Origin of the sequence: Marinobacter adhaerens HP15 (assembly GCF_000166295.1) — a bacterium.
GTDB classification, from domain to species: domain Bacteria; phylum Pseudomonadota; class Gammaproteobacteria; order Pseudomonadales; family Oleiphilaceae; genus Marinobacter; species Marinobacter adhaerens.
The window spans coordinates 2,861,143-2,972,787 of record NC_017506.1; the positions used below are offsets into that span (position 1 = coordinate 2,861,143).

General features: G+C 56.4%; 121 protein-coding genes (2 of these 121 cut by a window edge). 51 read left to right on the forward strand and 70 right to left on the reverse strand.

All coding sequences use genetic code 11. The annotated features are described in order from the left end of the window. Window positions 1-107, reverse strand: partial view of an ABC transporter substrate-binding protein gene (locus HP15_RS13450; RefSeq protein ID WP_014577973.1) — the start only. Its footprint begins 1,051 nt before the window's first position; 107 of the gene's 1,158 nt are visible here — the first part of the coding sequence; its start codon is at window positions 105-107; the stop codon falls past the left edge of the window. A gap of 273 nt (window positions 108-380) precedes the next feature. On the opposite strand from HP15_RS13450, the gene paaX reads away from it, so the two are divergent. Then, entirely contained in the window at window positions 381-1,349 is a 969-nt protein-coding gene (gene paaX, locus HP15_RS13455; protein ID WP_014577974.1) for a phenylacetic acid degradation operon negative regulatory protein PaaX, read from the forward strand. A 7-nt stretch (window positions 1,350-1,356) separates the two neighbouring features. Here paaX and HP15_RS13460 read toward each other — a convergent pair whose 3' ends face one another. Both HP15_RS13460 and HP15_RS13465 read right to left on the reverse strand, forming a co-directional pair. Continuing rightward, window positions 1,357-1,866: an acyl-CoA thioesterase gene (locus tag HP15_RS13460; RefSeq protein ID WP_014577975.1), complete on the reverse strand. Its 510-nt coding sequence runs from the start codon at window positions 1,864-1,866 to the stop codon at window positions 1,357-1,359. Further along, window positions 1,866-2,789, reverse strand: coding sequence for a malate dehydrogenase (locus HP15_RS13465; RefSeq protein WP_014577976.1), 924 nt, complete (start codon window positions 2,787-2,789; stop codon window positions 1,866-1,868). The genes HP15_RS13460 and HP15_RS13465 overlap by 1 nt, the downstream gene beginning before the upstream one ends. A gap of 112 nt (window positions 2,790-2,901) precedes the next feature. On the opposite strand from HP15_RS13465, the gene HP15_RS13470 reads away from it, so the two are divergent. Further along, the gene (locus tag HP15_RS13470; protein WP_014577977.1) at window positions 2,902-3,783 is read left to right on the forward strand and encodes a hypothetical protein; all 882 of its coding nucleotides are present in this window, start codon (window positions 2,902-2,904) and stop codon (window positions 3,781-3,783) included. Further along, complete coding sequence (locus HP15_RS13475) at window positions 3,774-4,055, forward strand: hypothetical protein (RefSeq protein ID WP_169702163.1); 282 nt, start codon at window positions 3,774-3,776, stop codon at window positions 4,053-4,055. Before HP15_RS13470 ends, HP15_RS13475 begins: the two co-directional genes overlap by 10 nt. Window positions 4,056-4,084: 29 nt before the next feature. Here the strand turns inward: HP15_RS13475 and HP15_RS22915 are convergent, their stop codons facing one another. The 4 genes from HP15_RS22915 to HP15_RS13490 all read right to left on the reverse strand — a co-directional run bounded on the left by HP15_RS22915 (window position 4,085) and on the right by HP15_RS13490 (window position 6,976). After that, entirely contained in the window at window positions 4,085-4,642 is a 558-nt protein-coding gene (locus HP15_RS22915) for an MFS transporter (RefSeq protein ID WP_264642460.1), read from the reverse strand. Continuing rightward, window positions 4,525-5,268: a YbfB/YjiJ family MFS transporter gene (locus tag HP15_RS22920; protein WP_264641706.1), complete on the reverse strand. Its 744-nt coding sequence runs from the start codon at window positions 5,266-5,268 to the stop codon at window positions 4,525-4,527. Before HP15_RS22920 ends, HP15_RS22915 begins: the two co-directional genes overlap by 118 nt. Window positions 5,269-5,298: 30 nt before the next feature. Further along, on the reverse strand, window positions 5,299-5,865 hold the full coding sequence (efpL, locus tag HP15_RS13485; RefSeq protein ID WP_014577980.1) for an elongation factor P-like protein EfpL: 567 nt from the start codon (window positions 5,863-5,865) through the stop codon (window positions 5,299-5,301). Window positions 5,866-5,941: 76 nt separating this feature from the next. Next, window positions 5,942-6,976, reverse strand: coding sequence for a threonine aldolase family protein (locus tag HP15_RS13490; RefSeq protein ID WP_227499777.1), 1,035 nt, complete (start codon window positions 6,974-6,976; stop codon window positions 5,942-5,944). Window positions 6,977-7,134: 158 nt separating this feature from the next. Between HP15_RS13490 and HP15_RS13495 the strand changes: the two genes are divergently transcribed. Continuing rightward, a complete protein-coding gene (locus HP15_RS13495; protein WP_014577982.1) occupies window positions 7,135-9,336 on the forward strand; it encodes a LemA family protein in 2,202 nt (733 codons plus the stop codon). A 1-nt stretch (window position 9,337) separates the two neighbouring features. On the opposite strand, the gene HP15_RS13500 is transcribed toward HP15_RS13495, so the two are convergent. Further along, window positions 9,338-10,036, reverse strand: coding sequence for a crotonase/enoyl-CoA hydratase family protein (locus tag HP15_RS13500; protein ID WP_014577983.1), 699 nt, complete (start codon window positions 10,034-10,036; stop codon window positions 9,338-9,340). Window positions 10,037-10,255: 219 nt separating this feature from the next. After that, complete coding sequence (locus tag HP15_RS13505) at window positions 10,256-11,140, reverse strand: LysR family transcriptional regulator (protein WP_041645460.1); 885 nt, start codon at window positions 11,138-11,140, stop codon at window positions 10,256-10,258. 100 nt (window positions 11,141-11,240) lie between these two features. On the opposite strand from HP15_RS13505, the gene HP15_RS13510 reads away from it, so the two are divergent. Then, window positions 11,241-12,413 (forward strand): MFS transporter, encoded by a 1,173-nt coding sequence (locus HP15_RS13510; RefSeq protein ID WP_014577985.1) that lies wholly within the window; start codon window positions 11,241-11,243, stop codon window positions 12,411-12,413. Window positions 12,414-12,471: 58 nt separating this feature from the next. On the opposite strand, the gene HP15_RS13515 is transcribed toward HP15_RS13510, so the two are convergent. The 4 genes from HP15_RS13515 to trxC all read right to left on the reverse strand — a co-directional run bounded on the left by HP15_RS13515 (window position 12,472) and on the right by trxC (window position 15,706). Beyond that, a complete protein-coding gene (locus tag HP15_RS13515; RefSeq protein ID WP_041645462.1) occupies window positions 12,472-13,047 on the reverse strand; it encodes a protein tyrosine phosphatase-like domain-containing protein in 576 nt (191 codons plus the stop codon). A gap of 89 nt (window positions 13,048-13,136) precedes the next feature. After that, on the reverse strand, window positions 13,137-14,186 hold the full coding sequence (gene rsgA, locus HP15_RS13520; protein ID WP_014577987.1) for a ribosome small subunit-dependent GTPase A: 1,050 nt from the start codon (window positions 14,184-14,186) through the stop codon (window positions 13,137-13,139). A gap of 105 nt (window positions 14,187-14,291) precedes the next feature. Beyond that, window positions 14,292-15,008: a substrate-binding periplasmic protein gene (locus HP15_RS13525; protein ID WP_041645463.1), complete on the reverse strand. Its 717-nt coding sequence runs from the start codon at window positions 15,006-15,008 to the stop codon at window positions 14,292-14,294. Between the two features lie 257 nt (window positions 15,009-15,265). Continuing rightward, a complete protein-coding gene (gene trxC, locus HP15_RS13530; protein WP_041645465.1) occupies window positions 15,266-15,706 on the reverse strand; it encodes a thioredoxin TrxC in 441 nt (146 codons plus the stop codon). Between the two features lie 74 nt (window positions 15,707-15,780). Here trxC and HP15_RS13535 point away from each other — a divergent pair, with 74 nt between their 5' ends. Then, on the forward strand, window positions 15,781-16,584 hold the full coding sequence (locus HP15_RS13535; protein WP_041646306.1) for an SDR family oxidoreductase: 804 nt from the start codon (window positions 15,781-15,783) through the stop codon (window positions 16,582-16,584). A 9-nt stretch (window positions 16,585-16,593) separates the two neighbouring features. Here the strand turns inward: HP15_RS13535 and HP15_RS13540 are convergent, their stop codons facing one another. Next, window positions 16,594-16,977, reverse strand: coding sequence for a DUF2750 domain-containing protein (locus tag HP15_RS13540; RefSeq protein WP_014577991.1), 384 nt, complete (start codon window positions 16,975-16,977; stop codon window positions 16,594-16,596). A 47-nt stretch (window positions 16,978-17,024) separates the two neighbouring features. After that, the gene (locus HP15_RS13545) at window positions 17,025-17,834 is read right to left on the reverse strand and encodes a type II CAAX endopeptidase family protein (protein ID WP_014577992.1); all 810 of its coding nucleotides are present in this window, start codon (window positions 17,832-17,834) and stop codon (window positions 17,025-17,027) included. A gap of 299 nt (window positions 17,835-18,133) precedes the next feature. Here HP15_RS13545 and HP15_RS13550 point away from each other — a divergent pair, with 299 nt between their 5' ends. Further along, complete coding sequence (locus HP15_RS13550) at window positions 18,134-19,090, forward strand: DUF2860 domain-containing protein (protein WP_014577994.1); 957 nt, start codon at window positions 18,134-18,136, stop codon at window positions 19,088-19,090. Window positions 19,091-19,117: 27 nt separating this feature from the next. On the opposite strand, the gene HP15_RS13555 is transcribed toward HP15_RS13550, so the two are convergent. The 3 genes from HP15_RS13555 to HP15_RS13565 form a co-directional block, all read right to left on the reverse strand. After that, complete coding sequence (locus HP15_RS13555; protein ID WP_014577995.1) at window positions 19,118-19,915, reverse strand: SDR family oxidoreductase; 798 nt, start codon at window positions 19,913-19,915, stop codon at window positions 19,118-19,120. A gap of 19 nt (window positions 19,916-19,934) precedes the next feature. Continuing rightward, a complete protein-coding gene (locus HP15_RS13560; RefSeq protein WP_014577996.1) occupies window positions 19,935-20,984 on the reverse strand; it encodes a mechanosensitive ion channel family protein in 1,050 nt (349 codons plus the stop codon). A 74-nt stretch (window positions 20,985-21,058) separates the two neighbouring features. Next, window positions 21,059-22,615, reverse strand: coding sequence for a BCCT family transporter (locus tag HP15_RS13565; RefSeq protein ID WP_041645468.1), 1,557 nt, complete (start codon window positions 22,613-22,615; stop codon window positions 21,059-21,061). Between the two features lie 138 nt (window positions 22,616-22,753). Between HP15_RS13565 and HP15_RS13570 the strand changes: the two genes are divergently transcribed. Together HP15_RS13570 and ovoA are read left to right on the forward strand one after the other, a co-directional pair. Next, the gene (locus HP15_RS13570) at window positions 22,754-23,947 is read left to right on the forward strand and encodes a multidrug effflux MFS transporter (protein ID WP_014577998.1); all 1,194 of its coding nucleotides are present in this window, start codon (window positions 22,754-22,756) and stop codon (window positions 23,945-23,947) included. A 107-nt stretch (window positions 23,948-24,054) separates the two neighbouring features. Then, entirely contained in the window at window positions 24,055-26,208 is a 2,154-nt protein-coding gene (gene ovoA / locus HP15_RS13575; RefSeq protein WP_041645470.1) for a 5-histidylcysteine sulfoxide synthase, read from the forward strand. Here ovoA and HP15_RS13580 read toward each other — a convergent pair. Beyond that, window positions 26,183-27,292 (reverse strand): ADP-ribosylglycohydrolase family protein, encoded by a 1,110-nt coding sequence (locus HP15_RS13580; protein WP_041645472.1) that lies wholly within the window; start codon window positions 27,290-27,292, stop codon window positions 26,183-26,185. The two genes, ovoA and HP15_RS13580, sit on opposite strands and share 26 nt — an antisense overlap. Window positions 27,293-27,458: 166 nt before the next feature. On the opposite strand from HP15_RS13580, the gene HP15_RS13585 reads away from it, so the two are divergent. Continuing rightward, window positions 27,459-28,397, forward strand: a complete 939-nt coding sequence (locus HP15_RS13585) for a GGDEF domain-containing protein (RefSeq protein ID WP_014578001.1) — start codon at window positions 27,459-27,461, stop codon at window positions 28,395-28,397. 48 nt (window positions 28,398-28,445) lie between these two features. Here HP15_RS13585 and HP15_RS13590 read toward each other — a convergent pair whose 3' ends face one another. After that, a complete protein-coding gene (locus tag HP15_RS13590; protein WP_014578002.1) occupies window positions 28,446-28,895 on the reverse strand; it encodes a pseudoazurin in 450 nt (149 codons plus the stop codon). 187 nt (window positions 28,896-29,082) lie between these two features. Here HP15_RS13590 and HP15_RS13595 point away from each other — a divergent pair, with 187 nt between their 5' ends. The 4 genes from HP15_RS13595 to HP15_RS13610 are packed head-to-tail and all read left to right on the forward strand — an operon-like array spanning window position 29,083 to window position 31,335. Further along, window positions 29,083-29,661: a demethoxyubiquinone hydroxylase family protein gene (locus tag HP15_RS13595; protein WP_014578003.1), complete on the forward strand. Its 579-nt coding sequence runs from the start codon at window positions 29,083-29,085 to the stop codon at window positions 29,659-29,661. A 10-nt stretch (window positions 29,662-29,671) separates the two neighbouring features. Beyond that, window positions 29,672-30,190 (forward strand): hypothetical protein, encoded by a 519-nt coding sequence (locus HP15_RS13600; RefSeq protein ID WP_014578004.1) that lies wholly within the window; start codon window positions 29,672-29,674, stop codon window positions 30,188-30,190. Between the two features lie 13 nt (window positions 30,191-30,203). Then, window positions 30,204-30,833 carry a DNA-3-methyladenine glycosylase family protein gene (locus HP15_RS13605; protein WP_014578005.1) on the forward strand — a complete coding sequence of 210 codons (630 nt, stop codon included), beginning with the start codon at window positions 30,204-30,206 and terminating at the stop codon, window positions 30,831-30,833. A 10-nt stretch (window positions 30,834-30,843) separates the two neighbouring features. After that, a complete protein-coding gene (locus HP15_RS13610) occupies window positions 30,844-31,335 on the forward strand; it encodes a nucleoside deaminase (protein ID WP_227499637.1) in 492 nt (163 codons plus the stop codon). Here the strand turns inward: HP15_RS13610 and HP15_RS13615 are convergent. Further along, window positions 31,305-32,171, reverse strand: a complete 867-nt coding sequence (locus tag HP15_RS13615; protein WP_041645474.1) for a DMT family transporter — start codon at window positions 32,169-32,171, stop codon at window positions 31,305-31,307. The two genes, HP15_RS13610 and HP15_RS13615, sit on opposite strands and share 31 nt — an antisense overlap. Window positions 32,172-32,290: 119 nt before the next feature. Between HP15_RS13615 and HP15_RS13620 the strand changes: the two genes are divergently transcribed. Continuing rightward, window positions 32,291-33,217, forward strand: a complete 927-nt coding sequence (locus HP15_RS13620; protein ID WP_014578007.1) for a helix-turn-helix domain-containing protein — start codon at window positions 32,291-32,293, stop codon at window positions 33,215-33,217. A 72-nt stretch (window positions 33,218-33,289) separates the two neighbouring features. Then, on the forward strand, window positions 33,290-33,823 hold the full coding sequence (locus HP15_RS22925) for a prepilin-type N-terminal cleavage/methylation domain-containing protein (RefSeq protein WP_014578008.1): 534 nt from the start codon (window positions 33,290-33,292) through the stop codon (window positions 33,821-33,823). A gap of 34 nt (window positions 33,824-33,857) precedes the next feature. Here HP15_RS22925 and HP15_RS13630 read toward each other — a convergent pair whose 3' ends face one another. Beyond that, the gene (locus HP15_RS13630) at window positions 33,858-34,271 is read right to left on the reverse strand and encodes a hypothetical protein (protein WP_014578009.1); all 414 of its coding nucleotides are present in this window, start codon (window positions 34,269-34,271) and stop codon (window positions 33,858-33,860) included. A 125-nt stretch (window positions 34,272-34,396) separates the two neighbouring features. Between HP15_RS13630 and HP15_RS13635 the strand changes: the two genes are divergently transcribed. Next, a complete protein-coding gene (locus HP15_RS13635; protein ID WP_014578010.1) occupies window positions 34,397-34,966 on the forward strand; it encodes an NnrU family protein in 570 nt (189 codons plus the stop codon). Between the two features lie 20 nt (window positions 34,967-34,986). Here HP15_RS13635 and HP15_RS13640 read toward each other — a convergent pair whose 3' ends face one another. From HP15_RS13640 to HP15_RS13655, 4 genes are all read right to left on the reverse strand, one after another. Then, window positions 34,987-35,952 carry a zinc-binding metallopeptidase family protein gene (locus HP15_RS13640; protein WP_014578011.1) on the reverse strand — a complete coding sequence of 322 codons (966 nt, stop codon included), beginning with the start codon at window positions 35,950-35,952 and terminating at the stop codon, window positions 34,987-34,989. A 115-nt stretch (window positions 35,953-36,067) separates the two neighbouring features. Continuing rightward, the gene (locus HP15_RS13645; RefSeq protein WP_014578012.1) at window positions 36,068-36,694 is read right to left on the reverse strand and encodes an NAD(P)H-dependent oxidoreductase; all 627 of its coding nucleotides are present in this window, start codon (window positions 36,692-36,694) and stop codon (window positions 36,068-36,070) included. Window positions 36,695-36,729: 35 nt separating this feature from the next. Further along, on the reverse strand, window positions 36,730-37,719 hold the full coding sequence (locus tag HP15_RS13650; RefSeq protein WP_014578013.1) for a cyclase family protein: 990 nt from the start codon (window positions 37,717-37,719) through the stop codon (window positions 36,730-36,732). A 134-nt stretch (window positions 37,720-37,853) separates the two neighbouring features. After that, entirely contained in the window at window positions 37,854-38,750 is an 897-nt protein-coding gene (locus tag HP15_RS13655; protein WP_014578014.1) for a LysR family transcriptional regulator, read from the reverse strand. A gap of 134 nt (window positions 38,751-38,884) precedes the next feature. On the opposite strand from HP15_RS13655, the gene HP15_RS13660 reads away from it, so the two are divergent. Together HP15_RS13660 and HP15_RS13665 are read left to right on the forward strand one after the other, a co-directional pair. Beyond that, complete coding sequence (locus HP15_RS13660) at window positions 38,885-39,790, forward strand: DMT family transporter (RefSeq protein ID WP_008172364.1); 906 nt, start codon at window positions 38,885-38,887, stop codon at window positions 39,788-39,790. Between the two features lie 121 nt (window positions 39,791-39,911). Further along, window positions 39,912-43,187 carry a carboxyl transferase domain-containing protein gene (locus tag HP15_RS13665; RefSeq protein ID WP_014578015.1) on the forward strand — a complete coding sequence of 1,092 codons (3,276 nt, stop codon included), beginning with the start codon at window positions 39,912-39,914 and terminating at the stop codon, window positions 43,185-43,187. A 9-nt stretch (window positions 43,188-43,196) separates the two neighbouring features. Here the strand turns inward: HP15_RS13665 and HP15_RS13670 are convergent, their stop codons facing one another. The 3 genes from HP15_RS13670 to HP15_RS13680 all read right to left on the reverse strand — a co-directional run bounded on the left by HP15_RS13670 (window position 43,197) and on the right by HP15_RS13680 (window position 47,762). Continuing rightward, window positions 43,197-44,897, reverse strand: a complete 1,701-nt coding sequence (locus tag HP15_RS13670) for a BamA/TamA family outer membrane protein (RefSeq protein ID WP_014578016.1) — start codon at window positions 44,895-44,897, stop codon at window positions 43,197-43,199. 52 nt (window positions 44,898-44,949) lie between these two features. Continuing rightward, entirely contained in the window at window positions 44,950-46,833 is a 1,884-nt protein-coding gene (locus HP15_RS13675; protein ID WP_014578017.1) for a monovalent cation:proton antiporter-2 (CPA2) family protein, read from the reverse strand. A 68-nt stretch (window positions 46,834-46,901) separates the two neighbouring features. Then, a complete protein-coding gene (locus HP15_RS13680) occupies window positions 46,902-47,762 on the reverse strand; it encodes a LysR family transcriptional regulator (RefSeq protein ID WP_008172373.1) in 861 nt (286 codons plus the stop codon). A 191-nt stretch (window positions 47,763-47,953) separates the two neighbouring features. Between HP15_RS13680 and HP15_RS13685 the strand changes: the two genes are divergently transcribed. Continuing rightward, complete coding sequence (locus tag HP15_RS13685; RefSeq protein WP_227497794.1) at window positions 47,954-48,229, forward strand: hypothetical protein; 276 nt, start codon at window positions 47,954-47,956, stop codon at window positions 48,227-48,229. On the opposite strand, the gene HP15_RS13690 is transcribed toward HP15_RS13685, so the two are convergent. The 3 genes from HP15_RS13690 to HP15_RS13700 form a co-directional block, all read right to left on the reverse strand. Continuing rightward, window positions 48,226-49,131: a homocysteine S-methyltransferase family protein gene (locus tag HP15_RS13690; protein ID WP_014578018.1), complete on the reverse strand. Its 906-nt coding sequence runs from the start codon at window positions 49,129-49,131 to the stop codon at window positions 48,226-48,228. The genes HP15_RS13685 and HP15_RS13690 overlap by 4 nt on opposite strands. Before the next feature lie 10 nt (window positions 49,132-49,141). Next, window positions 49,142-51,172 carry an alkyl/aryl-sulfatase gene (locus HP15_RS13695; protein WP_014578019.1) on the reverse strand — a complete coding sequence of 677 codons (2,031 nt, stop codon included), beginning with the start codon at window positions 51,170-51,172 and terminating at the stop codon, window positions 49,142-49,144. A gap of 74 nt (window positions 51,173-51,246) precedes the next feature. After that, on the reverse strand, window positions 51,247-51,570 hold the full coding sequence (locus HP15_RS13700) for a hypothetical protein (RefSeq protein ID WP_014578020.1): 324 nt from the start codon (window positions 51,568-51,570) through the stop codon (window positions 51,247-51,249). A 133-nt stretch (window positions 51,571-51,703) separates the two neighbouring features. Between HP15_RS13700 and HP15_RS13705 the strand changes: the two genes are divergently transcribed. Continuing rightward, entirely contained in the window at window positions 51,704-52,168 is a 465-nt protein-coding gene (locus HP15_RS13705) for a hypothetical protein (protein ID WP_014578021.1), read from the forward strand. Window positions 52,169-52,175: 7 nt separating this feature from the next. Here the strand turns inward: HP15_RS13705 and HP15_RS13710 are convergent, their stop codons facing one another. Continuing rightward, window positions 52,176-52,778, reverse strand: a complete 603-nt coding sequence (locus HP15_RS13710; protein ID WP_049784488.1) for a pyridoxamine 5'-phosphate oxidase family protein — start codon at window positions 52,776-52,778, stop codon at window positions 52,176-52,178. 108 nt (window positions 52,779-52,886) lie between these two features. Here HP15_RS13710 and pdxR point away from each other — a divergent pair, with 108 nt between their 5' ends. Beyond that, window positions 52,887-54,320: a MocR-like pyridoxine biosynthesis transcription factor PdxR gene (pdxR, locus tag HP15_RS13715; RefSeq protein WP_014578023.1), complete on the forward strand. Its 1,434-nt coding sequence runs from the start codon at window positions 52,887-52,889 to the stop codon at window positions 54,318-54,320. Beyond that, entirely contained in the window at window positions 54,317-55,045 is a 729-nt protein-coding gene (locus HP15_RS23075; RefSeq protein WP_014578024.1) for a class I SAM-dependent methyltransferase, read from the forward strand. Before pdxR ends, HP15_RS23075 begins: the two co-directional genes overlap by 4 nt. Here HP15_RS23075 and HP15_RS13725 read toward each other — a convergent pair. Beyond that, a complete protein-coding gene (locus tag HP15_RS13725; RefSeq protein WP_014578025.1) occupies window positions 54,966-55,868 on the reverse strand; it encodes a LysR family transcriptional regulator in 903 nt (300 codons plus the stop codon). The genes HP15_RS23075 and HP15_RS13725 overlap by 80 nt on opposite strands. A 104-nt stretch (window positions 55,869-55,972) precedes the next feature. On the opposite strand from HP15_RS13725, the gene HP15_RS13730 reads away from it, so the two are divergent. Both HP15_RS13730 and HP15_RS13735 read left to right on the forward strand, forming a co-directional pair. After that, complete coding sequence (locus HP15_RS13730; protein ID WP_014578026.1) at window positions 55,973-56,605, forward strand: class I SAM-dependent methyltransferase; 633 nt, start codon at window positions 55,973-55,975, stop codon at window positions 56,603-56,605. A gap of 112 nt (window positions 56,606-56,717) precedes the next feature. Then, complete coding sequence (locus HP15_RS13735) at window positions 56,718-56,921, forward strand: DUF3185 family protein (RefSeq protein ID WP_014578027.1); 204 nt, start codon at window positions 56,718-56,720, stop codon at window positions 56,919-56,921. A gap of 13 nt (window positions 56,922-56,934) precedes the next feature. On the opposite strand, the gene HP15_RS13740 is transcribed toward HP15_RS13735, so the two are convergent. The 4 genes from HP15_RS13740 to HP15_RS13755 all read right to left on the reverse strand — a co-directional run bounded on the left by HP15_RS13740 (window position 56,935) and on the right by HP15_RS13755 (window position 61,712). Beyond that, window positions 56,935-57,327, reverse strand: a complete 393-nt coding sequence (locus HP15_RS13740; protein ID WP_014578028.1) for a DUF2784 domain-containing protein — start codon at window positions 57,325-57,327, stop codon at window positions 56,935-56,937. A gap of 16 nt (window positions 57,328-57,343) precedes the next feature. Further along, the gene (locus HP15_RS13745; protein ID WP_169702165.1) at window positions 57,344-58,438 is read right to left on the reverse strand and encodes a GGDEF domain-containing protein; all 1,095 of its coding nucleotides are present in this window, start codon (window positions 58,436-58,438) and stop codon (window positions 57,344-57,346) included. Between the two features lie 108 nt (window positions 58,439-58,546). Continuing rightward, window positions 58,547-59,191, reverse strand: a complete 645-nt coding sequence (locus HP15_RS21710; protein WP_049784489.1) for an OmpA family protein — start codon at window positions 59,189-59,191, stop codon at window positions 58,547-58,549. 13 nt (window positions 59,192-59,204) lie between these two features. Then, complete coding sequence (locus HP15_RS13755; protein ID WP_014578031.1) at window positions 59,205-61,712, reverse strand: membrane protein; 2,508 nt, start codon at window positions 61,710-61,712, stop codon at window positions 59,205-59,207. 262 nt (window positions 61,713-61,974) lie between these two features. On the opposite strand from HP15_RS13755, the gene codB reads away from it, so the two are divergent. Genes codB through codA form a run of 3 tightly spaced genes read left to right on the forward strand, consistent with a single transcriptional unit; the run spans window position 61,975 to window position 65,168 of the window. After that, on the forward strand, window positions 61,975-63,258 hold the full coding sequence (gene codB, locus HP15_RS13760; protein WP_014578033.1) for a cytosine permease: 1,284 nt from the start codon (window positions 61,975-61,977) through the stop codon (window positions 63,256-63,258). Then, window positions 63,259-63,882 carry a PucR family transcriptional regulator gene (locus tag HP15_RS13765; protein WP_014578034.1) on the forward strand — a complete coding sequence of 208 codons (624 nt, stop codon included), beginning with the start codon at window positions 63,259-63,261 and terminating at the stop codon, window positions 63,880-63,882. Between the two features lie 29 nt (window positions 63,883-63,911). Further along, window positions 63,912-65,168, forward strand: coding sequence for a cytosine deaminase (codA, locus tag HP15_RS13770; RefSeq protein ID WP_041645481.1), 1,257 nt, complete (start codon window positions 63,912-63,914; stop codon window positions 65,166-65,168). A gap of 14 nt (window positions 65,169-65,182) precedes the next feature. Here the strand turns inward: codA and HP15_RS13775 are convergent, their stop codons facing one another. Genes HP15_RS13775 through HP15_RS13785 form a run of 3 tightly spaced genes read right to left on the reverse strand, consistent with a single transcriptional unit; the run spans window position 65,183 to window position 67,227 of the window. Next, window positions 65,183-65,638: a DUF4112 domain-containing protein gene (locus HP15_RS13775; RefSeq protein ID WP_014578036.1), complete on the reverse strand. Its 456-nt coding sequence runs from the start codon at window positions 65,636-65,638 to the stop codon at window positions 65,183-65,185. A gap of 20 nt (window positions 65,639-65,658) precedes the next feature. Continuing rightward, window positions 65,659-66,306, reverse strand: coding sequence for a DsbA family oxidoreductase (locus HP15_RS13780; RefSeq protein WP_014578037.1), 648 nt, complete (start codon window positions 66,304-66,306; stop codon window positions 65,659-65,661). A gap of 57 nt (window positions 66,307-66,363) precedes the next feature. Continuing rightward, window positions 66,364-67,227, reverse strand: coding sequence for a LysR substrate-binding domain-containing protein (locus HP15_RS13785; protein ID WP_041645483.1), 864 nt, complete (start codon window positions 67,225-67,227; stop codon window positions 66,364-66,366). 112 nt (window positions 67,228-67,339) lie between these two features. Between HP15_RS13785 and HP15_RS13790 the strand changes: the two genes are divergently transcribed. The 3 genes from HP15_RS13790 (at window position 67,340) to tenA (ending at window position 69,258) form a co-directional block, all read left to right on the forward strand. Further along, window positions 67,340-68,242, forward strand: a complete 903-nt coding sequence (locus HP15_RS13790) for a DMT family transporter (RefSeq protein ID WP_014578039.1) — start codon at window positions 67,340-67,342, stop codon at window positions 68,240-68,242. A gap of 110 nt (window positions 68,243-68,352) precedes the next feature. Beyond that, entirely contained in the window at window positions 68,353-68,565 is a 213-nt protein-coding gene (locus HP15_RS13795) for a hypothetical protein (RefSeq protein ID WP_008172415.1), read from the forward strand. Window positions 68,566-68,589: 24 nt separating this feature from the next. Next, window positions 68,590-69,258 carry a thiaminase II gene (gene tenA, locus HP15_RS13800; protein WP_014578040.1) on the forward strand — a complete coding sequence of 223 codons (669 nt, stop codon included), beginning with the start codon at window positions 68,590-68,592 and terminating at the stop codon, window positions 69,256-69,258. A gap of 40 nt (window positions 69,259-69,298) precedes the next feature. Here tenA and HP15_RS13805 read toward each other — a convergent pair whose 3' ends face one another. Beyond that, window positions 69,299-69,778: an NADAR family protein gene (locus HP15_RS13805; protein WP_014578041.1), complete on the reverse strand. Its 480-nt coding sequence runs from the start codon at window positions 69,776-69,778 to the stop codon at window positions 69,299-69,301. Window positions 69,779-69,875: 97 nt separating this feature from the next. Next, window positions 69,876-70,568, reverse strand: a complete 693-nt coding sequence (mtgA, locus tag HP15_RS13810) for a monofunctional biosynthetic peptidoglycan transglycosylase (RefSeq protein WP_014578042.1) — start codon at window positions 70,566-70,568, stop codon at window positions 69,876-69,878. Between the two features lie 133 nt (window positions 70,569-70,701). On the opposite strand from mtgA, the gene HP15_RS21965 reads away from it, so the two are divergent. The 4 genes from HP15_RS21965 (at window position 70,702) to HP15_RS13830 (ending at window position 74,997) form a co-directional block, all read left to right on the forward strand. After that, a complete protein-coding gene (locus HP15_RS21965) occupies window positions 70,702-71,007 on the forward strand; it encodes a 2OG-Fe(II) oxygenase (protein ID WP_041645485.1) in 306 nt (101 codons plus the stop codon). Next, complete coding sequence (locus tag HP15_RS13820; protein WP_014578045.1) at window positions 71,004-72,221, forward strand: polyhydroxyalkanoate depolymerase; 1,218 nt, start codon at window positions 71,004-71,006, stop codon at window positions 72,219-72,221. The genes HP15_RS21965 and HP15_RS13820 overlap by 4 nt, the downstream gene beginning before the upstream one ends. Window positions 72,222-72,329: 108 nt before the next feature. Then, a complete protein-coding gene (fabG, locus tag HP15_RS13825) occupies window positions 72,330-73,073 on the forward strand; it encodes a 3-oxoacyl-[acyl-carrier-protein] reductase (RefSeq protein ID WP_014578046.1) in 744 nt (247 codons plus the stop codon). Between the two features lie 25 nt (window positions 73,074-73,098). Further along, the gene (locus HP15_RS13830) at window positions 73,099-74,997 is read left to right on the forward strand and encodes a PHA/PHB synthase family protein (RefSeq protein WP_014578047.1); all 1,899 of its coding nucleotides are present in this window, start codon (window positions 73,099-73,101) and stop codon (window positions 74,995-74,997) included. 53 nt (window positions 74,998-75,050) lie between these two features. Here HP15_RS13830 and HP15_RS13835 read toward each other — a convergent pair whose 3' ends face one another. The 4 genes from HP15_RS13835 to HP15_RS13850 all read right to left on the reverse strand — a co-directional run bounded on the left by HP15_RS13835 (window position 75,051) and on the right by HP15_RS13850 (window position 78,188). Next, window positions 75,051-75,740 carry a type 2 periplasmic-binding domain-containing protein gene (locus HP15_RS13835; RefSeq protein WP_014578048.1) on the reverse strand — a complete coding sequence of 230 codons (690 nt, stop codon included), beginning with the start codon at window positions 75,738-75,740 and terminating at the stop codon, window positions 75,051-75,053. An 84-nt stretch (window positions 75,741-75,824) separates the two neighbouring features. After that, on the reverse strand, window positions 75,825-76,619 hold the full coding sequence (locus HP15_RS13840; protein ID WP_227499638.1) for a type 2 periplasmic-binding domain-containing protein: 795 nt from the start codon (window positions 76,617-76,619) through the stop codon (window positions 75,825-75,827). A gap of 107 nt (window positions 76,620-76,726) precedes the next feature. After that, window positions 76,727-77,446, reverse strand: coding sequence for a DnaJ domain-containing protein (locus HP15_RS13845; RefSeq protein ID WP_014578050.1), 720 nt, complete (start codon window positions 77,444-77,446; stop codon window positions 76,727-76,729). A gap of 46 nt (window positions 77,447-77,492) precedes the next feature. Continuing rightward, window positions 77,493-78,188, reverse strand: a complete 696-nt coding sequence (locus HP15_RS13850) for a hypothetical protein (RefSeq protein WP_041646318.1) — start codon at window positions 78,186-78,188, stop codon at window positions 77,493-77,495. A gap of 196 nt (window positions 78,189-78,384) precedes the next feature. On the opposite strand from HP15_RS13850, the gene HP15_RS13855 reads away from it, so the two are divergent. After that, on the forward strand, window positions 78,385-78,633 hold the full coding sequence (locus HP15_RS13855; RefSeq protein ID WP_169702166.1) for a hypothetical protein: 249 nt from the start codon (window positions 78,385-78,387) through the stop codon (window positions 78,631-78,633). Window positions 78,634-78,666: 33 nt separating this feature from the next. Here HP15_RS13855 and HP15_RS13860 read toward each other — a convergent pair whose 3' ends face one another. The 3 genes from HP15_RS13860 to HP15_RS13870 form a co-directional block, all read right to left on the reverse strand. Next, entirely contained in the window at window positions 78,667-79,095 is a 429-nt protein-coding gene (locus HP15_RS13860; RefSeq protein WP_008172436.1) for an organic hydroperoxide resistance protein, read from the reverse strand. Window positions 79,096-79,137: 42 nt separating this feature from the next. Next, on the reverse strand, window positions 79,138-79,632 hold the full coding sequence (locus HP15_RS13865; RefSeq protein ID WP_014578053.1) for a MarR family winged helix-turn-helix transcriptional regulator: 495 nt from the start codon (window positions 79,630-79,632) through the stop codon (window positions 79,138-79,140). A 100-nt stretch (window positions 79,633-79,732) separates the two neighbouring features. Beyond that, the gene (locus tag HP15_RS13870) at window positions 79,733-80,188 is read right to left on the reverse strand and encodes a GatB/YqeY domain-containing protein (RefSeq protein WP_014578054.1); all 456 of its coding nucleotides are present in this window, start codon (window positions 80,186-80,188) and stop codon (window positions 79,733-79,735) included. A gap of 135 nt (window positions 80,189-80,323) precedes the next feature. On the opposite strand from HP15_RS13870, the gene ltaE reads away from it, so the two are divergent. Next, entirely contained in the window at window positions 80,324-81,334 is a 1,011-nt protein-coding gene (ltaE, locus tag HP15_RS13875) for a low-specificity L-threonine aldolase (protein ID WP_014578055.1), read from the forward strand. A gap of 72 nt (window positions 81,335-81,406) precedes the next feature. On the opposite strand, the gene HP15_RS13880 is transcribed toward ltaE, so the two are convergent. Next, on the reverse strand, window positions 81,407-83,002 hold the full coding sequence (locus HP15_RS13880; protein WP_008172442.1) for a BCCT family transporter: 1,596 nt from the start codon (window positions 83,000-83,002) through the stop codon (window positions 81,407-81,409). A gap of 154 nt (window positions 83,003-83,156) precedes the next feature. On the opposite strand from HP15_RS13880, the gene HP15_RS13885 reads away from it, so the two are divergent. The 3 genes from HP15_RS13885 (at window position 83,157) to HP15_RS13895 (ending at window position 85,253) form a co-directional block, all read left to right on the forward strand. Further along, the gene (locus HP15_RS13885; RefSeq protein ID WP_014578056.1) at window positions 83,157-84,050 is read left to right on the forward strand and encodes a patatin-like phospholipase family protein; all 894 of its coding nucleotides are present in this window, start codon (window positions 83,157-83,159) and stop codon (window positions 84,048-84,050) included. A 90-nt stretch (window positions 84,051-84,140) separates the two neighbouring features. Next, a complete protein-coding gene (locus HP15_RS13890) occupies window positions 84,141-84,809 on the forward strand; it encodes a glutathione S-transferase family protein (protein WP_008172445.1) in 669 nt (222 codons plus the stop codon). 66 nt (window positions 84,810-84,875) lie between these two features. Continuing rightward, window positions 84,876-85,253 carry a cupin domain-containing protein gene (locus HP15_RS13895; RefSeq protein ID WP_008172447.1) on the forward strand — a complete coding sequence of 126 codons (378 nt, stop codon included), beginning with the start codon at window positions 84,876-84,878 and terminating at the stop codon, window positions 85,251-85,253. Window positions 85,254-85,262: 9 nt separating this feature from the next. Here the strand turns inward: HP15_RS13895 and HP15_RS13900 are convergent, their stop codons facing one another. Beyond that, entirely contained in the window at window positions 85,263-86,048 is a 786-nt protein-coding gene (locus tag HP15_RS13900) for an alpha/beta fold hydrolase (RefSeq protein WP_041645488.1), read from the reverse strand. Between the two features lie 186 nt (window positions 86,049-86,234). Here HP15_RS13900 and HP15_RS13905 point away from each other — a divergent pair, with 186 nt between their 5' ends. Continuing rightward, a complete protein-coding gene (locus HP15_RS13905) occupies window positions 86,235-87,848 on the forward strand; it encodes a GMC family oxidoreductase (RefSeq protein WP_014578058.1) in 1,614 nt (537 codons plus the stop codon). Between the two features lie 22 nt (window positions 87,849-87,870). Beyond that, window positions 87,871-88,602 (forward strand): SDR family oxidoreductase, encoded by a 732-nt coding sequence (locus tag HP15_RS13910; protein ID WP_014578059.1) that lies wholly within the window; start codon window positions 87,871-87,873, stop codon window positions 88,600-88,602. A 38-nt stretch (window positions 88,603-88,640) separates the two neighbouring features. On the opposite strand, the gene HP15_RS13915 is transcribed toward HP15_RS13910, so the two are convergent. The 7 genes from HP15_RS13915 to HP15_RS13945 all read right to left on the reverse strand — a co-directional run bounded on the left by HP15_RS13915 (window position 88,641) and on the right by HP15_RS13945 (window position 97,079). Continuing rightward, a complete protein-coding gene (locus tag HP15_RS13915; protein WP_227499639.1) occupies window positions 88,641-89,426 on the reverse strand; it encodes an alpha/beta fold hydrolase in 786 nt (261 codons plus the stop codon). A gap of 42 nt (window positions 89,427-89,468) precedes the next feature. After that, window positions 89,469-90,542: an alpha/beta hydrolase family protein gene (locus HP15_RS13920; protein WP_041645490.1), complete on the reverse strand. Its 1,074-nt coding sequence runs from the start codon at window positions 90,540-90,542 to the stop codon at window positions 89,469-89,471. A gap of 29 nt (window positions 90,543-90,571) precedes the next feature. Next, on the reverse strand, window positions 90,572-92,584 hold the full coding sequence (locus HP15_RS23080) for an ABC transporter ATP-binding protein (protein ID WP_373274840.1): 2,013 nt from the start codon (window positions 92,582-92,584) through the stop codon (window positions 90,572-90,574). A gap of 7 nt (window positions 92,585-92,591) precedes the next feature. Continuing rightward, window positions 92,592-93,512, reverse strand: a complete 921-nt coding sequence (locus HP15_RS13930) for an ABC transporter permease (RefSeq protein ID WP_014578063.1) — start codon at window positions 93,510-93,512, stop codon at window positions 92,592-92,594. Window positions 93,513-93,533: 21 nt separating this feature from the next. Then, window positions 93,534-94,451: an ABC transporter permease gene (locus HP15_RS13935; RefSeq protein ID WP_014578064.1), complete on the reverse strand. Its 918-nt coding sequence runs from the start codon at window positions 94,449-94,451 to the stop codon at window positions 93,534-93,536. Next, window positions 94,451-96,004 carry an ABC transporter substrate-binding protein gene (locus HP15_RS13940; protein ID WP_041645492.1) on the reverse strand — a complete coding sequence of 518 codons (1,554 nt, stop codon included), beginning with the start codon at window positions 96,002-96,004 and terminating at the stop codon, window positions 94,451-94,453. Before HP15_RS13940 ends, HP15_RS13935 begins: the two co-directional genes overlap by 1 nt. A gap of 151 nt (window positions 96,005-96,155) precedes the next feature. Further along, on the reverse strand, window positions 96,156-97,079 hold the full coding sequence (locus tag HP15_RS13945; protein ID WP_041645494.1) for a LysR family transcriptional regulator: 924 nt from the start codon (window positions 97,077-97,079) through the stop codon (window positions 96,156-96,158). Between the two features lie 144 nt (window positions 97,080-97,223). On the opposite strand from HP15_RS13945, the gene HP15_RS13950 reads away from it, so the two are divergent. Continuing rightward, window positions 97,224-98,474 (forward strand): porin, encoded by a 1,251-nt coding sequence (locus HP15_RS13950; RefSeq protein WP_041645495.1) that lies wholly within the window; start codon window positions 97,224-97,226, stop codon window positions 98,472-98,474. Between the two features lie 113 nt (window positions 98,475-98,587). Here the strand turns inward: HP15_RS13950 and HP15_RS13955 are convergent, their stop codons facing one another. Further along, on the reverse strand, window positions 98,588-99,895 hold the full coding sequence (locus HP15_RS13955; protein WP_014578068.1) for a carboxylate--amine ligase: 1,308 nt from the start codon (window positions 99,893-99,895) through the stop codon (window positions 98,588-98,590). 225 nt (window positions 99,896-100,120) lie between these two features. Next, window positions 100,121-101,260, reverse strand: a complete 1,140-nt coding sequence (locus HP15_RS13960) for a mechanosensitive ion channel family protein (RefSeq protein WP_041646320.1) — start codon at window positions 101,258-101,260, stop codon at window positions 100,121-100,123. Window positions 101,261-101,424: 164 nt separating this feature from the next. Here HP15_RS13960 and HP15_RS13965 point away from each other — a divergent pair, with 164 nt between their 5' ends. After that, the gene (locus HP15_RS13965; RefSeq protein WP_014578070.1) at window positions 101,425-101,610 is read left to right on the forward strand and encodes a hypothetical protein; all 186 of its coding nucleotides are present in this window, start codon (window positions 101,425-101,427) and stop codon (window positions 101,608-101,610) included. Window positions 101,611-101,618: 8 nt separating this feature from the next. Here the strand turns inward: HP15_RS13965 and HP15_RS22375 are convergent, their stop codons facing one another. Together HP15_RS22375 and HP15_RS13970 are read right to left on the reverse strand one after the other, a co-directional pair. Beyond that, the gene (locus tag HP15_RS22375) at window positions 101,619-101,777 is read right to left on the reverse strand and encodes a hypothetical protein (protein ID WP_008172456.1); all 159 of its coding nucleotides are present in this window, start codon (window positions 101,775-101,777) and stop codon (window positions 101,619-101,621) included. 80 nt (window positions 101,778-101,857) lie between these two features. Continuing rightward, a complete protein-coding gene (locus HP15_RS13970) occupies window positions 101,858-102,187 on the reverse strand; it encodes a rhodanese-like domain-containing protein (RefSeq protein ID WP_008172458.1) in 330 nt (109 codons plus the stop codon). Between the two features lie 72 nt (window positions 102,188-102,259). Between HP15_RS13970 and HP15_RS13975 the strand changes: the two genes are divergently transcribed. The 3 genes from HP15_RS13975 to HP15_RS13985 all read left to right on the forward strand — a co-directional run bounded on the left by HP15_RS13975 (window position 102,260) and on the right by HP15_RS13985 (window position 103,252). Continuing rightward, window positions 102,260-102,463, forward strand: a complete 204-nt coding sequence (locus HP15_RS13975; protein WP_014578072.1) for a hypothetical protein — start codon at window positions 102,260-102,262, stop codon at window positions 102,461-102,463. 108 nt (window positions 102,464-102,571) lie between these two features. Beyond that, complete coding sequence (locus HP15_RS21970; RefSeq protein WP_014578073.1) at window positions 102,572-102,748, forward strand: DUF1328 domain-containing protein; 177 nt, start codon at window positions 102,572-102,574, stop codon at window positions 102,746-102,748. Window positions 102,749-102,799: 51 nt separating this feature from the next. Next, complete coding sequence (locus tag HP15_RS13985) at window positions 102,800-103,252, forward strand: MgtC/SapB family protein (RefSeq protein ID WP_014578074.1); 453 nt, start codon at window positions 102,800-102,802, stop codon at window positions 103,250-103,252. Between the two features lie 42 nt (window positions 103,253-103,294). Here HP15_RS13985 and HP15_RS13990 read toward each other — a convergent pair whose 3' ends face one another. Both HP15_RS13990 and HP15_RS13995 read right to left on the reverse strand, forming a co-directional pair. Further along, on the reverse strand, window positions 103,295-103,729 hold the full coding sequence (locus tag HP15_RS13990) for an SRPBCC family protein (RefSeq protein WP_014578075.1): 435 nt from the start codon (window positions 103,727-103,729) through the stop codon (window positions 103,295-103,297). 63 nt (window positions 103,730-103,792) lie between these two features. Beyond that, entirely contained in the window at window positions 103,793-104,260 is a 468-nt protein-coding gene (locus tag HP15_RS13995; protein WP_041645499.1) for an AtaL-like protein, read from the reverse strand. 203 nt (window positions 104,261-104,463) lie between these two features. On the opposite strand from HP15_RS13995, the gene HP15_RS14000 reads away from it, so the two are divergent. From HP15_RS14000 to HP15_RS14015, 4 genes are read left to right on the forward strand one after another with little or no spacing between them, the layout of a single operon-like run. Further along, complete coding sequence (locus HP15_RS14000; protein WP_014578077.1) at window positions 104,464-106,272, forward strand: Na/Pi cotransporter family protein; 1,809 nt, start codon at window positions 104,464-104,466, stop codon at window positions 106,270-106,272. Between the two features lie 16 nt (window positions 106,273-106,288). Further along, a complete protein-coding gene (locus HP15_RS14005) occupies window positions 106,289-106,558 on the forward strand; it encodes a hypothetical protein (protein ID WP_227499640.1) in 270 nt (89 codons plus the stop codon). After that, on the forward strand, window positions 106,555-107,154 hold the full coding sequence (locus HP15_RS14010) for an NUDIX hydrolase (RefSeq protein WP_041645501.1): 600 nt from the start codon (window positions 106,555-106,557) through the stop codon (window positions 107,152-107,154). The genes HP15_RS14005 and HP15_RS14010 overlap by 4 nt, the downstream gene beginning before the upstream one ends. Beyond that, window positions 107,144-108,169 carry an MBL fold metallo-hydrolase gene (locus tag HP15_RS14015; protein ID WP_014578080.1) on the forward strand — a complete coding sequence of 342 codons (1,026 nt, stop codon included), beginning with the start codon at window positions 107,144-107,146 and terminating at the stop codon, window positions 108,167-108,169. The genes HP15_RS14010 and HP15_RS14015 overlap by 11 nt, the downstream gene beginning before the upstream one ends. On the opposite strand, the gene HP15_RS14020 is transcribed toward HP15_RS14015, so the two are convergent. From HP15_RS14020 to HP15_RS14040, 5 genes are all read right to left on the reverse strand, one after another. Continuing rightward, entirely contained in the window at window positions 108,152-108,637 is a 486-nt protein-coding gene (locus HP15_RS14020; RefSeq protein ID WP_014578081.1) for a hypothetical protein, read from the reverse strand. The two genes, HP15_RS14015 and HP15_RS14020, sit on opposite strands and share 18 nt — an antisense overlap. An 8-nt stretch (window positions 108,638-108,645) precedes the next feature. Next, window positions 108,646-109,026: a DUF6152 family protein gene (locus HP15_RS14025; protein ID WP_041645503.1), complete on the reverse strand. Its 381-nt coding sequence runs from the start codon at window positions 109,024-109,026 to the stop codon at window positions 108,646-108,648. A gap of 137 nt (window positions 109,027-109,163) precedes the next feature. Next, entirely contained in the window at window positions 109,164-110,078 is a 915-nt protein-coding gene (locus HP15_RS14030; RefSeq protein WP_014578083.1) for a DUF4124 domain-containing protein, read from the reverse strand. A gap of 198 nt (window positions 110,079-110,276) precedes the next feature. Continuing rightward, window positions 110,277-111,266 carry an aldo/keto reductase gene (locus HP15_RS14035; RefSeq protein WP_014578084.1) on the reverse strand — a complete coding sequence of 330 codons (990 nt, stop codon included), beginning with the start codon at window positions 111,264-111,266 and terminating at the stop codon, window positions 110,277-110,279. Between the two features lie 89 nt (window positions 111,267-111,355). Next, window positions 111,356-111,645, reverse strand: the 3' portion of a protein-coding gene (locus HP15_RS14040) for a metallophosphoesterase family protein (protein ID WP_014578085.1). It continues 166 nt past the right edge of the window; 290 of the gene's 456 nt are visible here — the last part of the coding sequence; its start codon lies beyond the right edge, outside the window — the gene reads right to left on this strand; its stop codon occupies window positions 111,356-111,358.

Sequence of the window (111,645 nt, forward strand, 5' to 3'; positions counted from 1 at the left end):
AAGGAACCGATCTTGATGGGTTCAGCGGCCTGTGCGCTCATCATCATGAGGCCGGCGGCTGCGACGGCTGCGCATTTTCCTGCGCGACGAATCACTGTTTTAAACATTGTTTTTGTTCTCCCGTTTTTTGCAGGGGCTTGAGTTTTTGTTTCTTCGCTCCCGGTATGATTCGATACCATTGACGAATATCAAATGAAGTTATTGTATCATAACGCTCGTGTCAACTGATTTCCGGGAGTGCCAACGCGGCTCTTTCAGTAAAGCCGACACTGGCAGAACACGCCAGCACCGCTGATCGAAAGACAAACCTTTACCTGACACGTAAGAACCGCATAATACGTGGAACATGTTTCATTGATTCTTATTTGCGAACTCAGGCCATGACTGCAAAAAGCCAGCTAGAACTGCTCGTCAAAAACTTCCAGAAGAAGCGACCCCTCCGGGCCGGCTCTCTCATCATCACCATCTACGGTGATGCCATCGTTCCCCGCGGCGGCAATGTATGGCTGGGCAGCCTGATGAAGCTGGTTGAACCCATGGGTATCAGCCAGCGACTGGTCCGCACCTCGGTGTATCGACTGGTCCAGGAGTCCTGGCTGCAGACCGAGAAGGTGGGCCGTTGCAGTTATTACAGCCTGACCGGCCCTGGACTGCGTCGGTTCGAGCAGGCGTTTCAGCACGTTTACAATCTGGATACCGAAGAATGGAGCGGCAGCTGGTGCCTGGTTTACCTGAACCAACTGTCACCGGAGCTCAGACAGAAAGTCCGTGAAGAGTTGAAATGGCTCAGTTTTGGCAGCATGGCTCCCGGGTTGATGGAACATCCGCGGTTTACGCGTAGCGAACTGATCCCGATGCTTCAGGAGTGGGGCGCTCTGGACGACACCATCGTGATGCAGACCATGCCCATGGAGCAGAAGAGTCCAAGAGCCCTCAGGCTGCAAGTTCGCGAAAGCTGGAACCTCGAGGAGCTGGGCGGTCGCTACAGGCGCTTCCTGAGCCAGTTCCGCCCCTTGTGGCGAGAACTGCAGACAGAAGATACCCTCAGCCCCGAGGAGTGCCTGATTCTCCGGATCCTGCTGATCCACGAATACCGAAAGATCCTTTTGAGGGATCCACTGCTGCCGGATGAACTGTTACCCGGTGACTGGGAAGGCCGCAGCGCCAAACAGCTTTGCCGCAACCTTTATCGGCAGATCTATGCGCGCGCCGAGCAGTGGCTGGACGCGAACCTCGAGAACGCTTCTGGTCCGCTTCCGGGGCCCGGTGAGAAGTTCTACAAACGCTTTGGCGGCCTGAGAGATACCGCTGCCCAGACTGACCTGAGGACGGAACCGGAGGTGCTGTAACCGACGGTCAGTCAGGTGATTTGCCGTCAGCGGAAGAGAGCTGCTTTCTGGTTGCCAGGCGCCCCTCCCGACGGATCTGTGCGTTTTTGAATCGGCGCCGCTGCTCCTCCGTCTCCGGAACCACATCCGGTACCTCCACAGGGCTGTCATGCTCGTCCAGCGCAACAAAGGTGAAGAAGGCCGAGAGAATATGCCGGGTATCGCCGGTATAGCTGTTCTCCGCCTCTACCCTGGCCCCGATCTCCATGGACGAGCCCCAACTGCGGTTCAGCGACAGGCTGAACAACAGCGTATCATTTCCCTTCGCCGGCGCCCTGAAATGGATTGAATCCACGGCAGCCGTCACACAGACATGGGCAGAATGTCGTTCTGCCACAACCAACGCTAACCGGTCGCATTTGGCCATGATCATCCCGCCGAACACCGTGTCGTGGGAGTTCATGTCGTTCGGAAATACCTTGTAAACGTGCTTCTCAATTGCAGATGCTGAGACGGGCTTTGAAGGCTTGTCAGCCATTAATGATCCTCTTTTTCCGGTGCCGATGAAGCAATTACCTCTCTGACGACATTCGCACTGTGCAAAAACGCCGCCTGCTCCTTTTCATCCAACCGCGGATGCAGGACTCGCTCAATGCCATTACGGCCAACAACCGCAGGCAGGCTCAGGCAAACATCATCCACGCCGAGAAAGCCGTCAACGCGAAGACTGACCGGTAGCGTGTGCTTCGAATCATTTGCAATGCATTCAATGATCTCTGCCGCCGCCAGGGCAACGGCATAATTGGTACAGCCCTTGTGCTTCAGAACCTCAAAACCCGCACGGGACGCTCTCTCGAACAAAGCATACCGGCCGGGCGTAGCATCGAGTGTTTCGCCACCAACATCCGCGCAACTCATTGCGGGAAACTGGCTGTCTCCGTGCTCGCCCAGAATGTAGGCGCGAATATCCTCACTGTGGATGCGAAGCTCTTCTGCCAGTAATTGGCGAAACCTGCTCGAATCCACCAATGTGCCGGTTCCGATAACCTGATTCGGACGAAAACCGCCAAACTCCAGAGCATAATGCACCAGAACGTCCACCGGATTCGACACCATCACGATCTTGCAGTCGGGCGACATCCTTGCCAACTCTGGCATCAGCTCCTTCATCAACTGGACATTCCCCTGCGCCAGTTCCAGACGACTGCTCATGTTTTTCGGTGTAGGAACGGATGCGCAGACGGCAATCACATCCGAGCCGGCGGTATCGGAAATCGTACCGGCAGTAACCTGTGCAGGCGTATTTACAAACAACTGACCGTGCCGCAGATCAAGCACATCACCCAGCACGGATTGTTTGCTTCGGCCAACCAGAACCAGTTCATCGATGATGTTTTTCAACGTCAGCACGAAAGCCAGCGTTGACCCGACATTCCCCGTGCCAATGACCGAAACTTTCATACCCCTTTTCTCCCACTGTGGAACTGCGCAAAGAACGGACCTGAAATACTGGTTTACCTGAAATCATGTATTAAGATGGCCCCTGACTTACTGACTCAGGGATGATCAAGGTATGGTGAAGCGACATTTCCGCTATTCCGCCAGCATTTTAAAAACAGGCCAGCTACTGGGCGCGCTAGGTGCACTAATGGCCTTCATGCTGGGCAGCCTCCTCCTGCTGGAACTGCCAAACCTCAGCGAAATGAACCCGGCACAGATCTACAGGGATGATCGTGGCAACGTCCACTTCGAATTACAGATACTGGCTATCGTTTCGCTGATCGGCGCGCTGGTTGCGGCAGCCAACCGCAAAGTGAAAGTGACCCTGGACAGCGAGACCCTGAGCATCAAAATCCCCAAACTGACCGGGCTTGGGTTGATGGGACTGACCACAGGCGAGCATAGAATCCCGCTGCACACCATACGGAAGATCGAGCTTACGCCGGTGACGGGATTCCGGAATATGGCCCAGGCTATTCAGCAATCGCGGCTCAGTCTCGTTACTGACAGTAAAACCTACCTGCTTCAACCCTACAACTTTTTGAGGGTCGGCGGCCCCGATCATAGGATGGGCCTTGCGGGAGCTTTCGGAAAACCGAAGGCAAGGGTCGAAACCATGATCAGCGAAGCGCCCCTCGTGAGAGCACTGTCGGAAGCGGCAATTGAAGCACATGTTACCTCGACGCCTGTCGACCGCACCGGCCCTCTCGCCAAACACTTCAATCTGCTCAAGCACCGGGGCATGGTGGTTCAACTATCGTTACTGGCCGGCCTGGGCCTCTATGCACTGACCGACTACCTGTTGCTCACCAATTACCTGATTCTCGGAGATTTGCCCATGTGGCCATTTGTCTCGGTGTGGCTGCTTGCCAGCGCGATGGGAATCAGGCTTGGCCGAGGCGCCCCCGGCGCTGAAAACTGGGGGTTGCCGCCATGCTTTGCATCGTGGCAGTAGCAGCAACTTACCCCGGCATACAACGCTACACCCTGATCGTTTCACCGGAGCCTGCGCCCGTTGCCTACAAGATGACTGAAACGGCTCACTTCGAGCATTCGAGCTACCCTGCGATCGATCAGCGAAGCAGCAACATTGAGGAATACTGGCAGAGCCTGGAACCAGGAACGGACGTCGTTTTCCCAGTTCACAAACCGGCATTGGGCTTCGCTCTGGTTGACATGTCCCCTGTTTACGAAAAGAGCCGTGCATTTTACCGGGCCAGGAAATAACGGGATTCCCGCAGGCACTGCAGCGAAACTCAAGGGGAAAGAGCAGGTTCGGCCTCTCTTTCCTTCGCCCGTCTTGCCAGGTGAAGCATCAAAACCCCCAACGCCATCACCACCAGGGTCAGCCAGAGACCGTTGGTATAGTTACCTTCGACATCGGCCAGATAGCCGACCACGGCGGGTGCCATCATCTGTGCAATGCCATAGCTGAAAGTCAGCCTGCTCATGGGCCGCGAGGGATTCTCCGGGAAAGCCCGCCCCACCATCGCCAGCATCATGCTGACGATACCGATGAAGCTGACACCATAGATCACCGAGCTGACCATCACACTGGCCAGGCTGGTATTTACAATCAGCATCAGGATGCTGACGGAGTTCAGAGTGTAGGCCAGGTATAGCGCCAGCCACTGCCCCCACCGACGGGAGAACACATCCCACAACCAGCAGGCCGGGGTAGCGGAAAGGCCAGCAATCAGCCAGACCAGCCAGCCCTGCCCCTGAAGCTCGGGCATGGATTCAGCAATAGCCACCAGAAAGGTAGCCGTGACCACATAGCCAACGCCGGCGCAGAAGTACGCCAGTTGCAGGATACGTATGAATCGACTGCGCTCGTCGCCACCAGCGGTTGTCCCCGTTTTGGCAAGGCACAGGCGCGGTAATCGGGCATCCAGCGCCAGGCGGGGATCAGCAACGCCAGGGCCACCAGACCATAGATCACCCATTGCTGGTCCCAGGTAAACGGATCCTTGATCAGTTCCGCGGTAACAGCGGTCAGAACAATCCCGAGCCCGATGCCGGAAAAGAAAACGCCAAGCTCGGACTTCTGGTTGTTCTTGATCAACCAGCTCATCAGCAGACCCGCGCCAAGCAACATGCCCGCTGAGGTGCTCAGCCCTGAGATGAAACGCAGGATGAACCAGAGCCAAACGTTGGTGGTGTACCCCATGAGAACCGTCGAAACCACAGCGACCACCAGCCCGAGCTGGTAAAGCCTGACCTTGAGACCTAGATCGCTGATGCGGGTAATCAGCACTGCACCAGTCAGATAGCCGGCGTAGTTAACCGTCGCCAGCATGCCGACAACGGATTTGCTCAGCCCCAGTGCAGCCACCATCTCCGGGATCATGGGCGTGTAGGAAAACCGGGCAATCCCCACCATGACCACAACAGCAATCACGCTGGCGACCAGCACCTTTATCGTTTCTATTGGCTTCACAGGGTTTCCTTACTTCGGAACGGCTTCAGATCAGGCGCGACCCAGGAACTTGCGCTCCTCCACGTTGATGCGAATGCGATCGCCGGTGGAGATGTGCTCGGGAACCTGAACAACCAATCCCGTGGCAAAACGGGCGGGCTTGGTTCGGGCCGTCGCAGAGCCACCCTTCACAGACGGGTCCGTCTCCTCGATTACCAGCTCAACCGTGGGCGGAAGAGCCAGCGAAACCGGCGAATCTTTCAACAGGATGACCATGACGCCCTGAGTATCTTCGGAAATGAACAGCAGCTCGTCGGCAATGGCCTCGCGGTTCAGGCTGTACTGGGTGAAATCCTCGGTATCCATGAACACGTATTCATCGCCATCGGCGTAAGAAAAGGTGGCTTCACGGCGAGTGAGATCGGCCAGGTTAAGCATGTCCGAATCCTTGAAGGTCTCGTCCAGCTTCTGACCAGTCACCACATCGTACATACGCATGCGGTAGAGACTGCCGCCGGCCCGGCCCTGGGGCACTGAACGCTCGATGTCCTTTACAAAATACACCCGACCATCGTATTCAACGGCGGAGTTCTTTTTGATTTCACTGGCTCTGGGCATGTCTTCTGTTTCCGTAAAATAATTGGGGTTTTGGGGCTGCTGATATATCACGACTTCGCCCCGGAATCGATAGCTCTTAGCTTACTAGAGCTCTCACATCAGATAGAAAGCGGTCAACCTGTTCATTGGTCGTTGCCCAGGAACACATCAGGCGGGCACTGCCTCCAATAAAGTTGTAGAAGCGCCAGCCTTTGGCCCGCAGTGCTGCCTGCAACGGCTCCGGCATCTCCACGAAAACACCGTTGACCTGTCTCGGGTACCTTAGCTGGATACCGGGAAGGCCTTCCAGCCCCGCGGCAAGACGCTGGGCGCAGGCGTTGGCGTGGCGGGCGTTCTGCAACCACACATCGCCTTCGAGAAGCCCGCACCAGGGTGCAGAAATATAGCGCATCTTGGAGGCCAGCTGACCAGCCTGCTTACAACGCCACTCAAAGTCCTCCGCCAGAGACCGGTTGAAGAACACCACCGCCTCGCCGAGCGCCAGGCCGTTCTTGGTACCGGAAAAGCATAAGACATCGACACCGGCCTTCCAGGTAATCTCCGCTGGATGCACATCCAGCGCAGCCACCGCATTGGCGAAGCGGGCACCGTCCATATGAATATTGAGCTTGTGGCGATCGGCGACCGACCGGATAACCTTCAGCTCCTCCGGTGTATAGACCGTGCCAACCTCTGTGGCCTGGGTCAGGCTGAGCGCCTTGGGCTTTGGGTAGTGAATATCGGTTCGTTTGGTTACCAGATGCTCGATACTCTCCGGTGTCAGCTTGCCGTTCTCGCCCTGCCCCAAGAGCAGCTTGGCACCATTGGAGGCATACTCCGGGCCGCCGCACTCGTCCGTTTCTATGTGGGCCAGCTCGTGGCAGATCACGCTGTGAAACGACTGACCGATGGACGCCAGAGCCAGCGAGTTGGCAGCGGTGCCGTTGAACACGAAGTAAACGTCGCAGTCGGTATCGAACAGCGTTCTAAGACCATCCGCTGCTTTTTGCGTCCAGCTGTCCTCGCCATAGGCCGGCTCATCCATCCGGTTGGCCGCTTCCATGGCTTTCCAGGCCTGTGGGCAAACACCGCTGTAGTTGTCGCTGGCAAACTGTTCGGACTGGGACACAATCGCTCCTGAAAACTGAAAGGAAAGCCTTTAACGTTATAGGAACCGCCAGCCGTTGCCAACTTGCCAATCACCCGGTTGCCACCGGATCGGCGGAATGGCGAAGCCCGATACTTTATACTCGTGCCCCTGGAAGCCATCATCATAAGGACCCTCTTGCCATGAGGCGTTTCAATATCGCCAGCATTCCCGGCCGGATTATTACCGCCATTATTGCAGTCGCCTGCCTGGCCGGCAGCTATTACGCAATGACAACAGGTCTCGGCAAGCTCACCGAGGCCCGGCAACTGGAACGACTCCCGGATACGCCCGTCGGGGCCCTGACCACCGGGCCTTATGTGATCGCGGGAGAAATCACGGATCAGCTGGGAACTCTGGAAACGCCCTATTCCAAAACCGAAGCGGTCTACTACCGGTACAAACTGGAAGAGGAGTATCGCGACTCCGACGGTGATCTGCGTATCCGCACGCTGGATTCTGGAGCTCGGGGTCGCAATTTCCTGCTCAGGGACCAGACCGGCTCCGTCACTGTGGCAGCGGGCGGCAATCCTGACGCAGCGGAATGGATACTGGACCGAACCTATCGCCAACAGTCCGGCCGGCGAATCTATTCTGAGTGGGCGCTGGTTCCCGGCCACACAGCTCGGGTGATCGGCCAATACAGCAGCGAAAGCACATCGCTTAACTTTGCTGGCCTCGAGGACTTCAGCCTGCCAGCCATGGTATCCAGGAACACCCTGGCCGCGGACAGTGGCGACCGGTTCTTCGAAGCTGCCATCCGCATTTCCATAGCAACGGGTCTGCTGGCCCTGGGCATCGCCCTGATACTTCCCCTTATCAGGATTCACCGGTTCTGGGTTTATGTGTTGGTGATGACTTTTGCGGTCTCTGGAACACTTTCGGTACTGGGCATCAACAAACTCCGGCAGGAATGGTCTGCCATCGCCAACTTGTATGAGGCCCGCTATCAAAAAATCGAGGAAACAAGCGCCCGCTCACTGGTGCTAGCCGACGTCGCTGCTTTACAGCAACTGATCCGCCAGAGCACCAGTGGCTGGCTGGACCGTTGGATGTTCCGGAGCGTGGTCCAGAATCGCCTGCCAGTCCCCGAGCTTGACGAGCAGACCGCCAGTATTGCCCGATCCATTGTGGCCAGCCAGCCTGTTGGCCGATACCAGCATGCCTGGACCAGCCGAGGACTTGCAGTGGCAAGCATTATTGCCGCCCTGCTGCTGTTGTGGCTATCCATCCGCACCGTCAAGTTCAAGCGCCTGATCGAAGCGGTGCCCACCAGCAGCACCCGGGGACTCAGTTTTGGTCTATCGGAGCTCAAGGCGATGGTGGATGTCGATGATGAGCACCCTCCTCTCCGGGATCCACTGAAAAACGAGAAATGCGTGGCCTTCGATTACAAGGTGGAGGAAAAGCGTGGCTCCGGAAAAAACGAGAAATGGCGAGTCATTGAGCATCGGGAAGAACGAGCGCCTTTCTGGCTGGAGGACAGCGAGGGAAAGGTTCTGGTCCAGCCAGACGGTGCGAAGATCGAATATCCTCAGTACCATTCAGAGCGCCAGGGCGACAGGCGTTACACCGTTCGATTCCTCGATACCTTCGTGAACGTTTACTGCCTGGGCTTTGCCGGCCTGGATCGCGATCAGCCGGACCGGCTCACCATCCAGAAGGACGAAGCCTCACCCTTCCTGATCAGCGGTAATGAAGAGGAAGACATTGTGCTGGACCGAGGGGCGCGGGGTTTCGCGGGCATCGCCCTGACACTCGGATTGTTCCTGTTCTCCACCACCGCACTGTTTGCTGCAGACGGTGGTTTCAGCCCGGACAACCTGATTCTGTCGGCTCTTACGGTACCGATCATCTTGCTCATCTACACCGGAATACTGCACTACAACGACATTGTGTTCCTGAAAAACCGCGTGGATCGGGCAGCCGCCAATATCGACACCATTCTCCAGCAACGCCATGAGCTCTGGCCCAACCTGGAGAAAGTCGTCAAGGCGTCTCTGGCCCATGAAAAGCAACTGCTGAAGGCCATTGCCCAGTTACGCAGCGCAGACCCTGTCGAAATGAGCTCGAACGGGCAGGCAGACAAGTTGATGCAGTTTGAAAAGAAGGTAACAAATGCGCTTCAGGCCCGAATCGAGGGATACCCGGACCTGAAGAACAATGAGGTGATTCAGAAATTCATGTCGATCATGGCAGAGACGGAAAACTACCTGTCACTGCTGCGAAACAGCTTTACCGAGAGTGCCATGATCTACAACACGCGGATCCAGTCGTTCCCGGACGTGATCCTGGCCAAGCTGTTCCGTTTTCGTGAAGCACCGCAGTTCAGTTCGGAAACCTGAACTAGCCATTCAGGCCAAGGTGCTCGGCGTCCTGCTCGATGCAACGATCCAGCAGCGCCAGATAGTCCGCCTTGGCCTTCACCTTGGTTTCACGATGGGCGCGCATGTTCAGGGTTTTGAAATGGAGCGCCAGTTCGGTAGCCCGCTCAACCAGCTTGTCCTGGGCAACCACCTCATCCAGGAAGCCCGCCTCTACGGCGCCTTCCGGATTGTATATTTCGGCATTCACTACGGAACGGTAGAAGTGAGCCGGCGCCAGCCGATGGCGGGCAATTTCAATCCCGGCATGGTGCATGGTCATGCCGATGGCCACTTCATTCAGGCCCAGTTTGAAGGGCCCCTCAATACCAATACGGTGATCCACTGACAGCAGAATAAACGCGCCCTTGGCAATGGCATGACCGCTACAGGCACCGATAATCGGCAACGGGAACGCCGCCAGACGGCGGGTAAAGGTGGAGCCGGTCTTGACCAGCGCAGCTGCCTCTTTCGGCCCCTTCTGCATTTCTTTCAGGTCATATCCGGCAGAGAACACGCCTGGCTGGCCGGTCAGGATCACAACGGCCTTATCCTGCTCTGCCTGATCCAGCGCGGCATTGAGCCCCTCGAAAACTTCCTGGCTCAGGGCATTGGCCTTGCCATTGCTGATGGCAATCGTCGCAACACCGTCTTTCAAATCATAACTTACCAGATCAGTCACCTGTTCTACCTCTCTACCGGAATTAAAGTGAGCGTTTGTTTACTTCAGTGGGCCTGATTGTGTGTTACGCGGGGCCGAGTTTCAATATCAGATGGTCATGTCGCTATGACAGGACCGGGAATGGACTCAATACATTGGCCGGTACGGTCGCAAAGCGAACATTCGATGGCATGCCCTAGCGAAAGCGATTCCCGTCGACTTTCTCGGCGTAACAGTCCGTCAAAGACTTCGCCAACGGTGAGTAAAGAAATCCAGGAACACTTGAATACGTGACGCCAACGTGGTGTTTCGGTAGTAAACCGCGTTGACCAACTCTCTCGGGTTTGGGCGGGCAACGTAATCATCTAGCATTTCCACCAAGCTTCCCTTCCCGAGATCCTCGGCAATCATGAAACGAGAGAGATAGGCTATGCCGTTGCCTTGCAGGCAAAGTTGGCGAACAGCTTCACCACTACTCGCTCGAATCGTCGGTCTCACCCTCATTCCCTCGCCCAGATGCCAAAAATTCAACGACTCGGGAGCGGTAAAACCAATGATGTCGTGTTCTTGGAGGTCGGCAGGCGAGTCACAATCACCTTTACGTTTCAGATACTCCGGTGATGCAACCACTGACAGTGGGGAACGACCGAGTACCCGGGCGTGCAGAGTTGAGTCATCCAGGGGGCCGATCCGTATTGCAATGTCGATCCGGCGTTCCAGAAGATCCACGATCTGGTCACTGGCCGTCAGTTCGAGCTCAATGTCCGGATAGGCCGCCCTGAATTCCCTCACGTGCGGAACGATCTGATGCAACAGGAACGGATTTGCGGCATCTACCCTTAACCGTCCGGCTGGCCGTTGCTTGCGAATGGCTAGCTGCTCCTCAGCTTCCTCAAGCGCCGCCAAACCACCCCGCACCGTCTCTACAAACAAATGCCCTTCCTCTGTCAGCGCCACCTTACGAGTCGTTCGATTCAAAAGTGTGGTGTTCAAGGACGCCTCTAAACGAGTAACAGCTCGGGAAACCCGAGTCACGGACACCTCCAGCTGCTCCGCCGCGCCACTGAAGCTGCCACTGTCCACCACAGAGAGCAGGAAATGGAGATCGTCCGAACGGCTTTTCATTTTCATTTTCCGCAAAAGTTATTTTCAGAAAGCACTGTTTATCGCAAAAGTATGAAAGACCACACTAGGCAGCGTCAATCAACTCCAATGGAGATACGTTATGCCTATTGCATTATTTGCGCTGACATTAAGCGCCTTTGCAATCGGGACCACCGAATTCGTGATTGTCGGTCTGGTCCCGACCATCGCCCAAGATTTGGGCGTTACCCTGCCTTCAGCCGGCCTCTTGGTCAGCTTGTATGCCCTTGGTGTCGCCGTTGGCGCGCCTGTCCTTACTGCACTAACAGGACGCTGGAATCGGAAGTGGGTTCTGCTGTCCCTTATGAGTCTTTTCATCATCGGTAATGTGCTTGCCTGGATGGCCCCGAATTACGCCTCTCTGATGACCGCTCGAATCCTGACGGGGCTCGCCCACGGTGTGTTCTTCTCGATTGGCTCAACGATTGCGACCAGTCTTGTTTCAAAAGACAAGGAGGCCAGCGCAATAGCCATCATGTTTACCGGTCTGACGGTGGCTCTGGTTACAGGCGTTCCTCTGGGCACGTTTATTGGGCAAACGTTTGGCTGGCGCGCAACCTTCCTGACCGTGGCTGCGCTTGGCGCAATCGCTCTGGTCGGCAGCGCCTTGCTTGTGCCCAAAAACCTGAAGCAATCTGCTCCAGCGACACTGCGCCAACAGCTTGAGGTTATTACACATCCCAGACTGCTGCTCGTGTACGCAATGACCGCAGTCGGCTATGGCGGCACCTTCACGGCATTCACCTACCTCACGCCAATTCTGCAGGATGTCACCGGGTTTGCTTCTGGCGTCGTCAGTATCTTGCTGCTGGTTTATGGCGTGTCCGTAGCAACCGGCAACATCTGGGGAGGCAAGTTGGCAGACCGCCTTGGGCCAACCTCAGCCCTGTACATCATCTTTGGCGGCCTCGCAGCGATCCTGTTTGCGCTCACATTCAGCGCCTACAACCCCATTGCAGCCGTCATCACGTTACTGGTTTGGGGCGCCTTTGCGTTCGGTAATGTGCCTGGGTTGCAGGTCTATGTCGTGCAGTTGGCCGAGCGATTCACCCCACATTCGGTAGACGTAGCATCGGGCTTGAATATCGCGGCCTTCAACATCGGCATCGCAGGTGGCGCGTGGCTTGGCGGCTACGTAGTCGAGGGCATGGGCTTGATGAATACGCCCTGGATCGGCGGCGTCATCGTTCTCAGTGCGCTTCTCCTGACACGGTTTTCCGCCTCGCTGGACAACCGTCAAACAGCAACAGCATAAGATGTGAGAGGCCTCCCGAGAGGGAGGCCCAGGTTCTTCAAACCTGGCGCTAACTCTCTCAGTTTGGAAGATGCTTTTTTCTCTGTCTCAACATGTACATGTAAATCTTGATTGCGGGAATCGAGTAACAGGCCAAGAAAGCCAGGAACAGCCAGACTGGAGACTCTGAGTATCTCAGTAAAATTTTCCAGACAATGATGTTCTCAAGAGACATGCCCAATGGGTAAAGCACAATGAAAGAGTTGTAGCGCAACCAAGCAAGCAGCTTGCTCGCTTTTCTGATGTAGTAGAGATAGCGTATTCCGTCTGCTAACGCCCATACCATTGCCAGGAAAACCGCTATCCAAAGAGGCCCAACGGACATAAACACAAACAAAGCAAAAGTGACTGCCAGCCTTGCGCTTACCTGAGCAACGCTCGCTGCCACTTGTGAGCTAATCCCGCGTTTGATTGCCGATAAGACTTCAGTAATTGCTCCGAACTGGGATAGAGCAACCACATAAATCAGTTGAGTGACAGAGAGGTGGCCCAGGGCAACGGTCAGGCCAACAAACAGAATGGAAACCTGCAAACACAATTGAATGAGGTTGTATTGGGAACTCAATGAATTGTGCCCGACACTTTGTACGCCCACCCTTTTCCCTTCTCGATTGCAGATACTCAGCCTGTAAAAAAGACCTCAGGATAATACATGTCCAAGTCGCATGTGCCGTAGGTGGGTCGTTATCGGTGCTTTCGTTTTATATCTATTCCACTTTTTACGGCTTTCGCGAAAGCTCTTCCTTGCGCACGTTTCTCTGCCAAGGTTGCCGTCGCCAGATTATTCTCACGCTGTAATTTTTTATAGTTAGCCAGCCGGCGAGGGTCGAGTTTATTTTCCTCTATTGCTTGAAGTACGGCGCAACCGGGTTCCGTCTCGTGTTGGCAGTCAGCGAACCGGCATTCCTCTGCCATTTTTGCAATATCCTCAAAAACGGCTCCGATTGACTGATCAATATCCGCTACCCGGAGTTCTCGCATTCCGGGAACATCAACAAGAAGCCCTCCGGACGGCAGAATGTGCAATTCACGATGAGTTGTCGTGTGGCGACCTTTTTTATCGTCCTCGCGAATGTCATTCGTGGCAGTGAGCATTTGCTCTGCCAAGGTATTCACGAGCGTCGACTTACCAACGCCGGAAGAGCCAACAAGTGCCACAGTAGAGTGCTTATCAATCCACGAACGAACGCCATCGAGAGTTGAGGCATCCAGGGTGTTCGCCGTTTCAACAGGTATTCCCGCCTGTGTGTTGCGGGCTCGACGAACGTAGTCGTCCACATCGTCAACGAGGTCGGCTTTTGTAAGAACGATAACGGGCATTGCCCCGGCTTCCGCACACAAGGTGAGATATCGTTCCAGGCGGGATTCCTTAAACTCCTCATTGCAGGAGCTAACGATAAAAAGCACATCAATGTTCGCAGCAATGGGCTGAATCTCATGATTGGTGCCCGCCCCAATGCGCTTGAACAGAGTTTTGCGCTCAAGGACTTGCTCTATCCGCGAAAGTGACTCATCCAGGATTACCCAGTCGCCGACTGTCGGTCTATCAAGAGCTGATGACTGCCGTAAACCAGACGCGATTTCCACCCTCCCCTCACCGGAACCGGTGAAAACCGTATAGTTGGAACGCTGAACTGATGTCACGCGGCCGAGGCGGTGCTGCAGCAGACCGAGGTCGGGCAGTTGTTGGATGAAGAAAGGAACGAGCCCCAAGCTCTCTAAAAGGTCACTCATAGTAATTGTCCTGGATGCGGTTCGATCCCAATGCGGACCCTCCGCTACAACGATTGGCGTACCGCTTCAGTGCCTCGCGTATGGACAAATCCACCGTCAATCTCTTCAACGATCCGGCCGCGGCAATTTGGGTAGCATGGCTTCTACGTCAATCGTGTAGGTAGAGAAAAAAGCTTCCGCCGCTTCAATTAAAGCAGTCTCGTTGTTGAGTATCCCGAGATAGACCGGCCACTCGGCGTCTACCAGTTCCGTGCGGTAAAGCTCCGGATCGACGTCCCCCAGCTGTGCAAGAAACCGGAACTCCGTTTCGTTCATGACAATGTAATCGCAGCGTTTGTGCAGAAACATTTGCAGCATCTGCTCGGCGTTGTACGCGTCATGGCGCACCAGCTGGCTCCCGATCCGCCGCTCGAGCCGATCACTGTAGACAAACCATCTGCGAAGACAAATGCCTCCCTTGAGGTCATTGAAGGAGTCCGGTTGCCGGCCAGGTTGCGCGAAGACGCGATCACGCCAGGTCAACAGTGGCCCTACGGCGTGCATTCGATCCGGCAATGGCATCCATAACGGGTTGGCGAAAACCGCGTTGGCTAGCCCTCGCTCCAGAGCCCAGGGCTGGCGTTTGCGCGCCATCGGGAGGAAATCGGCGGCGACACCGGTCTGAAGGGTGAATTCATTGATCACCTCGACCAGAATGCCCTCGTTGAGGTCGTTGCCGTAATAAAACGGCAGAAAGCCTTCGTCCGACCCCATAATCTTGAGCGTTTGGGAAGAAGCTGGGAGGAGCCAGAATGCCACGATGATAAACAGGACTACTCTCATTCGGTCCTCGGTGGAGTGATCACTCGGATAAAGCGGTCGCTTGCCCGACTATGCCTTGCTCGGTACAGACAGTTTGGCTTGAATTCTGGCCACACGCCAAGAAAAAGTCGACATCGCTGCAACGTCAGCTTTACCCACAAAAACTGTGGATAACTTTGTGGGAACAGCTCGGATAGGTGTCTTCAGCCCTGCAATGGCAGGGCCTCAGCAATTGTGGCGTTTTAATGACCGGCCAGCGAATAAATGGCCTTATCAGGCTAGCGAATACCCTTGGACTGCAGCCACTGACTGATCTGCGCCTGATTCATGGCGCCGCTCTGGCGGGCGACTTCCCGGCCATTCTGAAACAGGATCATGGTAGGGATGCTGCGAATGCCAAACTGGCCGGCCGGGCCCTGGGCCTGTTCGGTATTGAGCTTGGCAAAGCGTACCTTGCCCCGCCAGTCTTTAGCAGCCTGCTCGAACTGGGGCGCCATCATTTTGCAGGGGCCACACCAGCTTGCCCAGAAGTCCACCAATACCGGCACATCACTGCGCCCTGTATGGGCAGCAAAGCTCTGGTCCGTAAGTTCCAGGACCTGATCCGGCCACAATGGCTGTTTGCAGGCACCGCAATTGCCGCCCGCTGACAGTTTATCCACAGGTACGCGATTAACCTTGTGACAGTGGGGACAGACCAGGTGTCGGATGTCAGTCATGATTAATTACCTTCAGGTTGTATACTGAAATAGATGATCTGGGCAGACGAAAAGAAATCAAGCTGGGGTTCAGGATGAAAAGACTCGATGGCAAGACCGCTTTGATCACCGGCGCGGCCCGCGGCATTGGTGAAGCAATCGCCATTCAGTTCGCTGAGCAGGGAGCAACGGTCATCGTATCGGATATTGATGACCAAATGGGACAGGCACTGGTTGATAGCTCAAAACTGGACATGCACTATCTTCACCTGGACGTCAGCGATGAGTCCCAGTGGATAACCTGCGCCAAGTCTATCGAAGATCAGTTCGGTGGGCTGGACATTCTGGTGAACAACGCCGGGATTACCGGTTTCCTGGAAAGTGCAGGACCTCACGATCCGGAGCACCTCGACCTTGCTTCCTGGGAGACAGTCCACGCCACGAACCTGAATGGCGTTGCCCTGGGCTGTAAATATGGAATCAAATTGATGAAGTCCTCCAGGTCCGCAAGCATCGTCAACATTTCCTCCAGATCAGGACTTGTGGGCATTCCAGGGGCGGCGGCCTATGCGTCCAGTAAGGCCGGCGTCCGCAATCACACCAAGTCAGTCGCCTTGCACTGCGCTGAAAAAGGCTATCCGATCCGGTGTAATTCCATCCATCCCGGCGCCATCATGAGCCCCATGTGGGAAGCGATGCTTGGAGAGGGAGAAGCAAGAGAGGCCGCGATAGCCGAGGTAGAGGCTGGCGTTCCAATCGGACGGATGGGAAAACCCGAAGATGTTGCCTATGCGGCCCTTTACCTCGCCTCTGACGAATCAAACTACGTGACCGGCATTGAGCTGAACATCGACGGGGGCATACTGGCCGGAAGCGCCTCTGCTCCGGCCAGACGATAAAAGCCGTCTTCAGAAATCGGACATTACGTCCTGAAGATCCTGCTTGAGCTCTGCAGGTTCGGTGATCCATACCGTTTTATCGAGGCCGGGAAACACGCCCACATCAAGGCCATCCCTTGTTAGGCCTGGAACCCATTTCCGGAAAAAGTCTGGCAGTGAAATACTCCGGGGCGTCAGCTCCTCGCCGCCGTTGGCGTATTCGGCGGCAAATCCCGAAGCCGGCCACACGGGCAGATATTCCACGTCGCCATCGTCCGAGGCGATCTTGAGGAACTGGCTCTCGCCGTTCACCAGAATCCATATTTCCCGCTCTTCGGCCACCTGGCTCAGGAAGTAGTCGTACCGCTCTTCACCATCCATTTCCATTACTTGATTGAGGTCTTCACCGCTCATGTCAGGTACGCCACTCCAGTCGTTTGCTTTTGGGTATTTGCCGGAGACTAACACGTATTTGGCAGAGACTGGCGGCCGCTTTTCCAAAACATGACCAGCAGCGCTGCAAGGGCCAAGTTGCCGAAGAGCATGAAGGGGTACATTTCAGGGGAAATTCGCAACCATTCACCGGTGAAGTTCATCATGGCGTGGAAAATCAGGACCGCCAGAATGCTTCGACCAGTGCGGTTATAAACGAGCACAATCAACAACGTATGGCAGATGATCATCGGCATCCACCAGTAAAGCTCGGGGTGAAACGTGGTGTTGGCGTAATACCCGGGGAAAAAGACGAAGGGTGCGTGCCACAGCGCCCAGACCACCCCGTTCACCAGGCCCCCTACAAGGGGACTGAAGCGCTGTTGCAGGGCCTCCAGATAAAAGCCGCGTAACCCCACTTCTTCCACTGCCGGGAACACAAAGGAAAGAACCAACAAGAACAGCAAGGGCCCGGGATTAACAAACAACTGCCAGTTGGTATCCAGGGGCTCGCCAGCAACGCCCAGAAGCATTGCCAGGCCCGCCATGGCAAGATCGTAAGCAAGCCAGAACAACACGATGATGAGCCACCAGCGGCCGGGGATACGACGCCAGTCCGTCAGGCGCCGCCAAAGGTCTTCCAGTTGCTCTTTTCCACCGTTCGCCGCTGCAAGGCCAAGACCGGCAACGACAGGGCTGGCCCCGCCAATCAAAAACCAGATCAGGTTTGGAAATGCCCAAACCGAGGAATCCGAGAGCAGCACCGGTATCCAGAGGATATACGCCCAACCCAGGTAAACCAGAGGAAAGGCCACCAACGGTTGCTTTTTCAATAGCACTACCCCCGTCTCCACTTAACTGCGTATTATCACTGTGTGTTGGAACCGGCCTACCCCGCATTCGGCCACAAACGGGACGCCAGTGAATGCCTTCAGAAGATCACACCACACAACCCGATTCCATTCCCTTTCGCTCGTTAAACCTGTTTCTGTTGCTGAGTTTCGACATTGCTCGGTGGGAGCCCTGGCTGCAGTCATCGTCTGGCTGAACCGCGAAACAATGTTTACACGTAAATACTGCATCATTGAGGTCGTACCCCAGAAAACCGCGCCCAATCCACCATAATCGGAGCTTCCGAATGAAAAAGCACCTTGCCCTCCCGGCTCTGTTCATCGCGATGCCTGTCTTCGCGCAACCGGCGCCTCCTCAAAAGGGGTTCAGCGGTGAAGTCTCGCTGAATGCAGGGATCATCTCTTCCACGTCCAACTTTAACGTCGATGGCAACCGAACCATCAGTTCCCTCGAGAACAAGGCAGACAGCGAGTCAGAGGGCCTGATCGCGCCCCTTGGCAACATTGCCTACACCTTCGGCGATGGACTGAATCAGCAGATTTACTTTGGTACCACCAGGGAAGATATTGCGGTCGGCACCCTGGCCGTGCAACTCGGGTATAAATACAGTCTCAGCTCGGGAACCGTGGTGGATGTTTCCTTTTTGCCCACGGTGATTTCGGGAGAAACCTGGCAAAATCCTTATCAGCTCAACACGCCGAGGAAAGAAACAGACGTCTCAGGCAACGCCTACCGTCTGCAACTTAACAGCATCTCCGGCTCCGGCTTTAGCCTGGATCTCGCCTTTGCAACAACGGATGTCGAAGATGATCTGACGGCGGGTACAGACCTGGCCCGGGATGCAGACAGTTACTACACGAAAGGTAGCTACCGCTTTACCGTCTCGCCGACCAGCTTTGTCTCACCCTCTGTTGTTTACATCCAGCACGATGCCGATGGCAGTGCCAGCAGCTTCGACGCCTATGGAGCCGAAGTCAGCTGGTTCAATATTCTGGACCGGCACAGACTGGTTTTGACCGCAGGATTCACAAGACGGGATTACGACAGCGCCAGCACCCTGTTCAACAGGACGCGTTCGGATGATGAGTTCAGTCTGTTCGCAGCCTACGAGTACCCACAGTTCATGGGCTGGAAGGATTGGTCGTTTATTTCGTTTGCAGGCTACGGCGACACCCAGTCCAACCTGACCTTCTACGATGAATCCTCGTATCTGCTTGCAGTGGGGCTGAACTACAAGTTCTGATCAGCCCCGGCTTTAATCGGCTGAACCCTAGGATCGAGCCCTCGCCATACGGAACAGGGCCTCTGGCGAGATTCGCTTGATCCAGAGGGCAGCCATTTCCTTGCCCTTACCCACCGGGATTTCGCGCTTCTTTGCCTCGAGACCTTTGAACACCACCTCGGCGCACTCGGTCACGTCCATGCCGCCAGCAATGTCCTCATCTTCCTTGCCGTAGGCTGAGCCGTCACCGGCAAGGGCATTGCGGGAAATATCCGTGCGAATGAAACCGGGGGTGATGGTCGAGACGCTCACGCCCTGGCCTTCAACCTCGGCCCGTAACGCATCGAAGAATCCCATAACGGCATGCTTCGCGGCACAATAGCCGGTACGCATGGGGGCGCCGACTTTACCGGCGACGCTGGAGGTCACGGCGAGGTGGCCGGAGCCACGCTCGAGCATATGGGGAAGCACCGCTTTGGTCAGGGCAATCTGACCCATGACATCCACATCCATCAGTTTCTGGTAGACCGACATGTCTGTGTCCTTGCACAGGGACCGTTGCGAAACGCCGGCGTTGTTCACCAGCAGATCGATGGTACCGAACTGAGCCAGGACCGCCTCAACCTTGCCCGGAAGTGAATCCCAGTCGGTAACGTCCAGTGGGAGTACCAGTACCTGCCCGGTTCCTGTCCCGGCGGCAGCCCGGCAACGTTCGGCAACACGCTCCAACTCATCTTCCCGACGAGCGGAAAGCACCAGACGGTCGCCATTCTTTGCAAACTGCAAGGCAAGTGCTTCACCGATGCCAGAGGAAGCACCGGTTATCCAGACGGTTTTGGCAGACATGCAGGGTCCTCGAGAAATCTCAGTTTTCCACCATCCGGGCCCGAAGCCTGGGTAGCTGAGCCGGGTAGTGTTCCTGAATGAAGGTTACCATGCCCTCCCGGACCGCACATCTCAGGTCCCAGTTCTTGCTGGAGTTGGCGGCGCTCATCAAAAAACGCACCTGGATGGCCTGATCACTGGAATCGGTCACCTGCACTGAGGAAAATTCGCCATCCCAGAGCCCCGATTCATTGAGCAGACGAGTGAATTCCTGCCGGAGCGGTTCAACCGGCATGGTGTAGTCGACCCAGATAAACACTGTTCCCAGCAGCTCTGCGGTATTCCTGGACCAGTTCTGGAACGGATTCTCGATAAACCATTGCAGTGGCACTACGAGGCGGCGCAGATCCCAGACCCGTAAGACCACATAGGTGGCTGTTACTTCTTCCACCCAGCACCACTCACCCTGCACATACAGCACGTCGTCTATACGGAAGGGTTGGGTCAGGGCAATCTGCATGCCGGCCAGCAGGTTGCTCAACACAGGACGGGCCGCGAAACCGAGAATCAGGCCACCGACACCCGCGGAGGCGAGAAGGCTGGCGCCCATGTGCTGAACCGATTCAAAGGTCATCAGGGCAGCGCCAAGACCGATGATCACGATGAGGATGTTAAGTGCGCGGACCAGGAATCGGGTCTGGGTTTCGACCTTGCGGGCTCGCTTCCACTGCCCTTCCAGCACCGGATTGAGCGCAACAATGACTTCGCCAATAGCCGAAGTCAGTCTGACTGCCGCCCATGTGATGGCAAGGATGAGCAGCAGGGTGGCGACCTGCTGAATGGCTGAGATCAGGGGCAGATCCGCTGGCGCGGCGGCCAGGGAACCGACCAGGGTAAGCAGGCAGAAAACGACACCCAAAGCCCGGGCAGCGGCATCCAGGAACAGCCGGATGACCGTTCTGGACTCTGAGAAATGCCGGAACACAGCGAGGGCCAGACGGTAAACGATGTAAGTAACCGCAACCGCAAGAATCGCCGAAGACCCCGGCCACAACCAAGCCGTGAAACCGGCTTCAAACGATTCCAGCATCAGCCCTCCAGGAGCTTTCGATCATAGGAGTCCGCGAGGAAGTACGTCCCTGTCCCGCTGTGTTCCATAAAAGCCTAGACCAGCCCTTGCTCACGCGCCATTGCCAAGGCCGCTTTCGGCCCGGTCCAGAGCGAGGGAAGGATGATCAGTGAAACCGGAATCGCCGTCAGCACAATAAACTGCTGGAGCACGCCGATCTGGCCCGCCCCCATGTACAGAAGAATCGCTGCCATCAATGCCATGGCACCCCCCCAGAAGACACGGATCCACGGGTTCGGTTCGTCATGGCCTGCCCCGACCATGGCAATGGAATAGCTCATGGAGTCGCCGGTGGTGGCCACGAAAATGGTTGTCAGCAAAAGAATCGCAGCCGCCATCCAGGTGCCGCCGGGCAGGGCCTGCGCCACGGTCAGTGTGGCCACATCAAAGCGGAAGTTGTTCAGTGCTTCGGTCAGGTCGAAGGTACCGGCAAGCTGGTGATAAATGCCGGAACCACCGAGCAGTGTGAACCAGATGGTGGTCGCGATGGGCGCCAGAACGGCAACCGCCAGAACCATTTCCCGAACCGTCCGGCCCCGGGAAATTCTGGCGACGAAGACCGCCATCAACGGCGTGTAACCAATGAACCAGGCAAAGAAGAACACCGTCCACCATTTCATCCACCAGGCAGGGGCAGTTTCAGCGGTCATGGTTGCCATGGCAAAGAACGAGGTCACGTATTCGCCCATCGACTGGGTGTAGGTATTGGCCAGGAACAGCGTTGGCCCGAAGACAAAGATAACCCCGGCAATGACGAGCGCCAGAATCACGTTGAAACGGCTCAGCAACTGAATGCCCTTGTGCAGTCCGGTCATGGCAGAGGTCATGTAGACGCCGGCCAGCACCACCAATACGGTCAACTGGGTGCCATATCCATCCGGTACGCCAAACAGCTCATGCAATCCAAAACTCATCTGAGTGGCCAGAAATCCGATGGGGCCAACCGTCCCTGCTACCACGGCAATCACACAGAAGGCATCGATAACACCGCCAAGGCGCCCTTGAATGACCTTCTCACCAAACACCGGGTATAACAGGGTTCTCGGCTGCAGGGGTTTGCCCTGGCCGTAATGGGCACGGGTCAGAACCAGCGCTGTAAGGGAGCCCAACACGGCCCAGGCCAGGAAACCCCAGTGCGTGAACGACTGGGCCATTGCAGGAGCAACGGCCGAGGCTGAGCCAGCTTCGGTATCAAAGGCCGGCGGTGTGACAACGAAGTGGTAAACCGGTTCCCCGGCCGCGAAAAACACTCCGCCCCCGGCCAGCAGGGTGCACATAATCATCGACAACCAGCGAAACCGACCAATCTCCGGCCGATCCAGTCCGCCGATTCTGGCAGTGCCGGCCCGGCTCAGGGCTGTTCCCATAGCGATGAAAAACGTGAGTAGCAGCAGCACCTGGAAAAAAGAGCCCAGATAGGTTGCAGTCCACGCAAACCCGGCTCCGATCAGGTCGGCCACGTATCCGCTGTCGACGATCGAGGCACCCACGAACAGAAGTATGAAGCCGATCGTGAGCACGAGAACAACGGGATCACTGTCTGCAAGCGGCCCGCTTCGGGCTCGCGGGAGAGATTGGGATTGAGCGGTCATAAGGTCTGCCTCCGGAAGAAAAAGCCGCGCAGGCTACAGGAAGTGAATGGATCATGCACGGGGATTTCTGAAAATACGCATGGTCTGATGAAATATGCCACCGTATTGTTAGGATTCTACCTTTCAAGGAGATCAGTCTTGTCGCATCTGCACCTGGCCATCCTGCTGGGCATGACCGTGGCGCTCGGGCCATTGGCACTTGATGCCTACCTGCCCGCTTTCCCGGACATTGCCGACGGTTTGGGCGTTGATCACGGGCACGTGGGGCTCACGCTCAGCGCCTATGTCACCACCCTGGGGCTTGCCCAGCTGGTGGGCGGCCCCCTGTCTGACCGATACGGTCGCAAACCGGTGCTTTTCGGTGGATTGCTGATTTTTATGGCAGGTGCAGTCATGGTATCGCTGGCTGACACTCTGTCCGACATGGTGTTCTGGCGGATCGCGCAGGGCATTGGTGGCGCTTTCTGTGCGGTGTCGGTTCCTGCGATTGTTCGCGACGAAGTCAGTGGACAGGACGCTGCCCGGCTGTTCGGGCTCATTGGCCTGATCATGTTCATAGCGCCCGCTGCGGCGCCGTCGCTGGGTTCACTGATGCTTGCACTGGGTGAGTGGCACTGGATATTCCTGATGCTGGCCGGCTATGCCGCGTTTCTTGTGCTAACTCTCCAACTGGCGCTTTTCCCAAGGCTTCAACCGCGCACACCGACAACCACGCCCATTCGCTCCCTGGTGACCAATTACCTGCTGGTGCTCAAACACAAAACCACCATGCGTTTTATCGGCATTCAGGTTCTGTGTTTCAGCACTATGCTCCTGTTCATCACCCACTCCTCATTTATCTATCAGGAATGGTACGGGCTCTCCAACAGCACCTTCGCCCTTCTGTTCGCCGCCAACATTGCGTTCATGGCTGCCCTGAATCTGACTAATCGTCCGCTGCTGAGGCGATTTTCCTCGGTGCAGTTGGTGCGTGCCCAGGTTATTGCACAATGCCTGGCTCTTGTGGCTCTGGTTGCCAGCGTGCAGTTCCAGGGGCCCCTCTGGCTGGTGGCAGGGTGCATCATCGTTGCCATCGGCTGCCAGGGCGGCATCGTGCCCAATAACATGGCCAACGCCATGGAGTTCTTTCCGAATCTCAGCGGCACTGCGGCGGCTCTTCTGGGCGCATCGCAGTTCACCATTGCCGGGGCAGTCAGCACCCTATCCTCTGTCTCTGGAGGCCAGACACTCCTGAGCATCGCAGTTTCAATGCTTGCCTGTTCATCGGGTGCCGTTCTTCTTGCACTGGGCGCGCCCCGAGCGGTAGCTTTGGCCAAAGAATCCGGCTTGTAACAATTTCGGCAAAGGAATCGTCTGAACAGTTTTAGGGGGAAATTGAACCATCCCCCACCCACAAGACGTATTGCTGTTAGCAAACACAACAAAGGACGTGTCCATAAATGACAATGCCAATACCGGAAGTGCAGTCCCCCAGCCGAGCCCTCAAACCCGGAGTCGGCCTGCTTAGAACGCCGGATCTGAGTGTTGGGTCTGTGGAGGACAAACGCGCCGAAATTGCTTCCTACTTCACCAACACCTTTGATACCTACACGCGCCTCTTCGACTGCCTCGCCGGTGATTCGGGCTATTTCCAGAAATCGATTCCTCTGAGACACCCCCTCATTTTTTACCTCGGCCACACCGCAACTTTTTTCGTCAATAAACTGGTGCTGGCCAAACTCCTTCCAGAGCGCATCGACCCTCACATGGAGTCGATTTTCGCGGTGGGCGTTGATGAGATGAGCTGGGACGATCTGGACGAAGATCATTACGACTGGCCCACCGTTGCCGAGGTGCTGGATTACCGCGCTAAAGTTCGCGCAACTGTTCTGGACCTGATTGAAACACTCCCGCTCAGCCTGCCGATCAACTGGGAGAATCCCTGGTGGCCGATCGTTATGGGTGTTGAGCACGAACGCATCCACCTTGAGACCTCGTCCGTGCTGATCCGCCAGCACGACCTCTCAAAGGTGCGGCCGCAGCCAGAATGGGCACCGATTCGCGAGACCGGCGAAGCACCGGAAAACGAACTGTTCACCGTACCGGCTGGCACAGTTTCCATCGGCAAATCCTACGACGACGCCTTCTACGGCTGGGACAATGAGTACGGCGAACACGAGGCCCAGGTTGATGAGTTCAGGGCCAGTCAGTATCTCGTCAGCAACCAGGAATTCCTGGAGTTTGTTGAAGCCGGTGGTTACCAGGAGGATCGATTCTGGAGTGAGGAGGGTTGTGCCTGGCGGCAATTTGCCATGGCGAAGCATCCGACTTTCTGGCGCTGGCAGAACGGTTGGCATCTGCGCCTTATGACTGAAGAGGTCGAGATGCCCTGGGACTGGCCCGTCGAGGTGAACTACCACGAGGCCAAAGCCTTTTGTGAGTGGAAACGGGAGCAAACCGGCCAGCCAATCCGCCTGCCAACCGAGGACGAGTGGTACCGCCTGTGCGCCGAGGCCGGCATCGAAGAAGTGGGCCATGATCCCGCAAAGGCCAACCTGCATCTCGACCATGGAGCATCTTCTTGCCCGGTTACCCGGTTCCGGCATGGTCAGTGGTTCGACGTTGTTGGCAACGTCTGGCAATGGACGGAAACACCGACCTATCCGTTCGATAATTTCAAGGTTCATCCGCTGTACGACGATTTCACAACGCCGACGTTCGACGGGCAACACAACCTGATCAAGGGCGGTTCCTGGATTTCCTGCGGCAACGAAGCCCGAATGTCGGCTCGTTATGCGTTCCGCAGGCACTTCTTCCAGCATGCCGGCTTCCGCTACATCGCCTCCGAAAACGAGGCCGTGCAACCGAACGCCTACTATGAAAGCGACCGGTTGCTGACTGAATACGCGGAATTCCACTTCGGTGACACCTGGTTTGGTGTTGAGAACTTCCCCAAAGCCCTGGCGGATCTTGCCCTGGATGCGATGACGGGCAAGCCAACCGGAAAAGCCCTGGATCTGGGCTGTGCCTGCGGTCGGTCCAGTTTTGAATTGGCAAGGCGCTTTGACGAGGTGGAAGGTGTCGATTTCTCGGCCAACTTTATCAGGCTGGGCGTGGAGATGGCCGAGCAGGGCTCCATTCGCTATGCGCTGGCAGAGGAAGGTGAACTGGTCAGCTATCACACCCGGACACTCAAAGAGCTGGGTCTTGAGGAATGCTCAGATCGGGTAAGCTTCTACCAGGGCGATGCCTGTAACCTGAAACCGCAGTACTCGGGCTACGACCTTGTTCTGGCGGCCAACCTCATTGATCGCCTTTACCGCCCAAGGCGCTTCCTGGACAGCATTCACGAGCGCATTAACGACGGTGGCCTGTTGGTTATTGCCTCTCCCTACACCTGGCTGGAAGAACATACGCCCAAAGAAGAGTGGATTGGCGGTTTCAAGAAGGATGGTGAGAATCACACCACGCTGGATGGCCTGAAAGAACACCTCTCACAGCATTTCCGGTTAGTCAGTGAGCCGAAAAAGGTGCCTTTCGTTATCCGCGAAACCCAACACAAGTTCCAGCATACCCTGTCTGAAGTGACTATCTGGGAGCGCTTGCCGCGCTGATCAGCGCGGTGATCTCCTCACTGATCGCCTCGTGGGCCACCAACTGATCGAACCAGTTGGTGGCCACTTGACCAGTCGTCAGCCCCAACAGCGCCCCCAGCACGATGCCTCTGTGAACGTTATCGCCACCGAGGTTGGTGTTCATGCGAAGCGCCAGCCACGGATCGTTCCGGTACTTGTAGGCCAGGTAAAGAACGACCGGCCAGGAGTCTGAGATATAACACGCTGGCGAATACATCCGGCCCACGACCTGGTTGTCGGGCAGGTTCCGCTTGACCAATCCGGCGACATCCAGCCCGCCAGCACCCTTGCCAGCCTCTGAAAGCAGCGCCTTGATACCCTCGTCATCGGGACCTTCGAGCAGACCACAGAGCAGTTTCACGTAGCGGTCGCATACCCTCATCAAGCTCTCATCCGGATGGGTCAGCGCAAGATGGTCCCGACAATGGGCCTGAATACCGGTTACGTCCCTGCCACGGAGTCGCTCTGCAAACACCAGTGCAGCAATCGTCACCAGGCCACCGATAGACGGCGTATCGTGGGTAACCATGGCACACTGCTGCGCCGGTAAACCCTTCGCATAATTGGCGAAAAACCCTCGGTGGTAGGATTCAGCATAGGTATCCGGATGCGCCGGTGGATCGGCGGTCATAAAGCCGATGTACGCCGAAAGAAACGCCTGAGAACTGTATTCACCTTTCCCGTCCGCCAGGCAACGCATGAGCACGCGGCTGCAATGGGCATTCAGGGTGTTCTCTCCCGCACCCATGCCATGATGATAATGAACGTTCGGCACATTCCAGAACTGGTCGCGGCCCTTGAGGATAACCTCGCCCACAATTTGCGGCTCCGCCTCAGCATTATGACCATAACGGCGACCACCACGGCGGGTAGAGTGCAAAGACATGATCGACGAAGGATGGAACTCCGGTGCGGCCTCGAATTTCTGGACTCCGCCGGGAAAAGCCTTTTCAATGTCCATGGGGTTGTAATACCAGTGGACGGGCATGGCGAGGGCATCAGCAACGAACTGTGTTTTCAGTGCGTTCGTGACTCGAGAATTACGCACCGGATCAATGCTCACAATCACACCTCCTGAAACAACGGGATCACCCCGAAGACTGGCAAGCACCAAAAGCGGTATTTTTGATGCGGGGACTGGTTTATCTTAACCATAGGAAACCACGTTCCTTTTACGTTCATCACCCAGAAACAGAGCTGCTCTGGCTCGGTAATCGGAGAAAAATGCATTGAGTGACAACCCCGCTGGACTGGTTGAAGATAGCTCTGTTTACAGAACCTTATTGGAATCAACCAGAGCGATTCCCTGGAAAATCAACTGGCGAACCATGCAATTCGAATACATAGGGCCTCAGATTGAAGCCTTGCTCGGCTGGCCCCAGGACAGCTGGCTAACCGTAGACGATTGGGCCACCCGCATGCACCCCGAGGATCGGGAGCGGGTTGTCAATTTCTGCGTATCGCAATCCGAGGCCGGAGTCGATCATGAGGCGGACTATCGGGCCCTCACGGAGGGAGGGGAATACGTCTGGTTGCGGGATGTGGTGCATGTACTGCGTGACGATAACGGCGATGTCGAGGCTCTTATCGGCTTTATGTTCGACATCAGCGAGCGCAAGAAAACCGAGGACGAATTGGTCGCACTGCAGAAGAAACTGGAAGAGTACTCTTACAAGGATGGACTTACCGGCGTCGCAAACCGCCGAATGTTTGATACCGTCATGAACGAGAACTGGAACCACGCCATCCGACACCAGTCCTCTCTGTCAGTCATACTGCTCGATATCGACAATTTCAAAGCGTACAACGATCTGAACGGCCATTTGCAGGGCGATGAGTGTCTCAAACGAATCGCTACGCTACTGGAGAACGCGGCCCAACGTCCCCGCGACTTCGTGGCAAGGTTCGGTGGTGAGGAATTCGTAATCGTCTTGCCCGAAACGGACGCGTCAGCTGCCATCAGTGTGGCTGAACGTTGCCGTCAGTTACTCCTTGAGGAACAGATTCCCCAGGGGGACAGCCCGAACAGTAAAAAGGTTACGATCAGCATGGGAATAGGCACTGTGGTTCCCTCACGCGACGACTGCATCGCCGATTTCCTGGATCTGGTCGACCAGCGACTCTACAAAGCGAAGCGGGACGGCCGTAATCGCATTGTCTTCGATTAAAAGAGAAAAGGCCGCGCAGTAATTTGAGCGGCCTTTAGCCCGATTAACTTACTTCTGGACTTTTTCAAAGTAACCGGTCAGACGGTCCTTGTTCGTTGCAGCGGCTGCAGTGAGCTTATCCACGGCGGCTTTCGCAGAGTCGTAATTGACCGCTTCGCCTACCTGAATGACACCGGCCATGTTCAGCGCAGCGTGGGGAGTGCATTTGTACACATATACCCCTTCTTCGTTGAGCGTTACCGTAATGCCTTCGTTGATAGCACTCTGCCAGCCTTCAGCACCCTCAGGCACCTCTACGGACACGGAGTTATGTGCTGGATCGACAAGAACAAATTTGACGGTATCGCCAGGCTCGGCCTTCACAAATCCCGGTTCAAAAACCATGGCGCCGTCAGCGCCGGAATTCTTCATTTCAACGACGTGTTCCGCCGCCATCGCAACGCCGGAAATCAGAGCGAGCGCGACTGCAGCAACGGTGTGTTTAAGCGTTAATTTCATAGTGACTTCACCTCATTGGTTGGTCATCGAAAGCACTAAGCACTACGCATCCTACCCACATCAGGATCCCTTTCGACTCTAAGGGCATATCCTTATGGGAATGACACCACTCGTTCGCCAAGGATCGGTCCTGAGAACCAATGAGGGTCTGTTTCGTACAAACTGCCATCGTGTCTGCGGATATTGAATGATGGCGGAACTACAGATCGACGGCATACACCACCAGCAGCTCTCCCAGGTTGGAGTAAGCCGGCAGTTCGAGCAGGAGCTGCGCTGCAGTCATGCGGGAGAAACCGGTGCCGTGTGGATTTACCGGGGAATTCTGGCGACGCGACCCCAAAAAGAGCTGCTGGATTTCGCGACGGAGCACCTGGCCTCGGAGAGCGAGCATCTGCGCTTCTTTAACCAGCTTCAGTGCTGCTATCGCCCGAGCCTGCTGCTGCCACTGTGGCGCCTGGCCGGCTTTTTGACGGGGCTTATCCCGGCATTGATGGGAAAACAGGCGGTTTTCGCCACGATCGAAGCCGTGGAAACCTTTGTTGACCTGCACTACCAGGAGCAGATCAAAACGCTTTCTCCGCATGCATGGCGCGAGTCGGAGCGGGCTATACTTGCAGGATTCGAGACATGCCGGCTCGACGAAGTCCACCATCGTGACGAAGCCGGGCAATATCGATCCGCTGAGGCGAGTCTTGTTCTGAGGCTATGGACAGGGCTCGTGGGGGCCGGTTCCAAAGCGGCTGTCCAGTTTGCCCGACTGATTTGAGAGTCATTCCATGAGCCTGATATCCAAACCCTTTGATGACAGCGGCGTTGAAATGGTGGATGAGATCGCCCAGTACGGTACGGCCATCTCGAAACGGCTCGAACAATTCCGATCGAAACGCCAGCTTCGCCACGACGCACCCGGAGGCTACTCGGGCATCGTGATTGCGGCTTCCATCTGCAGTGCGATGGGAAACATCATAGAACGCTCGAACCAGGAGCCTTTTCGTGACGGGTACGCCCGAGCGGCCCAAACGTTTTTCTTTGAACATGTCTCCCCGGATGCACCATCAATTGCTGCAACTGTTGAGGATTGCCGCTCTTCGCCCGAGCTCCTGAAAGCCATCAACGCCTTATTGGCAGACGACCAGATACTGCCCGCGGATGGCAGCGTTTCACTCCAGACTGTCATGATGGCTCTGGTCTGGTCGGCACTGACCTTTGCAATGGAGTCTCTACCGCCGGAGCAAGCTCGCTCCTATGTGCAACAGCAGATTCTGAACGGAGACCGGGAATCGGCTCGCCATTAGGCAAAAGGGGGTTATGCAACAAAAGACGATCACTGACGAAACCTTGCGGATGGGCGTTGACGTCCTGTCTGAGAGAGATCCCGACCTTTACGAGGTGCGAGCCCGACTTGGATACCCGCCAACCTGGATTCGCGAACCCGGGTTTGCATCATTGGTCCACATCATTCTTGAACAACAGGTCTCGATCAAAGCCGCCGCCACCATGTTCCAGCGGCTAGAGTCCCACCTTGAAATGGTAACGCCTGATTCTGTGAGGCGCGCCGGCGAGTCCGGGCTCAGGAATGTCGGGCTCACACGGCAGAAATCCCGGTATTGTGTTGAGCTGGCCAATCGGATAGCGAGTGGTGAGCTGGACCTCTCCCGCCTCGCAACACTTGACGATGCCGAGGGCCGAAGCCACCTTTTGGATATACCCGGTTTGGGGCCCTGGACCGTCGACATCTATTACATGATGGCCTTGGGCAGGCCGGACGTCTGGCCCCAGGGCGATCTGGCACTGGCATCCGCAATACAGGACATCAAAAAGCTCGATGCCCGCCCGACAAAGAATGAGCAGCTGGCCTTTGCCGAACAATGGGGGCCGTGGCGCGCGGTAGCGGCTCGTATGCTCTGGATGCATTACCTGGACGCCCGAGGTCAGTGAAGGAGGAATTGTGATCTACGAAACTGAAATGAAACATCTTGCCCGCTGCGTGGAACTGGCTTCAATGGCCGTTGATAGCGGGAACCCGCCGTTTGGCTCTGTGCTGGTGGATGAGACCGGTGCCGTCAGGTACGAAGGACACAACGAAACCGCTGGCGGTGATGAGACCCGCCACCCGGAGTTTGAGATAGCCCGTTGGGCGGCTGCCAACATGACCCCGGACGAGCGAGCAGCTTCAACGGTCTATACCTCTGGCGAACACTGCCCGATGTGTGCGGCTGCCCATGGTTGGGTGGGGCTCGGCCGCATCGTCTACGCAAGCTCTTCAGAGCAGCTTTCAACCTGGCTGGATGAACTGCACGTGGCGCCACCGCCCGTTGCAACCCTGCCAATCAACCAAGTGGTTCCGGGCGTTCCCACCGAGGGCCCCTTCCCCGCGCTGGCAGACGCAGTGCGCGAGCTACACCAGCGTTATGCTTTGGCCGATCGAAACAAAACATAATTTCCAAGCAGGGCCAGGGATGCGCCCAGCACCGCGGTTGCTGTCCATTCAAAACCCTCGAGCCAGGTCGACACGCTCAGGGCGACCACCGGGAAGAGCACGGTGGCGTAGCCAGCCTTGTCGGCCCCGAGAGTCTGGATAACGGTGATGTAGCAATAAAAGGCAATGATGGAGCCGGGCACCGCCAGGAAGACGGTTGCCCCCCAGAATGTCGCCGCAGTGGGGACCACCCATTCCACACCCTGAATCAGGCACCAGATGCCAAGAATCACCGCGCCGTAAACCATGGCCCACGCGTTTGCCAGGAAGAGCGGCACCTTTGACATTCGCACCTTGATGCTGACCAGGTTACCCATGGAAAACCAGAAGGTTCCGGCAATTGCGAACAGAATGCTGGTCGCCGTGGCATTGCCAAGCTGCAGATCATGCCAGAACAGAAGGGCCACGCCCGTGATACCCAGAGAAATTGCCGGATAGAGCCGGGCAGTCGGTCTCAGGCGCAACCAGAGCCAGCCATTCAGGGCGTTAAACAGAGCGGCCAAAGAAAACACCACCGCCAGCAAACCGCTTGTCATGGATTCAGCCGCACGATAAATCAGCAGGAAGTTGATGCTGTACAGGGTTGCCCCCTGCAGCACCAGCCAGCCGTGCTGTTTGAGGGTCAGTTTTTCCAGCCTGCGCACCAGAGCTACCACCAGCAATGCGACGGCAGAGGCCATGACGAATCGGTAGAAAACGGATAGATCGACCGGCGCCGCTTCAACCTGCAAACGAATCGCTGTCCAGGTGAGCCCCCAGATCAGTACCGTCAAACCATAGTGAACAGAGATGGGCATGGCGTTGATTCCTGTTGCTATCGGGAACAATCGTTGAGCAGGCACGAGCATAGGGCACAAGCCACACCAAAACTTGTCAGATCCTGCTGAACCATGGATGATTCTTGCGGAGGCTCCCTATGCAGACTGATTCCGAACCCATGCCCGAATGCCCAAAGCAATTGCAGCCGGCCAATCGCGACATTGTCGATACCCTGAGAACGGCTGGCGTCGCTCCGCAGCGAATGCTTGAACTGGATCAGGGGCGGGCTCTGGCGCAATGGCAGAATCGTCAGGGCGAAGTGCGTTACGAGCGGCCCAGACACCATGCTTTGAGCATCTACATAGACAAGGGCGAGCAGGCCCGAAGGGTATTGAACGGAAAGGTTGTAAGCCAGGGCTTTCCGGGCGCCGTCTGCCTGTTCCCGGCAGGTAGCCGCTCAAGTTGGCAAATCAGCGGACAGTTCGAATTTTTTCATCTCTATTTCAATGATCTGGACGTCGCTCGATGCGCCGAACAGACCTGGAATGCCGATCCGGACAAGCGTCAGCTTTCCGAGCTGTACCACGCCGAGGATCCAGTTCTCGCCCAGGCCGGCAAGCTACTGGCACTCAGCGACTGGCAGGCTCCCGGCCAGACCATGGCCATGGACCACCTCGCACAATGGCTCCTTCTCCAGGTTGTCAGTCGCCATTCCGGCGTCCGACAGACACTGCCGGAAGTCACGGGGCAGTTGTCATTTCGGTACCGCAGAATGCTGCAGGAACGCATCCACGCTCATCTGGATCAGTCATTAACGCTTGCCGACATGGCCAGTTGGGTCAACCTGAGCCCCTATCATTTTGCCCGGCTTTTCAGGGCTACCTTCGGTTGTGCGCCGTATCAATATGTCCAGGAGCAACGATTAATCCTGGCCCGAGACCGGCTCCGGAACAGCCGAGACAAAATCACCGCCATTGCGCTCTCGTGCGGCTTCAATGATTCCAGTCAGTTCAGCCGGGCGTTCAAGTCCAGGTTCGGAGTCAGCCCTTCAGGCTATCGATCCCACTCAGGATCCGATCAATGAAGCAACATGGATCCGCTTCAGACTTCATGAAATAATGCTTTGTTTATCAAAGCCTTCAGACGAGCACTATCCATGGCCATCGCAACTCGCCCCGAAAAACAGCCGAATGCAGACGGGTTTACGCTGATCGAACTGGTTCTCGTCGTTGTCATTCTTGGAGTTCTGGCCGCCTTTGCACTGCCACGATTTTCGGACCTCTCAACCGATGCCCGCCTGGCGGCATTGGATTCACTGGAAGGCACGATGAAAAGCACAATAGGAATAGTGAGAAGCAAAGCCTATGCACAGGGGCTGTCCCCAGCAGCCAGCAATCCCGGCGGAATACAGACCAACTATGTAATAGAAACTGAAGCGGGCCGCTCGGAAGTCGACTGGCGCAACCTGTGCCCAGAAAGCCGCGCCGAGGCGGATGATACGCTAACAATGCTTGATTACATCTCGGTGGACGCCAACGATTCCTCCCTGGAGACCTTCGTCGACAACCAGTACACCCGTGTAGGGTTTTCTTTGCCTGCAGGATCTGGCGCGGGCCCCGGCTGCTATGTCGAATACGATTCCTTCGGCGATCCGGAATGCACGGTGACCCAGATAACCTCGGAATGCTGACACACGTCTTATCCAAAAATCGGTTGAATGCAGCCTACTTTACCAAGCCTGAACGGGGCACAAGGCACGCCATCGCCGTGAGCGAAACATCCCGGAAAGTCGCCTCTGAAGCAACAACACTCGGGAATCGATCATAAAGCATCCGGCGGCAAGTAGAGGTTCTTGCCTCGGCTTTTTCGACGCAATCAGCGTGAACCTTCGTGCCACTGCCCTCGCCCGTGGCGTCTGAACAGAAGTCCGGAATCTGGGTGAAAATCCAGTCGACTGCGGCACTGAGTTCCACAGGATTGGCCCGGAGATTGGTCAGGCGGTTTGCATCGATGGGGTCGGGCTGTTCACGGGTCTGGTCCCATAGAACAAACAGCAGGGCGGCAGATACCAGTACAACAGTGACCGTGGGAAACTTCATGGGCGCCTTTTCAATCCGGTGAATCAGATCGCCGATCATAAACGCTCAGGCATCTGCTGTCCCGGTTTCCTATACTTATCTGGATTTCAACCAAATGGGCTTTCCAAGGAAAGCGCCCTGCCAATCAGACAACCCTGTCGCTCAAGCCAAAAGGAGTTTTGCAAATGACCACACTGATCGTTGGTCTCATTCTGTTTCTGGGCGTGCATTCGCTTTCAATCATAAACGAGCCCCTGCGCAACCGACTGAACGCGTCCATGGGCGAAGGAGCCTTCAAAGGACTGTATTCCGTGGTGTCCCTCGTCGGTCTGGTTCTGATCGTCTGGGGTTACGGCGCCGCCCGGATGGATCCGACGCTGATCTACATGCCGCCCGCCTGGCTCAAGCATGTGGCCTTCCTGCTTCTGGTGCCTGTGTTCCCTTTGCTGTTTGCCACCTACCTCCCGGGAAAGATCAAGGCAAAACTGAAGCACCCCATGCTCATTGCCGTCAAACTTTGGGCTCTGGCTCACCTTCTGGCGAACGGGATGCTCCACGACCTTCTGCTGTTCGGCTCCTTCCTTGCCTGGGCGGTAGCCGACCGGATATCCATGAAGCGCAGAACCCAGCGCGCCATCACCACGTTGCCAGCCACCAAAGCTAATGACGTCATTGCGATCGTTGGCGGCCTTGCCGTGTATGTGGTTATGGTGGTGTGGGCCCACCAGTGGCTCTTTGGCGTGTCGCCGGCCTGATTGACCGGCGCTCACCTGGACTAGAGGCCCTGGGCCCCGCGGCGCAACCAGTCGTGCACGAACGCAAGCTTGCGCTGCGCCGTTTCGGACAGGACAAACGGATACAGGTCAGACAGTCCCATGGAGCGGTTCACATGGTTAACCCGGATGGCCAGTGACGCAGCAACATTGATCAGCATGGCCGTGTCGGGCTCCGAGTAGGGATCCCACCCCTGTCTCGGCACCTCGGGCGAGGTCAGACCGGATGACACCAGGCTGTCGGTGATGTCCGTCAGGTGCAGCAGGTGTGCCGCAGTCTCCGCCCAGTCCTCGTGCGGGTGTGCCGAGGCGTAGCTGGTGAGATAGAACAGCCTCCAGTCTTCCGGCGGACCTTTGTGATAGTGATGTTCAAGGGCCGCCGGATAATCGGCGCGTTCATCACCAAACATCTCCCGGAACGCATCCAGAAAGTCTTCACGCAAGCTCAGGCGCCACCAGAGCATATGGGCGATTTCATGGCGCATATGGCCGACCATGGTTCGATAGGGTTCGTCCAGGGCCTGCCGTCGGGTGGCACGAACCACGGGATCCGCCTCTGCGACGCTGATGGTTACCACGCCGTTCGCGTGCCCCATGGCAACCGGGGTCAGCCCCTCGGCCAACATGTGGAAAACCGGGCGCGTGCCCGGATCCTCAGGGCGAAACCAGTGCCAACGGCCGAGGTTGTCCAGCACCCAGCGCTTGGAGGCTTCTGTCTCGGCCCAATTGGGCATGGCGTTAGGAATATTGGGGTCGGGCGCCAGAGCAGTCATCGCGCAGGAACGACAGAAGGCCCCCTGTTCAGGCGCAATCCAGTTGCAGCCGATGATGTCCCGGTTCGCGCAAAAGGGCGGCATCGGAACGAAAGACCTGGCCTGTGGATCGTACGCGACCGGTGTGCCCTGTGCCGTGGTGAGATTGTCAAACCACAGATTTCCGGAACCAACCGGGTTGGAAAAAACCTTCATAGAGCTGGTGCTCCTCTTGAACGGCAGTAAGCTCGAAAATGTGTTGCCGTTCTTCCGAACCTATACCCTATAGACAAGGAACACCAGCCAGACTACCAAATCGACCGGGTATCACTTACACGCTGATCACCATATCGCCGTAATCAAAGCGCACTTTCGGTAAGCCTGAACTTCGGTCACGGGCACTGCGGTAACCCAAAGCAACGATGGCAGTAGTCTCAAGGCCCAGTTTTGCCAGTCCAAGTACGTCATCGTAGGCTTGGTGATCGAAACCGGTCATCGGGCAGCTATCTACTCGCATTGAAGCTGCCGCAGTGAGCAGGGTCCCCAGGGCAATATAGGCCTGCTGGTGCGCCCACACCCGCTTTTCTTCTCGGGATTTGGCTGCAAGCGCCTCTTTCATGTGCGCCACATAGCCGGAGATATCCTGGGCAGGTACGTCGCGGGTTTTCACAAACTGCGTGACATACCTGTCGACCGTGTGGTCACCAATATCCGTTTGCGCCGCAAAAACAATCAAGTGAGAGCAGTCCAACACTTTCTGTTGGCCAAAAGAGTAGGCCAGCAAATCCTGCCGAACCGACTTGCTCTCGACAACCAGAATTTTATAGGGCTGCAGTCCATAAGAAGAGGCGCTCTTGCGAGCCGCATCAACCAGTGTTTCCACCGTATGGGCACCAAGCTTCTCGGGCGAAAATTCGCGGACGGCGTAACGCCAGTCCAGGGCTTCGTGAATGTTCATAGTGAAATCTCCAGTAAAGAATCAAAGACCGGCGATTAACGAGTAGAGGTATAGGGTATTGCAATGGGCCGCAACGGCGCGGCGTCTCCGCCACGAATCTTTAGGGGTGTTCCAATAAACGCGAACTCGTACACCTTGTCTTCTGCCAGCTGCTCCAGGTTGACCAGTTCCATAATCGTTACTCCTTGCTGTGCCAGCAGGTAGGTGTGCACGGGCACGTAGTTTTCGCTGTCTTCGGAAGGAAATGCCTCAAAGCTGAGATTGTCAGCACCCAGCGACAATGCCTGTCTGTCTCCGGCCAAATAGCGCGCCGCATCCATTCCCAGCCCGGGCGCATTGGTCATAAAGCGGCTTCCATCGCTGTAATGCCGCATGCGGCCGGTGCGAATCAGCACCACGTCTCCCGGGGCAATATCGGTCCCCTGAACGGTCAACGTGTATTTGATATCTTCCCGCGTAATTCGATAGCCGGGCGAAAGCTCGTCAAGGCCTTTTGCCGCCGGAATATCCAGCAGCACGCCCCGGGCAATAATCGGCGGCAGTTTCTCAACGCCTGTCCGATTCCAACCCCGGTCGCCCAAATGCTCATCAGCGGAAAAATGATTCCAGACTTTGCCGTTCAGGCCGAAATGATTGAGCGCGTCAATATGGGTACCGGTATGCGCATACATGGAAAACGCTGAGCCGGTATAACTGACATGCGCGTTCATCTTGTCGCCTACCGACATAGGGTCGTCCACCTGGGTGCCTTTAGGGGTATGGGTCATCCACATCTGGAAATGTGGATCCCCTGCTGCCTGCCAACTGGGCATCCCGATGTAATACTCGACACTCAGGTCATAGGTTTTCTCTGGGTTCAGGTTATCGAGCGCCGCTTTTCGCGATTCCGGGGTGATCATGTTCAGGCGGCCAATTTCATCATTCGGCCCCCAGGGGCTCGAAGCCACATCAGCGCCCAACACAATGGCCGGTGCCAGAATAGTGGCAAGAAAGGTGGATTGGAAAATTGCAGTGCGATGGTTCATAGAGTTGCCTCCTTCAGGTTGAAGTAGCAACTCTAGGGGTGCGTAAACGCCCAAAAAACAGACTGAACAGAACTATATATTTTCCAAAACGGAAACAATAAAGGAAAGAAAGAAGATTAGCCGCGAGATTGCCGCTATTCCCAGTACGGCTTCTCTCCCAGATGCTGATCGAGGTGATCAAGTAGCAGACGGACTTTCGTGGGTTGCTTACGCCCGGGTGGGAAAAGGGCAAATACAGTGTAGGGTTCGGGTGGATAGTCGGGAAGCAGAGGAATCAAGGAGCCTGATTCAATATCTTCCTGCACCAAAAAGCGTGGGAGGTAACCGATACCAGCCCCACTCAAAAGACTCTGGCGGATTGCCAGACTGCTGTCTGTTCGAAAGTTGCCACTGACCATAACTTCCTGATCACCGAGCTTCCAAACCCTCGGCCTGTCATGGAGAGTAAACGTCAAGCAATTATGCCCGGCCAGATCCGATGGGGCATGAACCTCCGGGACATCCTTCAGATACTCTGGTGATGCACAAACGATGTTCCTGGACTTTCTGAGTGGTCTGGCCATCAGGCTCGAATCCGCCAGGGAACTGCGAACCCGGATGGCGATATCAACGCCCTGCTCCACCAGATCGACCATCCGATCGCTGAGCTGCAAATCGATATCGATCTCGGGAAAGCGGTTCAGAAAACTGTCGATAGCCTCTGAGATGTGGGTCAGCCCGAAAGACATTGGCACATTCAGCCTTATTGTCCCCTTTGGCTCCGCCTGAAACCCTCTTGCCTCCAGTTCTGCGTCTTCCAGTTCATCCAAAAGGGCTTGGGTACGCTTGAGAAAGGCAAACCCCGCATCGGTCAGGTTCATTCGGCGAGTGGTTCGGTTGATCAGCCTCGTATCCAGATCCCGCTCCAGAAAGGCAATGTGTTTGCTGACCGTCGCCGCAGTGATCTCCAGGTCATCCGCAGCCCGGGTAAAACTGCCCAGCTCCGCCACGCGCCTGAAGATGTTCATCGCTACCAGCTTGTCGGTGGCCACTGAACGCTCCTGATTATTTCCGATTTGGAAGAAGTATTGTTCGAATGCGCCCAGTTATCAACTTAATCAATTACGGCAAACTGGCTCACGTTAATGCCCCTCACAACCCGGAGCACTTAGTGATGATAGCCTCTATGCAGCGTTCGCTTTTCCCGCCCCAGGCCGCAGTTTGGGGCCTCCTGCTGGCCAATGGATTCCTGATCGCCTTGATGCTGGCGCTGGCAAAAGCCGCAACATCCCAGGGTATGCCGGCCGTCACTTATGCTTTCTGGCAAACGCTTATTGCAGGATCCGTTCTGCTGGTATTCTCCCAGAAACGCCGCTCTCTGTTGGAACGTCGCCTGAGCCGCTATTTTCTTATCAGCGGTCTGACCGGCATCGCGGTCCCGAATGTCATCGGGTTTTATCTGGTGACAAAACTGGGGGCAGGATTCACGGGCATCATGTATGCCCTGCCACCAATATTTACGTTTCTGATCGCCACTGGCATGGGGCTCGAAAAACGCAGCTGGATCAAACTGGCCGGGCTATCGATTGCGGTCATTGCCTGCGCCTGGATCGTGCTGCAACGTCATTCTGAGATCAGCAGCCCGAACCTTCTCTGGTTCGCCATGGGCCTGATCATCCCAGCCATGCTGTCTATCGGTAACGTCTACCGTTCAGTGGCATGGCCTGATGCAGTAAAGCCCATGGTCCTCGCAGCAGGCACATTGCTGGCTTCAGCTATGACACTTGGTCTGTTTGCAGGTCTGGCAGGGACGCCCATTTTTCCCGTAGGCACAGGATCTTACCTTCTTGGTATTGTCATTCTGCAGGGCCTTTTAACTGCGCTGACCTACCTCTGCGCCTTTGAACTACAGCGTCGCTCCAATCCGGTTTTCTACAGTCAGCTCGGCGCAGTCGCCGCCATGTTCGGGTTACTGATTGGCGTAATCTGGTTCAACGAGCGCTACTCAGTTGGCATCTGGCTTGGCGCCCTCGTGGTTATCCTGGGGCTCCGGATAAGCAACAGAACGAAACCAACGAGCCCTGAAACCTGAGTCATCAAGCGCATTCATAACCAACCCTCAAACAAATTCATTTGCCTGATCCGGATGCCGTTTCTAGGATGGTGGCTTCTGTCGCCCAAAATAAAAATCACACCCCGGGGAACAAGGCACCATGACTTTTCGCTCCGTACTGATTGCCAATCGCGGCGAAATCGCGATCCGCATTGCCCGAGCCTGCAGCGAACTGGGATTGCGGTCTGTGGCCGTATTCTCTGAAGACGACGACGCCAGCCTGCATACCCGTATGGCCGATGAGGCGGTGGCTTTAACGGGCCATGGCGTAAAGGCTTACCTGGATGGAGCGCAACTGATAGACGTCGCAAAGGCCCATGGCTGCGAGGCGATCCATCCTGGCTACGGATTCCTGGCGGAAAACGCCGGTTTTGCCCGCTCATGCGAACAGGCCGGGCTGATCTTTATTGGCCCTTCGCCCGACGTGTTGGAGGGGTTTGGTGACAAGTCGGCTGCCAGGGCCCTGGCAGAGCGCTGCGAGGTTCCCCTGATAAAGGGAATCAACAGATCGGTGAACCTCACCGAGGCCCGCGCCTTCCTGGACGAGCACGGGCCTCTGATGATCAAAGCGATTGCCGGTGGCGGCGGCCGCGGCATGCGGGCGGTTCACGCCGCAACAGAGCTCGATCAGGCCTTTCAGCGCTGCCAGTCCGAGGCTCAGGCGGCGTTTGGCAACGGCTCACTTTACGTTGAGCAGTTGATCGCTCGGGCAAGGCACATCGAAATCCAGATAGTCGGCGACGGTACCGGAGCCGTCAGTCACCTCTGGGAGCGCGACTGCAGCCTGCAACGGCGAAATCAGAAGCTGATCGAGATTGCACCGAGTCCTTTACTGGACGCCTCGATTCGGGATGCCATGATCGACAGCGCCCTGAAACTGGCCGGCGCCGTTAACTACCGTGGTCTCGGCACCTTTGAGTTTCTGGTGGACGAGGATCACCCCGGCCATTTCTATTTCATGGAAGCCAATCCCCGCATCCAGGTAGAGCACACCATCACCGAGGAGATCACCGGCGTTGATCTCGTTCAAACCCAGCTGCAATTGTTTGGCGGCCTAAGCCTCACTGATCTGGCTCTTGAGTCGGCCCCGCACGTGCGGGGCTTTGCGATTCAGGCGCGAATCAACAGCGAAACGCTCCACGCCGATGGTCATGCCACCGCCGCTACCGGCACATTGAGCACCTACGAGCCACCGTCTGGCCCGGGTTTAAGGGTCGATGGCTACGGTTACGCCGGTTACACCATCAGCCCCTCGTTTGACTCTCTGCTCGCCAAGCTGGTTGCCCATGGTAGCGATTACCCTTCAACACTTCGGCGGCTTTATCGCGCCCTGTGCGAGTTCCGGCTAACCGGTGTCAGCAGCAATATTGGTCTGCTGCAAAATTTGGTCCGCCATTCCGGCGTGGAAACTTGGGCTGTTACCACCCGCTTTGTCGAAGACAACCTGAAACACTTGATCCCGGAAGCGACCAAAACCGCTCACCCGCACCTGCACTTTGGCAATGCATCTGCCTCAGCGGTCGAGGAAAGTCCCGGCGCCACCGCCGCGCCTGCGGGCACCATCGGTATTGAAGCGCCCAGTTCAGGCACGGTTGTCAGTATCGATGTGACACCAGGAGATTCCGTCGCCATCGGCGACCCGATTGCGGTGCTTGAAGCCATGAAAATGGAGTTTGTGGTCACGGCAACCAACTCCGGCATCATCCACACCGTTGTCGCAGAACCAGGGACAATGGTGAACGACGGGCAGGCACTGGTCTATCTGGAACCAGCCGACGTCGAGGCCGGCGGCATTCAGAATGAAGAGACGGTTGATCTGGAGTACATCCGGGCCGATCTCGCCGAGGTTCTGGAGCGTCATAACCTGCTGACTGACCAGCGCCGACCGGGCGCGGTCGCAAAGCGGCGTAAAACTGCTCAGCGAACCGCTCGTGAGAACGTTGAAGACTTGCTCGACCCGGACAGCTTCAATGAATACGGAGCTCTTGCACTGGCGGCACAGCGACGCAGACGTTCGGCGGACAAACTGGCAGAAATGAGCCCGGCGGATGGCCTGATTACCGCCATTGGCACCGTAAACGCGCCCGAATTTGGCCCCGAAACCGGGCGTTGCGCCACCATGGCCTACGATTACACGGTGTTCGCAGGCACACAGGGGCTGACGAATCACCGCAAGGCAGACCGAATTCTCGCTCTGGCCGAGCAATGGCGAATCCCACTGGTTCTATTCGCGGAGGGCGGCGGGGGTCGCCCATCCGACACCGACGCCAACGGCGTTTCATTTCTGGACTGTCATACCTTTGTCGGCATGGCACGGCTCTCCGGCGTCGTGCCCACGCTCGGTATTGTGTCCGGCCGTTGCTATGCGGGCAACGCGGCGCTGCTTGGCTGCTGCGACACCATCATTGCCACCAGAGACGCCAATCTGGGGATGGCGGGACCCGCCATGATCGAAGGCGGCGGCCTTGGGCGGTTCAGCCCGGAACAAGTGGGGCCGGTTTCCGTCATGGGGCCCAACGGTGTGATAGATGTCCTGGTCGAGGACGAAACTGAAGCGGTCAGTGTGGCGAAGAAATATCTGTCGTACTTTCAGGGCACGTTGGAAGACTGGCAGTGCGACGATCAACGACGGCTACGCCACCTGATTCCGGAAAACCGCATGCGGGTCTACGATATCCGTCAGGTTATCGAAACCCTGGCCGATCAGGACAGTGTCCTGGAACTCCGCAGCCAGTTTGCGCCAGGCCTGATCACGGCGCTGGTCCGTATTGAAGGTCGTCCCATGGGCCTGATCGCCAACAACCCGGCCCACCTGGGCGGAGCGGTCGATGCCAGCGCAGGCGACAAGGCTGCCCGCTTTATGCAGCTCTGTAACGCCCACGGCCTTCCGATCCTGTCACTGTGTGACACACCGGGCTTCATGGTGGGGCCTGACGCCGAAAAACAAGCCACCATTCGCCACATCTCGCGTATGTTCGTGGCGGCAGCCAAGCTCAATGTGCCTTTCTTCACCGTGATCCTGCGTAAGGCGTACGGTCTTGGCGCCCAGGCCATGGCAGCGGGCAGCATGCTCACCCCCTTCTTTACGGCCGCCTGGCCAAGCGGTGAGTTCGGGCCCATGGGCTGGGAAGGCGCCGTGCGCCTGGGCTTTGCCAAAGAACTGGCCGCCCAGCCTGATGAGGAATCAAGGCAGACGATGTTCGATACCCTGGTCGCCAAAGCCTATGAGCAGGGCAAGGCACTCAACGTGGCCAGTTATCTGGAGATTGATGCGGTGATCGACCCGCAGGAAACGCGGGCGTGGTTGATACGCGGACTTAATTCCACTTCCGGCATTCAGTCTGGGGAAGGCGGGAAATTCGTCGATACCTGGTGAGCGGGGGCTCTAGAATTGGCTTCTGCCCCGCAACAGAACCTGAAAATCATCAATACTGTCGTCGCCATCCAGGGGAAAGGCGAAGTCGAGGTGCAGCATGCGCTGCACCTCAATGCGGCTGGACGCCAGCCGCATGCCGAAGCCAACATCCTTCAGAACACCTTCGTCCGGCCCACTGTTCCGGTCGTCAGTGAACCAGGCCCGACCAACGTCGGTGAAGATTACACCACCAACCCGAAACAGCTTGAACGGATGCCAGTCCGGGAAATAGCGCCGCTCCAGGGTCCATAGCAGCCTGCGGTTACCCTGCTGGTATTCGCTGGGATAGCCACGCAGGCCGTTCTCCCCGCCAATCAGCAGTTGCTGATCGGCTGTCAGATTGTGCGCTGCGGTGAACGCGAGATTGGTGTACCAACTGTTCCAGCGCTCTGAGCCGCCATGGAAGTACTGAACGCTCACTGTGCCCAGCAGGTTTTCCACCCGATCCTCGTCGAGACGGTAGGTGCCGCTCTGGCTGAGGGAATAGCTGGCGTAGTTGGTCTCCGAGGCATGCAGCGCATCCTGGAAATCCATATTCAGAACCACCCGGTCTTCCGTGGCACCCAACCCGCTGCCCGAGTAGCCCAGCTCGGTCCGCCAAACGAAACCGTCCCGCACATCTTCCACCCGCTGGAGCCGGGTCAGGTTGGTCATTTCACGGAAACGGTTCTGGCGGTAATCAAAGCCAATCCAGGGGTAACTCAGGGTCCTGTCGTCCGGAAAGATGTCGAGATCGGGTTGGTTGGGCAAACGGTCGAACATGAGTGCATTGTAGCGGTAGCCGGCGAGCAACCTCAGTTGCCGGCTGTCCCTTTCCGCCAGGCGCCAGCCTCCATCGATACTGAAGAACTCCTGGCTGCGCCGATAATCGGCAATAGCCTCTGCGCCGACATAGCGGGATTCTTCCCTTACGTCATCGATGCCGCTCAACCCAAAACGCCAGTTGGTGGTCTCGCTGAAGAAAGGCCTCTCAAGGTAGGCGCCTCGGCCCCGGCCATCGCTTCTCTCGTCGAACGAGAACCCCGCCTGCCAATGCGAACCCAGTACGTTCGGGTCATCAAAATACAGACTGGTTTCGGTGCGGTCCGGGTCCTTCGCATAGCCAATGCCGAGGCTCTTGCCTGATCCGGCAAAGTTGGGGTCAGACAACCCGAAGTTGGTGGTATTTTCGCCCCCGGATCGGGATACCCCCACGCTCGGGAACAGTGTCCAGGTATCCCTGGTAAGCACGCTTACCTCAACCTCGTTGCCACAAACCCGGGTTACGCCTACCCAGGCAGCGGTCAAATACTCACGCTGGCGCAGCACCCGCTCGGACTCGGAGATAAGCTCGGGCTCGTAGACATCTCCTTCTTCAAACACCAACTGGGCCCGCAAGGCGGACTCCCAGGTAGGCGTGTTGAGCGCGTTCAGAGTTCGATAGAGCGCGTTGTCCTGCTCAGGGTCGGTGGTATCAAAGATGGGACGGCGAAGAACTCGGATGCTGGCGATGCGCGCATCCTCGGGAATCATCAGATCGTTCTGGCGGGCGAGCTGATCTCTCGGCTTGTCCAGATCAATGGCTTCCGGCTGGATACTGCTGGCAATACAATCGCCCTGGCCCGATTCGGCGGCCAGGCAGGATCCGGCAAAAACCATTCCCGAGACAACAAGCGTTTTCCTGGAAACCATACTGACCTCTCGAGGCGCCCAGACAATAATTTAGCCCAGCGATGCCTCCATGTCAGCGTTCAGGCGGTCTCCAGACAGGGACATCCTCCTGCTTCGGCTCATCCCAATCACTCTGCATGGCACTGCTGAGTGCTTCTTCCAGCTTCATGAATAACTCACCGTAGCGGGGGCTGAACCGGATGCCCTCCTCGATTTCCTTCCAGGCGTCGAACAGCTCATCCTCGTGGGCTTTTTCATTGTCGAGGAAGGCCCAGGTCATCTGACGGGCACGCATCGGGTGCACACCCATGGCGGTCAGGGCATGACCACCGAGTTCAAGTGCCGAATGATAGGTTTCACTCACCACATCATCGGCCCCGGCCTCGCGCAGTCGGTATCCGTGGCCTCTGTCGAAAGCGCGGGCCAGCACCCAGACACCGGGGAAGAACTGCTTCACATGCTCCACCATCTGCACTGAACGGTCACGGTCGTCGATCGCCACGACCAGCAGCCGGGCCTGTTCGATGCCTGCGGTTTCCAGCAAATCCGGGCGACTCGCATCCCCGAAAAAACTTTTGATATTGATCTGCCGGAGGTTCTCGATCTGTTCGATCTCATGGTCCAATGCAACGATGGGAACATTATTGGCCCGCAATAGCCGGCAGACAATCTGGCCAAAGCGACCAACACCAGCGACGATAACCGGCGCCTGTTCATCGATGGTATCCGCCTCGCGCTCGTCGTTTTGTGAACGACGATAACGGGGCAACACAATCCGGTCATACACGATAAACAGCAACGGCGTCAGGAACATCGACAGCGCCACCACCAGTGAGAGGACCTGTGACGTTTCCATGGGAATCACGTTGTTCTGGACACTGTAGGTCAGAAGCACAAAGCCAAACTCACCGGCCTGTGCCAGGGACAACGTAAACAGCCAGCCATTACTGCCATGAACCCGGAACAGCAACGCCAGGCCGAGCAAAATCGCGGCCTTGACTGCGATCACCGCAACCGCAAGTGACACCACCGTACTCCATTGCTCGGACAACACATCGAAGTTGATGCCCGCGCCAACGGTGATGAAGAACAGGCCCAGCAACAGTCCCTTGAACGGTTCGATGTTCGCTTCCAGCTCATGCCGGAATTCACTGTTAGCCAGAACGACACCAGCCAGGAAGGCCCCAAGAGCCGGGGACAGATTTACCAGACTCATCAGGGCCGCAATCCCGATGACCAGCATCAGCGCCGTGGCGGTGAATACTTCACGCAAGCCCGACTGCACCACATAACGAAACAGGGGCCGGCTCAGATAATGGCCGCCAACAATCACGGCACCAACGGCCGCCACCACAACCAGCCCATGAGCCCATCCCGAGAGACTATCCACCAGGCTGAGGTGACCTTGCTTGGCGTCGGAACCTGCCGTGGCGTCCATGAGCTCCGGCAGTGCCAGCAAGGGGATGAGGGCGAGCATCGGAATAACAGCGATGTCCTGAAACAGCAGGACGGAGAACGCACTGCGACCGCCTTCGGTTTTGACCAATCCCTTTTCGTTGAGGGTTTGAAGAACAATCGCCGTGGACGACAGGGCAAAGATCAGACCGACTGCAATGGCTGTCTGCCACTGCAGTCCCAACCATGCGGCCACTGCCATGCCTGCAGCCGCCGTCAGCACCACCTGAAGCCCACCCAGTCCGACCAGGCGCACACGCATGGCCCAGAGCGCCCTGGGGTCGAGTTCCATACCCACCAGGAAGAGCATCATGACCACACCAAACTCGGCAAAATGCTGAATGGTATTGGCTTCCTGCCCTACCAGCCCCGTGACTGGCCCAATAACCACACCGGCCACGAGATACCCGAGGACAGAGCCCAGCCCCAGACGTTTTGCAAGGGGCACAGCGATGACCGCTGCCACCAGGTAGATAAAGGCCTGGACGAAATAAACTGTCATCAATGATTTCCTTGATTCAAAGTCGGGAGGCTAGAGGATATGCGCAATACGATTACCTGCAGCTCCGTTTAGCGTAGACCGAGGAATGCCTCTTTGACATGCGAGGCAAGCGCATCATTAAGGGGATTTGAACCCCGGCGTACCAACGCCAGCTGATAGAAGCCGATTTCCGGCAGGCTATCACCGGCAACCTCTTTCAGAGGCGGACGAATCAGGCTTTGCGGAAACGGGGCCACGGCGAGATCCGCCAGCATAGCGGCCTCCTGACCGGAACAATGCTCACAGGTGTAGGCAATCCTGTAAGGTATACCCGCTTTGTCCAGTGTTCGGAGGGTCATACGCCGCCAGGCACATCCCTCATGGGCCATGGCAATCGGCAGCGGGGAACGCTGATAGGCCGATGAGCCCTCTCGCCCGGCCCAGACCAGCGGTTCCTCGTGCACCACCTCACCGCGGGGAATACGCCCCTCATCGGCCACAGTTACCAGGGTCATATCCAGTTCCCCGGCGTCCAGGCGAGCGAGATTCTGTTTGCTCGAACCAACCACGACATCCACCAGCACGGCGGGATAGGATCTGGCAAATTCTGCCAGAACTTCCGGCAGAATCCGGGTACCCACATCGTCAGACGTGCCAATACCCACTTTCCCCTCAAGGGTTGGCGAAACGAAATACTGTACGGCCTCTTCATTCAGGCGTAGCAATCGGCGCCCATAATCAAGAAGAACCTCACCTTCTGCGGTCAACGTGACGCGCCTGGGTTCGCGAACGAACAGGGTTTTCCCGAGGTTCCGCTCAAGCTGTTTGATCTGCATGCTCAGGGCGGAAGGTGTTCGGTGAACGGCTTTGGCGGCACTGGTAAACGTGCCATGTTCCGCAATGGCAACAAAACTCCGGAGCACATCGTTATCAAGCAGAGGCATGTTCATGGGCGGACCCTACGGATAAATTTATGGCCGGCAATTGCCTTAAGCATAACTGAACAAGATCTTAAATTCTTTTCGTTTGATTGAAGGCAGAGAGAATACCAGAATAGCGGCTGTAGGCACCCGTAAGCGAGTTACAAGACGTCTCCAAACGAGCTGCTGCAAGTCATTCACCAACAGTCGGGGCCGTAGACATGTTGAAGAGCACAGAGCATCAGGCACACTCCGCAATGCAGCCGATCACCTCCTGGATTGAGGGATATTCCAGACGCCAGCAATTCCGCCGTATGGCAGAGTCATTGCTGAAAGAAAAAGATGATACGCTTTCGGATCTTGGCTACGACCGCCATGATCTGGAAGGCGCCTTGCACCTTCCCATCCGGAACGATGCAATGCAATACATTGAGGCACGTCGTTCCAGACGTGCTGTGGAAGCGCGCAGAGCCAAAGCTCCTCGGCTCGCCGGCTAACCGCGCGGCAATTCCGAGAACCGTATCAGGTTATACTCGCCTGTCAGCACATCGGCCAGGTGGCTGATGTGCTCGGGCGTGATTTCACAGCAGCCGCCAACAACACCTGCGCCGTCATCCAACCACTGTTTCACCTGAAGCCCATACACCCCGGGTGACACGTCCTGCCTGGCTTCCAGTTCATCCACCAGCGCTCCGCCGGCCATTGGTTCAACTGTTTTGAACGCGTTTGCGTAGCCACCCGTGCAGGGGTAAAGGCCGGCCAGTTCAGGCATTGCCTGCGAAATCACTTCCGGATCGCAGCAATTGAGCATAATCGCCGTTGGCCCTGACGCCCTCACCGCTTCAACAGCCTCGGCGAGGGTCTCCCCTGACCGGAGCTTGCCATCGGCTTCCAGTCTGAATGCCACTCCGAAGGGTTTGCCTGATTCACTGGCGGCAGCACAGGCGGCTTTCGCCTCCAGCGAGTTGGTCATGGTTTCGATGAGGAAGACGTCCGCCCCACTCTGCAGTTTAACGAGGATGTCGAATTCCGATTTCAGATCCTCGAACGTACGGTCAGGCTGGCTCCGATAGCTTCCGACCAGGGGCGGCAGGCAGCCGGCGATATCAACGTCGGCACCCGTTAACGCGATGGCGCGCTCCAACACCTCGAAAGCCCGTTGATGAATTGTACCAATCTCGTCACCAAGGCCTTCTCTGGCCAGTCGCGTGGGCGTTGCAGCATAGGTGTTTAGTGTCAGGGTACGGGCGCCCGCCCTGATAAAGTCAGCATGGACTTCGGTAACCACGTCCGGCTGCTCCCGCATTACCGCCACTGACCAGAGCAGTGACGTAACATTCATGGCCCTGCGGTAGATTTCCTGGCCCAGGCCGCCATCGAGAAGTGCAACAGATTTCATAAAGTACTCATCAGGGTGTAACGATATTGAACCGGCCCTGAGGCTTGTCCAGCATGCTGAAAAAGCCTATCAGGTCGAGCCGGCTTCCCTCAAAGCTGATCTCGTCGCTGAACAGAAGTTCCTTCAGCCCCGCACGGCCGATCAACAGATCCACAAACAAAGACCGCGTCAGATTCAATGTGGCGTCAGCGGGAGTGTCCTCATTCACCAGACGGTTGTGAAGCACGGAATGTTTCAGAGTCAGCAGATAACTTTCCTTGAGATCCGTGAAGGTAATCTTGATGACGGCGCTCTCCCCTTCTGCGTCTTCGGCCTTCAGCCGCACCGCCATGCTGTCAAAGAACAGGGATACCGGCGTGTTCAGCAGCACTTCTCTCATCATCGCCGGTTTGATGCCCTCTTCCGGCGAGCCGTGGCGCAGCTCGTATGCCCCCGTCAGGTAGAAGTCCCGCCAGGGGGCGGATTCCGCCTGATAGCCAAGCTGGTCATAGACGTTGGCCAGAAGCTGTTTTGCATCGTCATTCCCCGGCTCGGCAAAGACCACCTGATTGAGCAATTCCGCCAGCCACCGGTAGGTGTCGCGCCCTTCGCTAGCCCCCATGGCAGAGGCCGCCTCGAAATCCTCGCGGGCTCTTTCCAGAACCTTTTCAGCGCCACCCATCATCTGGACATAACGCTGGGCCGAATCACTTTCCGGAAGTGGGTCTAGCTGAGCCGGGTTCGCTGTAAACCACCCCAGGTAGTGCTGATACACCGCTTTGGCGTTGTGAGACACGGTGCCGTAGTACCCCTGGTTATGGAACGCCTGATTCAACTCCGGCGGCAGCTTGAGCTGATCGGCGATCTCCCGCGGTGTCGCACCCTGGTTCATCAAACGCACCGTCTGATCGTGAATGAACTTGTAGGTATCCCGCTGAACAGCCAGGAAGTCCTGGATATTCTCTTGCCCCCACAGCGGCCAGTGGTGGCTGCCGAAGTAGATATCGGCGTCGGCAAACAGAGTCTTTGCTTCGTCGATAAAGCTGCTCCATAGACGGGCATCCCGAACCTTCGCGCCCCTCAGGGTGTAGATGTTGTGCATATTGCGGCTGACCAGCTCGGCACCGCAAAAGGCCTTTTGTTCGGGGAGGTAGAAGGTGAACTCTGCAGGCGCTTCGGAACCGGAGACAATCTGGAAAATCATCGGCACGCCGTCCACCTCCAGCTCCGTACCGGTTTCGCTGATCAGATCCGTCGCCGGGGCAAAGCCAAAGGTGCCAAAAGCCGGGCCTTTGCCCAGACCAGTGCCAACATGGCCGCGTTCGTCTCGATCCAGACGCTTGCCATACATGAACATGGCCCGGCGTGTCATGGCGGGGCCGGCGATGATGTTCTCGCTGGTTGCCTCCTCCTCAAAGCCCTCTGGCGCGATAATCCGCAGGTTGGCTTTTTCCTCGTCCGAAAGGTGCTGGAGAATGCCCTGCACGCCGCCAAAGTGATCAATGTGGCTGTGGGTAAAGAGAATCGCCCGCACCGGCTTTTCGCCCAGATGTTCTCGAGCAAACAGGAAGGCTTTGCTGGCGGTCTCCCGGGCGGTCAGAGGATCCACCAGGATCCACCCGGTTTCGCCTTCGATGATCGACATGTTCGCCAGGTCGTAACCCCGGATCTGGTAGAGCCCGTCGGTGACCTTGAACAACCCGTGAATGTTGTTGAGGGCAGCCTGGCGCCAGAGGCTTGGATTGACCGAGGCCGGGGCGCTTTCTCCATCCTCGTCGATAAATCCGTAGGCCGGCATGTTCCAGACTTCACCGCCTTCCAGATGATCAATGACCAGTTCAGGGTCCTGGGCAATCAGTCCGCGTCGCGCGTTCTCGAAATCGTCACGGTTATCGAAGGGTCGCTGGTCCAACACATCCCGATTGGCCTGCTCGGTCGTGGCGGTCGGCGCAATGTGTCCGGCGCTGTTGGCTGCGGAAGAATCAGGACTGGAATCGCAACCCGTCATGACCAGGGCAATGCCCAGCAAAGGAGCGAAAAGAAGCTTTCGGGATAGCGGCATATGGGGAAACCTTTTCGGTCTATTGTTATTGGTTACCCCAAGTTTACTTCAGGGTGGGCCAAGATCTGTGCAAATTAGCCAAAATACTCCTGAATCCACTCGAACAGTTTGGTGGTTGTCATGTCGTTGAGCGCCATCTGCTGAAAGTCGTTCCCCACTTCGTCTTCAATGGTCACGAACTGGTACAGAAGAGTGCCCGGCTGTTCGTCGTGAAGGATCAGCGTAATCCTTCGGCGGGTACGCAGACAGTCAATGGTCATCACATCCGCCGGTATACCGGCATCGCGCATACCACGGCGCACCTCTACCACCGGATTGATGTGCTGATGGGTTGCCTGGATGCGGGCATGGGCATCGCTGGCAAGGTCGGACAGGGTTTTCAGGCGATCTTCAGACATTGGGCTCGAGTCGCTCCGGGGGTCGTCAGGATTGACCCATCAGATTACCAGAGAATGAGCAATCCTTAAGCGAAATCAACGGCTCTTGTCAGTAGCCTGCGTCTGACTTGATCAACGCTGGGGGTTATACACTATGGTCAACATGCTGGCCGCAATTCCGGTCAGGGCACTATTCGCCCGATTATTTTCGCTGGTTTTCTTCGTGCTCGCTTTCACTCTGGTCAGTGCCACCGTTTTGGAAGTGATCGCCGCCCTCCAGTCTGGCCAGCAACTTATGCAGGCCCTGATCAAGGGCGTTAATGGCAGCATTATCGCTCTCGCAGTTTACGAACTGGCCATGGTGATACGTTCCGAGTACAGCGGGCGCTCGGAATCCCACGACGTCATAACCATGATGAGACGCACACTGCCGCGTTTTATTGGAACAGTGTGCGTTGCCATGTCGCTTGAAGGGCTGATCATGATCATCAAATACAGTCAGTTGGAACTCGCCGGCAACCTCTATTATCCCGTTGCCATCATCGTCAGTACCGCCCTGCTGCTGGCATCCCTGGGCCTGTTTTTGAAGATGGCTCCCAGAGACCAGGCTGGCCCTTGAGGTATCTTTAAACACCGGTAGGTATCAATCCGTGCCACACGGGCAGAGTCATATCTTCGGGATCATCATTCGGGCCACCAGTCCGGCTTTTGAAGGCTCCTTCATCAATTGGGATCCGGAACAGCGCCGTTGCCTTTCTTTCCTTGTTGTTCGGCGCCCTTACCTGCTCCCACCGCCCCGGCTCGATCTGGTTGATGATGGCACGGAACGCGGCATCAAAGGCGGCATGGTCCGTGACCGGCACAGCATGGCCATACAACACCAATGACTCGTAGTTGGCGCTGTGGTTGAACGCCGATTTTGTCATCACCCATTCATTTGTCACGGCGAAGGAAATGCAGAGCAATACGCCCGATTCAAGACGCCGGGACAATCGTCCACCATTGAGCGTGTGCACATAGAGGTCGTCGCCCAGTCGCCAGGCCGTGATCGGAATGATGCGAGGCTCGCCATCTTCCACAAATCCTAGATGCGCCGTTTTGAGCCGATCAATCAGCCGGTAGGCTGTTTCCCTGTCATAGCTGGCTCGCTTTACCGCCCTCTGCACCCTGCTGCGTGGACAAGAAGTCAGCGGGGAGGCGCTGGGCCCGGCCAAATCAGTCGTTGTCATCAGAAGCTCCTTTCCGGTCTTGCACTTCACAAAAATGTACTTCTATTGAAAGGCACTTCTGATACCATCGAAAGATCCAGATTGTGACTTTTGATAGGACCAGTTGATGTGATTGATGATATCCGCCTGGACAGCGCGCATCCTCTGCAGCATCAGCTGTATCAACGGTTGTCCGAACGGATACTCGACCAGCGCTACCCACCCGGGCGCCAGCTTCCGCCCAGCCGCCAGATGGCGAAGGATCTTGGCATCAGCCGCAATACGGTGAACGCCGTTTATGAGCAGCTCAAGGCGGAGGGCTTTCTTCAAAGCAGAGCGGGCAAGGGTATCTTTGTCCATGAAGACATCAAATCAGCGATAACCCCCTCAGGGCCGGGCCTGGAGAAATCCGGTGGCGTTTCCATGAACTTGCCACCGCTGCCGCCACTTCCAGCGGGAATACCGAAGCCTGTTGAAGACGCCAGTTTGCCATTCCAGCCGGGCTTGCCAGACCTGGATGCATTCCCCATCCGCAGCTGGAACCGGATCCTGCACCACCAGGAAAGCCGGCGAACACTGAGAGGGTATGACAGCATCCAGGGATTCCAGCCCCTGCGACGCGCCATCGCCGCTTACGTCAGAACGTCCCGAGGGGTTCGCTGCGAAGAACACCAAGTCATAATCACCAATGGCGCGCAGCAAGCGCTCTCGCTTATTGCCGACGTTTTCCTGCAACGGGACGACAGTATCCTGTGTGAAAATCCGGGATACCGCGGCGCCCGGAACGCGCTGGGCCGGTTGGGCAATCCCGTGATTCCAATCCCCCTCAGGAACCACGTCCTGGATGTGGAAGCGTTGCCGGGCCTTGAACCTGCAGGGGCCAAGCTCCTGTTCTGCACGCCCACTCACCAATACCCCATGGGCGGCATCCTCGACCTTTCCCAGCGAATGGCTCTGGTGCAATGGGCCCAGCAAAACGGATGCTGGATCATCGAGGACGACTACGACAGCGAGTTCCACTTCTACAACAAACCCTTCGCTGCCATTCAAGGCCTGTACGAGAATTCACCCGTGCTCTACATGGGCAGCTTCAGCAAAACGTTACTACCAGCATTGCGCATCGGCTATCTGGTGGTCCCGGAAGCGGTTGTCGACCCCTTGCTCTGGGCCAAGCAGATCAGTGGTGGAGAGACCCCTCTTCTTGTCCAGGCAACCATCGCCGAATTCATTGAGAGTGGTCAGTTCACACGCCATCTGCGGCGAATGCGTCAGCTGTACCGGGACAAGTGGCAACTCTTCCAGAGCGAGGTTACGAATAAGCTCGGCGGACTTGCTCAACCGGTGGCGGAAAGCGCGGGGATGCACCTGGTACTTGAAGGAGATTTTGACGACCTGGCGCTCAGCCAATGGTTGAAAGCCAAGGGATTTGGCAGTACACCGCTAAGCGCGCACTTTCTGGGAGATTCCTCCAGAACCGGCCTCGTAATGGGATTTGCGAGCGCCAACGAGCGCGAGATCAGAGAATGCGTCAACACCCTGCAATCGGGGCTCACCAAACCATGACATCAAAGTACGAAAAACAGATTCTTACCGCATGGAACTCAAATGCCTCGCCCTGGATCAGGGCCGTGGAACAAGCGGGCATTCGAGCGCCGGGGAACCTCTCCAGCAGCAGTGTTTTAAGAGTGATTGAAGATTACGCCCCCTCGGGTGGCTCAATTCTCGACGCAGGATGTGGCGAGGGCTGGTTGATCAGAGAAGTAACGCGCCTTGGCTACCGAGGCACCGGAACAGATGCCGTGCCGGAATTGATCGAATACGCCCGGCAACAGGGAGAGGAAGACTTCAGGGTCCTCAACTACGAACAACTGGAAAATGCCGATCTGGGCACGTTTGATCTTGTTGTGAACAACTTTGCCTTGCTGGGAGACACCTCGGTGAACGCTTTTCTCAAGGCCCTGCCCAAACTTCTCAATCCCGGTGGTGCGTGCGTCATCCAGACTCTCCACCCTGTCGCCTTTTTCCATGAAGGAGAATACGCCACTGGCTGGAAGCCCGGAACCTGGGCTGGCCTTCCTGGCGATTTCGGCGATCCGGCTCCCTGGTACTTCCGAACGCTCGCCGGTTGGCTCAATCTGTTCAGGACATCCGGATTGACGTTGCCAGAAATCAGGGAACCTGCCAACGAGGGCCAACCGCCCCAATCGATTATTTTTGTGGTTCAAAATACTCGGAAAGCTCAGCGGTCAGAAAATCAAAGACCGTCCGAACCCGAAGGTTCATCCTGAGCTCCCGGTGGGAGACGAGCCAGACATCGCCGCCGAACACCTTATCCTCGAAGACTCTCTCAACGTGAGGCTCTGCATCACCCAACTCAACGGGCATCATGCCAATACCGATACCCGTCCGAGCCATTTGCCAATGCACCAGATGGCTGTCCGTCCTGGCAACGAATTGGTCTTCCCGCAGCTTGAGGCCACGCTGCGCCAGGGCTCCCACGTATCTCTCATTGTTTGAAAGAAAGCCTATGAATGGGGCCTTACAAAGATCCTCGGTCAACGGCGATGGCAGATCAGCCAGGATTTCGGGTCTGGCGTAGAGAGTCGCCGAGAATTCCCCCACCTTGCGGGCAATCAGATCGGGTTCTGTGGGTCGAAAGTTCCGGATGGCAATGTCCGCAGCACGGCGGCGAAGATCGCTGGCCTCATTGGAGGCAACAAGGTTGATACGTATTCCGGGATACTGGTACCGAAGCCTTTGAAGAATTGGAGGCAGAATGTAAGCGGCGGTGATTTCAGATGCCGAAATCGCAATCTCGCCCTCAATGGACTTCGCCTGACCCGTTGCCGCAAGTGAGAGGCTGCTTGCGGCCTCTCCCATCGCTCGGACATAGGCAAGCAGTTCGAGGCCATTCCGAGTCAATTCCAGCCCACGACCTCCCCGCTCAAACAGCGCCGTAGAAAGTTCCTCTTCCAACGCCGCAACCTGTCTTCCGAGGGTCGGCTGCGAAACCCCCAGAGCCTTTGCTGCAGCAGAGAGGGATCCTTCCTCGGCTGTCACCAGGAACGCACGGGCTCGGTTCCAATCGAAGTTAACGGTTCGCCAATTCATTCAAATATGCATATCTGCAATAAATTTCTGTCGATATTACCAACAGAAGTGAAGAGATAGAATCTATTCCCGGAATTAAATCAACCGCCCTGAGAGACGAACTCATGAATTCATCCATCCGTTTCTGGAACCGCAGCGCTGCTCGATACGCCCGCCGTCCGATCGCGGACCAGAACGCCTATCTGAGAAAGATCGCCCTGACCCAGAAATATCTCAATCCGGAAATGGATGTTCTGGAGTTCGGCTGTGGTACGGGATCAACGGCCCTCATTCACGCGCCCAGAGTACGCAGCTACCTGGCAACCGATGCCTCCTCCCGAATGATAGACATCGCCCGAGAGCGAAAGGCAGGAAAAGACGCCGACAACCTTCGCTTTGTGGTTGCCACACTTGAGGATATGCAACATCGGCAGCAAGCGTTCGACGCGATCCTGGGGTTGAACATCCTGCACCTCCTCCGACACCCCGAAGTTGCGATACAACGGGTTTTCAGTATGTTGAAACCTGGCGGAGTGTTCATCAGCAACACCGCCTGCCTTCAAGATACTTGCCCCTATTTGAAACCAGTCGCTTCCCTGGCCCGAAGTCTGCGACTCGCGCCCTATGTAAATTTCTTGTCCCGTTGTCAGCTGGAGACGCATCTGGAGTGCGCCGGATTCCAGATTGATTATCGGTGGGTGCCCGAAACCTCAAAAGACGTTTACTTCCTGATCGCCAGAAAACCAGAATCATCATGAGAAGAGCAATGTCGATCGATTGAAACAGCTGTTGGAAAACCCGCACTGGGATGGCAAGCTTCCCTGAATCCAAGGCTCGCTGAATGGCGGCCTCAATCTGAAGGAGAATTCAATGGGAAGTTCAAAGCTGGTCGGTATCGTTTTGCTCGTGGTTGGCGTCGGCCTGCTGTATTTCGGCTACCAATCAACCCAGTCATTGGGGAACCAGTTGTCCGAAACGGTCACGGGGCGTTTTACAGACCAGACCATGTGGTATCTGATCGGCGGGGCGGCCGCGGCTGCAGCCGGCGCTTTTCTGACATTTTTCAAGAAATAATCCTGCCTGTTTTTCACCGCTCGGGCCTGACCACAAACCAGCTGGCCAGGACGAGCGCTCCGAAAACCGTGTAGGCCAGAATAAACACCCAGTCCGGCGCACTGTAATACAGAATGGACTGCAGCCAGTGCTGGATAAACGATCCCTCATAGCCCGCCTCCCCGGCCTTTGCCCGAAGCGCCATTTCCCAGGTCGTAAGCGGGCATAGCACACCGAGCCAGGATTGCAGAACCACTACACCAATCACAATCAGGTGGCTGAGACGGAACCAGAAATTGCGAACCCAGCGCCACTGGCAGAAATAGCCGGCAAAGGTTGCCACCAGCCCAAGGATGACAAAAACCACCAGCATCGTGTGCAGGATCAGGAGCGCATCAGCAAAGATCAGTAACCAGCGGCTATCCATCGCTACTCGACGTCCACTAGGCCATTACGTATCTGGCGCGACCCTGTTTTTTCGCGCGGTACAATGCCTCATCGGCCATTCGAATCATTTCATCGATGGAATCAAACTCGGTGGCCAGGCCCTGACAGATTCCAATGGAACAGCTAAGTTCCTTGCTATCGGGGCTATCCTCATTTGAAACCGCGCGGTCCTGCCATTGTTTCAGAACCTCTGCAGCAAGAAGTTCAAACCGGTCGGCATCTTCGCCCTCAATCACGGCCATGAATTCCTCGCCGCCGTATCGCCCGAGGATATCGGTCTGTCTTTTGAATACCTGCCTCATGATGTCAGCCTGCTGTCGAATAGCCTGATCACCCTGCTGGTGGCCGTAGTGGTCGTTGAACTGCTTGAAATGATCAAGATCCATCATAAGTACAGCGAGTCTCTGATTGGAGCGCCGCTGCCGGGCAAACAAACGCCCGGATTCACTCATCAATGCCCGGCGATTGAAGAGATCGGTTAGTTCATCGATGGTGCTCAGGCCAACCAACTGCTCGTTGGCCTCCTGAAGCTGCCCCAGCAGTCGATCAATCCTGTGCCGGCCGATCACACCGACAAACAGTGAGCCGGCCACGAACCCGGCGTTCATCCAGGTTCGCTCGCCGTAAACGGAATCCATGAGCATCAAGCCGACAAAGCCCAGAGAACTGAGCACCATCGCGGTCAGCGCGTAATGGAATTTCATTCCAAAAACAAAGAAACCGAAGAAGGCGTACAGCAACGTCCCTTCGTAAGGAAAGCTGAATGCTGCCTGCTCCCATGCCACGTGGATCAGGTAGTAATTGGCGTAGGTAATGCTCAGAACAGTCGCCAAAAACGCAGTCTGGGCAAAGCGAAGAAATTGCGGGACGAAGGTGAAGGCGAGCAGGCCTGCGAGAACCGGAAGCTGAATGAGGGCTCTGTTCGTTGTGTAGGCGCTCGTCAGATCCGGCGGGATCAACTGAAGATCACCAATCATGAACAGGGAGATCAGAATGCCACCCACCACGATGGAGAGTCGCAGCATGAGCATGTCGCGGGGGGATACCGTATTCGCTTCAACCGAGGGAGTCGGCATAAAAATGGAGCTCACAACGCACTTTATTCCCTGTACCTGCCGAGTCTAAACAAATTCTCGCCCTGACCACCAGCAAATAGACGAATCAAAAGAGGTACCACCTGTACAATTTTCCCACACACCTCACTCAAAAATCAGGATTTCCACCATTCGACGGGCCGGGTTTTCGGATTCGTCGGATCCTCCCGAAAGGGCCTCCCCTGTGCCATCAATCGTAATAAGAAGATCACCAGTTTGCCCCGACTCCGCCAGCAGAGTATCGAGATATTGCTTAACCGCCGCTGCACGGCGTAGCGAAAGCAGGTAATTGTAGATTTCATCCCCTAAGGCGTCTGCCTGCCCCCTGAGCGAGATGAGAGCGCCTTCCTTGACGCCTTCCATGAGACGATTAATCCGGTCTTTGGCCTGCTCACTGAGCGTACTGTCATTGAGGGCAAACAAAACCGTTTCCCGGATCAGCATTCTGCGACCACAGTCGTCACCGCGGCAGATGGCAGCCTCGAAACGGTCGAGGCGTTCAGACAGACTTTTTATTGCGTCTACATTTTGCTTCTGCAACGCCTCCAGGTTAGCCAGCCTGGCATTCAACGCGCCCATATCCGGGCCTTGAACCGACCGGTCGATCATGTCGGCACTATCCGATTCGCTATAGATATAACTGCCAGTATCAGACTCAATCGCGATAATGCGCGCGCTCAGGTTGGTCCAGAGTATGTAAAAAACGATCGCCACCAGTATGAATCCGATCGCGGTTAGAGCACTTCTCATGGCGGCTACCCCGTTATACCGGCAGGAGAAAACAAGTCAGAAACCGTGCGGCCCCTGATCGCTGACGCTGCACGTTGGAATGCATGACAGCCAGATCTTTGTTGAGTGCACGGATCTGGACGCCGCTGCGGTAAACGTTCCGGAAACTCAAATTGGCATGCATCCCGAATCGGGTGGTGGTCTGCCATGCGAGCAGCTGGTCCGGACTGTTGCTGGGACTCTCCTCGCCATCTGTGCCGTCACTGCCGCGGGCGGAAAGCAACAGGGTGCCATCGCCCACGGCATCAGAGGGTACAAAAGCAACCACATAAAACATCCGCCCGAATATTAAAGAGGCCAACTGCCAGCTATATCGGGTGCGAAGACCGATACGCTCACTCATCCCCACGAACTGCCTCCAGGAAAAGATCACAGCATCACCTGGCTTGAGGGTCCAGACCACAATCCGTTCATCGGCGGGTAACCGACGATATGGTGCGGCCCCGCCAACGCGAGCGTCTGTCCATACCCGGTTCATGTGCCAGGCCCCGCGCAAGAAGCGGGAGAAGAAGGCCTTTTGGGCCTGCGGAGTCACCTCATCAGGCGGCGCATTGGCGAAATCATAGCGTTTGCTAACGTATATCAGCTCTCCCATATCTTGCGTGAGATCGAGACGGTCTGACACCTCTCGCACCCCGCCGGACTGTCCGGGCTCTGACTGTGGCTCAAACTGAATCACACGCTCGCCATCAACCTTCGCTCCAAAAAATACCCGCGCAAAAATGTACATCAGGCTCTTGATGACAACGAGGATCAACACGAACCATGAAACCCAGGAATAGATATCAACAACAGCGTAGATCACGCTCAACTGCTTCTTTATGGCCGTTTCCATATCATGGAAAGTCGCACTCAAATCCTCGCGGGCAACATCAACAAGGTTGCCGGCACCGCTTGTAGCGAGCTCCGCATAGCCCTGCGTTGCGCGATCAAGGCTCTGGCGCTGCGCCTCGCGCTTTTCGGCATAGGCCTCGTTCAGCGGCTCCTTGACCGACGTTTCTGCGCATGACGCCGTCTGAAAAACCCAGGGCAGGAAACCACTACAACCCGGTGGTGCCATTTCTGGCTCTACATCAGGCAAGATCTTGGGCACCTCTTGCTCATAGAACGACATCATTGCGGCAGCCACGGCTTTCGGGGACGATTTTGCCCTCGCGTCGAGGTCATCAAGCATTCTGAAAGCGGCCTCTTCCTGATCATCGAAATAGGCGCTGATCGCACGATCGATGTTCTGCCTCCGGTTTGCTTTCGGGTCGGAGTCCGCCATGAATTTCAGACTGTAAAGTTGGTTATCGACCCATCGATCAACCTGCCAGGAGGCTGCCAGGCCAAGCGCCAGCAACGTCAGGAACGGCAGGTAGAAGACCAGTGTTTTGCGGCAAGTCTGCAGTAGAAAAGATCCCGACTGCCTGCGAAGCAACGGGAAATTCTCCCGTACCAACAAGCGCGCAATGCGCAGCGCGAAGCAAAGCATCAAGAACTGAACAATCAACCAGAGCCTGTAGCCCAGGGCGCCTTCTGAATAGAACACTGCGGCGAACAGCGAAACACCCAGAAGCGACAGGTAAACCGTAGATCCCATAGGAAAGACCCAGAGCAGAGCCACCAACACTGCCAGACACAGCAGTTTGTAAGTCATGGAAATCTGCCAGGCTCTGTAAGCATCACTTGCCCAGAGATAGGTGCTGATTCGTGCATCAAGGTCCCGCAGCTGTGTCAGAGCCTGCTCAGTATCCGATCGTGCTGTTTGGATCGATGTCAGCTCCACCCTCAATGCCCGGCGAGTGGTTTCCAGAGCATTACGGTGGCGGATAACCTTGTTTCGCCCTTGTCTGAGCTTCTCCCCCAACACCTTGTTCGCCAGTCCAAGGCTGAAACGCGAGACTATGGCCAGATCACGCAGCGACTTATCAATCATACTCAGGTGCGAGTTAGCCTGAGCGATCTTCAGCCTCAATGCCGTTATCTGAACAGCAATCTTGGCAGCCCGCTGGCTGACGTTCGTGTCCCAGGCACCACTCCGTTCTGAAAGCTGGTCCAACTCGCTCAGTAGTTCGGCGCGCTCGAAACGGAACAGCCCCGTGTCCGTATGATCTATGTCACCAATCCTGCTTCGGAGTGAGTCCAGGTCCGGTAGCTCAGCACTTTCTCTGGCGAGCTTTTCATTTTCGTAGAGCCTCTCCTGGGCATCCCAGGCGCTTGGAAACGGTTCAGTCAGCTTCTCAGGAGGGAAAAAGACCAGCGCCAACCAGGGCAAAAGCAGTGGCATCAGGACAAAGCGTCGCAGAACAACGCACGCCGCGATTCCAACAACGAAAACGACAAGGCAGAGCTCTGGGGGAAGGAACATCAGGCTTTCAACCTCAAGCCCAAAGCGCTCGTCAAACATGGAAAAAGGAGAAATGTGGCCAGTAACCACAGCCGGAGCGATGCCAAGTGCGATGGCAACCCACAGGGTGTAGCTGGCACCGCGCCTGGTCATTGAGTGAATTCCTTCTCGCCAAAGGAGTAATTGGAAGTGTAGTCCAGTTTGCTGCCGGCGCCCGACGCACCAAAGGAGTATCTCCGGCTCCAGATCGCACCGTATTGAAGCAGAGAGGTTCCTGCCAACGGCTCTTCAACAGTGCCTTTGTGCACTATGCACAATATCTGGCGGACTGCGCCGCAAGATTCGACCCGATAAGCCTCCATGGCACAAACGTTGCCAACTCCCTTGGTGTTACCCAAGACACGGAGACATCGTCATGACCACTGAACCTACACCCAAAGAACAGGATTATCCCTTAAGCCCGGTTCCCATGGATCAGCGCAAAAGCGTCTGGTCCATGGGGTTGGTGCTCCTCGGCTTTACTTTCTTTACCGCCACCATGTGGGCCGGTGGCAGCGTTGGTGTTGCCTTCGACTTTTCCACAATGTTGATGGTTCTGGCGGTCGGCAATCTGCTGCTGGGGCTGTACGCAGCAGGACTGGGTTATATCGCCGCGAAGACTGGCCTGAACACAGCCCTGATGAGCCGGTTCACCTTTGGCGAGCTGGGCAGCAAGCTGTCCGACTTTATTCTGGGTTTCACCCAGATTGGCTGGTACGCCTGGGGCACGGCCACTATGGCAATTCTGCTGGTCAAACTCACCGGGATGCCGGAAGGGATGACAACACCGCTGATGGTGCTGTTCGGGTTCGCCTTCTGTGTTACTGCGTTTATCGGTTACCAAGGACTGGAGTGGCTATCGAGGGTTGCCGTCCCCGCCATGATTATTCTGGTCGCCGTCAGTATGTCCATCGCCACATCCGATGCCGGCGGCCTTTCCGGGCTGCTGGCTATTACCCCGACCAATGAGATGAGCGTTGCAGCTGCAATCACGCTGGTCTTCGGCACCTTTGTCAGTGGCGGCACCCAGGCCACCAACTGGACCCGCTTCGCGAAATCCGGCAAAACCGCTGTGATCGCCACATTGCTTGCGTTCTTCCTTGGCAACGGTCTGATGACCCTGATCGGCGCCTTAGGTGCCCTCGTTTACCAGCAAGCCGACATCGTCGACATCATGGTCGCCCAGGGCCTCGCCACACTCGGTATCCTGATGCTGTTCCTGAATCTCTGGACCACCCAGGACAACACGGTTTACAACTTTGCGGTCGCGGGCTGCAACCTGATCCGTACCCGCCGCCGCAAGTCGGTGACCATTGCTGGTGCCGCGATCGGAACAGTTCTGGCGGTACTGGGCATGTACGAATGGCTGATCCCGTTCCTTGTTCTGCTTGGCACCTTTATCCCGCCGATCGGTGGCGTCATCATGGCAAGCTACTTTGTCGGCTATAAACGCCAGTATCCGGACCTGACCACGGTTACGCTGCCAGCCTTCAACTTCCCTGGGCTCGCGGCCTACGCCATTGGCTCCGCAGCCGCCTATACTTCTCCCTGGATTGCGCCCATTGTGGGTGTTCTCGTCGCGGCCCTGAGCTACAGCATCATTCTGGTTGTCAGCGAAGCGGTCCGTGAGCGTAAAGCCCAGGTGATGGGAGCGATCTGAGTGACCCTGCGATGCCGGAACGTGCCACACCTCCCCGGCCTGGATGCCATTCGGCTCCGGGGCGGGGAGTCCGCCGGAGATAACCCGGTACGCTGGCCCTATGTAGCGGAAAACCGCTCGTTCAAAAGCTGGGTCAAAGGTGGCGAACTGGTATTTGTTACCGGCATCAGCCGGCATCGCAGCCCCCAGAATCTGGCGGAATGCCTGTATGAGGGTAAGGAATGCAATGTCTCCGGACTCGTTGTCCTGACCGGAGATGCTTACATCGGTCAACTACCGAACACGTTATGCCGGCTGGCCGACGAGCTTGCGATACCTCTGTTCGAACAGCCCTATTCTCTGCCCATGGTGGAAGTCACGGAAGCCATCGGCAGGGCCATTGTCTGGTCCGAACACACATCGGTCGAGCAGATGGACCATAACCTTCTAGCCGATTCTGCCGACTTGCTCGATGCCTGGATCGCCTGCCGGGGCAACCAGAGTGCTATGGCAGAAGCATTAGGCTGCCACAGAAACACAATACGCAACCGAATGAACCAGCTCAGTGAATCAATGCCTGGCCAGGGCACCCCGACAGAACAATTCAGAACACTGTTACTGGCACACCTGCTACTGAAACCATAGATGCGGGTTAGCCACTGACCGGAGATAAAATGACTAAACCATTGAATGCAATAGCGAACGCACGTCTACAGGGCCGGGATGGGCTATTCCGGCTTGAGATCAGCAACGGACGCTTTTCAGGTATCACCGCCCAAGCCGAAAATACCACCGCCAATGAAGGCGAGCTGGATGCCGGAGGAAATCTGGTCACCGCCCCTTTCGTGGAGCCACACATCCATCTCGACGCCGCGATGACCGCCGGGGAGCCGCGCTGGAACAAGAGCGGCACCCTGTTTGAAGGCATTGAATGCTGGTCCGAGCGCAAGAAAACCCTGAGCCACGACGATGTGATCAGTCGCGCCAGCCAGACGCTGAAGCTCTTTGCCGCCCATGGCATCCAGTACGTGCGTACCCACGTGGATGTGACCGATCCGAACCTGACTGCCCTCAAGGCCATGCTTGAGGTTCGCGAACAGACCGCATCCTTCGTTGACCTGCAGATCGTCGCGTTTCCCCAGGAGGGCATCTGGTCTTTCAAAAACGGGCGTGAGCTCATGGAGGAAGCCGTGCGTCTCGGCGCTGATGTGGTGGGTGGCATTCCCCACTTCGAGTTTACCCGGGATTACGGTGCAGAGTCGGTTCGCTGGCTGATGGAGCTTGCCCATAAAAACGACCGACTGGTGGATGTTCACTGCGACGAAATTGATGACCCGGAATCCCGGTTCCTCGAAGTTCTGGCCGCCGAGGCCCTGAGACTCGACTACGGTTCCAGGGTATCCGCCAGCCATACCTGTGCCATGGGCTCCTATAACGATGCCTACTGCAGCCGCCTGTTTCGATTGCTGAAAAAGTCAGGCCTGCGCTTTCTTTCCATGCCCACTGAAAGCCTGCATTTGCAGGGCCGATTCGACAGCTATCCCAAACGCCGTGGCATCACCCGGGTCCCCGAGCTGCTTGATGCCGGACTGAAAGTCGCCTTTGGCCAGGACTCAATTCGCGACCCCTGGTATCCAATGGGCAATGGCAACATGCTCCGGACCCTTGATGTCGGCCTGCACGCCTGCCATATGCTGGGCATGAGCTGGATCGACCGTTCACTGGAGCTGATCACCGAGAATGGCGCGGCTGCGCTTGACCTTGATGAGTATGGCCTTGACGAAGGGATGCCAGCACGATGTGTGGTTCTTCAGGGGGCCACGCCCTATGAAGTGCTACTCGGGCAGCGACCGGTGCTGGCGTCTGTAAGGGACGGGCAGGTGTTGGTCCGGCGGGAGGCCTGCCATCCGGGAACCGGCCTGATGCTTTAAGAGCAGTGTGCGGCTCAGAATAAAAGCGTGAGGCCGCCGGTCACCACGGCGAACAGCACGGATAAACCAATCACGGTCCGCCAGGGGAAAGGCGGAGGCGGAGGTTCAATCGCCAACTCCTTTTCTAGGTAGTTACGAAGCAGACGGGTGTTGCGGGTGTTAGCTTTGTAAACCGCGTCGAAGGCATCGCCTACCACTGGCAACAGCCCGCCGAGAAAGTCGATGCCCATATTCTGCAACATGCGCATCTTCACCGCCTTGGTGGCTCCCGCTCGCTGCGCTTCCACCAGTACGTATCCGGCCAGGACCAGGCCCACGGCGTCCCCCACCACGGGCAGCAGGCCAATCACGGCCTCCGCGCCAATCCGTACATTGGTGAACGGAATAGCGATGTTGCTATCGGTAAAGCGGCTGAACTTATCCAGCCGTGCCAGAATGGCCCGTTGCCGGGCTTCGGATGGTTTCGGCATTCTCTCTCCAACGAAGGCGCTCACTCAGGCTTTGCGCTGATTTCTTCGAATGCCTGAACCAGGGTGTCGGGTTCCTGGGCGCCGGAGATCAGGTATTTACCGTTCACGATGAAGGCCGGCACCGCAGAAACACCGGCCTGTTGATAGGTTGCTTCATCTTCGCGTACCACGTTGGCGAATTCATCGGAATCCAGAATCTGCTTTGCCCTCCCGCGGTCCAGCCCCAGGCTCTCGACACAGGCCAGCAACACGTCCTGGTCTGAAACGTCTTCCGCCTTTCCAAAGTAAGCCTCGAAGAGCGCCTGCTTCATCTCCGTCTGCTTGCCCTGCTCAGCCGCCCACTTCACCAGCCGATGGGCGTCGAAGGTATTGCAGGTGAAGCGCTCCTGCATTTTCTCAAAGTTGAGGCCCAGATCTTTCGCGATCGTCATCATCTGATCCTGGGTCGCGCGCATTTCCTGCTCACTTCGACCGTACTTGCGGGCCAGGGCCGGCAGGATGGGCTCGCCCGTGCCAGAGTGGTCCGGGTTCAGTTCAAACGCGTGCCATTGCAGGCCGAATTCATACTCCGACGCCAACTGTTTCATAGCCTGTTCCAGGCGGGCATAACCAATCGCGCACCATGGGCAGGCGATGTCGGAAACAATGTCTATGCTGATCGTTTTCATGGGGTATCCCGTTAATTGCGTTTAGACACGATACTGCCAGCCTAACACGGAGACAGATCAGCCATCTCCCGCCAGATGTTCCCGGATCAGCTCTGCCATCTGCCGGGCCGGTTCAGTCGGACGGCCCGACGGCCGATGCAGTGCCATCTCGATGGATTGCAGGGCCGGCATACCGCTTCGTTCGTCCAGAACCCGCAGCTGGGGTGTGAGCATATCGCGGGTTACGGGCACCACCGCCAATCCGGCCACGACAACGGGCATCAATCCTGTCATCGACTGGCTTGAGTAGGCCAGGCGCCATTGCCGACCCGCAGAAAACAGCGCCTGTTCTGCCACCTCTCTGAACACATCAGCGCCCGGCGAGTAAAGCGCGAGAGGAATGGGATCTGTCAGGGACGGTTGTTTCTCGGCGCCAACCGCCCACACCAATGGCTCCCGGCGAATCACTTCGCCCCCGGGAGAGCGGGTCTGACGGGTCACAACCGCCAGGTCCAGCTCACCAGCCTGCACCTGCTCCAGCAGCCTGACGCTTGATCCGCAGATAACCTGCAGCTGAACCGCCGGGAACAGCTGGCTGAAATGGGAGAGAACGGAGGTCAGCAGAAACGCATAGTCTTCCGGGATACCCAGGCTCAGCTGCCCCGATACCTGCCGCTGCCTTAGCGAATCCAGTGCCTCGTTGTTAAGGGCCAGCATCTTCCGGGCGTAACCGATCAGTTGCTCGCCCTCCGCGGTAAACCGAATACGCCGGCCCTCTCGCTCGTGAAGGGACACCTCCAACAGGGCTTCCAGGCGATGCAACTGCATGCTGACAGTTGACTGGGTATAGGCAAGCCGGTCAGCCGCCGCGGTTACCGTTCCCGTGTCGGCAATGGCCACCAGTGTTTGCAGCACGTTCAGATCCAGAATACGGGGACGCAATTCATCAACTCTTGTGATGCTTTTAATCACTAAACGTTGTTTTTGTGATATCTCAAGCGAGTATATCCTCCCGCTGTCAGATCACAACACACCAGCTAAAGGAGGACTGCCCATGAGGATTGTCAACGCGCCCATACGTCTGCCCAACATCCTGAGCATCATCGCGGCTCTGGTTGCCGTCGTTCTGTGGGCTGTTGCCCCTTTGCTGGTCGATGCAGCGCGTTCCATCCCGCCCTTCCAGCTTACGACCATCGCCCTGATCAGTGGCGCACTGGCCGTGCTGCCCATGAGTTTCCGGGGCCGCGAAGCGCGTAAATCTGTGAAAGTGTCCTGGCAATGGAAGCTGGTGATTTTCGGTCTTGTGCCTTTGCTGGTTCTGGGGGCGGTCGGCGCCTACCTGGCCGGGCTTGGCATGGCACCCACCGCAGAGGCGTCATTGATCACCTATACCTGGCCGGTCATGTTCATCCTTATCAGCCAGTGGGCCTTCCATCGGCGGATCGCCCTCCCGGTTATTGCGGGGGCACTGATTGCCTTTTCCGGCGCGGCTTTGCTGCTGGGCCCGGAGGCCCTGAATAATGGTTTTTCAGGCAACCTGACCGGTTACGGGCTGGCCCTTCTGGCTGGGGGTTGCTGGGCTCTTTACTCCTGGATCTGCCAGGCAACACCCGTAGCGATCGCTCCTGTAATGCCAGGCCTGTTCCTTCTGGCTGGCGCCGGAGCCGCAGCCGCAGATACCGTTTCCGGCTCCGCCCATGTGCTGCCTTCAGGAACCGCGCTCGCCGCTGGTGTCGCCCTGGGTCTGGGTCCATATGGCCTGGCCATGGTGGCCTGGGATCTGGCATTGAGGAAAGGCCCTACCGCACTGGTGGGCAGCCTGGCCTATGCGGTACCTGTGCTGGCCGCTCTTTTCCTGGTACTGGCCGGAATTGCCGCGCCAGACTGGCGGCTTCCGCTGGCTGCGATGCTCGTAGTTCTTGGTTCGCTGGTGGCAGCCAGCCGTCGACGAGCCTGAACCTGACACATCGTCGAGCAAGGCGACCAGTCCAAGGCTACCTATCGGCCTTTCCCGGAAGAGATGCGTATACTCCTCATGTGTAACTCAAACCGCAGAGGAGTATGCCAATGGCCGACGAAGACACGCTCACCGCCCTGAAAACCGCCTTCACCTTCATGCCCCAACCGGTCGAAATCAATCGGTTCGAATACGGCGACGATGCTGACCGAATTCTCGCGCAGGTGAATTTTGTGCGGGAAGTACTGGTCAGTCACGGCATTGATCCGGAAGAAGTCGCCGGTGAGATCAACCCGGACTCGTCACCGAATTCCTGTTACTGAGTCGACCGTCCTCCAGGAGAAAGCATGCCTTATCAGTTCGAAGACCTGAAAAAGAGCTGTCAGACGGAATGGCAAGCCTACATTGAGCACAGCTTTGTGCAGCAACTGGGTAATGCGTCGTTGGCGCCCGAAGCGTTCCAGCATTACCTCAAGCAGGACTACCTGTTTCTGATCCAGTTCGCGCGTGCCTTTGCTCTTGCAGCCTATAAAAGCCCGACACTGTCGGATCTCCGCCAGGCCAAGGAAGGTTTGCAGGCCATTGTGGATGTGGAGCTGGATTTGCACATCAGCTACTGCAAGGAATGGGGAATTTCCGAACAAGAGCTGGCCGAACTACCGGAAGCCCGCGCCACACTCGCCTACACGCGCTATGTTCTGGATACCGGCAACCGTGGTGATCTGCTGGACCTCCACGTCGCCCTGTCGCCTTGCATGGTGGGTTACGGTGAAATCGCCAACTGGCTGAACAGCCGGGCGGAAACGATTCGGGGTGAGAACAACCCTTACGACGCCTGGATCGCCATGTACGAGAGCGACGAGTTCCAGGACGCTATGCAGGCAGAGATCAGCTGGCTCAATGAGCGACTGGCCGAAGTCTCCCCCGCCCGCTTTAAGGAACTAACCCGGATTTTTAGCGACGCCACCCGGCTTGAGATTGATTTCTGGGAAATGGGCTTGAAGCAGAGCGATTAACCTGCGCTACCAGCTTTGCAGTTGGCGCGCAGGCTGGAGTTCAAGCCTGCGCCGCCCGCTCTTCCCGCAATCTGGCCCGCACATTCATCAACACTTTCCCGTACCGGTTTTCACCCCGCCGATCCCGGCCACAACCCCAGAAATAATCGAAATTGCTGTTTTCAACGATTTTCGTGTCGCCGGTATCCAGCAGAGCCTCCGCCAGCTCGGGGTGGGTGCGGCAGCGCACGTAGATCCCCCGCGTCATAACGGTTTCGCGCACCTGTTTCCAATCCCGCCGCAGGCTCTTGTGACGCTTGCGCCCAAGCTTTCCTGCCTTGCCGGGCGTGTCGGCGCTGCGCACCTTTTCCTGGCGGTTGTCGTCAGTGAACTTCATTCCCTGGAAGTAGTGTTCCACGGTTGGCCAGATCTTGCCTTCCAACTCGAAGCTGTAGGGGGCATGGGTGCCCAGCGGGTTTTCCGGGTCGGTTCGTGACATGAACAGATCGTTCTCGCCGTTGTCGTCGGGGAAGAGAGACATTCGTGCAATCCTTTAAAAATAAGTGGTCCTGCAATACCCCCTAGTATCAACGAGTCCGCGCCAGGGGTCACGCCAATAAATCTGCTCATCTGCAAGACTAGAGATCTCGCAGGTATCCAGCACCCAGCTGTGCAATCTGGCCCCGAATCCAGGCCACTCGCTCCAACACATACGACGATGGCGAATTGACCCGCAGGACTTTCGGATTCGGGAGTACGGCCGCGAGCAGCGCGGCCTGGTACTCGGTAAGGTGACGGGCAGGCTTGCCGAAGTAGGCCTGGCTGGCGGCTTCAACGCCATAAATTCCGGGGCCAAACTCGGCAATATTCAGATAAACTTCCAGTACCCGCTGCTTTGACCAGAGGCCGTCTATTACAAGTGCCAACCCCGCCTCGATGGCCTTGCGAATGAAACTGCGACCGTTCCAGAGAAAGAGGTTCTTGGCCGTTTGCTGGGTGATGGTACTGGCTCCTCGAAGCCCGTCGCCGGCCCGGTACTCCGAGAGCGCCTGGCGAACCGCCTCAAAATCCACGCCCACATGATGCGGGAATCGCTGGTCCTCGCTGGCGACCACCGCCAGCGGCATCCAGGGAGAGATCTCGCCAATGGGCACCCATTCGTGGGCGAGGGATTTGTTCGCGCCCTGAAGCTGATAACCCAGCATGAAGGCCGAGGTGGGTGGATTTACGAACCGGAACATCAGGACCACCAACAGCACCAGCACGATAGCGCCGGCGCATAGCAGCAAAAACCATCGCAAAAGCTTGCGACCACCTGATGCTCTGGCCATCAGTTCAAATCCTCATCTTTGTACGAGCGAGTTCCCGGCCATAATTGACCAACGGGCCGCACAGCGCGCAAACTGCTTATAGCGATTCTGTGAGAGTGTATGCCACTACCATGCCTGCAAAAGTAAAACCCGGATTCTCTTTCATTCCAGACGCCTGAATATATACCTGGTCCGATATCCAGAAGGCCACAAGGTAGGGCCGCACGTGGACATGGTTTCCGAGGGCCGGCTCTACAAACTCAATTGGGTTCTGGCGAAACCCAAAGCCGGTGGCGAATTCATCTGCGACAAGAATATTTTCAACCTTTTTGGAAGATTGTATCTGTTTCGCCCGGATCTCTATGAGCATCGGGTATCAAAGATCGAGCGCGGAAATCGATGGCTGTTGAGTTTTGCGTTGACTTCCGGACTCCATAACTCAAGCAGGACAGTATCATGATGTATTTTGCCCATGAAATGAGCCGTGCCGCGCTGATGCCCTTGCGCATGATGACAGACGCACAGAGCAAATTGCTCAGGCACCCTCTCAGCCCTTTGTCCCGCTTACCCGGCGCTCGCAGTATTGCTTCCGCCTACGGCGTGTTCGGCGACCTGACCCGACGCTACCCGAAACCGGCCTTCAATCTGCACACAACGGTGTGCGATGGGGAGGAGGTCGACATCAGTGAAGTCATCGTCAAACGCAAACCCTTTGCCCAGCTCAAGCATTTCCAGCGCAGCGTATCTCGCCCCGATGACCCGAAACTCCTGATCGTTGCGCCCTTGTCCGGGCACTTTGCCTCACTGCTGCGCGGCACTGTGAAGGAAATGCTGCCAGACCACGACGTCTACATCACCGACTGGCGTGATGCCTGCAGGGTTCCTCTCTCCGCGGGCGACTTTGGGCTGGACGACTATATCGACTACGTGATCGATTTCATTGAAGAGCTTGGGCCGGACACTCATGTATTGGCGGTTTGCCAACCAGTCGTGCCAGTGCTCGCGGCTACCGCCATCATGGCCGAGGATAATAACCCTGCGACACCACGCTCACTCGCCCTGATGAGCGGCCCCATAGATGGACGCGTCGACCCCACCGCGCCATGCGAGCTGGCCACTAAACACAATCTGGCGTGGTTCCGGCGCAATCTGGTTCACCCTGTGCCCGCGCCTTATCCGGGAGCCATGCGGAAAGTCTATCCCGGCTTTCTGCAGCTGACCGGTTTCGTGAACATGAACTTCGACCGCCACGTTGACGCCTACCGAGGCCTGTTCAAGTCCATGCGGAATAAGGAAGTCGAGAAAATCAGGCGCCATCGTGAGTTCTACGACGAGTACCTCGCTGTCATGGATCTGCCGGCCACTTACTACCTCGACACTATCCAACGTGTCTTTCAGGAGTTCCACCTTGCCCGGGGTTGCTTCATGCACCGGGGCCGAAAAGTGAACCCGGCCGCCATTGAAAATACGGCATTGATGACAATCGAAGGCGAGAAAGATGACATTTCCAGTCCAGGACAGACCCGGGCCGCCCACGACCTGTGCGTGAACATCCCGGATGCCAGGCGTCTGCACCATCTGCAAAAGGGGGTTGGCCACTACGGCGTCTTCAACGGCAGCCAATGGCGCGAATCCATTGCGCCTCGGCTCAAGACGTTCATACGGGAAGCGTGACGGGAATCACATTTTCTTGTCGCGACTCAGGTGCTCTGCTAGCTTGAATGAGGTGATTAATAATAAGGAATAACAACCAGAGCGGGCCACCGCTCCAGGGAGGATTTCATGCAAGACCTCAAGGGCAAGGTCGCCCTCGTAACCGGTGCCTCACGCGGCATCGGTCGTCACATCGCACTTCAACTTGCCCAACGCGGCGCCGACGTCGCCATCAACTACCGCTCCCGCCAGTCTGAAGGCGAAGAAGTCGCCAAGGAAATTGAGGCAACCGGCGTACGGGCACTCTCCTTCAAAGCAGACCTGTCAAAAATGCCGGAAGCGCGCAGCCTGGTTCGCCAGGTCCAGGAACAGTGGGGCCGTATCGATATCCTGGTGAACAACGCCGGCATCACCAAAGACAAGTCCATGAAGAAGCTTACCGACGATGATTGGAACGACGTTCTCGACACCAATCTGGGCAGCGTCTACGCCACGTGCTCCGAAGTGTTGAAGATCATGATGGATCAGAAATACGGTCGCATCATCAACATCACCTCTTTCGTCGGGCAGGCGGGCAACTTCGGGCAAGCCAACTATGCGGCCAGCAAGGGGGGCATTATTGCGTTTACCAAGACCCTGGCACTGGAAATGGCAAAGTACAACATCACGGTCAATGCCATTGCCCCGGGCTTCACTGAAACCGAAATGCTGGCCCAGGTCCCGGAGAATATCCGTGAACAGATCATTGCCAGGGTTCCGATGGGTCGTTTTGGCAAGCCGGAGGAAATTGCCCGGGCCGTGGTCTTCCTGGCCGCAGAAGGCGATTACATCACCGGCCAGCAGATCAACGTTAACGGCGGCGTTTACATGTAACACCTGAAAGACAGAAGGCGAAAAAATGGCTGACAAACCAATAAAAAAGCAATCAACGCCTGACTTCGAACCCAATGTGGTAAGCCGCTCTCTGGCGCGAGTGGGTGTCCATGGTGGTCACCTGCTCAAGCGCTCCATAATGCGGCGTTTGCGCGGTGGCCCGCCCAATCCGGCCAGCGTGGGGAGCATGACCAAACCCTTCGTCACCCTGACCGGCAAGCTTGCAACCCAGCCAGACACGCTTCTGTTTGCACAAATGCGGCTGCTCAAGGACAGCAGTCTGTTCTGGTCTGGCATTCTGGCCAGCGGTATTGGCAAGAAACCGTTGACCGTAGCAGAACCAGAGCCTGGCGACGGTCGCTTCCGTGACCAGGCCTGGAACGACGTCATCGCCTTCAACGCCCTCAAGCAGGCGTATTTACTGTCAACTCGCTGGGTGATGGACACCATCGACGATGTCCGGGATCTGGATGATCACGATAGACGGAAAGTCCGTTTTTTCACCAGCCAGATGACCGACGCCCTCGCCCCCAGCAACTTCATCCTGAGCAATCCGGAAGTGTTGCGCACAACCGTCAAGACACGAGGCAAGAACCTCTTGCGCGGCCTCGCCAACTTGCTGCGTGATCTGGACGAAGGCAAAGGCCCGATGCCTTTCCGCATGTCCGATCCGGACGCGTTTGAGGTGGGCGACAATCTGGCCAACACACCCGGCGACGTGGTGTTCCAGAACGACCTGATGCAACTCATCCAATACCGGCCGACCACCGAGACCGTCCATCGCCGGCCCTTGCTGGTGATACCGCCCTGGATCAACAAGTATTACATCCTCGATCTTGGCGAGAAAAAATCGTTCATCCGTTATTGGGTGGAACAGGGCCACACCGTGTTTGTGGTTTCCTGGGTAAATCCCGGCCCGGAGTTGGCACACAAGACCTTTGAAGACTACATGCTCGAAGGTCCGGTCGCCGCGATGGATGCCATTGAACAAGCAACCGGTGAGCGAGAAATCAACACGGTGGGATACTGCATCGGTGGCACCCTGCTTGGTTGCACACTCGCCTGGCTGGCGGCCCGCGGGGATGATCGGGTAAAAAGCGCGACGTTTCTCAACAGCATGATGGATTTCTCGGAAGTCGGCGATCTCGAAGTCTTCATCGACGAGGACTCTATTGCCAAAATCGAGAAGGCCATGAACAAACAGGGCTATCTTGAAGGCGCTTCCATGGCAACGGCCTTCAACATGCTGCGGGCCAACAGTCTGATATGGTCTTTTTTCGTCAATAATTACCTTCTCGGCCGCGACACGGCGCCCTTTGACCTGTTGTACTGGAACTCGGACGCCACCCGCATGCCAGCGGCCATGCACAGCTTTTACCTCCGCAATATGTACCTGAACAACCGGCTGCGTGAGCCCGGGGGTATTACACTGGCAGGTACTCCGATCGATTTGAGAAAGGTGAAGGCCCCCGCCTACTTTGCATCTGCGATTGAGGACCACATCGCACCCTGGATCTCCTGCTACAAAGGCGCACGTAACCTGGGCGGCCCGTTGCGTTTTGTCCTCGGCGGTTCAGGGCACATCGCCGGCATCATCAATCCGCCCGAGAAGAAGAAGTACGGTTATCGCCTGAACGAAGACAACCCGGCCAATCCAGAGGAATGGCTGAAAGGTGCCGAGCAGTTTGAGGGTTCCTGGTGGCCAGATTGGGTGGCTTGGGCCGAGCAGTTCGGTGGCGGTGAGGTTAAGGCTCGCATTCCGGGAGAGGGCAATCTGCCGGTGATTGAACCGGCGCCCGGGGCTTACTTGCGCAACGAGCCGGCGCCACCAAGCCCAGCAGTCCGGAAGCGGCGGCAACCGCAACGCGGAAAATCGGGTTCCGCGAAGCAGAAAACGCCATCACCTGAGAAGGTCACGCAGTGAAGCGTCCGTGGACTGAGCGGGAAACTCTGGAATAGCGGGCCGGCGAAAGCTCCCTAACGCAGCTCGGAAACCAGGTCACCGGCGCGACAACTCCTGACTGCGCGTTTGATCTTGCCCACATCCTCGCTGTCCAGATTCGCACGAGACAGGTAAAGCGAAACCGGGAGGGTTCCCGCTGTTTGCTGGAATACCTTGACCACATCAGGACCAAAGAGATCTTCCACCAGAAGCGCCGGCAATACGACCGCATCCAGGCGGTCATAGTGAAGCATGGCAACCAGTTGGGACCACTCTGTGACTTCTTCGATTCTCGGGTTTTCGTCGGTAATGAACTGTTCACCAACAAAGCTCCGAGGCAGCCCATATTTAAGGCCCGAGGTTTCAGATATCGGCGGAAGTTGGCGATTCGAGACAAAAACATAGTCCGCCGAAAACAACTCACCGGCGAACTCGCCGATTCTGTCCCGACGCTCACTCTGGGCAAGGGGCAGCACCATCGAGACTTCTCCCGAATGCAAATACCCCAAGCCTCTTTTCAGAGGCACCTGAATATACTGGGGTTGGATGTCAGCGCGATCAAAGACACATTCGTAGAGCGGCGCCAAGGACCCATGGAGCTTGCCATCGGAGTACCCGATCACGCCCTTCAATCCTTCACCAACGGCGACAGGAACCGAAGCGGCCGCAAGTTTCGAAAAGAGAACCAGCAGGCCAATGACGATTGGAAAGGTTAAATAATGCATCGCTCCGCTCCATGAGGCTGCACGCTTTCACTTTATACGCACACGATCGTCCACGTTCGCTTGGTTTTCCGTAAGGATCTGTACTTATCGCCCCAGATACCTGAAACGTAGCACATTCTGATACTTATCGATGTATTTCTGATTGATCAGACCAATCACACCCGATTGCCGCAAATCGTCGAAGCATTGATCAAAGGCTGCGGCGAATGCGGGGTTCCGAAAAACCATCTTGTGCGGCGCCGGGTTAAAGATTGGCGCGAAACGAAAAGCATCAGACTGCGAGGGCCAGCTTTCACCACGGCGCTTCTTGTTGAAGATTCTCCGATTCACTTCCGCGACCACGAATCCGTCGGCCAGGATCGCATCGACCCGGCCCATAAACAGTAGCCGGGAGTGAATGGTCTGATCGGCGATCTCGGTGAGGGAGGCGAATTCGGGTACGTTGTCGCTGATTCCCAGCACATCGACCCCTTCGCGGAAGGTCACCACGTCAAGACCGGCGAGGTCTGTGAGCCTTTCGATCGGGCCTACTCGAGAATGATTGTAGAAGGCACCGTTCTGGTACCAGATGTAGGCGGATGTGGAATAACCGGGAAGACGCCAGTGCAAAGGTACTGTGGCAATAGCATCGAAGTCCTGACGATCCGTGTAGGTCCTTGCATGGCGCTCAAAAGGCTGCATGATGAATTCGGCCTCAAATCCACACTCATCGAAAGTCGCCAAAACCAATTCAATATCTCGCCCCTCGAGACTTGGCTCCGCTGCCCCCGGTATCTCAGCAGCAAGAACTGTTAGCCGCGGCAGTGGCTCCGAATTCGCGACCAGCGGGAACCCTGTCAGAAGCAATAAAAAACACTGGGCGAGCGTTGAAATCTTCAAACCGCTGTCTTCTCACCTCGGGCTAAAAAGTTCATTTTTTGAACAATATCCTTATCCCGGCGTTCAGGCAATCACTCTGAGCAAATGCCTGCAAACCAGGATGCACCTCAGCCCAGGAGACACTCCTTGGCCTCATTGATGCGCGCCGCCAGGTAATTGCTGCCACCATGGTCCGGGTGAAGTTTTTGCATCATCCTCCGATGGGCTTTGATGATCTCTTCCCGACTGGCTCCGGGCTCAAGCCCCAGGATGTCCAGCGCTTCGCTCTCAGTAAGCGGGCCGCCCGTATTGCCACTGCCGTCCGACGGATCGCTTTCAGAGGCCGCCTCATCGTCTGCTCGCCAGGAGTCTCCGAACCGGCGGTCCAGGTAAGTTTCAAGGAGCCGGGCAGAATCCTCGTCCTGGCCGCGGCAATAGCGCAATAGCTCGAGGAACTCGCTTTCGCTTAGCTCCGCCAGTTCTCTCCCTTCCATCGGGCCCTTGATGATCCTGCCGCTCATAATTCCCGAGTCGTGGTCCAGAGTCATTTCGAGAATATCGCTGGAAACATGGGACTGGTTGCCCGACTTGGCCCCGGCACCGCCGGCCACGCGACCGAGCCCGCCACGCAACAGAGATGGCAGCAGGCGACGCAACAGAGGATAGAGAAAGGCCAAACCGGCGAAGACAAAATGCAAACGCCCAGTCACAGCCAGCAAGACGACGATGCCGATACCGGCCAGCAGAGCCAGCTTGAGAATGGCGGCATTGCGCTGACTGGCAGGCTGATTGCGCAACCACACCCAAGCCACAACTGCGACAACGATGGCAACAAGCGTTAAAGGCACTCAAATACCCCGGGCACACCGGCCCATCAATGGATTCTCACAAACACTATCGGATCTGTCTGGTCAGGCGTTTCACTTCCGGGGAACTACGGCTGGAAAAATCCTGCAGGGCCTTGGCTCCCCCGGAAGCATAGACCGCAACTGCCGCCATAAGATCCTTGAGCACCTGAGGACTGTTACGGTCAAAGGGTGCGTATGCGCCCCCTGAAAGCTTGCTCACCTGCTGGAAAACCGCCCTTGCATGGGCATCATTGCCCTCATGAAACATGAACACCGGTGTGCGCAGCATTCCCAGTTCCCCGGCGGTGTGACAGAGCTCGTCCACCGGTTCCTCGCAACAGTCACCGATAAAAACTACAGCTTTGACTGGCTTTGCACGGGTCTCTTTCACCGCGTGGGCCAATACCCGGCTGATCTGGGTGCGCCCTCCGAGGCAGGAAACGCCGTTCATCAGATTCAGCAACTGCGCGGTTTCGGTCACAAAACCCGTGGCCTTGAACTCACCGAAGCCACGGTAGTAGCAGAGCTGAATGGCCAGGCCACCCAGATCCCGGGTTGCTATAAACAGTTCGCTCTGCAGATGGCAGGCCTGGTCCCAGGTAGCTTCCCGACTTGCAGTCGCGTCCAGCGCGAAAATCAGCCGCCCCTGCCCGCCACCCTGCTTGGGCAATGTGCGAACCTCATTGATAAACTGGTCGATCGCCTGTTTGTCGGATCGGGTGCGTAGTTCTTTATCGGACATAGGCTCCTGAAAATCACTGCGGCTGAAAAAACTGACGCTAAAATAGTAGGGCATAGATCGCGCAATTCACAGGTTTGGCTCTTTCAGTTGGCTCCCCAGAGCACGCTGGGAACAAAGCAACGCACACGGCCATTGGCTGGTAGACCTGCCTGTTCTGATGCAGTGGCAGAGCCCGGGGCAGGTTTGGGGGTTTCGGGTGGAACGAAACGGGGACCGTTGGGCCACGCTGGACAAGGACAGGGAAGTAGAAAGCGCGCTCTATTTACGCGAGTGGAGAACCCAACTGACTTATCGGGTGCACCAGGGGGGACAATCCTGGCCAACCATCGCTCTTGGTATAGGAGCCAGTCTGGCTACCCGTGTCCAATACAAGGACCTGAACACGGGCACCGAGGATCTGAGCCTTGGGGATGCCCTGCTGGCAAGCCTCAGGCTCGATTGGTAGATCCAGGTTCCGAAACCGGATCCAAACCGGGTATCAGCCTACCCGGTTGAGTGTTACGTCGATGTTGCCACGGGTCGCGTTGGAATATGGGCAAACCTTGTGCGCCTCATCGATCAGCTGTTTGGCCTCCGCATCGTCCATACCCGGGAGGCTGATGCGCAATTCCACTTCAATGCCAAACCCATTGGGGATCTGGCCGATGCCAACCACGCCTTCAATGGAAGCATCTTCCGGCATCTTGAGCTTGTCGCGACCGGCCACAAATTTCATGGCGCCGATAAAGCATGCGGAATAGCCTGCAGCAAAAAGTTGCTCCGGGTTGGTCCCCTTGCCGCCGGCACCGCCCATTTCTTTCGGGGTTGCCAGCTCTACATCAAGAATGCCGTCGGACGAAATGGCACGGCCGTCACGACCACCGGTTGCTTCTGCATGGGCACGATAGAGCACTTGTTCGATAGACATAACGCTTTCCTCTTCTGCTTTGGGTTAGACGGGAGAGCCTGTTCAAGCACTCTCCTCCAAATGACTGTCCAGATGGCTGTGCAAGCGGTTTCTCAGTGCACACAGCTCCGTCTTGAGATCTTCCAACTCGGCCAGTGAGCACCCCGAAGCGCTGGCGACGCGCTCCGGAACCCTGGCTGCAGCTTGCTGAAGGCTCCGGCCTTTCTCCGTAAGGAGAACGATTACCTGCCGCTCATCCTGGGGCGACCGCTGGCGCACCAGCAGGCCCTGCTTCTCGAGTCTTTTGACGAGCGGGGTCAGGGTGCCGTAATCCAGAAATAATCGTTCTTTCAGACCGGACACCCTGACGCCGTCGGTCTCCCACAGAACCAGCATGACGAGGTACTGGGGATAGGTAAGCCCAAGTTCCGACAACAGCGGCTTGTACAGCTTGGTCATGGCCAGCGACGCTGAATACAGGGCAAAGCACATTTGCCGATCCAGTGTCAGCAGGTCATCTCCTGGAGCCGACTGATTGAAAGATTGATGCTCTGACATTTAACTCGCTCACGATTACCTTGTGCACGATTTAAATTAACGGATTGCCTGGAAGGATGCAACCCCCGCCCGATTCAACGGGCGGGGACGAAGCTATCGATCAACCCGCCAGCGCAGCACGCACTTTCTTGCTCAAATGCCCCATCTCAACGCGGCCAAGCACCTGGGGTTTCAGTTCATTCATCACCTTACCCATGTCCTGCATGCCCTGGGCATCCGTTGAACTGATGGCCATCCGAATCAACCCGTCAAGATCATCCTCGCTGAGAGCCGCCGGCATGAACTCTTCAATGATCACCATTTCCGCTCGCTCTTTATCGCCCAGTTCCTCGCGGCCGGCTTCGTCGTACTGACTGGCCGCGTCGCGACGCTGTTTGAGCATCTTGTCCAGCACCTTGAGAACATCCTCGTCATTGAGCTCGCGGCGTTCATCAATCTCAATCTGCTTCACGGCAGACTGGGCCATGCGCAAAGTAACCAGGCGGGTTTTATCCTTGTTCCGCATTGCTTCTTTTACCGCGCTGTTCAGTTGTTCCTTAAGGGTTGGTGCCGTCATTGCTGATCTCCTGTTGTTTGGCTTTGTTCTGTTTTATGGGGACGAATCGGGAATAATGCAAAGGGTGGGAATTCCATGATTCCTGCTGCACTGTAGAATGCAGACATCCGAGGAAAGAAAAAGGCGCCAGGAACAATGATTGATTTCCGCAGCGATACTGTGACCCGCCCTACCCCCGAGATGCGCGAAGCCATGGCCAGCGCCGAGGTTGGAGACGATGTCTATGGCGACGACCCTACAGTTAACAGCCTGCAGGCCTACGCCGCCGAGAGGCTCGGCTTCGAAGCGGCCCTTTTTACTGCCACAGGCACCCAGGCCAACCTGCTTGCCATCATGAGCCATTGTGGCCGCGGGGATGAGTATCTCTGTGGCCAGTCCGCTCACAATTACAAGTACGAGGGCGGAGGCGCCGCGGTGCTGGGCAGTGTCCAGCCCCAACCGATCGAGAACGAGCCGGACGGGAGCATTGATCTGGAAAAAGCCCGGGCCGCGATCAAGGCGGACGATTTTCATTTTGCCGTCACCCGTCTGCTCTCCCTTGAGAACACCATCGGAGGCAAAGTACTGCCCCTCGATTACCAGGCGCAGGCCCGTGCGTTCTGCGACGAACACGGGCTTCTTCTGCACCTGGACGGCGCCCGTATTTTCAATGCCGCCGTAAAATCAAACTGCGATGTCACCGAAATAACCCGGCACTACGATTCCGTCAGCGTGTGTCTGTCCAAAGGCCTGGGCGCACCGGTCGGATCGCTGTTGCTGGGGTCGGAATCATTCATCAAGCGGGCCACCCGGCTGCGCAAAATGGTGGGAGGCGGCATGCGCCAGGCCGGCATTCTGGCCGCCGCGGGACGTATCGCGCTCGAAAAGGGGCCGCTTAGACTGCTCGAGGACCATGAAAACGCCGAATACCTGAGCAACGGCCTGGCAAAGATTCCGGAACTTGAGGTCAACCCGGCCAGTACCCAGACCAACATCGTTTACGCAAGGTGCAAGGCGGGCCAGGCGTCACAGCTGAAAGACTACCTGGCCGAACAGGGCATCCTGATTACGGCCGGAGACCCGATCCGCTTTGTGACCCACCAGGATGTCAGCCGTGAGGATGTCGACACGCTGCTGACGGCCATCCGGCAATTCTACCCGTCCTGACCGGATACTCTCGCTCAAAAAAGGGCCCCTCAATGAGGGGCCCTTCCAGCGTCACCTTATATCAGCCTGGGGTTACACCATCTTGCCTTCGGCAATCAGCAAGCGGCGTTCATGATGAAGGCCTTTGAACAGGCTGTAGGTCATCACCAACAGCACCAGCGTAAACGGCAGCCCGACACTCAGGGCGCCAGCTTGCAGAGCGTTGAGGGCTTGTTCACCGCCAACGAACAGAAGCACCCCGGCAATTGTCCCTTCAGTGACCGCCCAGAAGATGCGCTGGGCTTTCGGGGCATCGGTCTTGCCGCCAGACGTGATGCTGTCAATCACCAGGGAACCGGAATCTGAGGATGTGACGAAGAACGTCAACACCAGAGTGATCCCGATAAACGAGGTGATTCCAGACAATGAGATATTTTCCAGCATCTGGAACATGGCCAACGACACTTCGGTAAGACCCTCGGAACCCAACACGCCAATCTCGTTCTGGACCTGATTTAGCGCCCCGCCTCCGAATGCGCTCATCCAGAACAGAGTAATGATGGTCGGGATGATCAGAACCGCCGTGACGAACTCACGCACCGTGCGGCCATGGGATACCCGCGCGATAAACATACCTACGAACGGTGACCAGGAAATCCACCAGGCCCAGTAGAAGACCGTCCAACCATGGAACCAGGTGGTGTCTTCCTCGCGGCCAAAGGGATTACTGAGCGAGAACATATTGGACGCGTAGGAGACCGACGTATCCCAGAGCCACTGGAACACGGCGAGTGTGGGGCCGGCAAATATTACAAACAGAAGCAGCAGCCCGGCCATGATCATGTTCGCGTTACTGAGAATCCGGACACCACCATGGATCCCCCGAATCACGGAGAGGGTAGCAACAGCCGTAACGCCGGCGATCACGCCGACCTGAATATTCAGGCCTCCCTCAATATCAAACAGGTAGGAAATACCGGATGCCGCTTGCTGGGCGCCAAACCCGAGCGAGGTTGCAAGACCAAAGATGGTCGCCAGTACCGACACGGTGTCGATGACATTACCGGGCCATCCCCAGACCTTGTCTCCCAGAATTGGAAAAAAGGCAGAGCGAATGGTTAGCGGCAGGCCTTTATTAAAGGCAAAAAACGACAGCGAGAGCCCGACAATCGCGTAGATTGCCCAGGGATGCAGACCCCAGTGGTACATCGTTGCGCCCATCGCAAGGCGGGCACCCTCAGCAGTGTTTGGCTCAACACCCAGGGGCGTTCCATACCAGTCGGTGTAATAGGCCACCGGCTCGGCAACCGACCAGAACATAAGCCCTGTACCCATACCAGCTGCGAACAACATGGCAAACCAGGACAGCAGAGAGAACTCTGGCTTGGCATCAAGCCCGCCAATCCTAATCTTGCCCACCGGCATGAAAATAAGGGCCAGACAGAAAACAACAAACAGGTTTGCGCTGAGAAGAAAGCCCCAGTCGAACACAGCGATCGCACCATTCTTGGCGCTATCGAGCAACTCCTTTGCACCTGCGGGGAAAATAAGTGTTCCGACAACGAAGGCAACAATCAGGATTGCGGTTAACGGAAATACGATGTTGTGGATATCGAAGCCGAACTTCTCGATATTATCCTGACCGGCTACGTAGTCGGTCTGATAATCGTCTGAAATGACGTCACCCAATGTGAGGACTCCTATGACTGCATAACCCGGCAGTCGGTTGGAAAGTTTACCTCTCTAAGTGCCACCCCAATATTTTGAACTCTAAGAATTAAAATTTCCAACTCTGTTAGACTTGTGCGGTACGAATCCTCGCAACGCCTGAAGGTTCCCGCTGATGAAACTCAACCCCTTTAACACCCGCATCGGTCTGGCTCTGGGAGGCGGCGCTGCCAAAGGCATTGCGCACATTGGTGTGCTGAAAGCGTTTGAAGAAGAGCAAATCAAGATTCATTGCATTTCGGGCACGAGCGCCGGCGCGCTTATCGCGAGCTATTACGCTTTCGGCCGCCAGGCGGAATCCATCCTCAGCATTTGCTCAACGCTGAACCTCTCCAAAATCATCAACTTTACCTTTGAGCGCGGAGGGCTGTTCAGCACCAACGCCATTCGGGAGATGATTCACCGCGATCTGGGCGATGTCCGGATCGAGGACGCCGAGATTCCGCTGGCCATCTGTGCCACGGATATCGAAACCGGCGAACAATTGATCTTCCGGGAAGGCAATCTGGCGGATGTCGTGTGCGCCTCAATGGCGGTTCCCGGCCTGTTTGTACCTGTTGAAATCGATGGGCGGATTCTGGTGGACGGGGGGCTGGTGGAAAACGTCCCCATTTCGCCATTGGCCAAAATGGGTGCTGGTATTACGGTGGCCGTTGATCTCAGCCATGTCAGCCGTTATCCGAAGCCGGACAACACCTTCGATGTCATTTCCAACGCCATCAACATTGGCATCGATTTCAACACCCGCAAGCAACTGAAGCATGCCGACATATCGGTACCTCTGGACCTGAGCGACTACAGCCTTACCAATAACGCCGACCGCGTTGACGAGCTTTATCGGGAAGGCTATCACCCGATGAAGAAGAAGATCCGCCAGGTACTCTGGTACAAACGGATGCATGTTGCCATCAGTCTTCTGAAAACAACGCGAACGTTGATGCCCTTCAAGGTGCCCGAGATTCTGAAGGAGCTCAGGCGCCACGGCTTTGCGGTGCGCAATCGTAATTAGCCACTTAATCACCGCCAGCGGTGAACCAAAACGCTCTTTGCAGACTACTCTTCACACCCGACCATTTTTCAATGCGAACGGAGCTTGCGCATGATTACAGTTCACCACCTCAACAATTCCCGCTCACAGCGCGTTCTCTGGATGCTGGAAGAACTGGGTGTTCCCTACGAGATCAAGCATTACCAGCGAGATCCCAAGACCATGCTGGCCCCCGAAAGCCTGAAAAAGGTGCACCCGCTTGGAAAATCCCCGGTGATCACAGACGGCGATCTGGTGGTTGCCGAATCCGGTGCCATCATCGAATACCTGGCGCACACCTACGGCAAAGACACCATGCTCCCGGAGAGCGGGGGGCAAGCCTGGCTCGACTACACCTATTGGTTGCACTACGCCGAAGGCTCATTGATGCCGCCTCTGGTGTTGCGCCTTGTCTTCGAAAAGGTAAAAACCAGCCCGATGCCGTTCTTTGTTAAACCTGTCGCCAAAGGCATTTCGGACAAAACCAACGAGATGTTTATCGGCCCGATGATCAAGACCCACCTGGATTTCGTGGAAAGCCATCTGGCGAAGAACACCTGGTTCCTGGGGGACAAACTGAGCGCGGCGGACATCCAGATGAGCTTCCCGCTTGAGGCTTCCGTAGCCAGGGGCATCGTCGGCAGGAACCGGCCTCACATCAGCGGATGGGTCAAACGCGTTCATGCCCGACCGGCTTATCAGAGGGCGCTCGAGAAAGGCGGTGATTACGACTTCGCCTGAAGACCGGCGATCCGATTGCGGCTAAAAGGAGTACCAAATACTGAATTCACGGATGGAGATACTGGAATGAAAGAAGTTCGCAGAACCACGCTACCCGTTGTGGAAATGGCGAAAAGCAACGAAGAGTTCCGGCAGGTATTATGGACCGGAGATCATACGCAACTCGTTCTGATGGCCATTCCCGAAGGCGGCGAGATTGGCGGCGAAGTTCACGAGGGACATGATCAACTGCTTTATTTCGTCTCGGGCGAGGGAGAAGCGACGATCGGCGAAACGAAGGTACCTGTAAAGGCGGGCGACGTCAGCATCGTGCCCTCGGGTACCTTTCACAACTTCCGTAACACCGGAAACGGCATGCTCAAGCTTTACACAACCTACTGCCCACCAGAGCACGCCCCGGGAACCGAGCATGAAACCAAACAGGAAGCTGATGCCGCGGAATGAATCCGCGGCCTACAGTCGCTTCAAGAAATTATCCAATGCCTGATTAACCGGATCCGGGTGCGAAAGATTTGCGGCGTGCCCGGCACCGGGAATCACGACCAGTTCGGCATCCGGGATTTCGTCCGCCATCACCTGTGCCCGCTCCATCGGAATCGCAATGTCAGCATCGCCATGGATAATAAGCGTGGGCTGGGAAACCTCTGAAAGACGTTCTGTCAGGTCATCGCGGCTTGCCAGCGTCTGGAAATTGTTGCCGATGTTTGCCGCCGACATCGTTTTCCACTTTTCCTTCCAGTGTTCACTGTCAGGGTAATCACTTCCCAGAATGATGTTGGCAATGGTGGTACCCACTTCCGGGGTCAGCCCCTGCTCCATAAAAGAACTGATCAGTTGCTGGTAGAGGGGCAGTTTTTCTTCCTGCTCGGTGCCTGCCTGGCTATCAAGCATCACCAGGCCGACCACCCGATCAGGATGAGTCAGAGCACACCGTAGTGACAGAAAACCACCCTGAGACATCCCTACCAGAACGGCTTTTTCTACGCCCAGATGCGTGAGCAGTGCAGCCAGGTCATCTGCCGAGTCGTAGTAACTGAAGGGTTCGGGCTGGGCAACGGCGGTGAGCCCGTGCCCACGCTCATCCCAGGTGATACAACGGAAACGGTCGCGAAACGCCGACACCTGCGGAGCAAACATTTCGTGATCCATCAGCAGACCGTGCGAGAACACCACGACCGGTCCAGTCCCGCCAGTGTCCTCGTAGTAAAGCCTTTGGCCATTTACCTCGGCGAAAGCCATCACACATCCTCTTTTGTTGTTTGTTGTCGGATCAGCATAGCATCCTATGCTCTTAGCAGTCTGTCCATCGGCCAAGAGGCGCTCGGCCAGGCGATGGTCTAACCTTGATCCTGCATCTCGTTGACTGCTGCCTTTTCTGGCTCAGGAAAGCGTACACCCAAAACAAAAACAGGAACCGGGGACCGTATGATTTTTGATTACATCATTGTAGGTGGCGGATCGGCTGGCGCCGTGATGGCGGCGCGATTGAGTGAGGACCCTGATGTCAGCGTCTGTCTCCTGGAGGCAGGTGGCAAGGGCGATCACTTGCTGACCCGCGCGCCAGCTGGTGTGGTCGCAATCATGCCCGGCCATGGCAAAATCAATAACTGGGCGCTCAATACAGAGCAGCAGCCCGAGCTGGCCGGGCGTCGAGGATTCCAACCCAGAGGCCGTGGGCTGGGTGGTTCCAGCCTGATCAACGCAATGCTTTATGTGCGTGGACACAGCGCTGATTATGATGGATGGGCCGAGCTGGGTTGCGACGGATGGGGATGGGATGATGTTTTGCCCTACTTCCGCAAAGCGGAATGCCATGAAGGTGGAGCCAGCGAATATCATGGGGCCGATGGTCCATTGCATGTTTGCAAACAGCGATCACCAAGGCCCATTTCCGAAGCCTTTATCGAGGCGGCTAAAGAGCGAGGCTATCCCGCAAGCGAGGATTTCAATACCGGCGACAACGAGGGCGTTGGCCTCTTTGAAGTTACCCAGTTTCATGACACCGAACGCAATGGTGAACGCTGCTCCACCGCTGCGGCGTATTTGTATCCGATCATAGAACAGCGCAACAACCTAAAGGTTGTGACCGGTGCCCGTGCGACCCGAATTCTTTTTAACGGAAAACGTGCTTCCGGCGTTGAGTATCGACTCAAGGGCCAATCGCTCACGGCCTCAGCAAACCGCGAAGTCATCCTATCCGCCGGTGCCTTCGGCTCCCCGCAGTTACTTCAGCTATCCGGAGTGGGAAATCCCGACGACATCCTCCCGCATGGAATTCCCATGGTTCACGAGCTGCCGGGCGTCGGCCGAAATCTGCAGGATCATCTGGATTTCATTCTGGCCTACAAGTCCGCGGATACCGATAACTTTGGCTTCAGTTTAACGGGCATGAAAAACATGCTTCGCCATTCCCTCCAATGGCGAACGGATGGGACGGGTATGATTGCCTCGCCCTTTGCAGAGGGGGCGGCATTCCTGAAGTCTGACCCGGAGCAGGACAAGCCAGACCTGCAGCTGCACTTCGTCGTCTCCATCGTGGAGGATCATGCCCGTAAACTGCATTGGGGACACGGCTTCAGTTGCCACGTCTGCAACCTGCGGCCGAAATCCCGAGGGCGTGTTTTTCTGCTCAGCGCCGACCCAATGGCCGATCCCGGCATCGACCCCAACTATCTGTCCGATCCAGACGACCTGAATCTGACTATCAAAGGCGCAAAAATCACCCGGGAGATTCTCGAAGGGCCTGCACTCTCGCCGTACCGACAATCCGAAATGTTCGGCGTTCACGACGGCATGAGCGATGAGGAGTGGGAACGCCACATTCGCGCCCGCGCGGATACGATCTATCACCCGGTAGGCACCTGCAAGATGGGCATAGATGATCTGGCCGTGGTTGACTCCAGCCTCAAGGTTCACGGGCTTGAGGGTTTGCGGGTGGTCGACGCTTCAGTCATGCCGACTTTGATTGGTGGTAACACCAACGCCCCGACGATCATGATTGCTGAAAAGAACGCCGATACGATTCGAACCGGCGGATAATGGCCTCACTAAAGGTGGCAAAATGACAACAACAGACAAACCAGTTGCTCTAATCATCGGGGCCGGAGACCACCTCGGCTCTGCCATCGCCCGGCGCTTTGCAAAGGAAGGCTTCCACCTTGTGGTCACCCGCCGGCGCGGGGATCTTGATCTTCTCAGCTCGGAAATTCAGGCTCTCGGCTCGAGCGCGACAGCCATCCATTCCGATGCAAGGGACGAAGACCAAGTCATTGAGCTGGTTGAACGCGTTGAGTCAGAGCATGGCCCAATACGGGTAGCCGTCTTCAACGTGGGCGGAAACGTTCGATACGATATCTGCGAGACCAGCACCCGGATCTACCGGAAAGTCTGGGAGATGTGCGCACTGGCCGGGTTTCTGGTCGGGCGCGAGGTCGCAAAGAAAATGCTGCAACGCAATGAAGGCACACTCCTCTTTACCGGCGCCTCCGCCAGCCTCCGCGGCGGACGCGGCTTTGCGGCCTTTGCCGGCGGCAAGCATGCGCTGCGCGCCCTGGCGCAAAGCATGGCAAGGGAATTGGGCCCGCAAGGGATACACGTCGCTCACGTGGTGGTGGATGGCCTCATCCGCAATGAAGCCACGGCAGAATTTTTGCCGGACCTCTATGCGAGCAAGGGCGAGGACGGCATTATCGAGCCCGACGACCTCGCGGAAATCTATTGGCAGCTACACAACCAGCCACGCTCAGCCTGGACTTTCGAGCTCGATGCTCGGCCTTTCTCAGAGAAGTGGTAGCTGTCTTTCGAATTCGAGGTTGGGGATTCCCTGCCTAATCATCCGTTTGCCAGCAAGAAGTCCGACAATACCGAGTTATAGCGCTCGGCATCTTCAAGGTATGGGGCATGGCCCAAACCACTTAGTTCCACGTGCTGGACATCCGGAATATGCTCCAGCAATGGCTCGGCCTTTTTCAGCGGCGCCACGGAGTCCTTGTCACAGGTGACAACCAGCGTTGGCGCCTGGATCTTCCCCAGCTCAGGGATAAGGTTTGCGGTCTGGATCGCCCAGGCCGCGTTCACAACACCGTCAGGGCGAGATTCAGCCGCAATGGCTGCCACCCGCTGGAAGAGAACCTCGCTGGTGCCTTCCGGCAACATCCCTTTGGCGCGTCGCCTACCGTATTCCTGCTTGGGCAACTCCTCCAGTTCCCTCAATCTTCGCTGGTAGCGATCGTTCGCTCCGTCTGTCAGGCCATGGCCGGGATGGGTACATGAGAGAACCAGTCGTTTTACAAGTTCGGGTTTCATGATGGCAATTTTCATGGCAACGAGACCGCCCATGGAGTGACCCACAAGGTTGACCGGGCCCGGGCCGCAGGTTTCAAGAAACTCGATAGCGACTTTCGCAAGATCCGTTACCGAGTCACCGGCCACGTCAGACTGGCCATATCCGGGCGCATCCCACGCCCACATCTTCATTGACGTCGCCAGGGCCGACAATTGGTCAACCCAGCTCGATCCATTACCATTAAGGCCGTGAAGGAAGAGCACCGGCGTACCGCTGCCGTTTTCCAGATAGCTAAGCCGACCATGCGCAAGGCGTACAATCGATCGGGGCATTTGCTGTTCCATATTGGTCCCTTCGCTCATAGTGAGGTGTCTTCAAAACGGAGATTCTTCTCCGTCGTCTGAGCCTTTCAGTAGTTCGTTTTCTTCGCGGGAATCATTGTCCGAGCGATAGGATTCGTTCACCTGCAGGTCGTCAGTGAACAACGGCTCCTCGGTCTTGCCTTCCAGGAGGTACTCGGCCCCGGCTTCCGACATTTTTCGTCCGCTGTGGCCAATTCCATAGACCGTTTGCAGCTCCCAGTTGTATTCCGTATTGAGTTGCTCGGCCTGTTCCTTGTTCACACGGTAGAAGTTCTTCCCCTTCTCAAGTCTGTGTGCGCCCTGTGCCTTTGCGATCTCAAGCTGGCTCAGCAGGCGATGGGAGGTGTCGTCATCATCGGTGCCCAGCATGATCACCAGGTGATGCTTGTAGGACTCTTTCAGATCTTCTGGCTCGATACCGGTGTTCTTCAGGCCATAGCGCAGGGGCAGCGTCCAGTCTGGAAAGGTGTAGGTGCCGGAGTTTGCGGCAATGCCAGTGCCGATGCGGGCCTGTGGATACAACATGATCATTCGAGTAACGAACTGCGCGCCGCTGCCATGGCCCCAGATATCGTAGGTTTCGGCGTTCAGGTTGAAGTGCTTTTTCAGCTCATCGAAAGCTCTCTCGAACGCGGCAAACGAGGTCTGCTCCACCGGTACCCGCTCACCCTTGGTTTCATCCGTAGAATCGGAATCCGGCGTTACCCAGTTGCCGGTCTGATATCCCCAGCCCGTTGGAAAGTCTTTCTCCGAAATTTCCGGGGCAACGATCAGAACACCGTACTGTTTTGCGTAAGCGCCCCAGTAATCGCGGTATTTGTCAGCATCGCGACGACCGCCGTGCATCACCATGATGACCCGGGTGTCGGCTGTGATCTGATCAGGTCGGGAATACCAAAGCCGCATGTCCACAGGTTTGGCATCGGTGCCAGCGGAAACCACGAAGGAGCCATAGCTCTCGAAGGTTTCGGGTTGAAAAAGGTCAGATTCGGATTCTTCGCTGTATGCAGCACCGCCCGGCTGAACAGATGCGCAACCGGAGAGGACTGACATAAGCCCTATTAAAAAGATGGCAACAAGTTTCATGGCGCAGGTCCTCTGTGTTGTTGTTTGGATCAGGATTTGAGCTGGTTGCCGGCGGTTCTTGCCTTCCAGCACTGAACCAGCGTGTTATCGATGAGTTCTGGCCCCGGTGCCTGTTCGCGGCATTGCTGATCCGCGAGCGGACAGCGCGGATGGAACGGACACCCGCTGGGTCGATTCATCGGATTGGGGAAATCTCCTGAAAGGCCGGGGTCGGGGACACTCTCGCCCGGGGAGATACTCAGCGCTGAATTCATCAGCGCATGGGTATAGGGATGTTTCGGGTCGGACATCACCTGATCACGTTCGCCGCACTCGACGATCTCGCCCAGATACATCACCGCCACACGGTCCGCCATGTGCTGAACCACGGACAGGTTGTGGGTTACGAACAGATAGGTCAGATCCAGCTCATCCCGAAGGTCCAGAAGAAGATTGAGAATCTGGGCCTGGACGGACACATCCAAAGCAGACGTCGGCTCATCGCAGATCACGACCTCGGGATTCAGGATCAGTGCACGCCCGATGGCAGCGCGCTGTCTCTGGCCTCCGGAAAGCTGATCGGGATAACTGTTAAACACCCTCGACGGCAGGCCGACCAGTTCCATCATTTTCCGAACCTGCTGGTGTTGTTCTTGGTTCGATCCGATGCCGTGGACAAACAGAGGCTTGGCGATAATCTCGCCAATGGTTTTTCTGGGATTCAGAGATGAGTAAGGGTCCTGGAAAATGGGCTGAATCATCCGGGCCCGATCCATCGGAGGCAGATTTTCAATGCGCTGACCGTTGAGCGTGACAGATCCGGTTGAAGGAGCCTGCAGCCCCATGATGGTCCGGGTTAGCGTTGTTTTGCCACACCCTGACTCGCCCACCAACGCCAGAACCTCGCCCTTTTTCAGGGTCAGGCTGACATCATCCAGTGCCTGCAGCGGTTTCCGCTTACCGAACATTCCCCGCCTCACTGAAAACGTGCAGCTGACGTGGTCTACCGTCAGAATGTCTTCGGTCCCACGAACATTGGATGTGACGGTTCTTTCACTTGCGGTTGGCCGCTCCGCCGCCAGCCCTCTTCCCTCAACGTCAGGCTCATGGCAAACAAAGTACCTGCCCTGATGGAGCTTCTTGGTCGGCGGATTCGTCGTCCTGCAGACACCCGCCGCCCGCGGGCACCGGGATGCAAAGGCACAACCTGAGATGTCGCCGGTCATGGCAGGAACGATACCCGGAATGGCACCGAGCCTCTGCTGGCTTTGTCCCTTGTAGCCCGGAACACACTCCAGCAAACCTTTGGTGTAAGGATGGCGAGGGTTTTCCAGTACCTCCCCTGTCTTGCCGGTTTCCACAATATCCCCGGCGTACATCACCGCAATGTTGTCAGCGGCCCGAGACACCACACCGAGGTCGTGGGTAATCAGGATCATGGACATGCCGAATTCCTGCTGCAGCTCCCGCAACAGGTGAAGGATCTGGGCCTGAATAGTCACATCCAGAGCCGTGGTAGGCTCATCCGCAATCAGCAATTCCGGCTCGTTCATCAGGGCCATGGCAATCATCACACGCTGACGCTGCCCTCCGGAAAGCTCGTGAGGGTATTGCTTGAGCCGGCTCGCAGGATCCGGCAGACCCACCTTCTCCAGCAAATAGACTGCCCGGTTTTCAGCTTCGGTATCGGAAACCTTCCGGTGCAGTGTCATGGTTTCCTTGAGCTGCCGCCCGATGGAGTACACCGGATTGAGACTGGTCATCGGCTCCTGGAAAATCATTCCGATACGCTGGCCACGGATCTTGCTGGCCAGTTCTCGCTCGGTGGCGTGAGTCAGGTCACTCCCATCGAAGTCGATGCAGGAGGCCTGGCGCTTGGCGGCCGGTGGTAAAAGGTTCATCAGCGCAAGTGCAGTCATGGACTTGCCAGAGCCGGACTCGCCTACAATCCCAAGGGTTTCCCCGCGATTGAGTTCCAGGCTGATACCACGGACCGCGTGCAGCGTGCTGGAATCGGTCGGAATGTCGACTGACAGATCCTGGATATCCAAAATGGATGCCATGTTCATATCAATTCCTCCGATTAGTAACGGTCACGTCGCGAACACCATCGCCAAGCAGGTTGATCGCAATCACAAGAATGAACAGAGAGATGCCCGGCAGGATCACCAGCCAGGGCTGGAAGAACATGGCCTGTTTGCCTTCAGCGATCATGAGACCCCAGGACGGAATGGGCGATGGAATGCCCAGCCCAAGGAATGACAGGGTGGCCTCGTTAAGAATGGCGACCGCCACCTCCAGGGTGAAAATCACCATGATCTGGTTAACCAGGTTGGGTAGTACTTCCTTCACTGCGATCTGGAACTTGCTGCACCCCATGGCCTGTGCGGCGGCGACAAAATCCAGTTCACGCAGCCGCAGTGTTGCCGACCGGGTAACCACCAGATAGAACACCCAGTGGGTCGCGCCGATGACAAAGATCACCACCGTGATTGACTGGCCGATTACGAACACCAGCGCCATGATCAGCAGCAGGCTGGGTACCGCCAACTGACAGGTCACCAAGAAGTTCACCGCCTGGTCCAGCCAGCCGCCAAAGTACCCGGCGATCAGGCCAAGAGTGACACCGATGACCATGCCAATGGTGGCCGCGCCAATGCCTATGGTCATGGAAATCCGAGCCCCATAGATGATGCGGCTCATGTAATCCCGACCGAGATGATCGGTACCCAGCAAATATTCCCAGCTACCACCCTCAACCCAGACCGGTGGCAGCATGCGCATGGGCAGGTTCTGCAGATACGGATCATGGGGCGCCAGCCAGGGCGCGAACACGGCAAACACGGCCATCACCAGCAAGATGCCAAAGCCAATCTTCAGGCCGTAGTGGCTGCGGGCGCGTTTCAGTGCTGCCATGGTCGGGCTGAGGCCAAGACCGGCCTCTTCCGATTCGATGCGTTGTTCGTCGGCAGTCAGTTCAGACGGATTCATAGTGTTTCTAGCAGTCATGGTTCACCCCATCCGAATCCGTGGGTCAAGCCAGGCGTTAATCAGATCAGCCGCCAGCGTGAGCAATACGAAAGTCAGTACAAAGATCAGGATCAGAGACTGCACTGTCGGAATGTCCGAGTTGAAGATGGACTCCACCGCGAGGCGACCGAGGCCATTCATGCTGAACACCGATTCGGTAACCACCGAACCGCCCAGCTTGTGGCCAAGCTGCACCGCCAACACACTTACAATGGGCAGCAACGCGTTGCGCATGGCCTGTTGAAGAATCAGCCGGTAACCCATGAAGCCTTTTGCCCGGGCTGTGCGAATGTAGTCTGAGGAGAGCACGTCCAAGAGCCCTGTACGGGTCAGGCGCATTACCGCCGGCACCGAACTGGCTCCGAGGACCAGTGCAGGTAGCACGTAATGTTTCCAGGTGGCGTCACCAGACACCGGAAAGATCGGAAAGGTCACCGCGAACAGGATGATCAGCATCAGACCCAACCAGAAGTTTGGAATGGCCTGGGCCGACACCGCCGTTGAGAGAGCAAACCGGTCCACCCAGCTGTTGGGCTTGAGAGCGGCACTGATCCCCAGCGGCAGGGCGATCAGGACAGTTACTCCCAGTGCTGCAAGTGCCAGTACGATGGTGACTTTGGCGTGTTCCTGAATCAGCTCCACCACTGGCTGTTTCCAGAAATAGCTCTGCCCAAAATCGCCCTGAAGGGCGCTTCCCAGCCAATCCGCGTACTGGACAGACACCGGCCGGTCAAAGCCATACTGCTCACGGATGTCGTCGACCATTTCCTGGGGCGCGTCTTCGCCGGCAATGGTCTGGGCAGGGTCCGTCGCAAAATGGAACAAAGCGAAGGTTCCAAACGACACGGTCAGTGCAACTAGCAGGGCCATCAGCCCACGTCGAAGGATGTAATTCAGCATTATTGGTCGCTCCAGCTGGCTTGCCAGAAACGTGGAACACCGTCTTTGGGAACCGGGAACTCAAGTCCCGGCGACAGCAGATAGTTTTGGCTGTAGGAAAACATGGGGACCCAATAGGCCTGCTCGGCAATCCGGTTCAGGGCCTCCCGATAAAGGCGCTTGCGCTCCGCAACCTCAATGGTGCGTTCGGCGGCCAGTACCGTCTCTCCGAGCGCTTCATCGTCGGTGTAGTTGCGGGCAGACCCCGCGGCAAAATGGACGCCAGTGGACGCAGAAGCATCGGCAGTACCGCCGCTGCCATAGGACGCGAAGAAAGCTTCCATGTCTTTGTCGTTACGCACTTTGGCAAACACATTCAGCTTCACAAACCGAAGATCAACATCCAGGCCGATCTCCTTCAGGTCGCTGACCACTGCCTCGGCGATGATCTTTTCCCGGTAGGCCCACAGTTTGAAGGCGAAGCCGTCCGGGTAACCGGCCTCTTTCAGGAGTCGCTTCGCCTTTTCAGGGTTGTAGGGGTAAACGGGGCCGTCGCCCTCGCAGCCAAACTGCCGCGGGTGACAGGCATAGGGAACTACCTCCGCACTGCCGCGCACCAGATATCGGGTAATTTCCTCGCGATTGATGGCGTGGTTAATCGCCTGGCGCACTTTAAGTTTGGTAAACGGGGTGTCCGGGTCAGAATAGCCGGCAGCGTCCAGGGTGATGTAGCCAATACGGATATCATTACCTTCCTTGCGCTCTACACCCGGAAGATGGCTGATGTTATCGGCTACATCCGGCGGTACGCCCATCATCATGTCGATGCCACCACTTAGCAGCTCCGCCTGTTGGGTTCCCTGGTCCGGGATAACCCGGAATACCATGGTTTCAATGGCCGGGTTGGCTTTGGGGCTGGCCTGGTAGTAATTGTCGAAACGCTCAATGACAATTTCCCGGCCGGCACTGAAGTCCTTGATCCGGTATGGGCCTATACCGTTCAGCGGTCGGTCTTCGGCCGCGTTCTCCATACCATCGGCACCCTCATACGTTCCTTTTTTGCGTACAGGGATACTGATCGCCATGTCCCGCAGCGCCATTGGGTAAGGCAGCCGCAGGTTAAAACGCACGGTTCTCGGGCCAGCCTTCTCAATGCTCTCGAGCCACGATTGAATCACTGGTCCGCGACTGGTGTCGGAATTCTCATCTAACACCCACTCAAAGGTGTAAACCACGTCTTCAGCGGTAAGCTTGCTCCCATCGTGGAAGAAAACATCGTCCCGGACAGTTACCTCAAGCGTGGTCTCATTGATCCACTCATATGACTCAGCGGCCAATGGTTCGAATTCAAGAGAATCGGGGTTCACGTAGAACAGACCGTCGTCGGTCAATCGGGAGAGGATCAGCCCCTCGCGTTGGATAGAATACAACCGGTCAACGGTGGTCAACGGCTTTTCAAATGCCACCACCAAGGTGTTGTCATCCTTGCCTGCGCTTGCACACACCGGCAGAAGGCCAGCGACGACCGCGCTTATGAGTTGGTTTTTGAATGGCACCGGGGTCCGGGTCCTCATCTCTCCTCCTGATTGTCATTATTTGGAGAATCTGATCAGCCCACCCTGGCAAGGTTCATTGACGGGCGATCATTGAATGAGGCCAGTTTAGGTAGGGCGAATTGATTTTAAAATTGAATATAAGTCATATTTATATGCAATTAATGCATCCTTAATCAGTATCGCTGGTCATCACGGCATGCTCGCCCAGGGACTCGCGAACCTGGTTACTCAGGCAGCGAACCAGGCTCTTGGTCGCCGGTGTCTCTTCAAAGCCAGGGGGGAAAAGAAGAACAAACTGAAGTCTGTAGGAAGGGTTAAGGGGCAAAAGACTGTAGCGACTCTCGTCCACCGCCAGCGCTGCCAGCCGATCAATAATGGTTACCCCCAACCCCTCCACCACCATCTGGCAGGCCAGCACACTGGACGTTGTTTCGATTTTGCAGGTGAGTTCTACACCGGCGGAATGAAAGATCTCTTCCATCTGAAAGCGGGGGCGCAGTCCCGGTGCCAAAGCGATGATGTCGTGTTCTGCCATCTGTTCTGCAGTTACCGACTCCAGCAGTTCCAGGGGATGCCCCTTTGGCACCATCGCCATGGCATCGGTATCAAAGAATGGCCGCTGTATCACTGATGGGTGATTACAAGGCTTTGTCAGTGCCACCGCAATATCGTAATGCCTGCCAGCGACCCACTGTTCGATATCCCGATGCCCACGAACATCTACACTGAAACGTTGTTCGGGATTTTCCGCCACAAAACGGGCAAGCGCCGGGGAGACGAGACTGTTTGCCAAACGGGCCAGCGCCACGATGCGAAGGGTGCGAGTCCCACCGTCCTTGATCTCCCGTACAATACGAGGCAGGTCATCGAGATTGGCGAGGATTTTTTCTGCCTCCCGATAGAACTCCTTACCCTCCGGGGTAAGCACCAGACGTCGCTTCTCGCGTTTGAACAGTTTGAGCTTAAGCTCATCCTCCAGCGTGGAGATAAGACGACTGGTTGCTGGCTGGCTCAGATTCATCACAGACGCAGCCGCCACCAATGAGCCATGAATGACCACCGCACGGAAGCACCTCAACTTCTTAATATTCATGTTGATCTCCGAATAAGATGCAGAAAACGCATATATCTATCTAATGTTTTCAATTTACATAGGTATCCACTGTAGCCGATAAAGGGGGTGACAACACAGGAAACGCCACTGAGCAATCAGTACAAAACAAAAACCGGAGGCACTATGAGGTTTTCAAAAACGCTGCTGGCAGCTGGGATTATCAGCATTGCAGCATCCCCGGCATCGGCCCTTGAAGTAGAAGTAGGCGGCCAGGTTAACCGGGCCATCATGTACGCGAAGGACGGTTATAACGCGAACGAACTGGGACTGGGATCAGACACCGAGATCTATCATGTTGACAACCGCAACAGCCCGACCCGTTTCAATATTGGTGGCACCCAGCGCATTATCGACGGTTGGACCGCCGGCGCACTGATCGAAGTTGGTGTATTCGCTAACGCATCCAATGATGTTGACCCGGCCCAGAAAAATACCGGCCCGGAAATCGATGAACGAGTCACTGATGCGTTTCTGGACACACCCTATGGCAAGCTGACCTTAGGCCTTGGTGAGGGCGCAGCCTACAATGCCGGGCGCCGGGACTATTCAGGCACGGGTGTGATCAGTTTCCGCAACCCAAGCCTGATTGGCGGTGAACTACGGTTTGCCCTCAAACCATTCCCGGCATCGTTTCGCTCGAGGCCGAACAGGACGCCCCCTGAGACCAACCCTTTTGACGAAGCCAACCCGTTCGGCAACGAAGTCAGCATTTCAGGCAGTATCCGGGACTACAACTTTGAAGGCCGCCACAACCGTATCCGCTATGACAGTCCGCGTATCGGCCCTGTCACCATATCCGTGAGTGCGGGCCATGATGGAAGCGACGGTCAGGATTCGATTTTGCAGATGGGTGTCAAATCAGGCCTGCGGGTTCCAGGTGGCCGGATGCTGGTTGGCGCCGGCTACTCTCGTGCAACACAGAACATCGACAACCTGAGCAGTGACGGGCCGGATGTGAATACCTACGGCGGCTCTGTTTCCTATTTCCATAGTGACACCGGCCTGAACCTGACCCTAGCAGCCGTCAACCGCGCGGAGAAACTGACGCCTGAAGAGGCGACTGACACCTTCGACGCCACCGACTCAGAGCTTGGCCAATTCCGCTATGTGAAGCTGGGGTACCGCCCGAACAGGACGCACGCGTTCGATATTCATTACGGCGAGACCCGCGATCGGAACAAAAACGATGAAAAAGGGTCCGTTATTGGTGTGGGTTACGTCTTCAGCCCAACCGACCTGTTTGACGCCTACGCCGGCGCGAAGATTCACAGCCATGAACGTGCGGAATGGTGCACCACTTCTGGCAACACCTGTTATGCGCCGGAGTATGAGGACATCATTCTGGTGACAACCGGCTTACGCGTTAAGTTCTAGAACACTCCACACAGCGTCATTGTTGTGGTCTTTTGCCCCTGCGCTGCAGGGGCTTTTTTTGCGGTAAAAAAAACTATACGACTATCGGGAAAGAGTGACCATCCGGTTAATTCCTAGACGTAGAAGTCCAGCTCTTCCTGAGATTTCAGAAGATCCCGCATCTTGATCGGGTCGTCACCGAAGAAGAACACAAGCCCCCAGTGAGTACCAAAAGCGGATCGGTCCGGAACTGTTTCCTCGGCAGGGGCCACCAACTCGTGAGACTCGAAGTAAGGATGCTCAATGCACTCTTTGGGCATTTCCAGCTTGCTCACCACGCGGCGTCTCGGATAAACACCGAAGCAGCCGGCATAACCCTTGGCATCGACCACTTCGCGGGGGAAGAAGGCATCGACCTCTTCCTTGGTGCTCTTGGGATCAAACACCAGCATGGAAGCCTGGTAGGCATTGAATCCATACGCGCGTTCAATCAATTCGAAGGCCTTGAACCCGGGTGGGCGATACGCAACTTCGCCAAAATACATGGTGCCGTCGCTGGTTACGAAGTACTCCGGATGAATCAGACCGAACTGGATATCAAATGTTTTGACCAGCAACTCGATCTGCTTGGTGATTGCTTCGCGCCAGCTTTCAAGTTCCTTCGTGGCAGGAACAAACACCGAGTAACCCAGGGTGACGTACTCTGAAATATTCAGGAATTTGATTTTGCCATCGTGGATCCAGGCCTCAACGGCGAATTCCCAGCCACTCAGGTGACTTTCCATGAGCAGGGGGTATTCCTCGTCCGGAATCGTATCGATTTCTTCCAGCGTGCGGATCATGCGATGACCCAGGCAACCGGCTTTATCGAACGCCTTCACGTGAATCGGATCGTCCGGGTCACCATCCAGTTTGAGCAGCGTCTGGTTAACCCGCTTCATGAAGCGAATGATGTCATCCTTTTCGTGGGCTTCTTCGAAAATCCCGACGCGAATACCACCAAGCTGGGCCCGACGTTTCATCAGCGCCTTGTCCCGGAACAGAATGGACTGGCCGTACATACGCGGATTATTCAACAGAACAGAGTTGATCGCGCCTGACCATTCCACCGTTTCTTCGAACAATGGGATTGCGACATCCACGCCTTCGGCTTTCAGCTTTTCAGCGATTTCCATGGACCGATCGTTCAGGCGAACAAAATCCCAGGGGATGAAGGGAATATTGTTGGCCGTGCAAAAATCGGCAGCCCAATCCGGGGCAACCACGATATAGCGGCGATCGAACTTCTGAGCCGCCTTGATCGCATTAATACTCCAGCCAAGAAGAGCAATATAGCCCTTGTTTGGGTCCTTGGGTGTTTCCGTTCCGAGAACCGAGTCCATGGAGGGATCGCGCCAGGCCAGCACTTCCTGCGACATTTTGGATTCCGGTGTGATCGCCATAAGTTAACCTTTTATATTCGAAATAACGCAAAGGGCATTGGCAACAGCCCGATGCGTCAGACCAGAGTGTCCCAGCCAAACGCGGAAATTAGTTTCCATACACAACAATCTAGACCCTTACAGGCCAGGAAGCGAGCCCGCCCCTCCACTATCAAGACGATTACGAAAGGATCTCGAGTCAAAAGATGCAAGCATCCAAAGGCCTGCCTGCAGAGATTTTCCGTTTTATCCCCGCAGCCTGTAGAAGGGTTCGAGAACCGGCTTCAATCCTTTTGCATCGTCAATGAACAGCTGCAGATGCGGGAAGGGAATCTCTATACCGGCGGCATCCAGGGCTTCTTTCATCTGCTCGAGAATATCGGCCATGATTCTGGGCCGAACATCCAGGTTATCCGGCGTTATCCACACTTTGACTTCTAGGTTCACTGACGAATCACCGAGGCTTTTGAGCAAAACACGGGGCTCCATGCCAGCGCCCTGCAAAACTTCGGGATGTGCCAGCAAAACCGGCATCAGCACTTCCCTCGCCGCCTTCGCAGATTCCTTGTAAGCAATCCCCACGGGAATATTCAGGCGGGTCACGCCCTCTGCGCTGTAATTGATGATATCCGTGGAGGCAACACTGTCGTTTGGAATCATCGTGAAGATATTATCCCGGGTTCGCAGCCAGGTGGTTCGCAAGGCAATCTTCACCACTTTGCCTTCCTGTCCGTTGATAGTGACCCAATCACCGATGCGAAAAGGCCTTTCAATGAGCAGGGTGATACCCGCAATGAAATTGGAGAGAGTGGATTGAGCTGCAAAACCAACGGCAATACCGACGATGCCCAGACCGGCGATAATCGACACCACATCGAAACCGAACTGGGCAAGCACCGTTACCACCGCAAGGGTTGCGGCGATAACCGCAAACAGATTCTCGACCAGTTGCCGGATGGAAGGATCCATTCGATAGCGTGAAGTGCCTTCCTTGATCAGACGTCGGAAAACTACCCAGACCACGTAGAAACCGAGGACCATGAAACCCGCCCTCGCCATCGCCTTGAGAACCTCAGGCGAAACCCCGAATTGCGCAAGAATAACTACCAGCGCACCCAACCCGGCCAGATAGCGGAGGCCGCTGCGCATCTGGATGTAAAGAGGGGTTTTGGTTCGCCGCTCACCAAGGCCCAGCCTGATGGCAGCGATCAGAATCAGATAAACGCCCAGGAAGACGCCAAGGTAGATTACAGAGACCAGCAGCTGGCCGAGTATCTGTACCAGCAACGCACCCCAGTCGAGATTCTCGCCTGACACTGCCTGAAAGGCATCGCCAAGATTTCGACGGAGCTGCTCAATCAAATCTGCACCGAATGATTCCATCATGATCTGCACGACACCTTTGCTGTCCATACATCAAGTAAAGGCGCGAATGGCATTTTGCTCAAATGCCGATCCGAGCCTCTTTGAAGCGTATGTGCAAGTTACATTGACGGATCACTCTGCAAGGTGCTCAATATAAGAACGACGACCTTGTGGAGGAGATAACAATGAAATGGATTGTGCTCGCAGTAATTGTCGCGATCATCGCCGTATGGCTGTATCGGGGCAAACGCAAAAACTATATTGAAGATCCTGATGTGAAAACATTCGATGAGAAAGACTACTACCTCACATCGAATGACAACGCCTCAGATGACGAGTCCTCCCCCGATCAGAGCAATCCTCGTCACTGAGATGGGCGTTACTTTTTCAGGCTGATCTGCTTTGAACCCGTGGGGGATACTTGTCCGCTTTTGCCCTTGCCGACGTATTCCACAGATCCGCCCGCTTTCAAAAACGCGGCTGTCTGTTCTTCAATCGCAGCAGAGGTCAGGGTAACTTTCTCGGGTTTCTTGCTCATAGTGATATCCAGGTCGGGATGGCTTAATTAATATCGTAAGCCTTCCATTATACCTGAAGTGGCTAAAAATTGTTCGCTCCCTATAGACTGCGCGCTTCACGCGCCTCAGCCAGGCTCCCCTTGTTTTCAACATTTGTATAACCGGCACGCTCCAGAGCCGATTTTGCTTTACCTGCCCTGTTGCCACTGCGGCAATAAAGATTAATCTCGGTGTCTTTGTCCGGGAACCTCTCGGTAACCTCCGCAACGATCTGGTCATGCGGAATCAGCGGGTCTCCATCTATGTGGCTTTGCCGATGTTCTGCCTCTGTGCGGACATCGATCCACACGGGCTTTGCATGCGCTACTATCGGTGCCAGCGCAAGTGATAGCAGGATTAGCACCGCTTTCACTGAAAAAGACACTCTCATAACCAACTCGCTCCCTATTTTGAGACTCTACAATTAGTCTATACGGGTAAACTTACCGGAGGAGTTCACCGCATGGAAACCGCTGACATCTTCCTGTCGCTGCTGTTCGGCTGCATCGGTTTCGCCTATTTCATGTATGGCCGGCGCAGGAAAAACATCGTCACCCGATACTGCGGCATTGCCATGATCCTGTATCCCTACCTGGCCAGCAGCGCCTGGGAGATGCTGGCAGTCGGTGTTGGGCTCATGATTGTGCCGCGGTTTGTCGAGCTCTGATGGCGAATTAATGCCCCGTTACTATCCCTTCACAAAGACGCCTGAAAGTTGCGCACTGCCCCTCCGCGTGCCACCGTAAGATCACAACCCTGAAAAGGAGGATGGCAAATGCTCTATTGGGCTATCGTCTGTCTGGTAATCGCGATCATTGCGGGTGTTCTTGGTTTTGGAGGTATTGCAGGAACGGCCGCCGGCTTTGCGAAGATATTGTTCTTCATTTTTCTGGTACTGCTGGTTGTATCTTTAATAGTGAACGTCTTCCGGGGCAAGGGCCCCAAAGTCTAGGGCATGTCCCGAACGCCAAAATACACTTAATCTTTCCGTTGGGGACCTCGCATGTTCGAGAGTGAAATTCCACCACTGGACATCATTGTCCGCCTGCTCATGGCCGCCGGTTTGGCGCTGGTACTCGGGCTTGAGCGGGAACTGCGAGGGAAACCCGCGGGGCTCCGCTCTCACATGCTGGTTTCCGTAGGAGCCTCGGCATTCATTCTGATTGGCCTCCATATCCTGATGACGACCGCAGAAGGCGACCCTTCAGCCCGGATAGACCCGTCGCGGATCGTTGAAGGTGTGATCGGCGGTATCGGATTTCTCGGCGCCGGCTGCATTATTCAAAGCCGCGGAAGCGTTCAGGGCATTACCACCGGCGCTTCCATCTGGATTTGCGGAGCGATCGGTGTCGCCTGCGGTCTGGGCACGCTGGTTCTTGCCAGCATGGTGACCGTGTTGGCACTCATTATCATGGTTGTGCTGGGCCGGTTTGAACGGGAAATGATCGAGGAATGACGAACTGGCAGGCCAGCATGTCGTCCCGGCTGAGCTGAAATCCTAGAGCCGATCAATAGACTTGAGCAGAGAATTGAAAGCCCTCGAAAAGCTGCGCTCAGCCAATCGGTCCATTACCCCACCCAGCAGCGGCACTTGCACGTGCCCTTCAGAAACCCAGGTAACCCGGGTCTGTTCGCCTTCTGGCTTTAAAACAATCTCTCCCTTCGTGTGCTGAACGGCGAACGGGCTCGATTTTTCAATTTGATAATGCATTCGGTTTGGCCTCTCGAACCGGGTAATACGCTCAGTGAGTTCAAGCCGGCCCGCTCCGATAATTCTCAGGGCGCCAGTGCCATTTTTCTCGCCTCTACCCTCTTCAATCAGTAAAGACTTGCTAACCCCTGGAAACCGGGAATAGCGGGCGTGGTCGGAGATGGCTTTGAAGACTGACTCGATATCCTTCTCGAGAACTCGTTCGACATGAATGCGAAACATGGCTACTCCTCAACTGTGGGCTCACGGACAGAATACGCTCCCACTCCATCAAACGAGTCGGATTTAGCAGAATACCCCTGTCTCGGCCAACTGCCGAATGATCTGAATCGTCTCAATGTCTGTGGCTACGTAGGCCTGTTCAAGATACTGGTCATAGGGCATCGAATCACCGCGGTTCTCGATGCTCGCTGTTTCATACCGGAAACGGACAAACAGTGATGCCGGCTCGGGCTCTTCGATATCCATGACAAGTGTTGCGGCCGGGAGGGTAGCCGTTGGCTGAGTCCGATACTCTATCCTCGCCTCGTGCCAGAAAGTGACTTCATCGACCACCTGCAGTCCCGGCAGCTGGAGGCTACGCTTCAGGTAAGCCGGGCCCTGATCCAGAATCTCGTAATCATCGACACCAACGAGGAACTTGTCCGGGCGCCGGGCCCTGAGCACCAGCCCCTCCCACACCTGGAATCGGGTCAGAACCGGTAGCTCTGGCTTGGTCAGGTCGTTTATCTGAACGATATGCTCGAACGTCATCTGGCCTCCTTTCGGGTGCACCGCAAGGCACGGTTTCAATCGCTCGCTTTTTTTGCGATGAATGCCGGGCCATTAAATCTCGATTCAGGGTTTGGGTACGCGTTTAAAAAGTTAACAGCCTACAATTCAAAAGGATGACCACTGATATGGTCCCAGTGCAAACTGATAGTCAAATAATTCAGAAAAGGGGACGTTAAATCCCAGTGAACTATCGCCAGCTCTTTCTTGCTCTGATCCTCGGAATCCTCGCCCTTGCGCTATGGGTGAGCCCAGAGTTCAAACAGATTGCCGCCGGCGTTGCCATTTTTCTGTTCGGCATGCTCTCGCTGGAGAACGGGTTTCGCCAGTTTACCGGCGGCTTTCTCGAGAGCGTGCTGCGTCGCACAACAGATACGATTCCGAAAAGCCTCGGTTTTGGCATCGTCAGTACCGCCATCATGCAGTCCAGTTCCCTGGTATCGGTGATCACGATCTCGTTTTTGAGCGCCGGCTTGCTTCCGCTGATCACGGGTATCGGCATTATCTTCGGCGCCAATCTCGGCACCACGACCGGCGCCTGGTTGTTCGCCAGCATCGGTATGAAAATGAGCCTTTCGGCCTTTGCTTTGCCGATGCTTGTCTTTGGCGTGGTACTGAATTTCCAGCAACCACGAGCCTGGAAAGCCTTCGGTGCAGTTCTCGCCGGGCTCGGGTTTCTGTTTCTCGGCATCGATTTCATGAAGGCGGGATTCGAAAGTTACGAGTCGGCTGTTGATCTGCGCGAGTATGCAATGGACGGTGTCGCAGGACTTCTTGTCTACACAGGCCTCGGAATTCTGGCGACCGTCGTGATGCAATCCAGCCATGCGACGCTGGCGCTGACTCTGGCCGGTCTGGCCACGGGGCAGATTACCTACGAAAACGCTCTGGCCCTGGCCATTGGTGCGAATATTGGCACAACCGTCACCGCGCTGATCGGTGGTCTGGGTGCAAATATCACTGGCAAGCGTCTGGCAGGCGCCCATCTCCTGTTCAACGCGGTAACGGCAGTGATCGCCCTGGTGCTGATCGAGCCCCTGCGTTGGTCAGTGGATGCCCTGTCAGCGCTCATGTCGATCGCCGACGATGACTATACGATCAAGCTCGCGTTATTCCACACCCTGTTCAACTGCCTTGGTGTCGCCATCATGCTGCCATTGATCTCGAGAATGGCGCGAGCACTCGAACGCTGGCTGCCAGAGCGAGAGGAAGAGGTCGCCGCACAGCCGCGGTACCTGAATCAGGCTGCGATGGACTCACCCGATAGTGCAATCGCGGCAGTGCGCAGGGAGGTCTGGCACCTGTTCGATCAAGCATTCGTTATCCTTGCCCATGGTCTCCACCTGCACCGCGAGAATATTCGCCAGACCGATGACCTTGCAGCGATGATTAACAATTCCCGGGAACGCATCGATATCGACATCGACCTGATCTACCGACAGCGGGTAAAACGCCTGTACAACGCCATTCTCGACTTTATTTCCGCGCGAATGACCCGGGAATCACCGGCAAATTCCACCGAATCGCTCTATCGCCTTCAGCATGCGGCCTCGGAGATGGTCGAAGCCATCAAGCATGTCAAACACCTACGCAAGAATCTCACAATTTATATGGCGTCGGATAACGCCACGATTCGTAAAGAGTACAACGAGCTTCGGCTACGAGTCGCGATGGTATTGCGTGAGACCCATCGTTTTTACGAAGGCCGGTTCGAGGATGCCAGCACAGCAATACTGGAGCTCGACGAGATCGCTGTGCGCGCGCGAGTAGACCGCGAATCGATGGTCGGTCGTGTCACAAAACTCCTGGGTGCAAAACGGATTGATGCCGCCATGGCTACGTCCCTGCTAAACGACTCTGCCTACGCGAGCGAAACCGTCGATGCTATTCTGACAGGAACCCGCGAGCTGCTGACTGCCATGGATGTTGAAGCTGCTCGAACCACAGAGCAGCTGTCGGTGAGCGACGCAGGGCGGGCAGAGGTCATGCCATGATGAATTCCGAGTAGGCTTGAAACAGAGGGACGGAACAGTGGGTTTCAAGGATCTGGTGGAGAAGCTTGACGATATTCTAGGCGACCATGACAAAGGTAAATCCCTGGCGCTTGAAGAACTGAAGCGTCTTGAAGAGCGCCTGATGGAGAAGCAGGAGAAATACCGCGACCGACTGACTTCCGGCGCCCCGGGGGAAACACCCGCTCAAACAGAAGTTCGCCTGCGAGTCGTTGAGGCGCAACTTGCCAAATTGAGAGAGCTTATGGAAGAGGATAGGCTTTCGTGACCTCGAAATCCTGGCTAAGCCATTTGCGCCCCCACAAGATACCGTTTAGGCGCCGATTCGCCCGAGCGTCCGTCGCCCTTATCTTTCGAAGCACAGAAAACGGCTGCAAGGAGTTGCTCTTTATCCAGCGGGCCCGTCGGGAGGGTGACCCCTGGTCTGGCGACATGGCTTTCCCGGGCGGCCGCCTGCAACCTGAAGATGCATCTGCACGAGCCGCTGCCGAGCGGGAAACACTGGAAGAAACCGGCATGGATCTGAGGCGCCACGGCCGCTTTCTCACCCGGCTGTCCGACCTGATCACCCGCCATCACAGCCGCTGGCGCCCGATGGTGGTCACCCCCTATGTGTTCGAGTGGCGCGGACCGAAGTCGGTCTCGACGAACCACGAAGTCGAGCGAGCGGTCTGGGTGCCGATGGACTACCTCGGCGCAGACGCAAACCAGGGCCGACTTTCCTGGCGCACGCCCCTGGGCACACTCAACATGCCCTGTTGCCGTTACCAGGATGCCTGCATCTGGGGATTAAGCTATAGCATGTTGCAGGAGCTACTGGCATTGGCCCCTGACAAGAATGAGAGTTCGATCCATGACCGTTGACCGTAATCGCCTTGCCGCTCTCGCTGCGGAACCTCATTTCTATCGGGGCAGGTACCGCAACCTGGAGCCAGTCCCCCGACATGGCATTGGCGATTTTATGCGCTGGCAACTGGCCCCGGGCCGCAACTTCCCGAAGGGAAAACGCTTCACGCTGCTGCGGCCAGATACGCATTCCCTGATGAGTCCGCCCGAAGAACCACAACTGGTCTGGCTGGGTCACGCCTCGTTCCTGTTCCAGTATCGTGGTCTGAACGTGCTCACCGACCCGGTACTGTCGGAACGCGCCAGCCCCTTTCAACTGGTCGGGCCAAAGCGTTATACACCGCCGGCCCTGACGGTAGCAGACATGCCGCCGATTGATTTGGTGCTGATTTCCCACAACCACTACGACCACCTTGATGAAAAAACCGTGCGCCAGTTACACCGGCGCTTCGGAGACAACCTGCGCTTCTGCATTCCCCGAGGGCTTAAGCAATGGTTCGAGAAACGAAGCATCCATAACCTGGTGGAACTGGACTGGTGGCAATCCGAGCCCCTGCCTGGCAACCGCGAAGTGTTCTGCCTTCCGGCCCAGCACTTCAGTGGCCGGACCCCAACGGATACCAACACCTCACTCTGGTGCAGCTGGCTGCTGGAAATCGACGGTTTCCGGCTCTATTTCGCCGGCGATACGGGCTACGGGGGAATCTTCAGGAAAATCGGCGAGCTGTTCTCGCCCATTGATCTGGCGCTGCTGCCCATTGGAGCCTACGACCCGCGCTGGTTCATGGCGCCGGTGCACGTGGCCCCGGAAGAGGCGGTGAGCATTCATCAGGATATCGGTTCCCGACAGTCGGTGGCGATGCACTGGGGCACGTTCGTGCTCACCGACGAGCCCATGGACGAGCCGCCCCGACGGCTAAGGGCCGCCCTGGAGCGACAAGGGCTGAACGAAACGGATTTTCGGCTGATGCAGCACGGGGAAGTCTGGTCGCCACGCTCGGGTAGCGATCCGGATTCAGAAGTACCCCAGTAGCCTGCCGAGAACCAGTGCGCTGATCCAGACTACCAACGAGAGCAAGCCCCCTGCCCTGAGGGCCAAAGGCATGGGTGACTCCATCGGCAAGCTTCGTATATCCCGGCGCGCCATTACCCGCCCCAGAGTCAACGCATTCAACGCACCCAGCACAACAAAAGCAATTTTCGCCTGGAACAGCGGAGAGGCGGCATAGTCCGGAGCGTTGGTGGCGAACAACAACAGTCCGAAGATAACCGCCAGCGCCAGACCCATTGCTGCCGTATCGCGGAGCACATCAACAAATACCATCACCGGGTAGTTCCGCCAAAGCCCCAGCAGACGCAGATCCAGCGGCACGATGCTCCCCACCAACAGGGAAACGCCGAGTATATGGCCGGCGTTTACCAGCGGGTACATGAAGGTGGAATTGCGCAGGGCTGAGACAAAGGCCAGATTTTCAACGGAGATCAGCGCTTGCTCAATCATCCCGGAATTCAGGACGTGCGGCCGGGATACAAATTGTAATCCTGCCCGTCAATCACAACCCGCTCAGCCTTCACCAGACGCTCGTTCTCCCGCGCAGAACGATGGCCGTGCACGGTTATTTCCTGACCCTGGCTCAACATCTCTTTGGTAAGCCCAACACGGTCGTTGCGCCAGGGCTGACCAACCTCCACAACCCAGTCCTCGCCATCCACGCGTAGTGTCACCTCGCCATGGGGATTTCCAAGGCGTACTGACTGAATGACTCCAGTAATTTCAAATTCCTCGTCTGTGGCCCACGCCCAGCCGTGGTGAGCCTGTGCAGCAGAGGCAACGACTAAAGCAGCAAGAAAGGCAACACATATCAGATAGGTAAAACGAAGCTGAGGCATATCGAATCCTCTTATCGCGGTTTTGTCGGGACAATTCGCCCCGCACACTCGTTACTACTCAACCAGTGTACGAAATTGCCATTACACCAGACTATGACCGGCAAGCCAGAGAATCGTGCCCGAGCAACGACAGACGTCTAGAGCCGAACAACCCCCGCCCCCTGATCGTGCAACCAGCGCCGCCAGTCGAGGGCCAGCATGCTTACACCACCAATGTAATTGTCGTTGACCAGATAATAGGAGATGGTGCGATCTCCCCGATTAAAGTTGTGCATCAGGCGCACCACAAAGTTTCTTCGGGTAGGTTTGGACATCAGGAAATACACGAACTGGCCAGACTGGGCCCGCAGGCTTCCGCGCCCCGACAGATCCGAATGTCGCCACTTGTTGCTTGGCAGCTTCAATAGCTGATCGATGCCCGCCAGACGGCCCTGTTCAAGTGCCTGATCAACCACCCACTGATTTTCACGGTGGCGCTCAAAATACAAGCCGGATTCATCGCGCTCAATGGTCTCCATCTGCTCTGCCAACCCTTCGTTCAGCCAGGCTGGCGCATAGGGAACGATGGTATCGACAACCGCATGACTCACTTCGTGCTTGATGGTTTTGAAGGTGAGATTTCTGTTTTTACGAACATAGACGACGATCTGGTGTTCGGAAGGTATGTAAAGCCCGTAAGAGGCAACAGCCACCCCCCTGTTCCGACGGACGAGGTAGTTCCGGTATGCCGCGCTGTCTTTGAGAATCAGAATATTGACCGGCACCGTCCGGTGCATATCAAAAGACATCACCCGGTCGAAGAACTCATAGACGTTGTTTACGCCTTCAACGATCTGCTGGTGTTCCGCTTCGCTCAGCTCAACATCAACAGTTCTGATATCGATCTCAAAACGCGACCATTCAGAGGCACCTGGCTTAACATTGACCACTTCCTGCGCGACCCGGTGATCCTGCCGATCGCCAAAATGCACCTGGCCGTTTTCATCCACCCATTTATAGATCTTTGCAGAAACCGGGCACGCAGCCATCATAAACAGCGTTAAAACCACCACTGGATACACGGCTTTCCTTAACCTTTTAAACACTGCGCCTTACCCGACCGAGAGATGAGAGATAGTTGCGGTAGCTAAAAAGGTACAGCGAAAGGCAGGATATGCCAACACGCATGATCGCTTCGCGTGACAGGCTTACCGGGCTCCCTGCAGTCTGTCCATTGGTCACTGCAAAGAACCCGGTTTTTCTGCGGAGAATTAACGGGTCGGCGGCGCCATGAACTCAGGCCCTACCGGATCAGTAATGCACCGATCCAGAATGCCATCAATTTCGGCCATCGCATTCTTGTCGAGAGACCAGCCGTCGATTTCGTCAACCGGGTCCAGCTGCTCCGGTCTTCTCGCGCCCCACAGCGCTGTTGTGACGCCGGGTTGATCCACCAGCCAGCGAAGGGCCAGTGCCAATACACTTTTCTGGTACCGCTCTCGGGCGAACGCATCCAGTTCGGCCACGGCATTGAGATACTGCCGATAGCGATCGCCCTGGAACTTCGGATCATTCTTGCGCAGGTCGTCACCGGTAAACTGAGTGTCTTCCCGCATCTTGCCGGTCAGAAAGCCGCGGCAGAGACCGCCGTAGGTGATGGTGGCAATGCCGTTTTCCCGACAGTACGGCAAAATATCCTGTTCGATCTCCCGTTCAAACAGGTTATACGGGGGCTGCAAACTATGCAGGGGCACGCTCTTTTGCAGCTCATCCATCTGAGATGGCGTAAAGTTACTCACGCCAATGGCGCGGATTTTTCCCGCCTGGTATAGCTTTTCCAGCGCCCGTGCAGTTTCCTCCATAGGCGTCTTCGGATCAGGCCAGTGGACCTGATAAATATCGATCCGGTCGGTCTGCAGGCGTTTCAGGGAATCTTCGACTTCCCGCTCGATCCGCGAGGCACTCGCATCGCGCCAGACCTTGTCGTGATCATCATTCCAGTTCAAGGCCACCTTGGTGGCCAAAGCCACCTGATCCCGCCGGCCATCTGAGAGGGCCTTGCCCACAATCTCTTCGGAACGACCGAAACCATACACCGGCGCCGTATCCACAAGCCCAATGCCTTTATCGATCGCCCTGTGGATCGTATCGATGGACTGGGCTTCGTCGGTTCCGCCCCACATCCAGCCGCCAATAGCCCAGGTGCCGAGCCCGACGGGCGTTACCTGAATGTCGGTGTTGCCGAATGTGCGCTTATCCATGTTTCCTCCTTTGCCTCTGAACTCATTTGGAGAGAACGCAATAATTTGATTATTACCTGACACAGACATGCGACGGACAACGGGTGAATTCAACCCGGCAGCTCAATAACCTCGCCGACGACCCCATCTTCGCTGATCTCCAACCGCCCCACCGTAATCGGCAAAGTAAAGCGCCTGGGGCCTGCGCCACCAGGATTGAAGTACAGCACATCGCCAATCCACTCGTTGCGGGGTTTGTGGGAGTGGCCAGCAATCACCACGCGGTAGCGGCCCTGCGGATCGAAGTCGAGGGTTTTGACATCGTGGAGCATGTAAAGGGCCTGGCCGAGAAACTCCAGATCTCGAGTGTCGGGAAGCTCGGCTGCACGGCCGGATTTAT

Bases quoted from the DNA above. Each gene is read 5' to 3' on its own strand.
- paaX (WP_014577974.1), top strand. From the start codon at position 381: ATGACTGCAAAAAGCCAGCTAGAACTGCTCGTCAAAAACTTCCAGAAG.
- HP15_RS13460 (WP_014577975.1), bottom strand. From the start codon at position 1,866: ATGGCTGACAAGCCTTCAAAGCCCGTCTCAGCATCTGCAATTGAGAAG.
- HP15_RS13465 (WP_014577976.1), bottom strand. From the start codon at position 2,789: ATGAAAGTTTCGGTCATTGGCACGGGGAATGTCGGGTCAACGCTGGCT.
- HP15_RS13470 (WP_014577977.1), top strand. From the start codon at position 2,902: ATGGTGAAGCGACATTTCCGCTATTCCGCCAGCATTTTAAAAACAGGC.
- efpL (WP_014577980.1), bottom strand. From the start codon at position 5,865: ATGCCCAGAGCCAGTGAAATCAAAAAGAACTCCGCCGTTGAATACGAT.
- HP15_RS13495 (WP_014577982.1), top strand. From the start codon at position 7,135: ATGAGGCGTTTCAATATCGCCAGCATTCCCGGCCGGATTATTACCGCC.
- HP15_RS13505 (WP_041645460.1), bottom strand. From the start codon at position 11,140: ATGAAAAGCCGTTCGGACGATCTCCATTTCCTGCTCTCTGTGGTGGAC.
- HP15_RS13510 (WP_014577985.1), top strand. From the start codon at position 11,241: ATGCCTATTGCATTATTTGCGCTGACATTAAGCGCCTTTGCAATCGGG.
- rsgA (WP_014577987.1), bottom strand. From the start codon at position 14,186: ATGAGTGACCTTTTAGAGAGCTTGGGGCTCGTTCCTTTCTTCATCCAA.
- HP15_RS13525 (WP_041645463.1), bottom strand. From the start codon at position 15,008: ATGAGAGTAGTCCTGTTTATCATCGTGGCATTCTGGCTCCTCCCAGCT.
- trxC (WP_041645465.1), bottom strand. From the start codon at position 15,706: ATGACTGACATCCGACACCTGGTCTGTCCCCACTGTCACAAGGTTAAT.
- HP15_RS13535 (WP_041646306.1), top strand. From the start codon at position 15,781: ATGAAAAGACTCGATGGCAAGACCGCTTTGATCACCGGCGCGGCCCGC.
- HP15_RS13540 (WP_014577991.1), bottom strand. From the start codon at position 16,977: ATGAGCGGTGAAGACCTCAATCAAGTAATGGAAATGGATGGTGAAGAG.
- HP15_RS13550 (WP_014577994.1), top strand. From the start codon at position 18,134: ATGAAAAAGCACCTTGCCCTCCCGGCTCTGTTCATCGCGATGCCTGTC.
- HP15_RS13555 (WP_014577995.1), bottom strand. From the start codon at position 19,915: ATGTCTGCCAAAACCGTCTGGATAACCGGTGCTTCCTCTGGCATCGGT.
- HP15_RS13560 (WP_014577996.1), bottom strand. From the start codon at position 20,984: ATGCTGGAATCGTTTGAAGCCGGTTTCACGGCTTGGTTGTGGCCGGGG.
- HP15_RS13565 (WP_041645468.1), bottom strand. From the start codon at position 22,615: ATGACCGCTCAATCCCAATCTCTCCCGCGAGCCCGAAGCGGGCCGCTT.
- ovoA (WP_041645470.1), top strand. From the start codon at position 24,055: ATGACAATGCCAATACCGGAAGTGCAGTCCCCCAGCCGAGCCCTCAAA.
- HP15_RS13590 (WP_014578002.1), bottom strand. From the start codon at position 28,895: ATGAAATTAACGCTTAAACACACCGTTGCTGCAGTCGCGCTCGCTCTG.
- HP15_RS13595 (WP_014578003.1), top strand. From the start codon at position 29,083: ATGATGGCGGAACTACAGATCGACGGCATACACCACCAGCAGCTCTCC.
- HP15_RS13600 (WP_014578004.1), top strand. From the start codon at position 29,672: ATGAGCCTGATATCCAAACCCTTTGATGACAGCGGCGTTGAAATGGTG.
- HP15_RS13605 (WP_014578005.1), top strand. From the start codon at position 30,204: ATGCAACAAAAGACGATCACTGACGAAACCTTGCGGATGGGCGTTGAC.
- HP15_RS13615 (WP_041645474.1), bottom strand. From the start codon at position 32,171: ATGCCCATCTCTGTTCACTATGGTTTGACGGTACTGATCTGGGGGCTC.
- HP15_RS13620 (WP_014578007.1), top strand. From the start codon at position 32,291: ATGCAGACTGATTCCGAACCCATGCCCGAATGCCCAAAGCAATTGCAG.
- HP15_RS22925 (WP_014578008.1), top strand. From the start codon at position 33,290: ATGGCCATCGCAACTCGCCCCGAAAAACAGCCGAATGCAGACGGGTTT.
- HP15_RS13630 (WP_014578009.1), bottom strand. From the start codon at position 34,271: ATGATCGGCGATCTGATTCACCGGATTGAAAAGGCGCCCATGAAGTTT.
- HP15_RS13635 (WP_014578010.1), top strand. From the start codon at position 34,397: ATGACCACACTGATCGTTGGTCTCATTCTGTTTCTGGGCGTGCATTCG.
- HP15_RS13640 (WP_014578011.1), bottom strand. From the start codon at position 35,952: ATGAAGGTTTTTTCCAACCCGGTTGGTTCCGGAAATCTGTGGTTTGAC.
- HP15_RS13645 (WP_014578012.1), bottom strand. From the start codon at position 36,694: ATGAACATTCACGAAGCCCTGGACTGGCGTTACGCCGTCCGCGAATTT.
- HP15_RS13650 (WP_014578013.1), bottom strand. From the start codon at position 37,719: ATGAACCATCGCACTGCAATTTTCCAATCCACCTTTCTTGCCACTATT.
- HP15_RS13660 (WP_008172364.1), top strand. From the start codon at position 38,885: ATGCAGCGTTCGCTTTTCCCGCCCCAGGCCGCAGTTTGGGGCCTCCTG.
- HP15_RS13665 (WP_014578015.1), top strand. From the start codon at position 39,912: ATGACTTTTCGCTCCGTACTGATTGCCAATCGCGGCGAAATCGCGATC.
- HP15_RS13670 (WP_014578016.1), bottom strand. From the start codon at position 44,897: ATGGTTTCCAGGAAAACGCTTGTTGTCTCGGGAATGGTTTTTGCCGGA.
- HP15_RS13675 (WP_014578017.1), bottom strand. From the start codon at position 46,833: ATGACAGTTTATTTCGTCCAGGCCTTTATCTACCTGGTGGCAGCGGTC.
- HP15_RS13680 (WP_008172373.1), bottom strand. From the start codon at position 47,762: ATGAACATGCCTCTGCTTGATAACGATGTGCTCCGGAGTTTTGTTGCC.
- HP15_RS13685 (WP_227497794.1), top strand. From the start codon at position 47,954: ATGTTGAAGAGCACAGAGCATCAGGCACACTCCGCAATGCAGCCGATC.
- HP15_RS13690 (WP_014578018.1), bottom strand. From the start codon at position 49,131: ATGAAATCTGTTGCACTTCTCGATGGCGGCCTGGGCCAGGAAATCTAC.
- HP15_RS13695 (WP_014578019.1), bottom strand. From the start codon at position 51,172: ATGCCGCTATCCCGAAAGCTTCTTTTCGCTCCTTTGCTGGGCATTGCC.
- HP15_RS13700 (WP_014578020.1), bottom strand. From the start codon at position 51,570: ATGTCTGAAGATCGCCTGAAAACCCTGTCCGACCTTGCCAGCGATGCC.
- HP15_RS13705 (WP_014578021.1), top strand. From the start codon at position 51,704: ATGGTCAACATGCTGGCCGCAATTCCGGTCAGGGCACTATTCGCCCGA.
- HP15_RS13710 (WP_049784488.1), bottom strand. From the start codon at position 52,778: ATGACAACGACTGATTTGGCCGGGCCCAGCGCCTCCCCGCTGACTTCT.
- HP15_RS23075 (WP_014578024.1), top strand. From the start codon at position 54,317: ATGACATCAAAGTACGAAAAACAGATTCTTACCGCATGGAACTCAAAT.
- HP15_RS13725 (WP_014578025.1), bottom strand. From the start codon at position 55,868: ATGAATTGGCGAACCGTTAACTTCGATTGGAACCGAGCCCGTGCGTTC.
- HP15_RS13730 (WP_014578026.1), top strand. From the start codon at position 55,973: ATGAATTCATCCATCCGTTTCTGGAACCGCAGCGCTGCTCGATACGCC.
- HP15_RS13735 (WP_014578027.1), top strand. From the start codon at position 56,718: ATGGGAAGTTCAAAGCTGGTCGGTATCGTTTTGCTCGTGGTTGGCGTC.
- HP15_RS13740 (WP_014578028.1), bottom strand. From the start codon at position 57,327: ATGGATAGCCGCTGGTTACTGATCTTTGCTGATGCGCTCCTGATCCTG.
- HP15_RS21710 (WP_049784489.1), bottom strand. From the start codon at position 59,191: ATGAGAAGTGCTCTAACCGCGATCGGATTCATACTGGTGGCGATCGTT.
- HP15_RS13755 (WP_014578031.1), bottom strand. From the start codon at position 61,712: ATGACCAGGCGCGGTGCCAGCTACACCCTGTGGGTTGCCATCGCACTT.
- codB (WP_014578033.1), top strand. From the start codon at position 61,975: ATGACCACTGAACCTACACCCAAAGAACAGGATTATCCCTTAAGCCCG.
- codA (WP_041645481.1), top strand. From the start codon at position 63,912: ATGACTAAACCATTGAATGCAATAGCGAACGCACGTCTACAGGGCCGG.
- HP15_RS13775 (WP_014578036.1), bottom strand. From the start codon at position 65,638: ATGCCGAAACCATCCGAAGCCCGGCAACGGGCCATTCTGGCACGGCTG.
- HP15_RS13780 (WP_014578037.1), bottom strand. From the start codon at position 66,306: ATGAAAACGATCAGCATAGACATTGTTTCCGACATCGCCTGCCCATGG.
- HP15_RS13790 (WP_014578039.1), top strand. From the start codon at position 67,340: ATGAGGATTGTCAACGCGCCCATACGTCTGCCCAACATCCTGAGCATC.
- HP15_RS13795 (WP_008172415.1), top strand. From the start codon at position 68,353: ATGGCCGACGAAGACACGCTCACCGCCCTGAAAACCGCCTTCACCTTC.
- tenA (WP_014578040.1), top strand. From the start codon at position 68,590: ATGCCTTATCAGTTCGAAGACCTGAAAAAGAGCTGTCAGACGGAATGG.
- HP15_RS13805 (WP_014578041.1), bottom strand. From the start codon at position 69,778: ATGTCTCTCTTCCCCGACGACAACGGCGAGAACGATCTGTTCATGTCA.
- mtgA (WP_014578042.1), bottom strand. From the start codon at position 70,568: ATGGCCAGAGCATCAGGTGGTCGCAAGCTTTTGCGATGGTTTTTGCTG.
- HP15_RS13820 (WP_014578045.1), top strand. From the start codon at position 71,004: ATGATGTATTTTGCCCATGAAATGAGCCGTGCCGCGCTGATGCCCTTG.
- fabG (WP_014578046.1), top strand. From the start codon at position 72,330: ATGCAAGACCTCAAGGGCAAGGTCGCCCTCGTAACCGGTGCCTCACGC.
- HP15_RS13830 (WP_014578047.1), top strand. From the start codon at position 73,099: ATGGCTGACAAACCAATAAAAAAGCAATCAACGCCTGACTTCGAACCC.
- HP15_RS13835 (WP_014578048.1), bottom strand. From the start codon at position 75,740: ATGCATTATTTAACCTTTCCAATCGTCATTGGCCTGCTGGTTCTCTTT.
- HP15_RS13850 (WP_041646318.1), bottom strand. From the start codon at position 78,188: ATGTCCGATAAAGAACTACGCACCCGATCCGACAAACAGGCGATCGAC.
- HP15_RS13860 (WP_008172436.1), bottom strand. From the start codon at position 79,095: ATGTCTATCGAACAAGTGCTCTATCGTGCCCATGCAGAAGCAACCGGT.
- HP15_RS13865 (WP_014578053.1), bottom strand. From the start codon at position 79,632: ATGTCAGAGCATCAATCTTTCAATCAGTCGGCTCCAGGAGATGACCTG.
- HP15_RS13870 (WP_014578054.1), bottom strand. From the start codon at position 80,188: ATGACGGCACCAACCCTTAAGGAACAACTGAACAGCGCGGTAAAAGAA.
- ltaE (WP_014578055.1), top strand. From the start codon at position 80,324: ATGATTGATTTCCGCAGCGATACTGTGACCCGCCCTACCCCCGAGATG.
- HP15_RS13885 (WP_014578056.1), top strand. From the start codon at position 83,157: ATGAAACTCAACCCCTTTAACACCCGCATCGGTCTGGCTCTGGGAGGC.
- HP15_RS13890 (WP_008172445.1), top strand. From the start codon at position 84,141: ATGATTACAGTTCACCACCTCAACAATTCCCGCTCACAGCGCGTTCTC.
- HP15_RS13895 (WP_008172447.1), top strand. From the start codon at position 84,876: ATGAAAGAAGTTCGCAGAACCACGCTACCCGTTGTGGAAATGGCGAAA.
- HP15_RS13900 (WP_041645488.1), bottom strand. From the start codon at position 86,048: ATGGCTTTCGCCGAGGTAAATGGCCAAAGGCTTTACTACGAGGACACT.
- HP15_RS13905 (WP_014578058.1), top strand. From the start codon at position 86,235: ATGATTTTTGATTACATCATTGTAGGTGGCGGATCGGCTGGCGCCGTG.
- HP15_RS13910 (WP_014578059.1), top strand. From the start codon at position 87,871: ATGACAACAACAGACAAACCAGTTGCTCTAATCATCGGGGCCGGAGAC.
- HP15_RS13915 (WP_227499639.1), bottom strand. From the start codon at position 89,426: ATGCCCCGATCGATTGTACGCCTTGCGCATGGTCGGCTTAGCTATCTG.
- HP15_RS13920 (WP_041645490.1), bottom strand. From the start codon at position 90,542: ATGAAACTTGTTGCCATCTTTTTAATAGGGCTTATGTCAGTCCTCTCC.
- HP15_RS23080 (WP_373274840.1), bottom strand. From the start codon at position 92,584: ATGGCATCCATTTTGGATATCCAGGATCTGTCAGTCGACATTCCGACC.
- HP15_RS13930 (WP_014578063.1), bottom strand. From the start codon at position 93,512: ATGAATCCGTCTGAACTGACTGCCGACGAACAACGCATCGAATCGGAA.
- HP15_RS13935 (WP_014578064.1), bottom strand. From the start codon at position 94,451: ATGCTGAATTACATCCTTCGACGTGGGCTGATGGCCCTGCTAGTTGCA.
- HP15_RS13940 (WP_041645492.1), bottom strand. From the start codon at position 96,004: ATGAGGACCCGGACCCCGGTGCCATTCAAAAACCAACTCATAAGCGCG.
- HP15_RS13945 (WP_041645494.1), bottom strand. From the start codon at position 97,079: ATGAATATTAAGAAGTTGAGGTGCTTCCGTGCGGTGGTCATTCATGGC.
- HP15_RS13950 (WP_041645495.1), top strand. From the start codon at position 97,224: ATGAGGTTTTCAAAAACGCTGCTGGCAGCTGGGATTATCAGCATTGCA.
- HP15_RS13955 (WP_014578068.1), bottom strand. From the start codon at position 99,895: ATGGCGATCACACCGGAATCCAAAATGTCGCAGGAAGTGCTGGCCTGG.
- HP15_RS13960 (WP_041646320.1), bottom strand. From the start codon at position 101,260: ATGATGGAATCATTCGGTGCAGATTTGATTGAGCAGCTCCGTCGAAAT.
- HP15_RS13965 (WP_014578070.1), top strand. From the start codon at position 101,425: ATGAAATGGATTGTGCTCGCAGTAATTGTCGCGATCATCGCCGTATGG.
- HP15_RS22375 (WP_008172456.1), bottom strand. From the start codon at position 101,777: ATGAGCAAGAAACCCGAGAAAGTTACCCTGACCTCTGCTGCGATTGAA.
- HP15_RS13970 (WP_008172458.1), bottom strand. From the start codon at position 102,187: ATGAGAGTGTCTTTTTCAGTGAAAGCGGTGCTAATCCTGCTATCACTT.
- HP15_RS13975 (WP_014578072.1), top strand. From the start codon at position 102,260: ATGGAAACCGCTGACATCTTCCTGTCGCTGCTGTTCGGCTGCATCGGT.
- HP15_RS21970 (WP_014578073.1), top strand. From the start codon at position 102,572: ATGCTCTATTGGGCTATCGTCTGTCTGGTAATCGCGATCATTGCGGGT.
- HP15_RS13985 (WP_014578074.1), top strand. From the start codon at position 102,800: ATGTTCGAGAGTGAAATTCCACCACTGGACATCATTGTCCGCCTGCTC.
- HP15_RS13990 (WP_014578075.1), bottom strand. From the start codon at position 103,729: ATGTTTCGCATTCATGTCGAACGAGTTCTCGAGAAGGATATCGAGTCA.
- HP15_RS13995 (WP_041645499.1), bottom strand. From the start codon at position 104,260: ATGACGTTCGAGCATATCGTTCAGATAAACGACCTGACCAAGCCAGAG.
- HP15_RS14015 (WP_014578080.1), top strand. From the start codon at position 107,144: ATGACCGTTGACCGTAATCGCCTTGCCGCTCTCGCTGCGGAACCTCAT.
- HP15_RS14020 (WP_014578081.1), bottom strand. From the start codon at position 108,637: ATGATTGAGCAAGCGCTGATCTCCGTTGAAAATCTGGCCTTTGTCTCA.
- HP15_RS14025 (WP_041645503.1), bottom strand. From the start codon at position 109,026: ATGCCTCAGCTTCGTTTTACCTATCTGATATGTGTTGCCTTTCTTGCT.
- HP15_RS14035 (WP_014578084.1), bottom strand. From the start codon at position 111,266: ATGGATAAGCGCACATTCGGCAACACCGACATTCAGGTAACGCCCGTC.